At 71.3% G+C, this 115,343-nt stretch carries 78 protein-coding genes, 1 tRNA gene, 1 other RNA gene and 6 pseudogenes; 46 read left to right on the forward strand and 40 right to left on the reverse strand.

Annotated features, from left to right (window positions below; all coding sequences use genetic code 11):
* Together CcI49_RS43850 and CcI49_RS35030 are read left to right on the forward strand one after the other, a co-directional pair.
* Positions 1-130, forward strand: a pseudogene (locus CcI49_RS43850) (transglycosylase); the annotation flags it as partial.
* 753 nt (positions 131-883) lie between these two features.
* Positions 884-2,317, forward strand: a pseudogene (locus CcI49_RS35030) (MFS transporter); the annotation flags it as partial.
* A 105-nt stretch (positions 2,318-2,422) separates the two neighbouring features.
* On the opposite strand, the gene CcI49_RS35035 reads toward CcI49_RS35030, so the two are convergent.
* From CcI49_RS35035 to CcI49_RS35045, 3 genes are all read right to left on the reverse strand, one after another.
* A complete protein-coding gene (locus tag CcI49_RS35035; protein WP_076833887.1) occupies positions 2,423-5,350 on the reverse strand; it encodes a phosphoenolpyruvate carboxylase in 2,928 nt (975 codons plus the stop codon).
* Positions 5,351-5,495: 145 nt separating this feature from the next.
* Positions 5,496-6,797 carry a M56 family metallopeptidase gene (locus CcI49_RS35040; protein WP_054568354.1) on the reverse strand — a complete coding sequence of 434 codons (1,302 nt, stop codon included), beginning with the start codon at positions 6,795-6,797 and terminating at the stop codon, positions 5,496-5,498.
* A 314-nt stretch (positions 6,798-7,111) separates the two neighbouring features.
* Positions 7,112-7,633: a BlaI/MecI/CopY family transcriptional regulator gene (locus tag CcI49_RS35045; protein WP_054568353.1), complete on the reverse strand. Its 522-nt coding sequence runs from the start codon at positions 7,631-7,633 to the stop codon at positions 7,112-7,114.
* A gap of 172 nt (positions 7,634-7,805) precedes the next feature.
* Between CcI49_RS35045 and CcI49_RS35050 the strand changes: the two genes are divergently transcribed.
* From CcI49_RS35050 to CcI49_RS35075, 6 genes are all read left to right on the forward strand, one after another.
* A complete protein-coding gene (locus tag CcI49_RS35050) occupies positions 7,806-9,467 on the forward strand; it encodes a cytochrome ubiquinol oxidase subunit I (protein WP_076833890.1) in 1,662 nt (553 codons plus the stop codon).
* Positions 9,464-10,471 carry a cytochrome d ubiquinol oxidase subunit II gene (locus CcI49_RS35055; RefSeq protein WP_054568351.1) on the forward strand — a complete coding sequence of 336 codons (1,008 nt, stop codon included), beginning with the start codon at positions 9,464-9,466 and terminating at the stop codon, positions 10,469-10,471. The genes CcI49_RS35050 and CcI49_RS35055 overlap by 4 nt, the downstream gene beginning before the upstream one ends.
* A 645-nt stretch (positions 10,472-11,116) precedes the next feature.
* Positions 11,117-12,022, forward strand: a complete 906-nt coding sequence (locus CcI49_RS35060) for a type II CAAX endopeptidase family protein (RefSeq protein WP_054568610.1) — start codon at positions 11,117-11,119, stop codon at positions 12,020-12,022.
* A gap of 197 nt (positions 12,023-12,219) precedes the next feature.
* Entirely contained in the window at positions 12,220-13,752 is a 1,533-nt protein-coding gene (locus CcI49_RS35065) for a CYTH and CHAD domain-containing protein (RefSeq protein WP_054568609.1), read from the forward strand.
* A gap of 463 nt (positions 13,753-14,215) precedes the next feature.
* A complete protein-coding gene (locus CcI49_RS35070; protein ID WP_076833795.1) occupies positions 14,216-15,265 on the forward strand; it encodes an aldo/keto reductase in 1,050 nt (349 codons plus the stop codon).
* A 332-nt stretch (positions 15,266-15,597) separates the two neighbouring features.
* On the forward strand, positions 15,598-15,801 hold the full coding sequence (locus tag CcI49_RS35075) for a cold-shock protein (protein ID WP_006540798.1): 204 nt from the start codon (positions 15,598-15,600) through the stop codon (positions 15,799-15,801).
* A 675-nt stretch (positions 15,802-16,476) separates the two neighbouring features.
* Here the strand turns inward: CcI49_RS35075 and CcI49_RS35080 are convergent.
* Both CcI49_RS35080 and CcI49_RS35085 read right to left on the reverse strand, forming a co-directional pair.
* Entirely contained in the window at positions 16,477-17,538 is a 1,062-nt protein-coding gene (locus tag CcI49_RS35080) for an aspartate-semialdehyde dehydrogenase (protein WP_076833797.1), read from the reverse strand.
* A 103-nt stretch (positions 17,539-17,641) separates the two neighbouring features.
* The gene (locus tag CcI49_RS35085) at positions 17,642-18,910 is read right to left on the reverse strand and encodes an aspartate kinase (protein WP_076833892.1); all 1,269 of its coding nucleotides are present in this window, start codon (positions 18,908-18,910) and stop codon (positions 17,642-17,644) included.
* A 222-nt stretch (positions 18,911-19,132) separates the two neighbouring features.
* Between CcI49_RS35085 and CcI49_RS35090 the strand changes: the two genes are divergently transcribed.
* The 3 genes from CcI49_RS35090 to CcI49_RS35100 all read left to right on the forward strand — a co-directional run bounded on the left by CcI49_RS35090 (position 19,133) and on the right by CcI49_RS35100 (position 23,819).
* Positions 19,133-19,717 carry a TerD family protein gene (locus CcI49_RS35090; RefSeq protein ID WP_054568348.1) on the forward strand — a complete coding sequence of 195 codons (585 nt, stop codon included), beginning with the start codon at positions 19,133-19,135 and terminating at the stop codon, positions 19,715-19,717.
* 158 nt (positions 19,718-19,875) lie between these two features.
* Positions 19,876-20,973: a zinc-binding alcohol dehydrogenase family protein gene (locus tag CcI49_RS35095; RefSeq protein ID WP_076833799.1), complete on the forward strand. Its 1,098-nt coding sequence runs from the start codon at positions 19,876-19,878 to the stop codon at positions 20,971-20,973.
* A gap of 182 nt (positions 20,974-21,155) precedes the next feature.
* Positions 21,156-23,819 carry a BTAD domain-containing putative transcriptional regulator gene (locus tag CcI49_RS35100; protein WP_241840428.1) on the forward strand — a complete coding sequence of 888 codons (2,664 nt, stop codon included), beginning with the start codon at positions 21,156-21,158 and terminating at the stop codon, positions 23,817-23,819.
* 99 nt (positions 23,820-23,918) lie between these two features.
* Here CcI49_RS35100 and CcI49_RS35105 read toward each other — a convergent pair whose 3' ends face one another.
* Positions 23,919-24,371 carry a hypothetical protein gene (locus tag CcI49_RS35105; RefSeq protein ID WP_054568608.1) on the reverse strand — a complete coding sequence of 151 codons (453 nt, stop codon included), beginning with the start codon at positions 24,369-24,371 and terminating at the stop codon, positions 23,919-23,921.
* Positions 24,372-24,979: 608 nt separating this feature from the next.
* On the opposite strand from CcI49_RS35105, the gene CcI49_RS35110 reads away from it, so the two are divergent.
* A complete protein-coding gene (locus CcI49_RS35110) occupies positions 24,980-25,567 on the forward strand; it encodes a hypothetical protein (protein ID WP_076833803.1) in 588 nt (195 codons plus the stop codon).
* Between the two features lie 119 nt (positions 25,568-25,686).
* On the opposite strand, the gene recR is transcribed toward CcI49_RS35110, so the two are convergent.
* The 4 genes from recR to ffs form a co-directional block, all read right to left on the reverse strand.
* Entirely contained in the window at positions 25,687-26,286 is a 600-nt protein-coding gene (gene recR / locus CcI49_RS35115) for a recombination mediator RecR (RefSeq protein ID WP_054568344.1), read from the reverse strand.
* Between the two features lie 13 nt (positions 26,287-26,299).
* A complete protein-coding gene (locus CcI49_RS35120; RefSeq protein ID WP_076833805.1) occupies positions 26,300-26,746 on the reverse strand; it encodes a YbaB/EbfC family nucleoid-associated protein in 447 nt (148 codons plus the stop codon).
* Positions 26,747-26,807: 61 nt separating this feature from the next.
* Positions 26,808-29,657 (reverse strand): DNA polymerase III subunit gamma and tau, encoded by a 2,850-nt coding sequence (locus CcI49_RS35125; protein WP_076833807.1) that lies wholly within the window; start codon positions 29,655-29,657, stop codon positions 26,808-26,810.
* A 36-nt stretch (positions 29,658-29,693) separates the two neighbouring features.
* An RNA gene (gene ffs / locus CcI49_RS35130) (signal recognition particle sRNA small type) lies at positions 29,694-29,789 on the reverse strand.
* A 116-nt stretch (positions 29,790-29,905) separates the two neighbouring features.
* On the opposite strand from ffs, the gene CcI49_RS35135 reads away from it, so the two are divergent.
* Positions 29,906-29,990, forward strand: a tRNA-Ser gene (locus tag CcI49_RS35135).
* Between the two features lie 296 nt (positions 29,991-30,286).
* Here CcI49_RS35135 and CcI49_RS35140 read toward each other — a convergent pair.
* Entirely contained in the window at positions 30,287-30,484 is a 198-nt protein-coding gene (locus CcI49_RS35140) for a hypothetical protein (RefSeq protein WP_054568336.1), read from the reverse strand.
* 415 nt (positions 30,485-30,899) lie between these two features.
* Between CcI49_RS35140 and CcI49_RS35145 the strand changes: the two genes are divergently transcribed.
* Together CcI49_RS35145 and CcI49_RS35150 are read left to right on the forward strand one after the other, a co-directional pair.
* Positions 30,900-32,324, forward strand: a complete 1,425-nt coding sequence (locus CcI49_RS35145) for a pentapeptide repeat-containing protein (protein ID WP_054568335.1) — start codon at positions 30,900-30,902, stop codon at positions 32,322-32,324.
* Between the two features lie 24 nt (positions 32,325-32,348).
* Positions 32,349-32,750, forward strand: coding sequence for a response regulator transcription factor (locus CcI49_RS35150; RefSeq protein WP_235498119.1), 402 nt, complete (start codon positions 32,349-32,351; stop codon positions 32,748-32,750).
* Between the two features lie 45 nt (positions 32,751-32,795).
* Here CcI49_RS35150 and CcI49_RS35155 read toward each other — a convergent pair whose 3' ends face one another.
* The 5 genes and pseudogenes from CcI49_RS35155 to CcI49_RS35175 all read right to left on the reverse strand — a co-directional run bounded on the left by CcI49_RS35155 (position 32,796) and on the right by CcI49_RS35175 (position 38,665).
* Positions 32,796-33,698, reverse strand: a complete 903-nt coding sequence (locus tag CcI49_RS35155) for an SMP-30/gluconolactonase/LRE family protein (protein WP_076833809.1) — start codon at positions 33,696-33,698, stop codon at positions 32,796-32,798.
* A 3-nt stretch (positions 33,699-33,701) separates the two neighbouring features.
* Positions 33,702-35,330 (reverse strand): annotated as a pseudogene (locus CcI49_RS35160) (aldehyde dehydrogenase (NADP(+))); the annotation flags it as partial.
* Between the two features lie 67 nt (positions 35,331-35,397).
* On the reverse strand, positions 35,398-36,501 hold the full coding sequence (locus CcI49_RS35165; RefSeq protein ID WP_076833814.1) for an alcohol dehydrogenase catalytic domain-containing protein: 1,104 nt from the start codon (positions 36,499-36,501) through the stop codon (positions 35,398-35,400).
* 2 nt (positions 36,502-36,503) lie between these two features.
* Entirely contained in the window at positions 36,504-37,670 is a 1,167-nt protein-coding gene (locus CcI49_RS35170; RefSeq protein WP_076833816.1) for a mandelate racemase/muconate lactonizing enzyme family protein, read from the reverse strand.
* The gene (locus CcI49_RS35175) at positions 37,667-38,665 is read right to left on the reverse strand and encodes a U32 family peptidase (RefSeq protein ID WP_076833819.1); all 999 of its coding nucleotides are present in this window, start codon (positions 38,663-38,665) and stop codon (positions 37,667-37,669) included. Before CcI49_RS35175 ends, CcI49_RS35170 begins: the two co-directional genes overlap by 4 nt.
* A 511-nt stretch (positions 38,666-39,176) precedes the next feature.
* Here CcI49_RS35175 and CcI49_RS35180 point away from each other — a divergent pair.
* Positions 39,177-40,292: a LacI family DNA-binding transcriptional regulator gene (locus CcI49_RS35180; RefSeq protein ID WP_235498118.1), complete on the forward strand. Its 1,116-nt coding sequence runs from the start codon at positions 39,177-39,179 to the stop codon at positions 40,290-40,292.
* A gap of 10 nt (positions 40,293-40,302) precedes the next feature.
* On the opposite strand, the gene CcI49_RS35185 is transcribed toward CcI49_RS35180, so the two are convergent.
* Together CcI49_RS35185 and CcI49_RS35190 are read right to left on the reverse strand one after the other, a co-directional pair.
* A complete protein-coding gene (locus CcI49_RS35185; RefSeq protein WP_241840435.1) occupies positions 40,303-42,240 on the reverse strand; it encodes an ABC transporter ATP-binding protein in 1,938 nt (645 codons plus the stop codon).
* A gap of 77 nt (positions 42,241-42,317) precedes the next feature.
* On the reverse strand, positions 42,318-44,051 hold the full coding sequence (locus CcI49_RS35190) for an ABC transporter ATP-binding protein (protein WP_076833823.1): 1,734 nt from the start codon (positions 44,049-44,051) through the stop codon (positions 42,318-42,320).
* Between the two features lie 173 nt (positions 44,052-44,224).
* Between CcI49_RS35190 and CcI49_RS35195 the strand changes: the two genes are divergently transcribed.
* The gene (locus tag CcI49_RS35195) at positions 44,225-44,686 is read left to right on the forward strand and encodes a MarR family transcriptional regulator (protein WP_054568328.1); all 462 of its coding nucleotides are present in this window, start codon (positions 44,225-44,227) and stop codon (positions 44,684-44,686) included.
* On the opposite strand, the gene CcI49_RS35200 is transcribed toward CcI49_RS35195, so the two are convergent.
* Complete coding sequence (locus CcI49_RS35200) at positions 44,676-45,863, reverse strand: cytochrome P450 (protein ID WP_076833824.1); 1,188 nt, start codon at positions 45,861-45,863, stop codon at positions 44,676-44,678. The two genes, CcI49_RS35195 and CcI49_RS35200, sit on opposite strands and share 11 nt — an antisense overlap.
* 61 nt (positions 45,864-45,924) lie before the next feature.
* Complete coding sequence (locus CcI49_RS35205) at positions 45,925-46,980, reverse strand: LacI family DNA-binding transcriptional regulator (protein WP_076833894.1); 1,056 nt, start codon at positions 46,978-46,980, stop codon at positions 45,925-45,927.
* Positions 46,981-47,185: 205 nt separating this feature from the next.
* On the opposite strand from CcI49_RS35205, the gene CcI49_RS35210 reads away from it, so the two are divergent.
* From CcI49_RS35210 to CcI49_RS35220, 3 genes are all read left to right on the forward strand, one after another.
* A complete protein-coding gene (locus tag CcI49_RS35210; protein WP_076833826.1) occupies positions 47,186-48,205 on the forward strand; it encodes a Gfo/Idh/MocA family oxidoreductase in 1,020 nt (339 codons plus the stop codon).
* 310 nt (positions 48,206-48,515) lie between these two features.
* Positions 48,516-50,081, forward strand: coding sequence for a serine/threonine-protein kinase (locus CcI49_RS35215; protein ID WP_076833828.1), 1,566 nt, complete (start codon positions 48,516-48,518; stop codon positions 50,079-50,081).
* Positions 50,082-50,177: 96 nt separating this feature from the next.
* Entirely contained in the window at positions 50,178-51,617 is a 1,440-nt protein-coding gene (locus tag CcI49_RS35220) for an MFS transporter (RefSeq protein ID WP_076833830.1), read from the forward strand.
* 294 nt (positions 51,618-51,911) lie between these two features.
* Here CcI49_RS35220 and CcI49_RS35225 read toward each other — a convergent pair whose 3' ends face one another.
* Positions 51,912-52,913, reverse strand: a complete 1,002-nt coding sequence (locus CcI49_RS35225; protein WP_076833832.1) for a LacI family DNA-binding transcriptional regulator — start codon at positions 52,911-52,913, stop codon at positions 51,912-51,914.
* 249 nt (positions 52,914-53,162) lie between these two features.
* Here CcI49_RS35225 and CcI49_RS35230 point away from each other — a divergent pair, with 249 nt between their 5' ends.
* The 13 genes and pseudogenes from CcI49_RS35230 to CcI49_RS35285 all read left to right on the forward strand — a co-directional run bounded on the left by CcI49_RS35230 (position 53,163) and on the right by CcI49_RS35285 (position 75,185).
* On the forward strand, positions 53,163-55,808 hold the full coding sequence (locus CcI49_RS35230; RefSeq protein WP_076833834.1) for a glycoside hydrolase family 2: 2,646 nt from the start codon (positions 53,163-53,165) through the stop codon (positions 55,806-55,808).
* Entirely contained in the window at positions 55,805-58,357 is a 2,553-nt protein-coding gene (locus CcI49_RS35235; protein WP_076833836.1) for a glycoside hydrolase family 3 N-terminal domain-containing protein, read from the forward strand. Before CcI49_RS35230 ends, CcI49_RS35235 begins: the two co-directional genes overlap by 4 nt.
* 56 nt (positions 58,358-58,413) lie before the next feature.
* Positions 58,414-60,639 (forward strand): ATP-binding protein, encoded by a 2,226-nt coding sequence (locus CcI49_RS35240; RefSeq protein WP_076833896.1) that lies wholly within the window; start codon positions 58,414-58,416, stop codon positions 60,637-60,639.
* Positions 60,640-60,645: 6 nt separating this feature from the next.
* On the forward strand, positions 60,646-63,492 hold the full coding sequence (locus CcI49_RS35245) for a branched-chain amino acid ABC transporter permease/ATP-binding protein (protein ID WP_076833838.1): 2,847 nt from the start codon (positions 60,646-60,648) through the stop codon (positions 63,490-63,492).
* 30 nt (positions 63,493-63,522) lie between these two features.
* Entirely contained in the window at positions 63,523-64,854 is a 1,332-nt protein-coding gene (locus CcI49_RS35250; protein ID WP_076833840.1) for an ABC transporter substrate-binding protein, read from the forward strand.
* 243 nt (positions 64,855-65,097) lie between these two features.
* Positions 65,098-66,118 (forward strand): annotated as a pseudogene (locus CcI49_RS43855) (glycoside hydrolase family 3 N-terminal domain-containing protein); the annotation flags it as partial.
* Between the two features lie 213 nt (positions 66,119-66,331).
* Positions 66,332-67,564, forward strand: coding sequence for a glycoside hydrolase family 3 C-terminal domain-containing protein (locus tag CcI49_RS43860; protein WP_241840437.1), 1,233 nt, complete (start codon positions 66,332-66,334; stop codon positions 67,562-67,564).
* A gap of 40 nt (positions 67,565-67,604) precedes the next feature.
* Positions 67,605-70,133 carry an alpha-L-rhamnosidase gene (locus CcI49_RS35260; protein WP_076833897.1) on the forward strand — a complete coding sequence of 843 codons (2,529 nt, stop codon included), beginning with the start codon at positions 67,605-67,607 and terminating at the stop codon, positions 70,131-70,133.
* Positions 70,134-70,172: 39 nt separating this feature from the next.
* Positions 70,173-71,438 carry a family 1 glycosylhydrolase gene (locus tag CcI49_RS35265; protein WP_083749903.1) on the forward strand — a complete coding sequence of 422 codons (1,266 nt, stop codon included), beginning with the start codon at positions 70,173-70,175 and terminating at the stop codon, positions 71,436-71,438.
* 53 nt (positions 71,439-71,491) lie between these two features.
* Entirely contained in the window at positions 71,492-72,670 is a 1,179-nt protein-coding gene (xylA, locus tag CcI49_RS35270; protein ID WP_076833845.1) for a xylose isomerase, read from the forward strand.
* Between the two features lie 70 nt (positions 72,671-72,740).
* Positions 72,741-74,198: an FGGY family carbohydrate kinase gene (locus CcI49_RS35275; protein WP_054568315.1), complete on the forward strand. Its 1,458-nt coding sequence runs from the start codon at positions 72,741-72,743 to the stop codon at positions 74,196-74,198.
* Positions 74,199-74,286: 88 nt separating this feature from the next.
* Positions 74,287-74,451: pseudogene (locus CcI49_RS44615) on the forward strand (CopG family transcriptional regulator); the annotation flags it as partial.
* A gap of 116 nt (positions 74,452-74,567) precedes the next feature.
* Positions 74,568-75,185, forward strand: coding sequence for a TetR/AcrR family transcriptional regulator (locus tag CcI49_RS35285; RefSeq protein WP_054568601.1), 618 nt, complete (start codon positions 74,568-74,570; stop codon positions 75,183-75,185).
* A 43-nt stretch (positions 75,186-75,228) separates the two neighbouring features.
* Here the strand turns inward: CcI49_RS35285 and CcI49_RS35290 are convergent, their stop codons facing one another.
* Positions 75,229-75,636: a VOC family protein gene (locus CcI49_RS35290; protein ID WP_076833847.1), complete on the reverse strand. Its 408-nt coding sequence runs from the start codon at positions 75,634-75,636 to the stop codon at positions 75,229-75,231.
* 87 nt (positions 75,637-75,723) lie between these two features.
* Between CcI49_RS35290 and CcI49_RS35295 the strand changes: the two genes are divergently transcribed.
* Positions 75,724-76,494: a TetR/AcrR family transcriptional regulator gene (locus CcI49_RS35295; protein ID WP_198955729.1), complete on the forward strand. Its 771-nt coding sequence runs from the start codon at positions 75,724-75,726 to the stop codon at positions 76,492-76,494.
* Positions 76,495-76,669: 175 nt separating this feature from the next.
* On the opposite strand, the gene CcI49_RS35300 is transcribed toward CcI49_RS35295, so the two are convergent.
* From CcI49_RS35300 to CcI49_RS35330, 7 genes are all read right to left on the reverse strand, one after another.
* A complete protein-coding gene (locus CcI49_RS35300) occupies positions 76,670-77,218 on the reverse strand; it encodes a hypothetical protein (RefSeq protein ID WP_076833849.1) in 549 nt (182 codons plus the stop codon).
* A gap of 192 nt (positions 77,219-77,410) precedes the next feature.
* Positions 77,411-77,605 (reverse strand): ferredoxin, encoded by a 195-nt coding sequence (locus CcI49_RS35305; protein WP_054568312.1) that lies wholly within the window; start codon positions 77,603-77,605, stop codon positions 77,411-77,413.
* Complete coding sequence (locus CcI49_RS35310) at positions 77,602-78,882, reverse strand: cytochrome P450 (protein WP_054568311.1); 1,281 nt, start codon at positions 78,880-78,882, stop codon at positions 77,602-77,604. The genes CcI49_RS35305 and CcI49_RS35310 overlap by 4 nt, the downstream gene beginning before the upstream one ends.
* 164 nt (positions 78,883-79,046) lie before the next feature.
* A complete protein-coding gene (locus tag CcI49_RS35315) occupies positions 79,047-79,688 on the reverse strand; it encodes a TetR/AcrR family transcriptional regulator (protein WP_241840430.1) in 642 nt (213 codons plus the stop codon).
* A gap of 121 nt (positions 79,689-79,809) precedes the next feature.
* On the reverse strand, positions 79,810-80,427 hold the full coding sequence (locus CcI49_RS35320) for a carboxymuconolactone decarboxylase family protein (protein WP_076833854.1): 618 nt from the start codon (positions 80,425-80,427) through the stop codon (positions 79,810-79,812).
* 47 nt (positions 80,428-80,474) lie between these two features.
* A complete protein-coding gene (locus CcI49_RS35325; RefSeq protein ID WP_076833856.1) occupies positions 80,475-80,951 on the reverse strand; it encodes a hypothetical protein in 477 nt (158 codons plus the stop codon).
* Positions 80,952-81,040: 89 nt separating this feature from the next.
* Positions 81,041-82,447 (reverse strand): aromatic ring-hydroxylating dioxygenase subunit alpha, encoded by a 1,407-nt coding sequence (locus tag CcI49_RS35330; protein WP_076833858.1) that lies wholly within the window; start codon positions 82,445-82,447, stop codon positions 81,041-81,043.
* 752 nt (positions 82,448-83,199) lie between these two features.
* On the opposite strand from CcI49_RS35330, the gene CcI49_RS35335 reads away from it, so the two are divergent.
* Positions 83,200-84,585, forward strand: coding sequence for a sensor domain-containing diguanylate cyclase (locus CcI49_RS35335; RefSeq protein WP_241840432.1), 1,386 nt, complete (start codon positions 83,200-83,202; stop codon positions 84,583-84,585).
* Between the two features lie 10 nt (positions 84,586-84,595).
* On the opposite strand, the gene CcI49_RS35340 is transcribed toward CcI49_RS35335, so the two are convergent.
* The 3 genes from CcI49_RS35340 to CcI49_RS35350 all read right to left on the reverse strand — a co-directional run bounded on the left by CcI49_RS35340 (position 84,596) and on the right by CcI49_RS35350 (position 88,862).
* A complete protein-coding gene (locus CcI49_RS35340; RefSeq protein WP_076833861.1) occupies positions 84,596-85,249 on the reverse strand; it encodes a class I SAM-dependent methyltransferase in 654 nt (217 codons plus the stop codon).
* A gap of 63 nt (positions 85,250-85,312) precedes the next feature.
* Complete coding sequence (locus CcI49_RS35345) at positions 85,313-87,673, reverse strand: arylsulfatase (protein ID WP_076833863.1); 2,361 nt, start codon at positions 87,671-87,673, stop codon at positions 85,313-85,315.
* A 211-nt stretch (positions 87,674-87,884) separates the two neighbouring features.
* A complete protein-coding gene (locus CcI49_RS35350) occupies positions 87,885-88,862 on the reverse strand; it encodes a formylglycine-generating enzyme family protein (protein WP_083749905.1) in 978 nt (325 codons plus the stop codon).
* Between the two features lie 488 nt (positions 88,863-89,350).
* Here CcI49_RS35350 and CcI49_RS35355 point away from each other — a divergent pair, with 488 nt between their 5' ends.
* The 3 genes from CcI49_RS35355 to CcI49_RS35365 are packed head-to-tail and all read left to right on the forward strand — an operon-like array spanning position 89,351 to position 92,094.
* Positions 89,351-90,094, forward strand: coding sequence for an SDR family NAD(P)-dependent oxidoreductase (locus CcI49_RS35355; protein WP_076833866.1), 744 nt, complete (start codon positions 89,351-89,353; stop codon positions 90,092-90,094).
* Positions 90,091-90,861, forward strand: a complete 771-nt coding sequence (locus CcI49_RS35360; protein ID WP_054568301.1) for an SDR family oxidoreductase — start codon at positions 90,091-90,093, stop codon at positions 90,859-90,861. Before CcI49_RS35355 ends, CcI49_RS35360 begins: the two co-directional genes overlap by 4 nt.
* Positions 90,862-90,903: 42 nt before the next feature.
* Positions 90,904-92,094 carry a cytochrome P450 gene (locus CcI49_RS35365; protein WP_054568300.1) on the forward strand — a complete coding sequence of 397 codons (1,191 nt, stop codon included), beginning with the start codon at positions 90,904-90,906 and terminating at the stop codon, positions 92,092-92,094.
* Positions 92,095-92,224: 130 nt separating this feature from the next.
* Here the strand turns inward: CcI49_RS35365 and CcI49_RS35370 are convergent, their stop codons facing one another.
* Positions 92,225-93,643: an amidase family protein gene (locus tag CcI49_RS35370; protein ID WP_076833868.1), complete on the reverse strand. Its 1,419-nt coding sequence runs from the start codon at positions 93,641-93,643 to the stop codon at positions 92,225-92,227.
* Positions 93,644-94,610: 967 nt separating this feature from the next.
* Here CcI49_RS35370 and CcI49_RS43865 point away from each other — a divergent pair.
* The 5 genes and pseudogenes from CcI49_RS43865 (at position 94,611) to CcI49_RS35395 (ending at position 98,475) form a co-directional block, all read left to right on the forward strand.
* Positions 94,611-94,826, forward strand: coding sequence for a PASTA domain-containing protein (locus CcI49_RS43865; RefSeq protein ID WP_054568298.1), 216 nt, complete (start codon positions 94,611-94,613; stop codon positions 94,824-94,826).
* 334 nt (positions 94,827-95,160) lie between these two features.
* Positions 95,161-95,748: an excalibur calcium-binding domain-containing protein gene (locus CcI49_RS44620; protein ID WP_076833870.1), complete on the forward strand. Its 588-nt coding sequence runs from the start codon at positions 95,161-95,163 to the stop codon at positions 95,746-95,748.
* Positions 95,749-95,844: 96 nt separating this feature from the next.
* Positions 95,845-96,546: a DUF433 domain-containing protein gene (locus CcI49_RS35385; RefSeq protein WP_235498114.1), complete on the forward strand. Its 702-nt coding sequence runs from the start codon at positions 95,845-95,847 to the stop codon at positions 96,544-96,546.
* A 38-nt stretch (positions 96,547-96,584) separates the two neighbouring features.
* Positions 96,585-96,977, forward strand: a pseudogene (locus CcI49_RS35390) (hypothetical protein); the annotation flags it as partial.
* 217 nt (positions 96,978-97,194) lie between these two features.
* A complete protein-coding gene (locus tag CcI49_RS35395; RefSeq protein WP_076833873.1) occupies positions 97,195-98,475 on the forward strand; it encodes a Vms1/Ankzf1 family peptidyl-tRNA hydrolase in 1,281 nt (426 codons plus the stop codon).
* A 65-nt stretch (positions 98,476-98,540) separates the two neighbouring features.
* On the opposite strand, the gene CcI49_RS35400 is transcribed toward CcI49_RS35395, so the two are convergent.
* From CcI49_RS35400 to CcI49_RS35420, 5 genes are all read right to left on the reverse strand, one after another.
* Positions 98,541-98,963, reverse strand: coding sequence for a DoxX family protein (locus CcI49_RS35400; protein WP_054568294.1), 423 nt, complete (start codon positions 98,961-98,963; stop codon positions 98,541-98,543).
* Positions 98,964-99,076: 113 nt separating this feature from the next.
* Positions 99,077-100,336 (reverse strand): cytochrome P450, encoded by a 1,260-nt coding sequence (locus tag CcI49_RS35405; RefSeq protein ID WP_076833875.1) that lies wholly within the window; start codon positions 100,334-100,336, stop codon positions 99,077-99,079.
* A gap of 144 nt (positions 100,337-100,480) precedes the next feature.
* Positions 100,481-101,638: an acyl-CoA dehydrogenase family protein gene (locus CcI49_RS35410; RefSeq protein ID WP_158230864.1), complete on the reverse strand. Its 1,158-nt coding sequence runs from the start codon at positions 101,636-101,638 to the stop codon at positions 100,481-100,483.
* A 66-nt stretch (positions 101,639-101,704) separates the two neighbouring features.
* Entirely contained in the window at positions 101,705-107,185 is a 5,481-nt protein-coding gene (locus tag CcI49_RS35415) for a type I polyketide synthase (RefSeq protein WP_076833879.1), read from the reverse strand.
* Between the two features lie 63 nt (positions 107,186-107,248).
* The gene (locus CcI49_RS35420) at positions 107,249-109,099 is read right to left on the reverse strand and encodes a fatty acyl-AMP ligase (protein ID WP_083749908.1); all 1,851 of its coding nucleotides are present in this window, start codon (positions 109,097-109,099) and stop codon (positions 107,249-107,251) included.
* 443 nt (positions 109,100-109,542) lie between these two features.
* Between CcI49_RS35420 and CcI49_RS35425 the strand changes: the two genes are divergently transcribed.
* Both CcI49_RS35425 and CcI49_RS35430 read left to right on the forward strand, forming a co-directional pair.
* Positions 109,543-110,640 carry an ImmA/IrrE family metallo-endopeptidase gene (locus tag CcI49_RS35425; protein WP_083473471.1) on the forward strand — a complete coding sequence of 366 codons (1,098 nt, stop codon included), beginning with the start codon at positions 109,543-109,545 and terminating at the stop codon, positions 110,638-110,640.
* A 3-nt stretch (positions 110,641-110,643) separates the two neighbouring features.
* Positions 110,644-111,189 carry a hypothetical protein gene (locus tag CcI49_RS35430; protein WP_076833881.1) on the forward strand — a complete coding sequence of 182 codons (546 nt, stop codon included), beginning with the start codon at positions 110,644-110,646 and terminating at the stop codon, positions 111,187-111,189.
* 75 nt (positions 111,190-111,264) lie between these two features.
* Here CcI49_RS35430 and CcI49_RS35435 read toward each other — a convergent pair whose 3' ends face one another.
* Positions 111,265-111,915 carry a polysaccharide deacetylase family protein gene (locus CcI49_RS35435; RefSeq protein ID WP_235498113.1) on the reverse strand — a complete coding sequence of 217 codons (651 nt, stop codon included), beginning with the start codon at positions 111,913-111,915 and terminating at the stop codon, positions 111,265-111,267.
* A gap of 635 nt (positions 111,916-112,550) precedes the next feature.
* Here CcI49_RS35435 and CcI49_RS35440 point away from each other — a divergent pair.
* Entirely contained in the window at positions 112,551-113,363 is an 813-nt protein-coding gene (locus CcI49_RS35440; RefSeq protein WP_054568288.1) for an SDR family oxidoreductase, read from the forward strand.
* 99 nt (positions 113,364-113,462) lie between these two features.
* On the opposite strand, the gene CcI49_RS35445 is transcribed toward CcI49_RS35440, so the two are convergent.
* Positions 113,463-115,058 carry an AAA family ATPase gene (locus tag CcI49_RS35445; protein ID WP_076833885.1) on the reverse strand — a complete coding sequence of 532 codons (1,596 nt, stop codon included), beginning with the start codon at positions 115,056-115,058 and terminating at the stop codon, positions 113,463-113,465.
* Between the last annotated feature and the right edge of the window lie 285 nt (positions 115,059-115,343).

Genomic DNA, 115,343 nt, shown 5'->3' on the forward strand with positions numbered 1-115,343 from the left:
GGTGGGTGGTAAGGGTCTGCCGCAGAACGCGAGTGTGGCTGAGCAGTGGAAGCGTGCGCATATTCTGTATGCGCAGCAGGGTTCGAGCCCGTGGGTGAGTTCGAAGCCGTGCTGGGGTCACAAGGTCTGAGTTGATCGATCTATGCGCTGATCCGGTGTCGCGCGGCCTTTGTGGGTTGGCTGTGGCTGGGTGAGGTGTGGATCAGGGCTGGGGCTACCGCCCTGGGTATGACGCCGGTGCGCCCGTGACGTTCACAAGACGTCCGGGCGTACCGGCGTTTCCGCGTCCACACCGCTTGGCCGGCGCCGCATGGCCGACAAGGGCCGCCCGCTCCCGCTCGGCGAGTCCGAGGACCTGGGGATTCTGGTCGTTCTGGAGCCGGTCGTGGGATCCCGAGCCTCGGGCGTCCGCTGCCGCCACTTCGTCCGAGCAAGAAGTGATGATTGTGGCTGCTGCAGCGACCGAAATCCGCACTTATTGCGGATCGTCAAGTGCCCGATTGCCGCTATTGGTGTGAATTGCTGGGCCTGCGTGGCGGCGTGGGATGCCCGGTGGGTCGCCGCGCGGCGGGTGGGTGTGCGCTACGCGCTTTCTGGGGTGACCAGGATCCTCAGATCTGGCTCGACGGCGGCAGCGGCCAGTGGGATCGGCATTCGGCGGTGGCGGTGAGGCGGTGGCGGCGGCAGCGGCGGCAGAGGGCGGCAGGGGAGGCGGTGGCGGCGGCGCGTGGTGCCCGGGTGCCTGAGGTGGGTGGGCGGGGCGATCCGGGGCGAGGCGAAAGATCCGGGAAGCCTCATCCGTTAGTTGCTATAAGCTAAACAATTGGCCCCGGGTGCTGCAAGGGGTGCAGAGCCGACATCCGCCCCGGAGGTGATCCGTCCGATGGTCGAAGTCGAACTGAGCAGGAACCGAAGGTTCGCCGTGCTCGGGATCTGTTCGATGAGCCTGCTCATCGTCGGGCTCGACAACACGATCGTGAACATCGCGCTGCCCTCGCTGCGGCGTGACTTCGACGCGTCCCCCGCCGGCCTGCAGTGGTCCATCGACGGCTACACCATCGTGCTGGYGAGCCTGCTCATGCTCGCCGGCTCGATGGGGGACCGGCTCGGCCGCCGCCGGATCTTTCAGGCCGGTCTCGCGCTGTTCACCCTCGGCTCCCTGCTGTGCAGCATCGCGCCCAGCCTGCACTGGCTGGTGGCGTTCCGGATGGTGCAGGCCGTCGGCGGCTCGATGCTCAACCCGGTGGCGATGTCGATCATCACGAACACGTTCACCGACCCGCGCGAGCGGGCGCGGGCCATCGGCGTCTGGGGCGCTGTGGTCGGCATCAGCATGGCACTCGGCCCGGTACTGGGCGGTGTTCTGGTCGAGTGGGTCGGCTGGCGTTCGATCTTCTGGATCAACATCCCGATCGGCCTGATCGCCCTGACCCTGGCCCAGCTGTACGTGCCGGAGTCGCGCGCGTCGCGGCCACGGCGCCTGGACGCGGTCGGCCAGGTACTCGTGATCTTTATTCTCGCCGCGTTGACGTATTCGCTCATCGCCGCGCCTGAAGCTGGCTGGACATCCGCCAGGACGCTCGGCCTGCTCGCCGCCACCGGCGTCGCGGTCGCGCTGCTGGTGCGCTACGAGTCCCGCCGCGAGGAACCGCTGCTGGACGTCCGCCTGTTCCGCGTCGCGTCGTTCTCGGGGGCGACGCTGACCGCGGTGTGCGCGCTGGGGGCGCTCGGCGGCTCGCTGCTGCTCAACACCATCTACCTGCAGGACGTCCGCGGCTACCAACCGCTGCACGCGGGCCTGGTGACGCTGCCGATGGCGGCGGGCATCATCATCGGCGCGCCGCTGTCGGGGCGGGCGGTCGCGCGGTTCGGCCCCAGGCCTTCGCTGCTCGCGGCGGGGGTCGGTCTCACGCTGGGCAGCCTCGCGATGGTCGGCTTCGACGCCGGCAGCTCGACCGGGCAGCTGCTGACCGCCTACACGGTGTTCGGGGCGGGCTTCGGGCTGGTGAACGCGCCGATCACGAACACCGCGGTCTCCGGCATGCCGGTCGAGCAGGCGGGGGTGGCCGCGGCGGTCGCCTCGACGAGCCGTCAGGTCGGCCAGTCGCTGGGCGTCGCACTGGTCGGGTCCGTCGCGGCGGTCACCGTCACGGCGGTCACCGTCACGGCGGTCACCGTCACGGCGGCAGCGGGTGGGGCTGGGGGCGGAGGCGAGTCGACGACCGTGATCGATGCGATGAGCCCGGCCGGCCGGTGGGTCGTCGTCGCTGCCAGCGCGGCCACCCTAATCCTGGGCCTGACGACCGCTCCTCGCCGCCCACGCGTCGCCGACGCGGTGGTGTCAGCGGCGTCGGTGGTGTCGTCGGGGTCAGCGGTGTCGTTGACGTCAGCGGTGTCGTTGGGGTCAGGGGTGTCAGCGGCGTCACCCGGTGTTGCGAAGGCCGGCGGCGATGCCGTTGATGGTCAGCAGCAGGCCGCGACGCAGGCGGGGATCCGCGTCGTCGCCGGCGGCCCGGGTGCGGGCCAGCAGCGACACCTGCAGGGCGTGCAGCGGAGCGAGATAGACGTCCCGGACCTGCAGGGTGTGCCGCAGCACGGGTGCGGTCTCCAGCAGCTCCGACTGGCCGGTGACGCCCAGGACCTCGCCTACCGTGCGGTCGTACTCGGCCCGGATGACGTCGAGCAGGCCGGCCTGCTCGGGATCGACCAGGGTGGACACGTAGTGGCGCGCGATCGTGAGGTCCGCCTTGGCCAGCGTCATCTGGACGTTGCCGAGGAAGGTGCGGAAGAAGTGCCATGAGCGGTACATCTCGGCCAGCTCGTCGCCGGCTCCGGCCGCACGCGCCGCGGCCAGGCCGGAGCCGACCCCGAACCAGCCGGGCAGCAGGATCCGTGACTGCGTCCAGCCGAACACCCACGGGATGGCCCGCAGGTCGGCGAGCCCCCCGGTGCCGCCGGGCCGCCGCGCCGGCCGGGAACCGATGTTGAGGTTCCCCAGCTCGTCGACGGGCGTCGCGGCGAGGAAGAACGGCACCAGTGCGGGATCGGCCACCAGCGCCCGGTAGGCGCCCTGCGCCGCTTCCGAGACCGCGGCCATCGTGTCGTCCCAGCCGGCGAGGACCTGGTCGGGCTGCCGCGAGGTCCGGTGCAGCACCGAGGCCTCGACCACCGCGGCCAGGGCGATCTCCAGGTTCTGCCGGGCGAGGCTGGGCAGGATGTACTTGTCCGAGATCACCTCACCCTGCTCGGTGACCTTGATCGGCCCGTCCAGGGTGCCGTACGGCTGGGCGAGGATCGCCTCCCCGGAGGGGCCGCCGCCGCGGCCGACCGAGCCGCCCCGGCCGTGGAACAGCCGCAGGACGACGCCGTGGGCCCGCGCGGTGTCCCGCAGCTCGCGCTGCGCCTTGTGGATCTCCCACTGGGACGCGGTGATGCCGGCATCCTTGGACGAGTCCGAGTAGCCGAGCATGACCTCCTGCACGTCACCACGCGCCGCGACCAGCGAGCGGTAGGACGGATCAGCGAGCAGCCGCTCGAGCAGGCTGCCCGCCGCCCTCAGCTCGGTGACGGTCTCGAACAGCGGGACGAACCCGATGCGCGCCCACGCCCCGCCCGTGCCCGCTGCGCCGCCGGTGCTCGTGCTCGTGCTGGTGCTGGTGCCCGCCGCGGTGCCCGAGCCGGCCGCGGTGCCCGAGCCGGCCGCGGTGCCCGTGCCGGTTTCCGCTCCCGCGGAGCGGCCCGTGCCGACGAGCCCCGCCTCCCGCGCGAGGACGACCACCGCGAGGATGTCGTCGACGCCTCTGGTCATCGACACGATGTAGCTCTCGATGACACCGTCGCCGTACAGGTCCAGCGCCCGGCGCACCGTGGTGAGCAGCTCGAAGGTCCGCGCGGCGCGTTCCGGCAGCGGCGGCGGGACCGCACCCAGCAGCGGTCGGCGCCCCGCCAGCTCCGCCACCAGCAGTGCGAGCCGGGCTGGTCGGTCCAGGCTGGCGTAGGGGACGTCGAGCTCGCCGAGCTGGTCGTAGATCGCGCCGAGGGTCGCGTGATGGGCGTCGGCGTGCTCACGGATGTCGAGTGTCGCCAACGACAGCCCGGCGGCGTTCGCGGTCCGGATCGCGCGCAGCAGCGGCCCGTTCGCCACCAGCTCACCGTGGCTTGCGGCGAGGGAGGCCCGCATGAGCTCCAGTTCGTCCACCAGCTCGGTGATCCGCAGGTAGTCCTTGCCCGGCACATGCGGGGAGCCGGCGGCGAGCCTGGCCCGGGTGGCGGCCAGCCGAGCCAGGATGAAGCTGCATTTGAGCCGGTAGGGCTCCTCGGCGTTGAGCCGGATGAACCGGTCGTACACCTCGGGCAGCGCCGCCCGGTCCGCTGCCAGCGCGGCCCGCAGCCCGGCACTGATCTCCCCGACGACCCGGGTGGACGCGGTCAGCTCGCGGACCAGCCGGTCGAGCGCCGTGGTGAGCACCCTGATGCCGAACTCGTGCTGAAGGTTCAGGACCTCAAGGGTGACGGCCGGGGTGACGTTCGGGTTGCCGTCCCGGTCGCCGCCCGCCCACGAGCCGAACGTCAGCGGGCGGGCGGTGACCGGCAGCTCCACGCCGATCCGGGCCAGCGCCCGGTCCAGGTCCTCCAGCAGGTCCGGAAGGACCTCGGTGATGATCGACCCCAGGTAGTACGTGGCGGACCGGGCCTCATCCGCCGGCTTGGGCCGCTCGACCCGCAGCTCGTCGGTCTGCCACAGGACGTCCACCATCTCGGCGAGCCGCCGGGCCAGCCGTTCGTCGTCGGCGCCGGGGCGGCGCGGGTCGTCGGCGGCGTCGAGCAGATCCGCGATGCCGCGCAGGGTGTCCAGCACGGAGCGTCGGCTGGCCTCGGTGGGGTGCGCGGTGAACACCGGCCGGAGCTCAAGGCGCCGCATCACCTCGGCGGGCAGGCCCGGGTCCAGGCTGCCGTCGGCCACCGCGTCGGCGATCTGCTCGGTGAGCGCCTGCAGCCGCCCGCTCGACCGGTCGGAGATCTCCCGTGAGCGGTGCAGCTGCTCGGTGATGTTGGCCAGCTGGAAGTAGGCGCTGAACGCCCGGGCCAGCGGAATCGCCCTGGATGCGTCGACCTCGTCGAGCACCGCGGCGAGCTCGGCGCCGGCGTCCTCACCGCGGGCCAGCAGCCGGACCCGTTCGACCAGGTCGAGCAGCTCGGCGCCCTCGTGGCGGGTGAGCGCCTCACCGAGCAGCGTTCCCAGCCGGCGCACGTCGGCGCGTACTGCCGCGTGGCGAGTGTCGGAGGAGACACCGCCGGAGAAACCACCCGGATCCTGAGCCTGGCTCCGCGACGACGGCGACGAGGCCAGCGCTGGCGTCGGCGTTGGTGGCGGTGACGTCGGTGGTGACTTTGGTGGTGGTTGCGACTTTGGCCCCGCCTGYGCGCCGGCCGCGGGGCCGTCTGGTTCCGATGCGGGCGACGACGGGCCGGGGCGACTGGTCAAAGGACGTCCCTCAGAGGAGCAGCAACAGGACCGGGGCGAGGAACACCGCCACCGCGGTGAGGTAGGCCGCGCCGGGCAGCCAGATCGGGACCGTCGGGGGGTCGAGCAGCCGGGAGATCCGGGTGACAACAGGGGTGTGCACGGGACTGCGCCGCTGGGCGCCGGAGCTTTCGCCGAGAAAGGTGGTCATCGTGGCGACGAGGCGGCCGGCCCCGCCGACGCCCAGCGCCGCCAGTGACTCGGGGGCGGTGCCCGGCGGCATGCCGGTCACCCCCAGCGTGCCGGCGGGCACCGCGGCACGGGTCACCCCGAGCCGGGCCAGTGCCCGCGCCAGCGTGCGCCCACTGGTCCGCTGTGCGGCGGCGTCATCCGCGAGCATCTCGACCAGCAGCGACACCGCGGCGGTGGCCTCGCGGGCGGGGCGCAGGAACGGAAAGGTGCGCTCCCAGGCCATGAAGGGCTGGATCACCAGGTCATGCCGGCCGGCGACGTGCGCCTCCTCGTGCGCGAGGACGGCGTCTAGCTCCTCCGGCGTAAGCGTCCGCAACAGCCCCTCGGAGACCACGACCCGCGCGTGCCGCCCGCCGGGAACGCAGTAGGCGACGGCGACCGGATGGTCGAGGATGCGCAGCCGGGCGGCGCTGCGTTCCCGGTGCAGGCACAGCGAACACCCGTCGCCGGGGCGCTCGGCACCGCCGCCCGTCAGGCCCATCGGCCCTGCCGGTCCGCCCGCTGGCCCGGCAGGGGCGCCTACTGTCACTGCCGGGTCGCCAACTGGCCCTGCCGGGTCGGCCGCCGGGCTGGCGTGGCCCGCGTTCGGGACGCCTGCCGGCTTTCCTGACTCCGCGGGCTGGCCGTGGCCGGCGCTGCGTCCGTGTGCGGGACCATGTGCGTGATCGGGCAGGTGGTCGCGGTGCCGGTGACCGGCCAGATCGACGAGGTGCCGGTGCCGATGACGTTCGCGCAGCGTCGCCGCCGTCGACACGGCCAACACGCCGAACAGCCGGGCGGCCAGCGCGGCCGCGATCGCGAGACCGATGAGATTCATCCGGCCGAGCCCGACGAGTGGGTCGCCGGCCAGGAGGTTGGCCGCGTGGTCGGCCATCGCGGCGGGGATGCCCTGCGACAACGGGGCCACGGTGAACGCCGCCGCGGCGAGCAGTGCGGACACCCCACCGGCCAGGCCGATCGCCTGCCACAGCACGATCGCGGCGCGCGGACAGCGGTGCGGCCAACGGGCGGCGGCCAGCAGGCGTGGGGCTGGCCATGCCAGCGCGCACGCGAACAGGGCGAGAAGGGCCGCGGTCGTCATGTCCAGCCTGACGCTACCGCTCTGCACCCGGACTGACTACGATTGCGCGCCGACTGCGAGCCTCATCTGACCGAATGCGCTGGTCGTCGCTGTTATGGGCAGCTGACGGGTGACTTCGGTGACGTCCGGTAGTCCCCTGACGGTGGTCATGGCCAAAGGTCCCGTGCGTCGATCTTCGGGTTGCCGCCGCCGAGCAAAATCCTCAACTCTTCGCCTGCGGCCCTGCGGCCCTGCGGCCCTGCGGCCCTGCGGCCGCGGGGGAGTGGGGCAGTGCCGGCGCCAGGCGCGCTGGTCGTCCAGGCGCGCTGGACGTGTCAGGCGCTCGGGGTCGCCGCGTCAGGGGTGCTGTCGGTGCCGGCCTCGGCTCGCGCCGGGCCGCCGTCGGATCCGGCCGCCGGGGCCTCGGTGGACGCGTGTGCCTGCTCGCCGCTGCCGCCCTCGGTGCCGGGCGTGGCCTCGAGTGTCGCCTCGGGCGTGTCGGCGGGGCCGGTCGGCTCGAGCGCGCGGCGCAGGATCTCGGCCTCCTCCGCGGACACCGAGCCAACGAAGCGGACGAGCGCGGAGCCCCGGTCGTCGGCGGTGCCGAGAGCTTCCAGCATCGCCTCCGCGACCACGGCCTCCCGGCTGTCGGCCGCCGCGTAACGGTGGGCGCGCGCGGCCCGCTGGCGGCGCACGAAGCCCTTGCGCTCCAAGCGCTCCAGCACGGTCAGCACGGTGGTGTAGGCGAGGTCGCGTTCGTGGTGCAGGCGGGCCGCGACGTTACGTGCGGTCAGCCAGCCCTCCGCGGACCACAGGACGTCCATGACCGACCGTTCCAGGTCACCCAGGCGAGCCATAGACCGATCCTACGCCGCGTAGAACTTCCTGCCCGCAAGTTCGGTCAGGTCGCTCGATCTCACAACAAAAAATCTTCTACAGAACGTAGAATCTTCTACATCTCGTAGAATTTTCTACGGGACGTAGAAGTACGCGACGGGCTCGCTGCTACCCACGGTGGAGGAGGCCCCGATGGTCCAAGCCGCCGCAGTTCTCACCGATGTCGCGCTGTTCTCCCACGTCGAGACGCTCTCGCTGGCTGCGGATGTGACCCGCGCGAGCGCACTGTCCACCGACCTGGCGCGCGCGCAGACCGCGATCTCGCTGGCGTTCCACATCTGCTTCGCGGTGTTCGGCGTCGGGATGCCGTGGCTCCTGTTGTTCGTCGAAGGCCGCTGGGTCCGCACCCGTGACCCGGTCTGGCTGGCGCTGACCCGCAAGTGGTCCAAGGCGTTCGCGGTGCTGTTCGCCGTCGGCGCAGTCTCCGGGACGGCACTGTCCTTCGAGTTCGGTCTGCTGTGGCCGGCCTTCATGGCCCGGTACGGCGGTGTGCTCGGACTGTCGTTCACCCTGGAGGGCTTCGCGTTCTTCACCGAAGCGATCTTCATCGGCATGTACCTGTACGGCTGGAAGCGCCTCTCGCCGCGGGCTCACTGGATGACGCTGTGGCCGATCGCCATCGCCGGGACGATGTCGACTCTCTTCATCATCACGGCCAACGCCTGGATGAACACCCCCGGTCACATCACAGAGGTCGATGGCAAGGTCGTTTCGGCAGAGCCGTTCGCCCCGTTCCTGGCCGCGACCGCGCCGCATCAGCTCGTCCACATGCTGCTGGCTGCGCTGATGTGCACCGGCGGCATCGTCGCCGGGGTGTATGCCGTCGGCCTGCTGCGCGGCCGGCGCGACGCGTATCACCAGCGCGGACTGCGCGTCGGTCTGACCGTCCTGCTCGTCTGTGCCCCCCTGCAGCTGGTCGTCGGCGATATCGCGGCCCGGGTGGTCGGTGATAAGCAGCCGATCAAGCTCGCCGCGATGGAGGGGATCGGCCACACCCAGACACACGCCCCCTTGACCATCGGCGGGATCTATGACGAGGAGACCGGCGAGGTCCGGCACGGGATCGAGATCCCCAACCTGCTGTCGTTGATGGAGGGCTTCAGCGCCGATCACGAGATCACAGGCCTGTCGGCGGTGCCCCCGGAGGAACGGCCGGACGCGCGCCAGGTGCACCTGGCCTTCAACGTGATGGTCGGGCTCGGCTGTGCCCTGATCGCCTTCGCCGGCGCCACCGGGATCGCGGTCTGGCGCCGGCGACGGCGCGGTGAACGGCCGCTGCTGCCCACCGGCAGACCGTGGCTGTGGGCGGCGGTCGCCTCGGGCCCGGCCTCCGTGGCGGCGATGATGGCCGGCTGGGAGGTGACCGAGGGCGRCCGTCAGCCCTGGATCGTCTACGGCCGGATGCGGGTGGACGAGGCTGTGACGACCACCGAGGGCATGCCGGTGATCTTCGCTGGGACGGTCCTGCTCTACCTGGGCCTCGCGGTCGCGCTGGTGCTCATCCTGCGCCGGATGGCGACCGGCGGGCCGGTGCTCGGCGGCGCCATCGCCGAGACCACCACCACGCCGGACATCCCGGATGCACGGCCCGCGCCGGCGGGCCAGCCCGCGCCGGCGCCGGAAGCCTCCGCCAGGCCGGAAGCCTCGCCGTTGCCGGAACAGTCCGCGCCGCCGGGCGGCTCCGCGAGGTCGGAAGCCTCCGGATTCGACGCCCTGACAACCGAGCCGCCCGGCCGTCCCGGTGCGGACCGTCCCGGCGCGGGCCGTGCCGGGCAGGAGGGGGACGCCCGATGACCGCCGCGGACCTGCTCGCCATCGTGATGGTGCTCGGGCTCACCGCCTATGCCCTCACCGGCGGCGCCGACTTCGGAGGAGGGGTCTGGGACCTCTTCGCCCGCGGCCGCGACGCCGCGGACCAGCGCCGGCTCGTCTCCGCGGCGCTCGGCCCGATCTGGGAGGCGAACCACGTCTGGCTCATCTTCGTCGTGGTGATGATGTTCAGCGGCTTCCCGGCGGCGTTCGGTGTCGTCGGTTCGACCCTGGAGATCCCGCTGATCTGCGCGCTCGCCGGCATCGTGCTGCGCGGCGCGGCCTACGTGTACCGGGCGTACGGCTCAGGCGCTGCCGGGCCGGACCACTGGTGGGGCCACGTGTTCGCGGTCTCGTCGGCGATCACGCCGGTCGCCCTTGGGGTGGCCGGCGCCGCGCTCGCCACCGGTGACGTCGCCGAAGGCGCACCGCTCACCCCGGTGAAGAGTGCCTTCGGGATCCTCTGCGGTGTCTTCGCGCTCGCGGTGACCGCCTTCCTGGCGGCGGTCTACCTGTGCCGCGACGCGGCCGCCAGCGCCGAGACGGCGCATCTGGTGCCGGGCTTCCGGCGCCGCGCGCTCGGCGGTGCGGTCGTGTCCGGGCTGCTCGCCGCCGCGTTGTTGCCCCTGCTGTGGTCCGAGGCACCGGTGGTCGCGGATCGGTTCGCCGACCGTTCGATCCCGTTCGTCGTGATCTCCGCGATCGGTGGGGTGTCCTCGCTGGTGGCGCTGTGGCGGCACAGGTTCACGACGGCGAGGGTGACGGCGGGTCTCGCGGTCGCCGGTGTGCTGTGGGGCTGGGCCGCGGCGCAGTACCCGGATCTCGTGATGGGCCGGGCGACGGTCGACTCGGCCGCCGCCCCGTCGGCCAACATCGTGGCGATGCTGATCGCGGTCTGCTGCGGGCTCGTCATCCTGGTGCCTTCGCTGTGGATGCTGTTCCGCCTGTTCTCCAGCCCGGAGGTGTCCAGCCCCGAAGCCAGGTCCTGACAAGGGACGCGGCCCGGGAAGCGGCCCTGCGCCGGCGTGCTGCCGGCGCAGGGCCGCGCACTGGTAGGGGCACAGTGGTTCCGGTCGCTGCTGATGTCGCTGCCGAGCGAGATGTGAGGGTTCCGGTCGCCGGGTGCCCGCCGCGAGATCACGTCGATCAAGCTTGATAAGCGGAACGCGCGACCGGGGCCGCCACCGGTTGAAGATCATGGGATCCCGGTCGTCCTGACGACCGGGATCCTCAACTCTTGTCTGGTCGCAACGGCTGTGCGAGGCGTGGCCCGAGGTCACCGTTTGAAGATCATGGGAATTTGGTCGTGCGGACGACCAGGATCCTCCACTCTTGTCTGGCGGCAACGGCTTCCCGGGGCCGGGATTCCGCCGCAGGCCCGTGGATCACGGAAAGATCAATATCCTCAACTCTTCGGGCCGTGGTCGAGTGTCCGGCAGATTTATGATCTTGCGTGGTGTCGGTGCGAGTCTGCCGCCGGGCACCGGGGCAGGTGCGGACGGCGGCGGCGGCTCCCGGTGCGGGAGTCGTTCCGGCGGCGCGACTACCTTCATAAGGTGATGAGGGCCAGCTCCGGTGACAGCCGAGCGGACGGTTCCGCCCTGCCTACCGGAGCCGCACCGCCGCCGACGGCGATGACCACGACGAGCCCGCCGACTCCGGCGTCGGAGCCGGCATCGGATCCACCCTCGGTATCGCCCTCGCCCTCGGCGGCCCCGGGGCCGACATCGGCTCCGCCCTCGCCCTCGGAGCTGGCGCCCGCCTATCAGGGCGGTGCGGAGTCGCTCGGCCACCGGCTGCTGCGCAACGAGGTCCTCCTCGTTCTGGGCGTCTCGTTCGCATCCTCCGGCCTGTTCGCGCTGATCCGTTATGTCGGTGTGCTCACCGCGGAGAAGTCGGTGCGTTCACAGGTCGCGAGCCTGAACTCGTCGGCGGCGCCGGGCCGGCCCTGGCTTGATCTCGCGTTGCAGCTCGCGTCGATCGCCTCCGCGTTGGTGCCGGTGTTCCTCGTGTGCCATCTGCTCGGCCGGCACGGCGGCGGCGCCGCGGCCATCGGGCTCGATCGGCGTCGCCCGTGGGCGGACGGCCTGCGCGGGGCGGCGCTGGCGGCGGTGGTGGGCGGGGCAGGGCTCGCCTTCTACCTCGCGGCCTGGCACAGCGGCGCGAACCTCACGGTCTCCCCGTCGAGCCTGCCGGACGTCTGGTGGCGGGTGCCGGTGCTGATCGCCTCCGCGGCCGAGAACGGGCTGGCCGAGGAGGTCGTGGTGGCTGGGTATCTGCTCGTCCGCCTGCGGGAGCTGGGCTGGCGCTCGAACTCCGCCCTGTTGGCGAGCGCGCTGCTGCGCGGCTCCTACCACCTCTACCAGGGGCTGGGCGGGTTCGCCGGCAATGTCGCGATGGGGCTGCTGTTCGGGCGGATCTTCCAGCGCACCGGCCGGGTGCTACCCCTGGTGATTGCGCACACACTCATCGACAGTGTTGCCTTCGTCGGATACGTGATTCTTGCCGGAAAGGTCTCGTGGATCCCCGTTCCGAGGTAGCCTTCCGCGCTAAGGTAAACAAAAGACAAACAAAAGTTGTCTAGATCACAACGCGCCTGCGGGTGCGTTGTGTGTTGTGCCTTGCCAGGTGCCTTCCGTGCTCACGGGCCGCCTGGCGGCAGATGCCCGGTGCCGATGCGTCCGGTGTCCAACTGATCGTCCCGGCGAGGGCGACTCACGACGGGGAGGGAGCCGGCATGGGCTCGGTTCGGGAGATCGAACGCAAGTACTCGGTGGATCCGGGCTTCATGCTGCCCAGGCTGGCCCAGGTGCCCGGTGTCTCGACCGCGCGGACCCGCCGGGCGGTGACGCTGGAGGCCGTCTACCACGACACCGAGGACCTGCGGCTGGCCCGCAACCGCATCACGCTGCGCCGGCGCACCGGCGGGCCCGATGCCGGCTGGCACCTGAAGCTTCCCGTCGCCCCCGGGGCGCGGGACGAGATCCAGCGCCCGCTCGGCGGTGACGGCCCGGTGCCGGCCGACCTCGTTGATCTCGTCACGGCGTACCTGCGCGGAGCCGAGCTTCGTCCGGTCGCCCGTCTGGTGACGTTGCGGACGGCCCGGCGCCTGCGGGACGACGCGGGTGTGGATCTGGCCGAGGTCGTCGACGATCAGGTGTCCGCCACGATCCTGGGCTCGGCCGCGGGTGCGCAGAAGTGGCGCGAGATCGAGGTCGAGCTCGGTGCGGGCGCCCCTGCCCTGCTGGACGAGGTGGAGCGGGTGCTGCTGGCCGCCGGGGCCGGCCGCTCGGCGTCCGCGTCGAAGCTGGCTCAGGTGCTCGGCCCGGCACTCGCCGAGGCGCCGGGCCCGGATGTGCCCGCCGCCGCGGCCAAGCTGCGCCGCCGCACACCGGCCGGCACCGTGATCCGTGCGTATCTCATCGCCCAGGTCGAGACGCTGCTCGCCACCGACCCGCGGGTGCGGCTGGACGCCCCGGACGCCGTGCACCGGATGCGGGTCGCCTGCCGCCGCACCCGCAGCACGCTGCGGACGTTCGCGCCCTTCTTCCCCGCGGAGCTCGTCGCGCACCTGGACGGCGAGCTGCGCGACCTGGCCGGGGCGCTGTCCGGCGCGCGTGACGCGGAGGTGCAGATCGCCTACTTCACCGAGCGGCTCGCCGAGCTGCCCGCCGAGCTGGTCCGCGGTGACGCGGCCACGGTCATCTCCGGCCATCTCGCAGCCGACCAGAGCGCGGCACGGGAAGAGGCGCTCGCGATGTTGCGCAGTGCCCGCTATCTGCAGCTTCTCGAGGATCTGATCGCGCTCGTCAACGCGCCGTTGACCGGGTCCGCCCGCAAGCCCGCCGAGAAGATCCTGCCGGGCCTGCTGCACGAGGCCGACCGCCGGCTGACCCGCAAGGTGGTCCGCGCCGGTGACCTGCCGATCGGCCTCGAACGCGACGAGCTGCTGCACTCGGCGCGCAAGCAGGCCAAGCGGCTGCGCTACGCGGCCGAGGCGGTCGGCCCGGTCTACGGTTCGTCCGCGGCGGCGTTCGCTCGCCTCGCCGAGTCGATGCAGGAGCTGCTCGGAACACATCAGGACGCGACGATCGCCCGCGGCCTGCTCCGCGACTGGGGGGTGCGTGCCCAGGAGGCCGGCGACCCGTCCGCCTTCACGCTGGGCGTGCTGCTCGGGCTGGAGGAGCACCGGGCCCGCACGGCCGAACGGGACTTCTTCGATCTGTGGCCGGCGGCCTCCGCCCGCCGCCACCGCCGCTGGTTCCGCTGACGCTCGTTCAGCGCTCACCCGTTCAGCGCTCACCCGTTCAGCGCTCACCCGTGCGACGTTCGCCCGTTCGGCGTTCGTCTGTGTGACGTTCGGCCCTCTGATGTTCGCCCGTGCGACGGCCGCTCCTGCCGGCTGCCGTTTGCGTCCCGGTATGTTCTGGCCTGCAGTAGTTTGCGAGGGGCTGCTCGCGTGTGACTTTCGTCTCGTCGCGGCGCATCACGGGCGTGTGGCTGGCCACCTTGACGGGCGGACGGGGCGCGGGTCGGGCAGCATCGGGCCTGGAGACGTCTGGCGGGCGCGCGGCAGACGTCGGCAGGCGCCAGGTGGTGTCGGTGGACGTCCGGCGAGCGGTGGCGAGGTCCCCGCGTTCCGGCGGCCCCGAGCCACCGGAGCCTGGTCACGCCAGCGCGCAGTCCGGTGGGCACCCCGGGGTCAGGTGCCCACGTTCACGAGGAGATGCCGAATGACCGCTCCTGAATCGCTGCCGACCGTCCGACTCGGCAGGACTGACATGTCCGTCACCCGGGTCGGGTTCGGCGCCTGGGCCATCGGCGGGGCGGGCTGGGCGTTCGGGTGGGGAGCCCAGGACGACGCCGAGGCCGTCGAGGCGATCCGCGCCGCGGTGCGGTCCGGGGTGAACTGGATCGACACCGCCGCGGTCTACGGGCTCGGCCACTCCGAGGAGCTGGTCGCCCGCGCGCTGGCCGACATCCCCGCCGACGAGCGGCCCTACGTCTTCACCAAGTGCGGCCTGGTCTGGGACGAGAGCGACTTCTCCCGGCCGCCGGAGCGGGTCGGTGCGCCTTCGTCGATCCGCGCGGAGGTCGAGGCCTCGCTGCGGCGGCTGCGGACCGAGCGCATCGACCTCTACCAGCTGCACTGGCCGCCGCAGGACGGCACGTCGATCGCAGACGCGGTCGGCACCCTGCATGAGCTCCGCGCGGCTGGCAAGATCCGCGCGGTGGGTGTGTCGAACCTCTCGGTGGGCCAGCTGGAGGAGGCGGCCACCGTGGGCGGTGCCGACGTCCTGCAGCCGCCGTTCTCGATGATCAACCGGCTGGCCGCGACGGATCTCCTGCCCTACTGTGCGATGCGGGACATCGGAGTGATCGTCTACAGCCCGATGCAGTCGGGGCTGCTCAGTGGCCGCTGGTCGCTGGAGCGCTCGCAGTCGCTCCCGGAGGATGACTGGCGCCATCGGTCGCCGGAGTTCGTGCGGCCCGCGCTCGACCGGAACCTGGCCCTGGTGGACGCGCTGCGCCCCATCGCGGACCGGAACGGGACGACGGTGGCCGCGGTGGCTGTGGCCTGGACGTTGTCCTTCGATGGGGTGACCGCCGCGATTGTCGGGGCCCGGCGTCCGGACCAGGTCGAAGCCTGGCTGCCGGCCGGTGGCGAGGTGGTTCTCAGCGGCGGCGACCTGGATGAGATCGCCACCGCGATCGAGCGTCATGGTGCCGGAGAAGGCCCCGCGCGCCAGAGCCCCGCGTTGCCCGGCAGCGCACTTGTGTGAGTTGGCAGTCCTTACTTGGGCACTCGGTGAAGGGCTGCGAAGACCTGCGAAGAGCTGTTCCGGTGGCTGCTCGACTTCGATCGAGTGCGCTGTGACACACCGCCACGGTGAAGTGGATGTTCGTAATGCCGAGCCGTGAAGTGGACTTCTTCTGCCGGAGGACTCCCGTCCGGGGCCGCGTACGTGTAGCGTCAGGCGTGGCCGGGGTTCGTCAGTTCGTGTCTCAACCGAGACACAGCGGAACAACGCGGCGGCGAATCCTATCGCCGAAGCGTTCCGGCCCGGGGCCCGCGCGGTGCGGGTCCTGACTGCACCAGCAGGGAGAACGGCACGTGGCTCAGGGCACGGTGAAATGGTTCAACTCGGAGAAGGGCTTCGGCTTCATCTCCGTGGACGGCGGCGGGTCTGACGTCTTCGTCCACTACAGCGCAATCGTGATGGACGGCTACAAGGCACTCGAGGAGGGCCAGCGGGTCGAGTTCCAGGTGACCCAGGGCCAGAAGGGCCCGCAGGCCGACGCCGTCCGCGTCGTCTGAGCCACGAGTAGCAGTAGAACCAAGGTCGGTCAGCCCGCTCGTCGGATCACTCCGGTGAGCGGGCTGACCGCTTTCTGGTGATGTCAGGGCGATGGCGTAGCTCTTGCCGGTGGCGTTCTGATCTGTCCGGGTAGCCCGCCTTGGGGCTTCCGCCGGCTGCGGCGGTCGTTCACCAGAAGGCGTACCGACCCGGTGCGATCCAGGTGCAGGATCCATCCGGATGTAGTTGCGGGATCCCGCGTCATCTCGTTGCCGGAATCGGTATGCCACGGCGGGCAGACGAATAACGGATGTCATTCGTTCCCAGCTGGGTCGATCGATTCGTGGAGCAGTCGGCAAGCGTCTCGCTGATTGGTCGGAACCGAAAAAGATGATGTCGGGAATACTTCCTGGCGCAAATATCTCGTTCCGAGGCGACGTCCTGTGCTGCTCCGTGCTGGGATGATGTCACGTTCCGTGACAGCTCTCTGTTCGGTCGCGCGTCGCGCCGACCGGGTGGTGGGAGCGCTGAAGCGTCGATCCTTCATGATTCATAGGATGTTCACAGGATCATGACTGGACCGGGCGCGTGCGCAATTCGCATCGTGCCAATCGCGTGCAGTGACGTTCAGTGCTGATCGCTACCGTCGGCGGACCGGCGGACCGGCGGCCCCGCGCCGGCGGGGCCGACCGACCTCAGCGGGCAGCGAGCAGTTCGGCGATCTGCAGCGTGTTGAGCGCGGCGCCCTTGCGCAGATTGTCCCCGCACACGAAAAGCGCGACCTCATGCGGATCATCCGGCGACTGACGGATACGCCCGACCCAGGTCGGATCCGTGCCCACCACATCCGCCGGGGTGGGGAACTGGCCGGCGGCCGGATCGTCCAGGACGGCCACGCCGGGAGCCGACGTCAGGACCTCCCGCGCCTGCTCACCGGTGACCGGCTGGGTGAAGCGGGCGTGCACCGCCACGGCGTGCGTGGTCACGACGGGAACCCGTACACAGGTCGCCGACACCCGCAGGCCCGGCATGCCGAGGATCTTCCGCGACTCGTTGCGGATCTTCAGTTCCTCGGAGGACCAGCCGCCGTCCTTCAACGACCCGGCCCAGGGGACCACGTTGAGCGCGAGCGGTGCGGGGAACGGGCCGAGGCCGTCCTCGCCCACGGCCTTGCGCACGTCACCGGCCGCCTGCCCCAGCTCCCGGGTGCCGCCGACCAGCTGGAGCTGGTCGTACAGCGTGTCGATGCCGGACTGCCCGGCCCCGCTCGCGGCCTGGTAGGAGGTCGCGAACAGGGACTCGAGGCCAAAGGCCCGGTGCAGCGCGCCGACGGCCACGATCATCGACAGGGTCGTGCAGTTCGGGTTCGAGATGATGCCGCGCGGGCGGTCCGCGACCGCGGCCGCGTTGACCTCCGGCACGACGAGGGGGACGTCCGCGTCCATCCGGAAGGCGCCGGAGTTGTCGACGGCGACGGCGCCCCGCGCCGCGGCGACGGGAGCCCACTGCGCGGACACCTCGTCCGGCACGTCGAAGACGGCGATGTYGACACCGTCGAACACCTCCGGTGCCAGCACCTGGACCGGCACGTCCTGGCCGCGCACCCGAAGCGTGCGCCCGGCCGAGCGGGCCGAGGCGACCAGCCGGATCTCACCCCAGACGTCCGGGCGCTCGGACAGCAGGCCGAGCATCACGCTGCCCACCGCCCCGGTCGCACCCACCACAGCCAGCGTGGGGCGCTGGGGGATGTCGCTCATTGCCTGCCTCCGCTCGTCCGTCCACTGCTGCTGCCACCGCTGCCACCGCTGCCACCGCTGCCGCCGCTGCCGCCGCTGCGGCAGCTGCTGTCGCGGGGAGCGTTCATCGACCCGTTCCCGCGTACACGACGGCGCTCTCGTCCGGGTCGCCCAGCTCGAAGGCGCTGTGCACGGCGCGCACGGCGACGGGCAGGTCCGTGTCCCGCACGACCACCGAGATCCTGATCTCGGACGTCGAGATGATCTCGACGTTGACCCCGGCGTCGGCGAGGGAGCCGAAGAAACGAGCGGACACCCCCGGATGCGACTTCATCCCGGCGCCGATCAGTGACAGCTTGCCGATGTGGTCGTCGTAGAGGGTGCGGTCGAAGCCGATCTGGCTGTGCACCTTCTCCAGCGCCTCCAGCGCGGTCTTCCCGTCCGTCTTCGGCAGGGTGAACGAGATGTCCGTCCGGCCGGAGCCGGCGACCGAGCCGACCTGCACGATCATGTCAAGGTTGACGTCGGCGTCGGCGACCGCGCGGAACACCGCGGCGGCCACGCCCGGCTTGTCCGGGCAGCCCACGACGGTCACCTTCGCCTCGCTCAGGTCGTGCGCGACGCCGCGGATGATGGCCTGTTCCACGAGCTGTGCCTCCTGCGTCTCGGTGACCCACGTGCCCGGCTTCGACGAGAACGAGGAGCGGACGTGCACGGGGACGCTGTATCGGCGGGCGTACTCGACGCACCGCAGCATGAGCACCTTCGCCCCGCACGCCGCCATCTCCAGCATCTCCTCGTAGGAGATCCGGTCGATGCGGCGGGCATCGGGCACGATGCGCGGATCGGCGGTGTAGACGCCGTCCACGTCGGTGTAGATCTCGCAGGCGTCGGCGTTCAGCGCGGCGGCGAGCGCCACCGCGGTCGTGTCGGAGCCGCCGCGGCCCAGCGTGGTGATGTCCTTGGTGTCCTGACTGACGCCCTGGAAGCCGGCGACGATCGCGATCGCGCCCTCGTCCAGCGCGGTGCGGATACGGCCCGGGGTCACGTCGATGATCCGGGCCTTGCCGTGCACCGAGTCGGTGATCACCCCGGCCTGGGAGCCGGTGAAGGAACGCGCCTCGGCGCCGAGCTTGGTGATCGCCATCGCCAGCAGTGCCATCGAGATCCGCTCACCGGCGGTGAGCAGCATGTCCAGTTCCCGGGCGGGCGGGACGGGGCTGACCTGCTCGGCGAGGTCGAGCAGGTCGTCGGTGGTGTCACCCATCGCGCTGACCACGACCACCACGTCGTTGCCGGCTCGGCGGGTCTCCACGATCCGCTCGGCGACCCGTTTGATGYGATCCGCGTCCGCGACCGAGGAACCGCCGAACTTCGCGACCAGGAGCGCCATGCGTGCCAGATTACCGAGGTCGGGGGCACTTCCGCCCGGTCGCGCTCCGTGACGTGGGCGGCTTGGACGTCCCGGTGGCATCAGTGTCATCCGACCGACGGCCTGCCGGCTGTGTTCGTACTCCTGTGCAAGGGTGGCTACGGAAGCGACCATGTTGGACCGATGGTCCTCGCTGCGGAGGATCGTCGCCGTCAGAAGCATTCCTCAGGAAGGACATTCGTCATGGCGATCAGCCTTGCCAAGGGCGGCAACGTCAGCCTCACGAAGCAGGCCGCCGAGGCGGGAACCGGAGCGCTGACCGCGCTCACCGTCGGCCTCGGGTGGGACGCCCGGACGACGACCGGCACCGACTTCGACCTGGACGCATCCGCTATCGGTGTCAAGAGCGACGGCAAGGTGCTGTCCGACGGTCACTTCGTCTTCTTCAACAACATGAAGAGCCCGGAGGGCGGCATCTCGCTCTCCGGCGACAACCTGACCGGCGCCGGCGAGGGCGACGACGAGTCGATCAACATCACCCTGGGCCTGGTGCCCCAGGAGATCGACAAGATCGTCGTGCCGGTGTCGATCTACGACGCGGTGAACCGGGCGCAGAACTTCGGGCAGGTGCGCAACGCCTACATCCGCGTGGTGGACCAGACCGGCACCGAGCTGGTCCGCTACGACCTCTCCGAGGACTACTCCACCGAGACCGTGGTGATCTTCGGTGAGGTGTACCGCAACGGCGCCGACTGGAAGTTCCGCGCGGTGGGCCAGGGGCACAACGACCTCAGCGGCCTCGCCCGCGACCACGGCGTGAACGTCTGACCGACGTCTCGCCAGGAGCTGACCGGCGAGGCCGGGCCTGACCGCGAGGCCGGGCCTCGAAGGTAGAGCCGGGCCGATCCGTGGGCGCGGGCGATCCGTGGCCTGGCCGCGGGCGATCCGTCGGAGCGGCTGGGCCGGGCGACGGAGGTTGATGCGCGGTGTTGGCCTGGCAGGTGACCAGCCCGGGGCCCATGGCCTCGGGCCCGTTGCGGGCTGTGGAGCTTCCGGTGCCCGAACCGGGGCCCGGCCAGGTCCGGCTGAAGGTCGCCGCCTGCGGTGTCTGCCGGACGGATCTGCATCTCGCCGAGGGCGACCTCACTCCGCGCCACCCGCGCACGGTTCCGGGCCATGAGGTCGTCGGCTACGTCGACGCACTCGGGCCCGGGATCGAGCCCATCGGCGCACCGGAGACCCTCGCCGACCGGCCCGTCTCCGCCGCCTCTCCCGCTCCCGCCACCGCTGCCACTCCCGCCATTTCCGCCGCGATCCAGCTTGGTGACCGGCTCGGCATCGCCTGGCTCGGCGGCACCGACCAGACGTGTGCCTACTGTCGACGCGGGGCCGAGAACCTCTGCCCCGCGTCGATCTACACCGGCTGGGACGTCGACGGCGGCTATGCCCAGTACGCCGTCGTGAACGCCGCCTACGCCTACCACCTGCCGGCCGGCTACAGCGACGGTGAGCTGGCTCCGCTGCTGTGCGCGGGCATCGTCGGCTACCGGGCACTGTCACGCGCGGAACTACCGCCTGACGGGCGGCTGGGAATCTACGGGTTCGGTGCGTCCGCGCATCTCGCCGCCCAGGTGGCCATCGCCCAGGGCGCCCGCGTGCACGTCATGACGAGGTCCGAGCGGGCCCGTCAGCTTGCGCTCGACCTCGGCGCCGCCTCGGCGACCGGCGCCTACGACGCTCCCCCCGAGCCACTCGACGCGGCTGTCCTGTTCGCGCCGGTAGGTGATCTCGTGCCGGTCGCGCTGGAGGCGCTGGACCGCGGGGGCACCCTGTCGGTCGCGGGAATCCACCTCACGGACATCCCGCGGCTGAACTACCAGCGGCATCTGTTCCAGGAACGGTCCGTGCGCAGCACGACCGCGAACACCCGGGCGGACGGCCACGAGTTCCTGGCCGTGGCCTCCCGCCACCACCTCGAGGTGACCGTCACCCCCTACCCGCTGACCTCGGCCGATCGGGCGCTCACCGACCTGGCCGGCGACCGGGTCGACGGCGCGGCAGTGCTCTTTCCCGACACCATGTGACCCCCCGACTCCCGCGTGAGAGTTTCCGCCGCCGCATGAGCCGTGGCGATATACGGGGTGCCGGATTGTGATGCTTGCGTCGCTATGGTCGGATTGCGGCCCGCCGGCGTTCTGATAGCTCCCGAGTGGCGTATCTGGCGTGTTACGGGTTGTTTCCGGCTGTGGCTCCTATGATCGGTTGTGTGCGCGTACGGCTACTGGGCCCGGTGGACGTCGTGGACGCGGCCGGGACGACGATCACCATCGGCAGCCCGACGCAGCGGCTGCTGCTGGCAGTGCTGGGCTCCCGGGTGGGCGATGCGGTGCCACAGGCCCGCCTGGTGGGCGCGGTGTGGGGTGAGTGCCCTCCGCCGACCGCGGAGGCGACGCTGCGGTCCTACGTCTCGCGGCTGCGGCGGGTGCTCGGCGACGCCGTGGCGACCTGTCCCGGCGGCTGGTCTCTGCGACTCGCGCCTGAGCAGGTCGACATCGTGGTCTTCGAGCGGCTGCTGAGGCTTTCGCACGAGGTGCCCGAGGCCGCCGAGCAGCTCGTCCTGCTGGAGGACGCGCTCGCGCTCTGGCGCGGTCCGGCCTTCGGAGAGCTGACCGACAATCCGACCCTGCGTCCGGCGGCGGTCCGCCTGGCCGAGGCCCGGGCCGCCGCGCGGGAGTCGCGGGCGGCTCTGCTGCCGCGGCGCCCGGTGCTGTCGGCACCCTCCGTCTTCTCAGCCCCCGCCGTCTTCTCAGCCCCGTCCGCCTTCTCGGCACCGTCTGCGCGCTCGGCACCCCCCGCCGTCTCGGCGAAGGGCTCGTCGACGCTGCTGGGCCGATCCCGGCACGGTCGCCCGCCCGCCGCCGCTCTGCTGGGGCGCGCCGCCGACCTGGCCGCGGTGAGCGACCTGATCGGCGCGGCCAGGATCGTCACGCTCTTCGGACCGGGCGGCGTCGGCAAGACACGGCTCGCGCTGCACCTCGCGGACAGCCTCGCCGGCCAGTTCACGCACGGCGTCCGGCTGGTCGAGCTGGCCGGTGTGCGTGACCCGGCGGCGGTCGCCGCGACCGTCGCCGACGAGTTCGGCGTGGGTTGCTTCGGTGGATCCGGCAGATCGGGTGGGTCCGGCGCGGGCAGGATGGACGGCGAGGCCATGGCGGTCCTGGCAGCCGCCTCCGGCCTGGAGACGTTGCTGATCCTCGACGGCTGTGAGCACGTCGTCGGGGCGGTCGCGGCCGCCGCGTCAGCCCTTGTCTCCGGTGGGCCCGGGGTGCGGGTGCTGGCGACCAGCCGTGAGCCGCTCGGCGTGGCCGGCGAGCACTGCTGGCCGCTGCGTCCGTTGCGGGTCGACGGGCCGGATGCCCCCGCTCTCGAGCTGTTCCGGGCGCGGGCCACACCCGACGGTTCCGCGTCGGTGCCAACCGAGCTCGCACCAACCGAGCTCGCACCAACCGAGCTCGCACCAACCGAGCTTGCGCCCGCCGAGCCTGCACCCGCCGAACCTGTGCCAGCCGGGGCGGTGGCGGGCAGTGCGGTGGCGGGCAGTGCGGTGGCGGACGCCGCGGCGGCCGAGCGCATCGTCCGTACCCTCGACGGTCTGCCCCTCGGAATCGAGATGGCGGCGGCACGAAGCGGCGCGATGCCACTGCCCGAGCTCGCTGACCGCCTGGATGAGCATCTCGACCTTCGCCGGGGCACGCGTCGGGCGAGCGCGGCGCGCCACGGCACCCTCACCGACGTGGTGGCGTGGTCGGTGTCGATGCTGGACCGCCCGCACCGGGCGATGCTACGGATCATGGGTGCCTTCGCCGGCCCGGTCGTCGCCGAGGACGCCGCCGCACTGGCGGGGCTGCCGCGGGCAACCGGCCTGGACATGCTCGACGCGCTGGTGGCGCGTTCGCTGGTGGTCGCGGATCCGGCCCACGGCCTGACCCGATATTCGTTACTGGGCACCATCCGCGACTACGCGCGGTGGGAGCTTGGGGCGGCCGACGACACGCTGTCCGCGGCGCACGCGCGGTACGTCCTCGGCCAGCTGCGCGTCGCGGACGGGCTGCTCCGTACCCCGCGTGAGGCCGAGGGGCAACGCCGGTTGGCCGACCTGCTCATCGAGTCGAGGGCGGCGCGGGCCTGGGCGCTGGCGAACGATCCGCCGCTCGCGGTCGAGATCGCCGCGGCGGTGCACGTCTACGCGATGAGCCGGCTGCGGATCGAGCCGTTGTCCGCCGCGGTCGAACTCATCCGGGCGTTCGGCCTGCACCCGCCGGCCGGGGTGGAGCCCCACCGGTTGGCGGATCTGGTCTCGGACCTGTCGGTGGCCCTGCCGCCCGGGGTGTCCGCCGGTGCGCTGTCGATCGCCCTGGCGACCGCGGCGGCCTGGTATGTCAGCACCGGTGACCTGGAGATGGCCGGAGCCTGCGCGCAACGTGGCCGCCTGATCGCCGGTGACGCGCCCGAGCGTAGGTTCTCGCTCGAACTGCTCGGCGACCTCGCGTTCTACCGCGGTCGGATCGGCGAGGCCGTCGACCACGGCTGGGAGCTGGTCGCCGCGGCCAGGGCCTGCGGCGACCAGCATGCCGAGGTGGCTGGGCTGCGCAACGTCATGCTCGCCCATGCCCACGCGGGCGATCTGGAAGCCGGGCGGGTCGTGCGGACCCAGACGCCGCCGGGACCGCTGGCCCCGTCCGACCTCGGCTGGCTGGCCTATGGCGAGGCCGAGCTGGTTGTCGACCGCGACCCGGACCGATGCCTGCTGCTCCTCGACCGCGCTGTCAGCCTCGCCGACTCGGTCGACAACTGTTACCTGAGCGGCGTGGCACGGTTCTCGGCGCTGTCGGTCCGGGCCCGGCGGAGCCACCCCCGCCCCCGACCGTGACGCCGCCTCCGACCGTGACCCCGCGCCCGACGAGGCTGACGCCGCTGACGCCGCTGACGCGGCTCATGCCGTCCGGCTGGAGGCGGAATCAGCCGCGCCTCAGCGTGGGCGGGCGGCCAGCAGCCGCAGGGCGACCGTGCCCGCGACGGTCAGGCAGGCGGCCGTCGCGACCTCCCGGGGCAACCGGTGCCGGGACTCGTTCTGGATGGCCTCGTGGAACCGGTCGAAGCGGGCCGGCCAGGGGCTGGTTCCGACGAAGTAGCGGCCGACCTTGTCGGTGTCGGGCAGGCAGGCGCCGATCATTCCGGCCAGCACCCCGACGCGCCGGTCCGCGGGGGCGGCGGCGGTGAGCAGGGCCATCGCGGCGAGGCCCGCCACGCCGTCCTTGCGCGCGATCGGCAGCCACTCGGCTTCGGTGTTGGGACCGGTGCCCCAGTGCGGCATCGCGTCCATGGCCAGATGCGACAGAAAGCCAAGCGCCAGAGCCGGCCCCGGCCTCGACGCGGCCATGCCGACGAACGCCCCGGCACCGACATGGGAACTGATGATCATTGAGCCTTCTCCGTCGTCGACGCGGACCTTCGGCATCCCTGACCATGCACCTTGAGATGGAAAAGCCTCATTGCGGGCAACTCCTCCTCGGAGGATCGAGAGACGGTTACCGGCCTGGATTCCCCGGCATGGTTCCACCTTGTCCGCAGGTCGACGCGATGCCGCACCGGGGTCCGGTGTTCCGCGGAGCAACGGTCCCGGCCGGCGTCCATTCGTGTGCCGTTGTCATTGAATTGTGGTGACAGCAAGGTGTCGACGAGAAAGGTGTGCGCGAGGGACTCCGGACAGTCCGCATGCCGCGTAGCATCTGCATGCATAGTGCAGTGATTCGGTGTCGGAGGTCGCAGATTCGGCCGGCGTCGGGCCGAAGCTGGCGACGGCCTGTGATGCGTCGACCGTAAATGGCTGATCGTCCGGGCCGATGGTAGGGCGGGGGTTGGAAGGTGAGGCGTGGGCCGTCCGTCGCGGGTGCGGGTTCACTGGCACCCGCACGTGCAACAGCAGAGGTACGTGCACTGGCCTCTGCACCCCATACTACGGTCCGGGGTGTCGGGCACCGCGCGACCGTGCGGCCTGGCCGGGGCGTACCGCCCGGGCGTCCGTCCCGCATGCGCGTGAACACGGGCGCAACCGGTGCGCCGGAGGGCCCCGAGACGCCGGCCGGGGCGATCGTCTCCGTCGTCTGGCGCCTCGAAGGTGCCGGTCGGGTCGTCGGCGGGCTGCTGCCACGCGGGCATCCCGAAGGTGGCGTGCTCGGCAAACGGTTCGTGTGCGGCGAGCAGGTCTGGGCCGCCGAGATGCATCCCTGGGAGCAGGAGATCTCCGCGGAGGCCAGCCTCGTCGAACCCGGCCCGCCGGCCAGCCCGGCGCGCATAGTCGTGCACGGCCCCGGCGGGGACATCACCGGCTACCTGGACCAGCCCGACCTGCCATCCGGGCGGCTGGCACGGTTCACGACCGGGCTGCGCCGCGACGCTCGGCGGGTGCGGGTGCGGGTGGGGGGCCGGGTGTGGTGGGTCCGGGCGACGCACATGTTCGGTGTGCGGGTGACGCGGGACTCCGACGTTCTGGTCTACGCCACCCACGGTAGGCACGCCGAGTTCGGTGCGGGCGCCGACCAGCTGGATGTCAGCGTCGTCCTGCTGACCCTCGCCTCCATCCCCAGCTCGGCCTACGCGCCGATCCTGGGCTTCTGACGTCCGGCGGCGGCCAGGCAGCAGAGATCAGGCACCTGACCGCGAACGCCCGGCCGCCCCGAACGCCCGGCCGCGCCGGGCGGTCACGCGCGCCGGGCGGTCTGGCGCGCGCCGGGCGGTCAGGCGTTGACGATCCGCCGGCCCTCGAAGGCACGGCCGAGGGTGACCTCGTCAGCCCATTCGAGGTCGCCGCCCATCGGCAGCCCGCTCGCCAGCCGGGTGACCGTGAGGCCCATCGGCGCGATCTGGCGCGCCAGATAGGACGCAGTCACCTCACCCTCGGTGTTCGGATCCGTCGCCAGGATGATCTCGGTGACCGCACCGTCCGCCAGCCGGGCGATCAGCTCCCGGATGTGCAGATCATCCGGGCCGACCCCGCCGATCGGATTGATCGCGCCGCCCAGAACGTGGTACCTGCCGCGGAACTCGCGGGTCCGCTCGATCGCGACGACGTCCTTCGACTCCTCGACGACGCAGATGGACGTCTGGTCGCGGCGCGGGTCCACACAGATCCGGCACAGCTCCGACTGGGCCACGTTGAAACAGGTCCGGCAGAACTGGACCTTCTCCTTGAGCTCGGTCAGCGCGCTCACCAGCCGACGGACGTCGGCCGGGTCGGCGGCGAGCAGATGGAACGCGATGCGCTGCGCGCTCTTCGGCCCGATACCGGGAAGCTGGCCCAGCTCGTCGATCACGTCCTGGACAACGCCTTCGTACATGGCGGCGGCAGACTCAGCCGAGGCCAGGGATACCCAGGCCGCCCAGCGCGCCCCCACCCGGCAGCGCACCGGGTGCCGGGGCACCGCCACCGAGACCGGCCGCCCCGCCCAGCCCGYCGAGACCGCTCAGTGCTCCGCCGAGGCCACCGGTGGCCGCGTTCATCTTCTCCGCGGCGAGCCGGTGCGCGTTGGTCGTCGCGTCCCGCACGGCGGCGAGGACGAGATCCGCGAGGGTCTCGGGGTCGTCCGGATCCATCGCCGCGGGCTTGATCACAAGATCGACGAGCTCGCCGCCACCGTTCACGGTCGCGATGACGAGCTCACCGCCGGCCGAGCCCTCGACCCGGGTCTCGGCCAGCTCCTGCTGGGCGGCGAACAGGGCGGCCTGCATCCGCTGTGCCTGCTCGAGGATCTGCCCCAGGTTGGCGCCATTCCCGGCGGGGATCTGTGGGTTCGACATGACCGTGAGCCTACGTGCCGGGCGATGCCGATCCGACGTCCACCACCGCCGGACCGCCCGGTCAGCCCGACTGGTCGATGACCGTCGCGCCGAGGCTCGTGCGCAGCAGGGCCACCGCGGCCTCCTCGCTGCTCCTGGCATCCCCCGGATGGGTGGGTACGTCCTCGTCGTCGAGGGACGCCTCGTCCACCCCGGAGGTGTCGCCGACAGCCGCCGGCCCCGCAGTGGCCACCGAGGAGCCAGGCGATCGACCGGCCGCGGCGTGCCCGGCGCGGGCGGTCATCACCGCGGCGCGTGCGGCGGCGGCCCCGCTCTGAGGCCGGCCTCCGCCGGTCGCCGGTGGGATGGCACCACCCGGCTGAGCCGGATCCTGCCGCGGAACCGATCCGGCCGGTGGCGACGCGAGCGCTGTGCCAGGGCCGGGCCCGGGTCCGGGCGTGGTGCCGGGTCCGAATGTGGTGCCTGGGCCGGGCGCCACGCCAGGGCCGGGTGCGCCGCCGCCGCCGTGACCGGCTACGACGTCGTGGCCGGGTGCGGTGCCGGGGCGCACGGCCGGCGGGGGCCCACCTGAACCGTTGCCGGTGAACGGATCGGCCGGCGGGTACGCRCCGAACGCTCCGGGCGGCCCGGCCGCCGCGGACCCGAGCACGGCTGCCCCGGCGCCGCCAGGCCCGACGCCACTGGACATCTGCGGCGAGGTGCTGACAGCAGGGGGCGCTGTGGCAACGGCTGACGCGACCGCCGCCACCGGCGCCACCTGCGACCCGAAGGAGCCACCGGCCGGCGCGGCAGGTGCCCCGGGAGCCGACCAGCCGTCGCTCGAAGGCCCGCCTGCACCCGGAACACTCGGAACGCCCTGCCGCTGCCCAGGGCCGCTGTCGTGGGGGACGCCCGGGCCGCCGGGCATGCCTGGCCCCGCCATGCCGTTGACGGCCCCGCTGCCCGGGTACGCGTCGGCGCCACCGTAGGCCGCGGACGCGACCCGCGGACCAGACCCACCGGAGACGCCGGAGCCGGCATACGGACCTGGCCCGGCGGGCGCGGGAGACCCGCCGTACGCGCCCGGTGGCACCGGGCTGAACCCGGCCGGGGGCGCGCCGCCACCGGGCTGCCCGGCTCCGCCCGACCCGCCGGTGCCCCGAGGAGCCTGGGGGCGACCACCCGACGGGCCGGGACCACCGCCTCCGATGGTGACCCGCCACGTTCCACCGAACCGGTCGGTGAGCGCGGAGGCCAGGATCTCGGCGTTGTTCCCCTGACCGAACATCTTCCCCATCGCCGGCGCGGAGAAGGAGAGCACGACCTCGTCCCCGCGGACCTCGACGACCGAGGCGTAGTCCTTCAGGATCGCGTGGGTCCGGCGGCTGCGGCGCCCGGCGAACGCGAGCACCTCATCCCAGACGGCGGTCAGCCCCGCGGCGTCAAGGCCGCCGGAGCCGGAGCCCGGAGACGACGCCGTCGCTGCCGGGTACGCGTGCGCGGGCGCTGCGGGGTAGGCAGGCGTGGCCGGGGGCGCGGGGGGCCCTGGGCGTGCGGGCGCCGCCGGGTACGCGGGGCCTGCCGGAGCCGCGACCGCAGGCGCGGGTGGGTAGGCGGGTGCCGGCCCTGAGGCCGGAGGCCCGGTGACTGCACCTGCGGGGCCCTGGGCGGTGGCTACTGCTGCTGGCGAGGGCGGGCCGGCGTGCGGCGGTGCCTCCATGTGGGCGTTCGCGGCGGGGGCCGCCGGGCCCGCGAGCGGAGCCGCTCCGAGCGCCGGCGCCGGCCGGCGTTCCAGCCGCTCGAGCCGGACGGCGAGCGCGGCCGGGTCCGCGGAGGCGCTGGGGAGAAGGGCGCGCGCGAGGATCAGCTCCAGCAGCAGCCGGGGGCTCGCCGTCCCGCGCATCTCGACCAGGCCGGAATGCAGGACGTCCGCCGTGCGGGAGAGCTCCGCCGGCCCGACGCGGCCGGCCTGGGCCCGCATCCGGTCGACCTGGTCGCTGGAGAACGACTCCAGCAGGCCGCGCTCCACCGCGTCGGGCACTGCGGCGACCACGATGAGATCACGGAGCCGGTCGAGCAGGTCGGTCGCGAACCGGCGCGGGTCGTGGCCGGACGAGACCACACGATCGACCACGGTGAACAGTGCCGCGCCGTCGCGCCCGGCGAGGGCGTCCATGGTCTCGTCGAGCAGGATGCCGTCCGTCATGCCCAGCAGCGCCACCGCGCGCTCATAGCTGAGCCCGCCCTCACCGGCACCGGCGAGGAGCTGGTCGAGGACGGAGAGCGAGTCCCGGACGGAGCCGGCACCCGCACGGACCACCAGCGGGAACACCGCCGGGTCGACGACGACCCCCTCCTGCTGGCAGATCGACTCCAGGTGCCCGCGCAGGACACCAGGAGGCACCAGCCGGAAGGAGTAGTGGTGCGTCCGGGACCGGATGGTGGCGATCACCTTGTCCGGCTCGGTGGTGGCGAAGACGAACTTCAGGTACGGGGGCGGCTCCTCGACCACCTTCAGCAGCGCGTTGAACGCCGCCGCCGTGACCATGTGCGCCTCGTCGACGACGAACACCTTGAACCGGGCGGACGCAGGGGCGAAGAACGCGCGTTCACGCAGGTCACGGGCATCATCGACAAGACCGTGCGAGGCGGCGTCGATCTCCGTGACGTCCATCGACGAGCCGGTACGGATGGAGACGCACTGGTCGCAGACCCCGCAGGGCTCCGGTGTCGGGCCCTTCTCACAGTTCAGCGAGGCGGCCAGGATCCGGGCCGACGACGTCTTCCCGCACCCGCGGGGGCCGCTGAACAGGTAGGCGTGGTGTAGCCGCCCACTGCGCAACGCGTGACCAAGCGCGTCGGTGACGTGCTCCTGGCCCACCACCTGGCCGAACGTCGCAGGGCGGTACCTGTTGTACAGCGCAGTGCTCACTCGTGTGCTCCGGATGCTCGCGATGCTCGCCCGAACGAGGAGGACCCCTCGCACACCCGCCAGAGCCCGCTTACCCTTGCTGCCTTCCGGCCCTGGGGGGGTTCACGGGGTAACGCCGCACGAGGGGTCTGCTGTGCAGTCTAGCCGTCTGCCAGCGATCATGAGCGCGGGGGGCCGGTGGCCGGCTGTGAGCCCGTTCGCGCACCCCGTCGCCCCACAACGCCGCGCCGTCAGATAGGCTCCCCCACGGAGGATTCGCCTAGTGGCCTAGGGCGCACGCTTGGAAAGCGTGTTGGGGGCAACCCCTCGAGAGTTCGAATCTCTCATCCTCCGCAACGATCATCCCGCCCTGTCGGGGCAAGTGCCGCGGGTCGGTCCATCCCGGAAACCGACCCGCGATCCTGTGGTCTTGGTTCTGGTCCCGTTCGTCCCGCGCGGCGGGCTTCACCGGCGTGGACGCCTCCTACAGCAGCCGGCCGACCCTGTCCGCCGTGTCGCGCACCATCGGGTCGGTCACGCGCTGGTAGCGACGGCGCATGTCCGGGGACCAGTTCATGATCCCCATGATGATCCGGTCAGGCACTCCCCGCAGGAGAAGCGTGGTGGCCGCGGTGTGCCGGCGGGGCGGCTCAGAACGGCGGTTTCCCGCGGTCGCGGTCGGCCCCGTGGAACAGGAACCGGGCCTCAGGAAGATCCGTCCCGGTGCAGTCCATCGCGCTGACCGACACCCGGAGGTCCGGGCCGGTCGCGCGCATCTGGTCGACCAGGTCGGCGGGTAGGCATAGCGCCGTGGCGAACGGGCTGGCCGGCGCCGGGGTGATCAGCACACGGCGTGGCGATGGTCGCGAGGGCGGTCACTTCCCGCCTCGCTCAATCAGCTCACAGGCGATCCGCTCCATCTCGCGGATCGTCGCGTCGGTCGAGCGGTCCGTCGATGGCGTCGGCCGCAGGACACGCTCACCAGATACCGGGCCGTTGGATTGTGATCCGGCGGCTTGCCGCCATACCAGCTTTCTCCATCGGACGACCCTGGAGTCGGGGACGGGGTCTCGGAAGGCAATCTCAGTCCTGATGTCATTCGCGGTCGAAAGTGTTCCGCCCGCTGGCCACTGATCTCTTGGCGCGTCGCTCCGACACGCGCGACCTGACGTGCAGAGTGCCGAGCGCGGCGAGGTGGGCACATTCTGTCCCGCCGAGCTGGCCGGCTGTCGCATCACGGCGGACTGGGCGTAGAACATTGTCATGGCTGAGGGAGAGTCGGGCTCGTTCGTGTTCGTGTCCTACACCGGTGCCGACGAGGCATGGGCGACCTGGGTCGCTGCCGTGTTGGAGGGCGCGGGCTTGGCCGCGCGGGTGCAGGTCTGGGACTCGCAGCCGGGGACGAACTTTGTCGAGTGGATGAACTCCCAGCTTGCTACGGCTCAGTGGACAGTGGCGCTCTACTCCAAGGCGTACTTCGCCTCCCAGTGGTGCACGACGGAGTGGACGGCCGCGCTGGCACGTAAGACCTTGCTGCCGGTTCGGCTGGAATCGGTCACTCCTCCTGACAGCCTGGCGACGCTGACGTGGGTAGACCTGTTCGACTTGGACGAGGTGCGGGCACGCGAGCGACTTTTGTACGCCGTCGGCATCCAGGTACTGCCGCGTCTCGCGGTCTTCCCAGGCCGCCAGAGGGCTGTCCGCCCGACGTTCCCTGGGCTGGTCGGTCAACAGCCTCCCGCGGCCGCAGGGGTGACGGTTACTGATCCGGCCGTCATTTTGGCCGCTGCGCTCGACCAGATCGGCTCACCCACGATGCCTGTGCGCCTCGCGGGCATTCGAGCGCTCCAACGCGCGGCGGACGACCCCAACCTCGTTGACGAGATCGTCCAGGTTCTCATCGACTACCTGCATCACAGCGTCAGGAGGGGAGGCGAGACCGCCGAGAAGGACCGCCGAGCTGCGGCAGCAGCGCTTAGCCAACTCTCCAACGGTCAACCAGTCGACCTTATCGGCGCCGACCTCGAAAACATCGACGTTGTCGAGCTGGGCCTCACCCGTGCCAATTTCAACAGCGCTCGTCTCGGTAGTGCAGACTTCACCGGCGTCGATCTCTCTGGCATAAATTTCGCAGGCGCCGGCCTCTGGGGTGCAAATTTCACGGATTCGGAAGCCTCTGGCGCCAATTTCGCCCATGCCTCATTCGGGGGAGCGAAATTTACTCGGGCCAGCCTCATTCGCGCCAACCTGGTCGATGCTTCGTTCGATCGTGCCGATCTCGGAGAAGCCAACCTTTCTGGTGCCAATCTCGCCGGCGCGAGCCTCCGCAACACAAGACTCGCGAAGGTGAACCTCGCCGACGCCGACCTCACTAAGGTCAAATTGACCTACTCCAATCTGGATAATGCCAACCTGACTAATGCCAACCTCGCCGGAGCCGATCTCACTGGCGCGGACCTCACCGGCGCGAACCTCACCGGCGTTGATCTCACCGGCGCTGACATCACCAAAGCCAGCCTCGCCGACGCCGACCTCACCGATGCCAACCTCGCTCGCGTGCGAGGACTAGGTCGAAGGCAGCTTAATTTGACCCGAGGGAGTGCGCGGACGGTGATTCCAGAAGGGGTTTCACGGCCACGATCGTGGCCAAGTGCTGATGCCGCTCGTAGGGCGGGCCGCGATAGGTAGTCGGAGGATCTTCTGCCGAGCCTGATGCCGACGATGTACGGGGAGGACGAGTTCGTCTTCGCCGCGCTGCGCGCCGGTGCCCGCGGCTACCTGCTCAAGGGCGCCCAGCAGGAGGACGTCGTACGCACGGTCCGCGCCGCCGCCCGCGGCGACGCCGTGTTCGGCCCGGACGTCGCGCACCGCGTCCTGCGTGCCTTCACCGACCCGCGACCCGCGGCGAAGCCGTTCCCGGAGCTGACCGACCGTGAGCGCGACGTGCTCGGCCTGCTCGCCAACGGGTGGCCGAACGGCCGCATCGCCCGCCACCTCGGCCTCACCCCGAAGACGGTGGCCAACAACGTCTCCAACATCCTCACCAAGCTCCACGCGACTGACCGCGCCGCCGCCATCCTCGCGGCCCGCCGCGCCGGCCTCGGTGACCCCTGACCTCACCCCCAGGACGAAGCGTCCTGTGTCGGGCTGACGGCCGCGTCATCCCAGGAACGGCAGGACCGGCTGGCCGCGGACCCCGGCGGCGGCGGCGAAGACCGCGCCCGCGGCCGGGTAGCGCGTGAGGTCGGTGTGGCGCTGGGAGGTGGTGATGTACAGGGTGTCGAGGCGGTCACCGCCGAAGGCGCAGGCCGTCACCCGGGGCACCGGGAGCGCGACGATCCCGTCGAGGCGGCCGGCGGGGGAGTAGCGGTGGACCGCTCCGCCGCCCCACAGAGCCACCCACAGGTAGCCGTCGGCGTCCACGGTGAGCCCGTCCGGCACACCCGAACCGTCGGGAACGGTCAGCAGAGTTCGGCGGCCGTGGAGCCCCCGCTCCGTGTCGTAGTCGAAGACGTCCACCCGTGCGGTCGGGGAGTCGACGTAGTAGGCCTGTGCGCCATCCGGGCTCCAGGCCAGACCGTTCGAAATCGTGACGTCGGTCAGCTCGACGCTGACGGTGCCGTCGGGCGAGAGCCGGTAGAGCGATCCGGCGCCGGTCGTCTCGGCGTAGGCCATCGATCCGCAGTAGAAACGGCCGTCCGGATCGCAGCCGCCCTCGTTCATCCGGACCTCGGCGGCGACGTCCCACAGATCCCCGAGATACCGGCGGGTGCCGGAGATCAGCCCGGTCGGGTCGTCCGGGCCGGCGGGGTCGACCAGCATGAAGCCCCGTTCCAGCGCGATCACCGTCCCGCCGGTGCGCCGTGGCCGCAGGGCCGCCGCCACCGCGCCGACATGGTCGCGGCGGACGGCGCCGGTCGTCGGGTCGACGGCGAGGACGTCGCCGGCGAGTAGGTCGACGCAGCGCAGCCCACCCCAGTCCGCGCACCAGGCAGTGCTCCAGACCGGGCCTTCGCCGTGGAAGGCCACCGGATCGGTGATCTGCTCACTGTCGATGCTCATCGGTCAGACACCGTAGCGGCGGCGGGGGATCCCCCACGGGTTGTCGTCGCGCAGCGGCTCGGGCAGCAGGCGCGCGGGCAGCGACTGGTAGGTGACGGGGCGCAGGAACCGGGTGATGGACGTCGTCCCGACCGAGGTGTGCGGCGAGGTGGTCGCCGGGTAGGGGCCGCCGTGGGTCATCGCCGGGCTGACCGACACGCCGGTCGGCCAGCCGTTCCACAGCACCCGCCCGACCCGTTCCCGCAGCTCGGCGAGCAGGCCGGCGGCGAGGACGTCGTCGCTGTCCTCACCGTGCACGGTGGCGGTGAGCTGCCCGCCGAGGGCGCGGGCCGCCGGGAGCAGGTCGGCCGGGTCGTCGTAGGCGACGAGYAGGGACGTCGGGCCGAAGCACTCGACGGCCAGCACGCCCGGATCGCGCAGCCAGTCGGCGATGCCGGTGGCCAGCAGCGTCGGCGTCACTCCGTCCGCTGTCACCCCGCCTGGCGTCACTCCGTCCGCTGTCACTCCGTCAGCTGTCACCCCGCCTGGCGTCACTCCGTCCGCTGTCACTCCGTCAGCTGTCGCCCCGGCCGGCGTCACTCCGCTCGCTGCCGGTCCGGCTGCCGGTCTGGATGTCGGTCCGGAGGTCGGCTCGGTTCCGGCGACGAGCACCCGCACCGCGGGATGGCCCGCGAGCGTGCCGAGGGTGTGCCGGTAACCGGCCGCGATCCGATCCCCCAGCAGCGGGGTGGCCGGCCGCCCGGTGACCAGCCTGACCAGGTCCGCTTCGGCGGCGCCGGCCGGGACGAACAGCAGCCCCGGCTTGGTGCAGAACTGGCCGGTGCCCAGGGTGAAGGACTCGACGTACCCGGCCCAGATCTCCGGTCCGCGCGCCGCGGCGGCGGCCTCGGTCACGAAGACCGGGTTGACGCTGCCCATCTCGGCGTAGAACGGGATGGGCTCGTCCCGGGCGGCGGCGAGGTCGAACAGCAACCGGCCGGCGTGCTCGGAGCCGGTGAAGGCACCGGCCCGCACCCGCGGGTCGACGAGGGCGGCCCGGGCCTGCTCGTCCCCTTCGAACAGCGCCATCGTCCCCGCGGGTGCGCCGGTGGCAGCCAGCGTGTCGACGACGACGGCGGCGGTGCGGCGGGACAGCTCCGGGTGGCCGGGGTGGGCCTTGAGCAGCACCGGGCAGCCGGCGGCGAGCGCGGCGGCGGTGTCGCCACCCGCGACGCTGAACGCGAACGGAAAGTTCGAGGCGGCGAAGACGAGCACCGGCCCGACCGGGATCAGCATCCGGCGCAGGTCGGGGCGTGGCCCGGTGGGCCAGACCGGGTCCGGCGGGTCGATCGTCACCTGCAGGTAGCCGCCGTCGTCGAGGAGCTCGGCGAACAGCCGGAGCTGGAACGTCGTCCGGACCAGCTCGCCGCGCAGGCGCGGTTCGGGGAGCCGGGTCTCGCGCATCGCGACCGGGACCAAGGTCTCGGCCGCCGCGTCCAGGGCGTCGGCCACGGCGCGCAGCATGGTGGCGCGTGCGGCCGGCGCGAGCGCGCCGAACGGTCGGGCCGCCGCCGCGGCGGCGGCGAGCAGTCCTTCGATGTCGGTCGTGACGGTGCTCAAGACCTTCCTTCCGTCCTTCCGTTCACGGGGTGCGCGGCGCGGCGCGGTGCGCCGCCGCCGCGATCGGCCGCGGCAGGTTCCTCACCTGCGCCACAGGTCTTCACGGATGCAGCAGGATCTTGACGGCGGCGCTGGCGGCATCGTCGAGCAGGCGGAACGCCGCGCGGACGTCGTCGAGCGGCAGCTCGTGCGTGACGAGTGCCGCCGGGTCGAGGTGGCCGGCGGCGAACGCGCGCACCGCGTGGCTCCAGGCCCGCGACGGCGCCCCGAACACGGTGTGCACGGTGAGCTGGGGGAGCACGAGATCGAGGGCGCGCAGCGGGTGGTCGCCGTCGGCGGCGAGACCGGCGAGCACCACCCGCCCGCCGCGGCGGGCCAGTCCGCAGGCCAGCGCCGCGCTGCCGGCGGCACCGGCGGCCTCGACCACCACGTCGAAGTGCCGCGCCCACGGGGCGGCGGCGGCCTCGTCCGGTGTGAGCAGCGTCGTGGCGCCGCACCGGGCGGCGAGCCTGCCGCGGTTCACGCGGGGATCCACGGCGACCAGTTCGGCCGGGCCGCCCGCCGCCAGCAGCTGGGTGGCCAGCAGGCCGAGGGTGCCGGCGCCGACCACCGCGACCCGTTCCCCCGGAACGGCTTCGGCGCGCAGGCACATCGCCGCGGCGCACGCGGCCGGCTCCAGACCGGCGGCGGCCCGCAGGTCGGCATCGGGCGGGAGGACGTGCAGGAGATGGCTCGGCACGACCAGGTGGTCGGACCACGCGCCTGGGCGGGTGAAACCGGTCTCGTCGTATGGGGCGGCGCACAGGTTGGTGTCGCCGCCGCGGCAGGCGGCGCAGATCCGGCAGGAGCGGAAGCCCTCGGCCACCACCCGTCGACCCACGAGCGTGGCGTCCCCCGCCGGGCCGAAAGCGGCGTCTCCTGTCGGGCCGGCAGGAGGGCCGGCACCGGGGTCGGCAGCCGGGCCGGCACCGGGGTCGACAGCCGGGCCGACCGCCGTCACCGTGCCGGACCACTCGTGCCCCGGGACGACCGGGTACCGCACGAACCCGGCCGGCCGGGTGCCGCGCAGCACCTCCCGGTCGGAGCCGCAGATACCCGCCCAGGCGACCTGGACCAGCACCTCGCCGGGCCCGGGGGCGACCGGCTCGGCCGGCCGGGTCGCCAGCTGCCCCGGCGCGTCGATCCACACCGCGCGGCCGGTCATCGTCAGCCGCCGCGGCGCGCCGGCTGGGAGCCGCGCAGCTCCCAGCCGTCGGCGTACAGGTCGAAGTGGGCGCCGCGGGACGGATGGGCGGCGATCACGTCGACGTCCAGGGCGACGCCGAGGCCGGGCTCGGTCGGCAGGGCGAAGTAGCCGTCCACCACCGGGGGCAGGCCCGGGGCGGCGAGCTTGACCTCCTCGTCGGCGAAGTCGTTGAAATGCTCCTGGATCATGAAGTTGGGGGTGCAGGCGGCCAGGTGCAGGTTGGCGGCGGTGAGGACCGGGCCGCCGACGTTGTGCGGGGCGACCAGCGTGAAGTGGGTCTCCGCGGTCGCCGCGAGCTTGCGGGTCTCGCCGATGCCGCCGAGGTGGCCGATGTCGGGCTGGATGATGTCGGCCGCGCCGAGGTCGAACAGCTCCCGGTACTCGGTGCGGTCATGGATGCGCTCCCCGGTCGCGACCGGGGCGTCGATCCCGGCGGCGGCCTTGGCCAGCGCCTTCAGGTTCTCCGGTGGCACCGGTTCCTCGACCCAGCCCGGCTCGAACTCGGCCAGCGAGGCGGCGATCCGGATGGCCTCGTGCGGCGCGAACCGCCCGTGCATCTCCACCAGGATCTCCACATCGGGCCCGACGGCGTCGCGCACCGCCTCGACCAGGGAGATGGAGTGGCGGCGCTCGGCCTGGTCCAGCTCCCAGCGGCCGGCGCCGAACGGGTCGAGCTTGAGTGCCCGGTAGCCGCGGTCGACGACGGCCCGCGCGGCGGCGTGGAACTCCTCGGGTGTGCGCTCGACCGTGTACCAGCCGTTGGCATAGGCCTTGATCCGATCGCGGACCTTGCCGCCGAGCAGCCGCCAGACCGGCTGCCCCAGGGCCTTGCCCACGATGTCCCAGCAAGCCATCTCCACGCAGGCGATGCCGGACATGACGATCTCACCGGCCCGGCCGTAGTCGCCGCGCTTCATCCGGTCCACCAGGGACTCGATGTCGAACGGGTCCGAACCGAGCACATGGTTGCGCACCGCCTCGGCCAGGTAGCCCAGCAGTGCCTGGGTGTGGCCGAGCATGCGGGTCTCACCCACGCCGACCAGCCCGTCGTCGGTGAACACCTGGACGTAGGTCAGGTCCCGCCACGGCGTCCCGTACACATGTGTCCGTACGTCCACGATCTTCATCGAAGTGCTCCCTCGGCAGCGGGGACGGCGGTGACCGCGGGAACGGCGGGAACGGCGGCGACCGCGGGGACAGCCGGCACGGCGAGGCCGGCCGGTCGTGGCCCGGAGCCGACGGCGTCCGGGTAGCAGCGGTGCAGCAGCTCCAGGCCGATCTCGGCCCGCCGGACCCGCTCCCGCCCCAGCGCCACGGCGGTGGCGGTCAGGTGGGTGCCGCTGGGATAGATGTTCGGCGCGTTGCGCAGCCCGAACTTCAGGTACACCGGCGCGGCGACCCGGACGATCTCGGCGATCTCGAAGTGGCGGATGAAGCCGCCGAGGTCGTCGGGCGCCTCGACGTAGAGGTCGATCGGCAGGTCCACCGCCGCCCGGACCGCCGCGAGCTGCGCCAGCGACAGGTCGGTCGGCACGTTGTAGGTGCCGGCGCCGAGCTGCTCCACCAGGCGGATCGACGCCGGGTTGGCGCAGCCCATCTGCACGCTCACCTTGAAGATCAGTTCCGGTGGCAGCTCGCCGGCGGCCCGCATCCGGCCCGCGACCGACAGCACCCCGACGTCGGTGACCAGAACGCTGCGGATCCCGGCCTCTGTGCTGCGGCGGATGTCCTCCAGCACGTGCACGAGCTGTTCCGTCCCGCGTGCCTGCGCGGCCAGGCCGGCACTGCCGGGAGCCAGCGCGGCGGCCCCGGTGTCCCACCCGGCGAGCGGCCGGGCGAACAGGCTGACCTCGACTCCCGCGGACGACCCGGCCGCCGCCATCGCCGCCAGCTCCCCGCCGGTCAGCAGCATCCCGCCGCTGCCCTGCGAGACCCGGTGGACGGCGACGCCGCGGCGGTCCGCCTCGGCCAGCACGGCCGCCACCGCCTCCGGCCCCTCCACACTCGGGATCTCCACCCGGTACTGGGCCCCGTCGGGGAACCGCTTCCCACTGGACGGGAGATCGGACGGATCAGCGCCCGGAAGCCCGAGCGAGCGGAGGAACTCACGCGTCTGCTGCACCTGCGCCTGCCGTTCTGTGCATGGCCGGACTGGCCGGYGACCCGAGGTGATCCGATCCGCGGCGGATGCCGCCCGAGCTGGGCGGCAACAGCCGCGCAGGGAAATGTTAGCGCTAACATTTCGCCGGTCAAGCTCAGGTTCAACGGGTGGACGGGCTGTCCGTGCCGGACCTGTGCCAGTGCGCAGCTGCGGGGGCGGGGGTTGGCGTGCCGGCGGTCACGAAGACGGAAGCCCAGGAGTTGAGGATCGTGGTCGTCGGGACGACGAAAATCCCATGATCTTCGGGTGATGACCTTGGGTCGCACCTCGGGCAACCGCTGCGACCAGGCCGACCGGTCCGCATGGGTTGCACGCCGCCGCGATGTGCCGGTGCCGACGTCCGACAGCCGGGCAGGACAGGCCGGATATAACGAAGTGACTGGACGGTCCCAGGCGCGAGTCGCGAGAGCACTGGCCTGCCCGGCCAGGCGGCATGACAGCGGCTCGTCAGGAGCGACGAAGGTGGGCCACAGTGGACGGACCGGCACCGGACCGGGAGGGCGACCCCGCACCGGGAACGATCGTCGGCGCGTCCGGTCGGCCGCCGGCGCTGACCGACGTGGCCCGACTCGTCGGGGTCTCCCACCAGACCGTGTCCCGGGTCGTCAACAACCATCCGGGTGTCCGGCCACGGACCCGGGAACGGGTCCTCGCGGGCATGCGGGAGCTCGGCTACCGGCCGAACCCGGCCGCCCGTGCGCTCGCCACCGGCCGGACCCGCACCCTCGGTGTGCTGGCGCTGGCCGGCACGCTGTACGGGCCGACGTCGACGCTGTACGCCGTCGAGCAGGCGGCACGGGAGGCTGACTACCAGGTCACGGTGGTCAGCCTGCACTCCCTCGACCCGCAGGCCCTCCGGCAGGCTCTCCAGCGCCTGCTGGCCGGCGGCATCGACGGGGTCGTGGCGGTCGCCCCGCTCCTCGACACCGCCGGCACCGCCGGTGTGCCCGATACCGCCGATACCGCCGATGCGACCGATGCGCTGGCCGCGGTCGCGGCGCGTCTGCCGCTCGTCGCCGTCGAAGGGCGGCCCGACGGGGGCATCGCCACCGTCTCGGTGGACCAGGAGCACGGCGCCCGCACCGCCACCGAGCACCTGCTCGCGGCCGGCCACCGCACCGTTCGGCACGTGGCCGGGCCGCCCGACTGGTACGAGGGCGCCGGGCGGATCGCCGGTTGGCGTGCCGCGCTCGAAACGGCCGGCGCGGACGTCCATCCGCCGCTGGCCGGTGACTGGACCGCCCGCGCCGGCTTCGCCGCCGGCTGTCGCCTCGCCCGCGAGCCCGACCTGACCGCCGTCTTCGTCGCCAACGACCAGATGGCCCTCGGCGTGCTGCGCGCCCTGCGCGAAGGCGGCCGGCGGGTGCCCGAGGACGTCAGCGTCGTCGGGTTCGACGACATCCCCGAGGCCGAGTTCTTCTCGCCGCCGCTGACCACGGTGCGCCAGGACTTCGCCGAGGTCGGCCGCCAGAGCCTGCGTTCCCTGCTGGAGCAGGTCGAGACGGGCGCGCCCGGCGGGACCCACGTGGTCATCCCGCCGGAGCTGGTCCTGCGCCGCAGCACGGCGCCCCCGCCCGCACTCGGCTGACGCTCGCCGTTCAGATGACGTCCGCCTCGGCCCGAGTGAACTGTGCGGCGTGGAGGCGGGCGTAGGCACCGCCGCGGCCGAGCAGCTCGTCGTGGCTGCCCTGTTCGGCGATGGTGCCGTCGGCCATGACGACGATCGTGTCGGCGTCGCGGATGGTGGAGAGCCGGTGGGCGATGACGAACGCGGTCCGTCCTTCCCGCAGCCGGGCCRACGCCCGCTGGATGAGCAGCTCCGTGCGGGTGTCGACGGAGCTGGTCGCCTCGTCCAGCACCAGGATCGGGGCCTCGGTCAGGAAGGCCCGGGCGATCGTGAGCAGCTGCCGCTCGCCCGCACTCACCCCGGCCCCGGCGACGTCGGCGACGAGGGTGTCGTAGCCGTCGGGCAGGGTCCGGATGAACCGGTCGGCGTGCGCCGCCGTCGCCGCCGCGACGATCTCGGCGCGGGTGGCCCCGGCACGGCCGTACCCGATGTTGTCGGCGATGGTGCCGCGGAACAGCCACGGGTCCTGGGGGACCATGCCGATCCGGGAACGCAGCTCGGCGCGGGTCATGGCCGTGGTGTCGACGCCGTCGACGGTGATCCGGCCGGCGTCGGTCTCGTAGAAACGCAGGAGCAGGTTGACCAGGGTCGTCTTCCCGGAGCCGGTGGCGCCGACGATGGCCACGGTGTGCCCCGGTTCCGCCGTGAGCTGGAGATCCTCGATCAGCGGCCGGTCGGGCCGGTAGCGGAACGAGACGTGCTCGAACGCCACCCGGCCCGCCCCGCGCGCGGTCCCGACCGCCCCGGACATCCCGGCCGCCCCTGCCCCCGCCGCCCCCACCGCCCCGGTCGGCTCGGCCGGCTCGACGGGGTCCGGGTCCTGCTCGGGGGCGTCGAGAAGCTCGAAGACCCGCTCGGCGGACGCCAGCCCGGACTGCACCATCCCGGACATGCCGGCCAGGTAGGAGAAAGGCTGGCTGTACTGCCGTGAGTACTGGATGAAGGCCTGGACCCCGCCGACGGTCAGCGCGCCGGCCGCCACCTGCATCGCGCCCACCACCGCGATCAGCACGTAGTTCAGGTTGCTGAGGAACATCATCGCCGGCTGGGTCGCTCCGGACAGTGACTGCGCCCGGACGGTCGCCCGGCTCAGCCGCTCGTTGCCCGCCGCGAAGGCCTCCGCCGCCGCCTGCTCCTGGCCGAAGACCTTGAGCAGCGCGTGGCCGTCGAACATCTCCTCGATGTGGCCGTTCAGCTCGCCGGTGTGCCGCCACTGCCGGCCGTACGCCGGCTGTGCCCGGCGGGCGAGCAGGGCCACGACCAGGACGGACAGTGGCGCGGTGACCAGCGCGATCAGTGCCAGCACCCACGAGACCCAGAACATCACGGCGAGCATCCCGACGATGCTCAGCACCGGCACCACGAACTGGCCGAGCACGAGCTGGAGGGACTGCCCGAGGTTGTCGAGGTCGCCCGTGACCCGGCTGAGCACGTCGCCGCGCCGCTGCTGGTCGAGGTAGCCGAGGGGGACCCGGTGGATCTTGTCCTCGACCTCGCCGCGCAGCCGTTCGAGGACCCGTTGGGAGATCACGTTGGCCAGCCAGGCCTGGATGACCCCGCACAGACCGGCGGCGGCGTAGACGAGGGCCGCGCCGAGCAGCGTCCGCCCGACCGCCGCGAAGTCCACGCCGTGGCCGGGGGTGAAGGGCACCGTGCCCAGGACGTCGGCGAGCGTCCCGTGGCCGTCCGCCCGCAGGTCCTCGATGGCCTCGTCCGCCGTGGTGCCGGCCGTGAAGCGGCGCCCGAGGGCGCCGCCGAGGACCAGGTCGGTCGCCCGGCCCAGCAGCCACGGGCCGGCCGCGGTGAGGGCGACGGTGAGCAGGCCGAAGACCCCGAGCCCGAGCAGCATCCCGCGTTCGCGCCCCACGACCCGCCGCAGCTGGCGGCCGGCGGCGGGCCGTGGGCTCACGCCGCTTCCGCCGCCCTCGCCGCCCCCGCCGCTTGTGCCGCGTCCACCGCCGATGAGGCTCACGCCGCTTCCGCTGCTCACGCCGCTTCCGCCGCGGAGAGCTGGGACCGCACGATCTCGCGGTAGGTCGGGTTGCCGGCCAGCAGCTGGTCGTGGGTGCCGTCGCCGACCACGCGCCCGCTGTCGAGCACCAGGATGCGGTCGGCGTCGCGGATGGTGCTCACCCGCTGGGCCACGATGATCACCGTGGCGTCGGCGGTCTCCCGGGCCAGCGCCGCCCGCAGCCTGGCGTCGGTGGCGTAGTCCAGCGCGCCGAACGAGTCGTCGAACAGGTAGATCGCGGGCCGGCCGACCAGGGCACGCGCGATGGCCAGCCGCTGGCGCTGGCCGCCGGAGACGTTCGTGCCGCCCTGGGTGATCGGCGCGGCCAGCCCCTCGGGCAGCGCCTCGACGAACTCGCGGGCCTGCGCGATCTCCAGCGCCCGCCACAGGTCGGCGTCGGAGGCGTCCGGGTCGGCCAGGCGCAGGTTCGTGGCGACCGTCCCCGAGAACAGGTGCGGGCGCTGCGGGACGTAGCCGATCGCCTGGCGCAGCGCGGCACCGTCGAGTGCCCGGACGTCGTGCCCGCCCACCCGCACCTCGCCTTCGGTGACGTCGGCCAGCCGGGGGATCAGGCTGAGCAGCAGGCTCTTCCCGCTGCCGGTGCCGCCGACGACGGCGACGGTCCGTCCGGGTTCGGCGACGAGGTCGACGCCGTGCAGCACGGCCGCCTCGGCGCCCGGGTAGCGGAATCCGGCCTGGCGCAGCTCGACCAGGCCGGGGCGGGGCAGGGCGGTGACCGGCCGGTCCGGCGGGCGGACGGTCGGGGTGGAGGCCAGGACCTCGTCGATGCGCCGCGCGCAGACCTCGGCCCGCGGCAGCTGCCGCAGCAGGAAGGTGGCCGTGATGGCCGCGCCGAGGATCTGCAGCAGGTAGCCGAGGAACGCCGTCAGCGCCCCCACCTGGATCGCCCCCGAGTCGACCCGCCGGGCGCCGAACCACACCACGGCGACCCCGGCCAGGCTGCCCACCGCAGTGATAACCGGGAAGATCAGCGCCGAGAGCTGGCCCAGCCGCAGCGACACGTCGGTGAGCTGGCGGTTCACCGCGGCGAACCGGGCCCGTTCGTGGTCCTCGCGGACGAAGGCCCGGATCACGCGCAGGCCGGCGATCTGCTCGCCCAGAATCCGGCCGGTCGCGTCGATCGCGGTCTGCAGCGCCTCCGACAGCGGCGTCATGCCGCCCACGATCAGCCAGACCACCAGGCCCAGCGCCGGTATGACCACGGCCAGCAGCAGCGACAGCACGACGTCCTGGCCGAGCGCGAAGGCGATCCCGCCCACGCACATGAGCGGTGCCGTGATCATGAATGTGAGCGTGAGCTGGACGAGCATCTGGATCTGCTGGACGTCGACGGTGGCCCGGATGCTCAGGGACGCGGCACCGAACCGGTCGAGCTCCCGCGCGGAGAAGGCGAGCACCCGGGCGAAGATCTCCGCGCGCAGGTCACGGGCCAGGTAGGTGGCCACCCGCGCGCCCAGTACAGCGGCGGCGACGGCGCAGGCCAGCTGGCCGAGCGAGACGACGACCATCACGCCGCCGAGCCGCACGATGCGGCCGGTGTCGCCGGCGAGGACGCCGTGGTCGATGACGTCGGCGCTCAGCGCCGGCAGGTACAGGGCGCCCGCGGTCTGGGCGACCTGCAGCGCCAGGACGGCGACGGTCATCCGCCGGTACGGGCGGAGGTAACGCGGAAGCAGTCGGGTCAGCATGCGTCCCCTCACGGTCTGGCCGGGGGTGCGGAACCGTGGCGTGCGGTTCCGAGGTGTGGCTCCGGGGCGCGGTACCGGCGCGGTGCGGAACCGGGGCGCGCCGACGATAACCCGATCTCGGCAACTACATCAAGAGTTATGCATCTAGGTTGACGGAACGGTAACGTTGCCGCGTGGACGGATTCGAGCTCTTCCAGCTGGGCCGCCGGCTGATGAAGCTGGGCGAGCAGGCGATGCCCGAGATCGGCTTCCGCCAGATGTCCGCGCCGACCCGCGCGGTCGTGTTCGACATCTTCGAGAACCCGGGCACCTCGATCTCCGACATCGCCGCCCGCGTCCGCTTCCCGCAGAGCCAGGTCTCGGTGTGCGTCGCCCGGCTGCGGGACGAGGGTGCGGTCGAGACCGCGGCCGATCCGCGCGACCGGCGCCGCACCCTCGTCCACCTGACCGCGTCGACGCTGGAGCGCGCCCAGGCCCGCCCGCCAGCCGAGATCGACGCCGCCGTGGCCGCGGCGATCGACAGCGCCGACCCGGCCGACGTCGAGCGGGTGAAGGTCGCGCTGCAGGCACTGGCCGACCTCCTCGCCCCCCGGGCCGAGGAGGGGGAAGGGCCGGACGGGCCGATCAGAGAATGATCGGCAGCTTCTCGTAGCCGCGCACGGTGCTGGTATGCAGGCGGACCGTGTTCTCGTGGTCGATGTCCCAGGCCGGGAAACGGCGCAGGGTCTCCTCCAGGGCGATGCGTCCCTCCATGCGGGCGAGCGCGGCGCCGAGGCAGAAGTGGACGCCGTGGCCGAAGGAGACGTGGCTGTCGAACCTGCGCCGGATGTCGTAGCGGTCCGGGTCGTCGTACTTGCGGTCGTCGCGGCCGGCGGAGCCGGTGAGCAGCAGGACCTTCGACATCGCCGGAATCCGGGTGCCGTGCAGGTCGATGTCGCGGGTGGCCATGCGGCCCTGGACGGGGGACGGCGCCTCGTGGCGCAGGGTCTCCTCGACGGCGCCCGGCAGCAGTGCCGGGTCGGCGGCCAGGTCGGCCCGCTGGTCGGGGTGGGCGGCCAGCAGCACGCAGGCCCAGCCGAGCAGGCGGGCGACGGTCTCCGTGCCCGCCGAGACGAGCAGCGCGGTGAAGTCCGTGGCCTCGCGCAGGCTGAGGCGGCGGGTGCCGCCCTCGGCCGCGATCTCCGCCTGGATGAGCGCGGTCATCATGTCGTCGCGGGGGCTCTTGGCCCGCTCCTCGAGCTGGGCGGTGAGGTAGCCGTGGAACCGGGCGGTGGCCGCCATGGCGGTCTCGTTGAACATGCCCTTCTCCGGGTCCAGGTAGAACGTCCCGTCGATCATCTTTCGGACGTCCTCCCGGTCGGCGGGGTCGACGCCGATGAGCTGGGAGATGACCAGTGAGGGGAGCTGGGCGGCGAAGTCCTGGACGTAGTCGAACCCGCCGCCGCCGATCTGCGGGTCGAGAAGCTCGGCGCACAGGTCCCGGATGACGCCTTCGAGACCGCCGACCCGGCGCGGGGTGAAGGCCCGGGAGACCAGCACGCGCAGGGTGGTGTGCGCGGGCGGGTCCATGAAGATTATCTGCCCGGTGTCCCAGGGCTCCGGCTTCATGAGCTCGAGGACGGTGCCGTACCTGGAGCTGTACGTCGTCGGATCGAGATGGGCCGCGTCGACGTCGGCGAAGCGGGAGAGGGCGTAGAAGTCGAACTTCTCGTTGCGATAGACCGGCGCCTCGTCGCGCATCCGCTTCCACCGCGGGTGCGGGTCGACGTCGATCTCCTTGTCGAACGGGTCCCAGTACAGATCGTCCGTCATGTCGATAAGTCCTCTCGTCGTAATCGCCGGATGAGGCGTGGGCTTTTCCGGGGAAAGGTCCTCACCCGGACTCCCTGACAATCAGGTGCGGTCGCAGGGCGGCCTCCAGGCCCGGATCCAGGTCCGATCCGTCGAGGAGCCGCCGGATCGAGGAGGCGACCACCCGGGCTATCGCCGGGACGTCGAAGGTGGCGGTGGTGATCGCGGGCCGCAGCGCGGCACCCAGCGGGTGGTCACCCGAACCGACCACCGCGATGTCGCGGGGAACCTCGATGCCCGCGGCGCGCAGTTTGTCGATGAGCAGGATGGCGAACGGGTCGCTGTTGGTGTAGACCGCGTCCGGCCGGTGCGCCGGGTCGCGCCACCGGTCCACCACCGGCGCGATGCTGTCCGAGGAGAGCTCGCAGTCCACCCGCTCGACGGGCACGTCGGCGGCCGACGCGACCTCCACGACCGCCTCATAGCGCTGCGTGGGCAGCTCCGCCAGCGGCCCGGCGGGCACCAGGCAGGCGAGGCGCCGACAGCCCCGCGCGATCAGGTGCCGGGTCGCGAGGCTGGCCACCGCGGCGGGATCGAGTGGCACGGTGGGCGCGTAGTCCACCCGCGGGGCACCGGTGAGCAGGACCGCCTGCACGCCTGCCCGGCGCAGAAGTTCTACGGCGGCCGGGGTACCGCGGGCCACGTTGACGTACACGGCGGCGGGGCGAAGCTCGGCCCAGGCCTGAGCCCCTCGCACCCCGCTGGTGGTGCGGTCGCCGTGCATCAGCAGGACCAGGTCGCGAGCGGCCAGCTCCCGGTCGAGGTTCTCGAGGAACCGGTCCGCGCCGGGCACGGTCGCGGACCGCAGCATGGGCACCAGGACGACGTTGCTGCGCCCGGCGCGCAGGGCACGCGCCGAGGCGTTCGGGGCGTACTGCAGCTCCCGCGCCGCGACCAGGACCCGCTGCCGGGTCTGTTCGCTGACCGGATGGTCGGTGCCGTTGAGAACGTGGGAGACCGTCGCCCGTGACACCCCGGCACGGCGCGCCACGTCGGCGCTGGTGGGCCTGGACGGCCCCGGCCCCGGCCCCGCGGGCAGCCTCGACAGCTCCTCGCCCCGTCGACCATCAACCGGCATCGTGCGATCACCCATCCTCTGCCCGCGCTACACCCGTTCGACTCTGTGATCAAGTTACACGTGTAACTTGCCGGCGAGGGTCATGTTACACGTGTAACCTCCGGGTGCAAGTGCTGCGTGACACCGCCCACCGGGCCGACCTTCCCCGATCGTGAGAGGAACGGGCGGCACCCGACCGCGGCATTCTTCGGAGAACGGGGTACACATGGCCTTACGCTGGGGCATCGCGGGGACCGGAGCGATCGCCAGGGGCTTCGCCGACGCGCTGGGCCGCCTTCCGGAAGCCGAACTGGTGGCCGTCGGCTCCCGCAACCGGGCGACCGCCGACGAGTTCGGCGAGACGTACGGCATCGCGCCGCACCGCAGGTACGGCTCATACGAGAGCCTGGCCACCGACGACGACATCGACATCGTCTATGTCGCCTCGCCCCACTCGCACCACCACGAGCACACCCTGCTTTTCCTGGAATCCGGCCACGGCGTGCTGTGCGAGAAGCCGTTCGCGCTGAACGCCGGCCAGGCCGCCGAAATGGTGGCCGCCGCAAGAGCACAGGGCAGGTTTCTGATGGAGGCGATGTGGAGCCGCTTCCTGCCCGCCTACGTCAGGCTGCGCGAACTGGTCACGGCCGGCGAGATCGGCACCGTGCTCTCGGTCGAGGGCGACTTCGGGTTCCGGGTGCCGATGACACCCACCCACCGGCTGTTCGACCCGGCCCTGGGCGGCGGCGCACTGCTGGATCTCGGTGTCTACCCGGTGTCGCTGGCCAGCATGCTGCTCGGGGAGCCGAGCCTGGTGGCGGCGTTCGGGCAGCTCGGCGAGACCGGCGTCGATGAGCACCTGGCCGTCCTGACCTCCTACGACAGCGGCGCGTTCGCCGTCGCCAAGGCGTCGCTGCGGGCCAACCTGGCCTGCACCGGCCGGGTCACCGGCACCGCCGGAAGCATCGAGCTGCCGGCCTTCATGCACTGCCCCGACGAGCTCGTCGTGCAACGGGCCGGCGCCGTCGAGCGCCTGCGCCTGCCGGCCGCCCGGGACGGCGATGGCCGTGGGGACGAGACGGCCGGGGGCGGCCTGCACCACCAGGCCCGTCACGTCCACGAACGGCTGCGGTCGGGGCACCTCGAAAGCGACATCATGCCGCTGGACGAAACCGTCGCGATCATGCGAACCCTCGACACTGTGCGAGCCCGGATCGGGGTGCACTACCCAGCCGACAACGCCTGACGACAGGGTGGTCATACGTCTGCCTGTAGGCCGAGCGGCAGGCTGGCGGTTGCCGGTATCCGGGGGCGGTCAGGGCGCCGACGACAAACCGGCCGGCCGGCTTGTCGTCGGCCGGAGCCGGAGCCGGAGCCGCGGCAGGTACTCCGGTTGGAGTACGGCGGCCGGAAAGGTACTGCGTCATACGTAGCCGGTACTGCCTGCGGATGGACGATGACGGAGCGGCCCGGCCGGGACAGTATTGCGCGGGGGTGCATAGACGCCCGGGCACGGCCGTCGACCAGATCAGAATGTGCGGCCGGCCCCGGCTCGGATGAAGGTGGCGGTGGAGACTGCGCACGGTGTGTCCGTCCCGGGCGAACCCCTGCTTCCGCACGAGCCGACCGTCATCGGCCCCTATGTGCTGATGAGCCGGTTGGGCGTGGGTGGGATGGGCGCCGTCTACTACGCGCGCGACCAGCAGGGGAGGCCGGTCGCGGTCAAGGTGATCAGGTCGGATCGGGCGAGGGACCAGGAGTTCCGCAGGCGGTTCCGGTGGGAGGTCGAGGCGGCTCGCAGCGTCGCCTCGTTCTGCACCGCCGAGGTTCTCGACGCCGACCCGGATGCGTTCGCGCCGTACCTGGTGACCGAGTTCATCGACGGCCCCCGGCTGGACAACGCCGTCGCCGACGGGGGGCCGCTCGACTCGTCGACTCTTACCGGGCTGGCAGTCGGGGTCGCGACGGCGTTGACCGCGATTCACCATGCCGGGCTGGTCCACCGGGATCTCAAACCCAGCAATGTGATCCTCTCACTGACCGGTCCGCGAGTCATTGACTTCGGTATCGCCCGTGCCCGCGATGGCGCCGGTAAGCCGACGGCCTGGGGGTTCGGCTCGGCGGGGTGGATGGCACCCGAGCAGATCAACGGTCAGCCGATCGGGGCGGCGGCTGACGTGTTTGCCTGGGGCATTCTTGTCGCCTATGCGGGCACCGGGCGGCACCCTTTCGGGGACGGCCCGGATGTCGAGCTTTCCCACCGGATCACCGCCGCCGAACCGGACCTGACCGGCCTGCCCGGGCAGGTGGTGGATCTCGTCCGCGATGCGTTGACGAAAGACGCGGCCGGCCGGCCTGATGCCCGGGACCTGCTCCTGCGTCTGGTCGAGCGCCGGCCGGGGGAGCACTCCACCGATCCGGCTGTCCGCCTGCTCGGGCTCACCGCGGAGCTCGCGCGCTCGCCGGACCGGTCCGCGGACCGGTCCGCGGATGCGCGGCGGCGGCTCCGGGGACGTGGCCGCGTTCTGCTGACCGTCAGCCTCGTGCTGGTCATGGTGGCCCTCACCGCGATCAGGCTGGCGGCGAACCGCGATGACGGGACGTCGGCTGAGCCGGCCACTCCTGCGGCGACGCCGGTGGAATCCCCGGCCACCTCGGCCACCCCGGCCACGTCGGTGGCGTCCCCGGCCGTACCGGCGGACTCCTCGGCCATGCCGCTTTCCGGCCCGCGTACCGCACCGGGCCCCGGCGCCTTCCAGGACGGCCCGTTGTCGTTTGCCGTCGACGGCGTCGAATGCGGGGTCGAACAACTCGGCCTCGGGTTCCTGGCCCGCCACCCGGCTGGCCAGTTCTGCCTGGTCGCCATAACGATCCGTAACACCGGTACGTCGCCCCGTGCCCTGGATAGTTCCTACCAGTACGTGTACGACAGCACCGGGGCCCGTCGCACCGCCGACTACCTGTCGCGCTACTACCTGCCCGGCGAGACGATCTGGAACACCGCCGAGCCGGGTGCGTCCATTCACGGCAGGATGGTGTTCGACCTACCGCCTGACGCCACACCGCGGCGGCTGGAACTCCATGACAGCCCGGCCAGTGGTGGCGGTTCCATTCCGTTGTAGCCGGGGCCGTCGCCCGTCCTGAACAACGGTGTTACGGCGCTGTCGGCGTGCCCCTGGTGCCAGGGGTTTCACCATTCGAGAAGACAGGAGCCGTTCATGACCCTTATCGCGGCCCCGTCCCGGACAGCATCCGGAGAATCCGGATTCGGCGCGCGAAATGCGCTGATCCTGCTTGTGCTGATGTGGGCATCCCAGCTCCTGGGGCTGGTCGGCCTGCTGTCCGGCAACATTCAGGCCGACATCGCCATACATTTTCACACCGCGAGGATCTCGTGGTTCACATTGGTCACGGCACTGGTCGGCACCTTCGTCACGCCGTTCGTGGTCAAGGCTGCGGCCATGTACGGCAAGAAGCGCGTCATGGTGGTCATCACCGTCCTCGGCCTGGTGGGTGACGTGATCGCCGCCCTCGCGACGAACTACTCCATGCTGCTGATCGGACGTGGCATTGCCGGGTGCTACGGTCCGATCGCCGCGCTGGCCTGTTCGATGGTTCGTGACGTCTTCCCGCGCCGGCTCGTCGGTCCGGCCAGCGGCCTGCTGGGCGGCGGCGTCGGGCTGGTCGCGCTCGGCGGCCCGTTTCTGTCCGCGTGGCTCGTCGACGGTTTCGGCTTCCGCGGCGCGCTGTGGTTCATGGCCGCCGCCAGCGCGATCGGCCTTGCGGCGCTCGTGCTTCTCGTTCCCGAGAGTCCCGTGCGCGAGGAACGCACCCGCATCGACTGGCTGGGCGGGCTCCTGCTCGGCGGTGGCCTGACCGCGGTCATCTACGGGATCGGTGAGGGCGCAGGCTGGGGCTGGGCCAGTGCCCGCACCCTTCTGTTCATCGGCGGCGGTCTCGCCGCGGTGGCCGGTTTCGCCTTCGTCGAAAGCCGGGTGCCGCATCCGATGTTTCCGCTGCCCCTGCTGAAACGGCGGTCGGTCTGGACCATGCTGCTGACGACCTCACTGGTCGGCGGGGCAGCGTACGCCGTCGGCACGGTGATGTTCCTGCTCGCCCTGATGCCGACGATCCCCGGCGTGTCCGACGGCCTGGGGTTCTCCGCGACCAAGAACGCGCTGGTCAATGCGCCCAGCAGTGTCCTGGTTCTTCTGGGTGCGATAGCGGCCGGGATGGCTGCCCGTCGGATCGATCCCTGGCTCCTGCTGGCCTTCGGCGGCCTGCTCGTCGCCGGCGGCTATGGTGCGATCTCCGTGCACCACCACACCGTGCCGCAGTTGATGCTCCTCGGCGCCGGGACCGCGGTGGGCATGGGCCTCGTGGTGGCCACTGTTCCCATCCTGGTCATCCAGGCGGTGCACCCAGCGGAACAGGCCCTGGCCAACGGCGCCCAGTCAATGGCGCAAGGGGCCACCCAGACCATTCTCAGCCAACTGGCCTTCATCATTCTCGCCCGGGACAGCCAGATCATTCACGGCGTCCGGTTCTACCGAGACGAGGGATACTCCAACGGTCTCCTGTTCACCGCCGGTGTTGCCGCGACCGGGGCGGCGCTGGTTCTGATACTGCGGAACAGCCGGAGGGCCCGTCGGGTCTGACCCACGGGCCGTTGGTCGCGCTGGTATCGCCCCGCGAGGGAGGGCTTCGGCACGGCCCGCGAGGCGGAGGCCGGGGAATCATGCCCCTCGTTCCCGATCGTGGATGGCGCACCTGAGCACCCGTTCGCCGGGTCGGTGGAGGCTCTGTGCGCTGCCCTCCGTCGCGGTGGCGCCGGGCGCCAGGCGGCCCGGCTCGCGCCGAAAGCTAGCGCGAGATAGTTGGGATCCTGACATTACCGCCGTGTTGCCGATGGGCAGGATGCCTGGCTCCAGGGCGAAGCCGCCGGGAAGGCCTCAGCTGGTGGCGCGCCGCACGAGGACGGGTTTCGGCACGGCGTACGAGGCGGGCAGGGGGCGGCCGTCGATCAGGTGGAGCGCGAAGTCGGCGAACCCACGCCCCAGCGCGGCCGTGTCGAACCGGATGGTGGACAGCGCGGGCACGAACATCGCCGAGATCGGGGAGTCGTCATGACCGATCACCGCGAGATCCGCCGGCATCCGCAGGCCGGCGCGGACCGCCGCGCCGGTGACCGCGGCGGCGACATCGTCGTTGAAGGCGACCACGCCGGTGATACCGGTGCCGAGCCAGCGGCGTATCGCGTCGTCGGGGGAGTCGTCGCGGTAGTGGATGCGCTCCAGGCCGAGTGCCGCCAGGCCCAGGGACCGGGCCCGGTCGGACGCCGCCCGATGGCGGGCAATGATCATCGAGGAGGGGTGGTCCTCCGTGAAGGCCGCGTACACCAGCCTGCGATGGCCGGTGCCGTGGAGGTGCTCGACCTGAAGCTCCGGCCCGGCGCTGATCGCCAGCGAGACGTCGGTGGTGCCCGGGTGGTCCGGGTCCGGGTAGATCTCCCTGACGCCGCAGGCGAGCATCGACGCGATGTCCGGCGCGCTGAACGGTGCCGGGCCGACCACCAGGTCCGGGCTGAGGGACTCCCACAGCGGCCGCGACGTCCGGTCGGGGTGGCGGGTGTAGGTCACCAGCGAGTAGCCGGCCCGGTCCAGGACGAGGGACGCCTCGTCCAGGTAGTTCTGCAGCCGGAACTCGATCGGCCAGTCGGGCAGCACGAGCAGGATGATCCGGCTGCGCCCGCTGGCGAGCGCGCGGGCGGCGCTGTTCGGCCGGTAGTCGAGGCGTGCGGCGGCCCGCAGCACCCGCTCGCGGGTGTGCTCCGGGATGGTCTGGCCCGGGGTGTTGTTCAGGACGAACCCGACGGTCGCCCGCGACACCCCCGCCTCGCGGGCGACGTCCTGGGCGGTCACCCGCCGGCCGGTCGCCGATTCTGACGCGGTCACCCGCCGGCCCCCCGTCCTCGCAGCCGGACGACCCGGACAGGATCGTCCTCGTACGCACTTGTGCGCGCTAGTCGGCGATGCTAGCTTACGGGCCTCATCACTAGTGCCCGCTAGTGAACCGGATGCGGGATGCATCACCCTCCAGCTCCGCCCCGCACAGCCAGAGGCTTCGCCGCGAGGGCCCACCTGCCGTCGAGGCTGCCACCGCCGGTGGGCAGCCGAGTTCAGCCACGACCGGGAGAGCTTCGATTGATCCGCACATCGTTCAACGACGACTGGTCGTATCGGCGGAAGCCCGACACGTTCCAGGCATTGCTCGGCAGGGCGACCGACGGCTGGGAGCCTGTCCGGCTGCCCCATGACGCGATGGTGTGCCGCGAGCGGTCCGGTTCCGACCCGGAATCGGCTCATCGTGGCTACTTCCCGGCGGACGGCTACGAATACAGGAAGTCGTTCCCCGTGCCGGCGGAGCACCGAGAGCGGCGGGTCACGCTGGAGTTCGAGGGCGTTTACCGCCAGGCCCGGGTGTACGTCAACGATGACCTGGCCGGGCAGTGCGCCAGCGGCTATTCCACCTTCCGCGTGCCGGTCGACCATCTGCTGCGGTATGGCGCGGAGAACGAGGTGCGGGTCGAGGCGCGCAGCCAGGACGACACCCGGTGGTATTCCGGCGGCGGCCTTTACCGCGGCGTGAGCCTCATCGTCGGCGGTCTGCTGCACGTCGCACTCGACGGCGTACGCGTCACGACCCCGGTCATCGACGGGGAGCTGGCTGTCGTCGCCGTGGCGACCGACGTCCAGAACCAGTCGGCCGTGACGCGGACGGTCGAGGTGCGCACCGAGATCGCGGATGCCGGAGGCGAGATCGTCGCCCGGGACGTCGCCCCGGTCACCGTCTTCCCCGGCGACACGGCCACCCTGCGCCAGCGGCTGACCGTGACCGAGCCGCGCCGATGGGGCGTTGATCATCCGTACCTCCACACCTGCCGGACGACCGTGACCGCCGAGGGCGAACGGCTGGACGAGGAGACCACGCGCTTCGGCATCCGTTCCCTGACCGTCGACGCCCGCCGGGGCCTGCGGATCAACGGCGAACCGGTGAAACTGCGCGGCGCCTGCATCCACCACGACAACGGGGTGCTCGGCGCGGCCACCATCGACCGGGCCGAGCACCGCCGGGTGGAGATCCTCAAGCAGGCCGGCTTCAACGCGATCCGCAGTGCCCACAACCCGGTCAGCGCCGCGTTGCTCGACGCCTGCGACCAGCTCGGCATGCTGGTCATGGATGAGCTGAGCGACGTCTGGACCAGGTCGAAGACGGCCGACGACCACGCCGGTGACTTCGCCGCCTCCTGGGAGTCCGACCTGCGGGCCATGGTCGCCAAGGATCAGAACCATCCGTGCGTCGTCTTCTACTCGATCGGCAACGAGATCCCGGAGATCGGCGGTCCGGTAGGCGCCGTGTTCAGTCGCCGGCTGGCCGAGCGGGTCCGTGAGCTCGACGGCACCCGGCTCATCACCAACGGCGTGAACGGCATGTTCGCCGGCGGCCCGGAACTGCTCGGCTCCCTGACCGGCGGCGGTGCCCGACCGGCGGAGACGGACGCCGGAGCGACGGGTGCGTCCGGTGCCGAACCGTCCCGCGCGGCTGGTGCCGAGACGTCCGGTGCGGCGGGTGCGGCCGGTGCCGAGGCGGCCGGTGTGGCTGGTGCCGAGGCGTCCGGTGCCGAGAACCTCGACGTGAACGCGGCCATGACCCGCTTCCGCCAGTTCATGCCGATGCTGATGACCTCGGAGCTGGTCACCTCCCGCACCGCGGAGGCGATGGCCTACCTCGACATCGCCGGCTACAACTACCTCGACTCCCGGTACGAGCTCGACCGGACGCTGTTCCCCAACCGGGTGATCGTCGGTACGGAGACCTACCCGACCGACATCGACCGCAACTGGCGGCTCGTCCAGGACAACAGCCACGTCATCGGCGACTTCACCTGGACCGGCTGGGACTACCTCGGTGAGCCCGGGATCGGCCGGGTCGAGTACCAGAGCGATCCGGCGCCGACGGCCGGGGGCATGCCGGGCCATCAGGGTGCCTACCCGTGGCTGGCGGCCTGGTGCGGTGACATCGACATCACCGGCCACCGGCGCCCCGCCTCCTACTACCGGGAGATCGTTTTCGGCCTGCGCGCCGAGCCCTACATCGCCGTCCACCGCCCCGACCGGCACGGCGACCAGGTGCGGCTGGCGACCTGGTGGTCGTGGAGCGACTCGATCTCCAGCTGGAGCTGGGCCGGCCATGAGGGCCGGCCGGTGCGGATCGACGTCTACTCCGCCGCGGACGAGGTCGAGCTCCTGATCGACGGCCGCTCGGTCGGCAGGGAGCCGGCGGGGGAGAAGAACCGTTTCACCGCCGCGTTCGAAACCGTCTACCAGCCCGGTGAGCTGACCGCCGTCGCCTACATCGAAGGCCGGGAGACCGGCCGGACGTCCCTGCGGTCCGCCACCGGTGACGTCCGGCTCGATGTCACCGCCGACCGGTCTCGGATCACGGCCGATGACCGCGACCTCGCCTTCGTGACCGTCACCCTGGTCGACGCCGCCGGCAACCTCCACAACACCGCGGACCGCCCGGTGGCTGTCGAGCTGACCGGGCCGGGTGTGCTGCAGGGGTTCGGCAGCGCGGACCCGCGGCCGGAGGAGAACTTCTTCGACCGGACCCGGACGACCTTCGACGGGCGTGCGCTCGCTGTGATCCGTCCGACCGGGCCTGGTGTGATCACGGTGACGGTGACCGCGGACGGCTGCGCACCGGCCGTCGTCCGCGTCGAGGCAGCACCGGCACACCAGGCGGAGGCAGCGCCGGCAGACGCAGACCAGGCGGAGGCCGCGCGATGACCGGCGCACCCGCAGGCAGCCCGGCCCTGAGCCCTGAACAGCGTGCTACCGATCTGCTCTGGGCGATGACCGTCGAGGAGAAGGCGCAGCAGGTCACCGGCGTGATGCCGATCGGCCTCGTCGGTGTCGACGGCCTGCTCCAGGACGCGGCGGAGCGCGACCTGGGACTGGGTATCGGGCACATCGCCGCGCTGGGCATGCTCGGCCACAAGTCGCCCGCGCAGGTGGCGAGGACCGTCAACGAGATCCAGCGGTTCCTGGTCACCCACACCCGGCTCGGCATCCCGGCGATCTTCCACATCGAGGCGCTGAACGGAGTGGTGTCCCCCGGGTTCACGACGTTCCCGACCGCGATCGCGCTGGCCGCCACCTGGAACCCGGCGGACGTCGAGGAGATGGCGACGATCCTGCGCCGGCAGGTCCGGGCGATCGGCCACCCGTTCGTCCTGTCGCCGGTCATGGACGTCGCCCGGGACGCCCGCTGGGGCCGGGTGCACGAGACCTACGGCGAGGACCCGTACCTGGTCTCGGCGATGAGCGTCGCGTTCACCCGCGGCCTGCAGGGCACCGACCTGCGCGACGGCGCGATCGCGACGGGCAAGCACTTCCTGGGCTACGGCCTCACCGAGGCCGGCCAGAACATGGCCGGGAGCACCGCAGGGGCCCGTGAGCTGTACGAGGTGTTCGCCCGGCCGTTCGAGGCCGCGGTGAAGCTGGCGGGGCTTGCGGCGGTGATGAACTCGTACAGCGCCGTCGACGGCGTCCCCGTCGGCGCGAGCCGCGAGATCCTGACCGGCCTGCTGCGCGACCGGCTCGGTTTCACCGGCACCGTCGTGTCCGACTACGACACCATCGGCCACCTGCACCGGCGGCTACGGGTCGCCCGCGACGCCGCGGAGGCCGGCCGGCTGGCGCTCGCGGCCGGCGTCGACGTCGAGCTGCCGATCGCCGACGGCTACGGCCCCGGCCTCGCCGAAGCCGTCCACCGTGGTGAGGTTCCGCTGGGGCAGCTGAACCAGGCCTGCTGGCGGGTGCTGCGGGACAAGTTCGCGCTCGGCCTGTTCGACCAGCCGTACGTCCCCGAGGATCCGGTCGTCATCGCCGCGACGGCCCGCGACGGCGACGGGCTCTCCCACCGCCTCGCGCGGCAGTCCGTGACGCTGCTCAAGAACGACGGTCTGCTTCCCCTGTCGCGTGACCTGCGGCGGATCGCGCTCGTCGGCCCGCACGCGGACAGCATCGCCTTCGCGTTCCCGGCCTACACGTACCCGGGCGCGCTGCAGATGTTCGCCGCCCGGTTCCGGGGAGCACGGGTCGACATCCCCGGAACGGAGCAGATGGCCGGCACGGTCACCGAGGAGGCCGTCCGGATGATGATCGAGGAGCTCGCCGGCCCGCTGGGGATGCCCATCGACGACTACCTGCGCGAGACCTACGGCGCGCGGACCCTCGCCGAGGCCGTGCGCGCGGCCGTACCCGGCGCCGAGGTGACGGTGACCGCCGGGTGCGGCGTGCTGGACCACGAGCCGGCCGACATTCCGGCGGCCGTGGCGGCCGCCGGCGACGCCGATGTGGTGATCCTCGCCCTCGGCGGGCGGGGAGGCTGGTTCACCCCCGGCATCACCGAAGGCGAGGGCAGCGACACCGCGAACATCGACCTCCCGGCGAACCAGATCGCGCTGGCCCAGGCGGTGGCGCGGACCGGCACCCCATGCGTGGGCATCGTCCACACCGGCCGGCCGATGGTGCTGGCCGAGATCGTCGACGTCCTGCCCGCCCTGCTGTACGGGTACTACGGCGGGCAGCACGCGGCCACCGCCCTGGCCGAGGTCCTGTTCGGCGATGTGAACCCGGGCGGCAGGCTCCCGATCTCGCTTCCCCGCCACAGCGGCCAGGTGCCGATCCACTCCGGCCAGCCGACCGGCTCCGGCTACCGGCGGACCGAGCACGACATGCACCGGGGGTATCTCGACGTGGCGTCCACCCCGCTGTTCGCGTTCGGCCACGGCATGGGCTACACCACGTTCGACTACACCGACCTCGCGATCAGCCCGTCGGACGTCGCTGTCGGCGGCGGCGTCGGCGGCGGCGTCGGCGTCGGCGTCGGCGTCGTCGGCGGTGGCGGTGGCGGTGCTGTCGGCACCGACGTCGAGGCGGCGGTGACGGTCCGGCTGACCGTCCGCAACTCCGGCGAGCGTGCCGGTGACGAGGTCGTCCAGCTGTACTTCGCCGACCAGGCGACCGGCGTCACCCGGCCCGCCCAGGAGCTGGTCGGCTTCACCAGGATCAGCCTCGATCCCGGCACCGCGGTGCCGGTCGAGTTCACCGTGGCGATGAGCCAGCTCGGCTACCTCGGCCTCGACGGGCGTTTCGGGCTGGAGCCCGGGCCGGTCCAGGTCCTCGTGGGCAGCGCCTCCGACGACATCCGGCTGCGCGGCGCGTTCGACGTCGTCGGCGACCGGGTGGTTCTCGAAGAGCGCCGCTCCTACCTGTCCAGGGTGACCGTCGGCGACGTGTCCACCGTCTTACCTGTTCCCCTCGGGAAGTAGGCAACGATGTCCGACCGATCCGGGTTGTGGTGCACGCCCGACGACCAGGGGTGCCCGTGACCGCCCCCACCGGCCCCGCCCCGGCCACCGAGGACGGGCCCTCGGTGGCCGGGCTGGCCGCGGGACTGATCGACGCGGAGGCCGAGCGCCGGGAACGGCAGGCCCAGGCCCGGCGGGACGTGCTGTTCGCGGACGAGCTGCTGCCGGGGGTCGGCGGCGAGCCGCTGTCGCTGCGCCAGGGGCTGGCCGCGGGCGGGTCGCTGACCTTCGGGGTCCTGGTGCTGCTGAACGCGCTGGACGAGCTGGAGTCGGCGGCGCTGTCGGTGCTGGCACCCGACATCCGCGACGCGTTCGGGCTGTCCGACGGCGCGATCGTGTTCATCTCGGCCGCGGCCGGTGCCTTCCTGGTGCTGGGCGCGCTGCCGATGGGCTGGCTGGCGGACCACTACCGGCGCGGCCGGGTGATCGGCTGGGCCGGTGCGGTGTTCTCGCTGATGGTGCTCGCCTCCGGCCTGGCGGCGAACGCCTTTCTGTTCTTCCTGGCCCGGTTCGGGGTCGGGGTGGCGAAGTCGAGCAACAACACGGTGCACGGCTCCCTGATCGCGGACGCCTATCCGATCGGGGTGCGCGGGCGGATGTCGGCGTCGGTGTACGGGGCGGCGCGGGCCGCGGGTGCGCTCAGCCCGCTGCTGGTCGCGGGGATCGCGACCTGGGCGGGCGGGGAGAACGGCTGGCGCTGGCCGTTCTTCGTCCTCGGCCTGCCCGCGCTCGTCGTCGCGATCGTCGCGTTCCGGCTGCCGGAGCCGCCACGCGGCCAGCACGAGATGCGCTCGGTGCTCGGCGAGGTCGTCGAGGACGCCGAGGCGATGCCGATCTCGATCGAGGCGGCGTTCGCCCGGCTGATGCGGATCCGCACCGTGAAGACGGCGATCGTCGCCTTCTCGGCGCTCGGCTTCAGCCTGTTCACCACGAGCGTCCTGGCGAACCTGTGGGCCGAGGACCACTACGGGATGTCGACGTTCCAGCGGGGCCTGATGGGTTCGCTCGGCGGTGCCGCCCTGGTCGTCGCGCTGCCGGTCGTCGCCCCCCGTTACGACCGGCTCTACCACCGCGATCCGGAGCGTGCGGTGCGGCTGCTGGGGCTGTGCGTGCTGCCGGGCGCGGTACTGCTGCCGATCCAGTGGTTCATGCCGCACTGGGTCGGGTTCATGCTCGCGAGCATTCCGGGCGCGGTGTTCGCGTCGGTCGCGTTCGCGATGGTCGGCCCGGTGGTGCAGTCGGTGGTGCCCTACCGGCTGCGCGGTCTGGGGATCGCGCTGGCCTCGGTGTACATGTTCTTCGTCGGCGCCACCGGTGGCGCGCTGCTGTCCGGGCTGATCAGCAATGCCTACGACCCGCGGGTCGCGGTGCTGGTGATCGGTGTTCCGGCGACCCTGGTCGGCGGGCTGATGATGATCCGCGGCGCGTCGTTCGTGAAGAGCGACCTGTCGCTGGTGGTCGCGGACCTGCGCGAGGAGCTCGCCGAGCGCGACCGGCAGCGGGCCGACCCCGAGGGCGTCCCGGTGCTGCAGGTCAACAACGTCGACTTCTCCTACGGGCATGTGCAGGTGCTGTTCGACGTCGCGTTCGAGGTCCGCCGCGGCGAGACGCTGGCGCTGCTGGGTACGAACGGGGCCGGGAAGTCGACCATCCTGAAGGTCGTCTGCGGGCTCGGCACGCCGTCGCGCGGTGTCGTGCGGCTGGGCGGCCGGACGATCACCTACGTCTCGCCGGAGCGGCGCGGGACGTACGGCGTGCACCTGCTGCCTGGCGGCAAGGGTGTGTTCGGCGACCTGACCATCCGGGAGAACCTGGAGATGGCGGCGTTCCGGATGCGCCGCGACCGGGCCGGCCGCGAGCGCCGGTTCGGCTACGTGCTGGGTCTGTTCCCCGACCTCGCCGGCAGGCAGTCGCAGCTGGCCGGCTCGTTGTCCGGCGGCCAGCAGCAGATGCTGGCGCTGGCGATGGTGCTGCTGCACGACCCCGAGGTGCTGCTGATCGACGAGCTGTCCCTCGGGCTCGCCCCGGCGGTCGTCCAGGACCTGCTCGCGATCCTGGAACGGCTCAAGGCCGACGGGCTGACGATCGTCGTCGTCGAGCAGTCGCTGAACATCGCCCTCGCCATCGCCGACCGGGCCGTCTTTCTGGAGAAGGGCCAGGTCCGGTTCACCGGACCGGCCCGTGAGCTCGCCGAACGCGACGACCTCGCCCGCGCGGTCTTCCTCGGCCGGGAAGGCGGCTGAGCAGCCATGCAGATGCCCACCACCCAGCTGCTCTTCGACGGCGCCGTCACCGGTCTCGTCATCGGCCTGCTCGCGATCGGCATCGTGCTGGTGCACCGGTCCACCCGGGTCATCAACTTCGCGGTCGCGAACATGGGCCTCGTCGGCTCCGTCCTGTTCGCGCTGCTCGTGGTGCGGTGGAACGTGCCGTACTGGATCGCCCTGGCCATCGCGCTGGTGGTCGGGACGGCGTTCGGGGCGCTGGTCGACCTCGCCGTGATCCGCCGGCTGTTCCAGGCACCGCGGGTGATCCTGGTCGCCGCGACCATCGGCGTGGCGCAGCTCGCGCTCACCATCGTCACCGGCCTGCCCGACCTGGACGACCATGCGTCCGAGTCGTATCCGGTGCCGTGGGGCGGGACATGGTCGCCGGTCGACGGCCTGCGGATCAGCGGCGCGCAGCTGAGCGTCCTGGTCGTGGTTCCGCTCGTCGCGATCGGGCTCGGCCTGTTCCTGAGCCGCACGGTGCTCGGCCGCACGGTGCGGGCGGCGGCGGGCAACCCGGAGCTGGCGAGGCTGCAGGGCATCAGCCCGAAGGCCGTCTCCACCGCGATGTGGTCGGTGGCCGGGATGGTCGCCACTCTGTGCCTGATCCTGATCTCGGCGCAGAACGAGTCGCTGACGCAGATCACCACGCTCGGCCCCACGACACTGGTGCGGGCGCTGGCCGCGGCGGTGATCGCCCGGATGGCGTCGCTGTGGATCGCGCTGCTGGCCGGGGTCGCACTCGGCCTGCTGCAGTCGTTCGTCCAGTTCAACTGGCTCGACCAGCCCGGCCTGACCGACCTTGTCATCCTCGGGCTGGTCCTGGCGGCGGTGTTCTGGGCCAGCCGCGGCCGTGACACCCCGACGTCGTCGTTCTCGTTCGCGCCCAAGGCCGCGCCGATCCCCGAACGGCTGCGCGACCTGTGGTGGGTCCGCCAGCTCGAACGGGCGCCGCTGCTGGCGCTCGGCGTGCTCGCCCTCGTCCTGCCGCTGCTGGTCACGCAGTCCTCGCGGCAGCTGCTCTACACGGTCATCCTCTGCTACGCGATCTGTGCCGCCTCGGTCACCGTGCTCACCGGCTGGGCCGGGCAGCTCTCGCTCGGCCAGATGGCGTTCGCCGGCCTCGGCGCGCTCACCGCCGCGGCGCTCCACCGCGGCCTGGAGATCTCCGTCGGCGGCAGCACCGTCGCGCTGGACGCGCTGCCGTTCCCGGTGGCCGTCGGGATCGCGAGCCTCGTCACCGCCGCGCTCGCCGCCGCGGTCGGCGCGGGAGCGCTACGGGTACGCGGGCTGATGCTCGCGGTCAGCACCTTCGCGTTCGGGATCGCCGCGGAGCAGTACCTCTACCGCCGCGAAGTGTTCCAGGACCCGGGCGCCCGCACGGCGTCGTTCCCCCGCGACACCGCCTTCGGCGTCGACGTCACCAGCCAGCGCGCCTACTACTACCTGGTGCTGATCGTGCTGGCGGTGGTGCTGGCGGTCGTCGCCCGGCTGCGCCGCTCCGGCGTCGGGCGCACCACCATCGGGGTGCGGGACAACCCGGCGACCGCCGCGGCCTACACCGTCGGGACGACCCGGGTGAAGCTGCGCGCGTTCGCGCTGGCCGGCGGGATCGCCGGCCTCGGGGGCAGCCTGCTCGCCGGCGCGGTGCAGAACGTCCCCTACGCCGACCGGTACTTCCTGAGCGCGGACTCGCTGCTCGTCGTGTCCATCGTCGTCATCGGTGGGCTCGGCTCGGTGTACGGGCCGGTGCTCGGCTCGCTCTGGGTCATCGGCCTGCCGGCGGTCTTCCCCGACAACGAGATCGTCCCGCTGCTCACCTCCAGCCTCGGCCTGCTCGTCCTCCTGCTCTACTTCCCCGGCGGCCTGGTGCAGATCGGCTACAGCGCCCGCGACGGCCTGCTGCGCCTCGCCGAGCGCCGCCTCGGACCCGCCCCGGCCGGCGCGCCGAAGGTAGCCGCCGCGAAGGCGCTCACCCGGACCATCCCCCGGTCCCGGGAGCCGCTCGAGGCAGGGCGGCCGGTCCTCGCGACCAGCGACGTCCGGGTCCGCTTCGGTGGCCTCACCGCCGTCGACGGGGTGTCCCTGCGCGTCGCGCCCGGCGAGATCGTGGGCCTGATCGGCACCAACGGCGCCGGGAAGTCCACCCTCATGCACGCGATCGGCGGCTTCGTGCCCGCCACCGGCACCGTCGAGCTCCTCGGCCGGGACATCACCGGCGCCGGGCCCACCGCCCGGGCCAGGGCCGGGCTCGGGCGCACCTTCCAGACCGCGACCCTGTTCCCCGAGCTCACCGTCCGCCAGACCGTGCAGATCGCGCTGGAGGCGCGGGGCCGCACCGGGCTGCTGTCCACCGCCCTGCACCTGCCGCACACCTTCACCCGTGAACGCGCCCAGCGGGCCGCCGCCGACGACCTCATCGGCTTCCTCGGCCTCGGCCGGTACGCCGACGCGTTCATCGCCGACCTGTCCACCGGCACCCGCCGCATCGTCGAGCTCGCCGGGCTGCTCGCCCTCGACGCCCGGCTGCTCTGCCTCGACGAGCCGACCGCGGGCGTCGCCCAGCGGGAGACGGAGGCGTTCGGCCCCCTCATCCAGGAGATCCGCCGCGAACTCGACGCCGCCATGCTCGTCATCGAGCACGACATGCCGTTGATCATGGGCATCAGCGACCGCGTCTACTGCCTGGAGACCGGTCGCGTCATCGCCGAGGGCGCCCCGGACGCCGTCCGCGCCGACCCGTCGGTCATCGCCAGCTACCTCGGCACCGACGAACGCGCCATCAGCCGAAGCGGCGGCACGCCCGTTTCCGTCCAGCCAACCGCGTAGTCACCCACGTCACCCTCCTGGAGTTCGCAGATGAGTTCGTCGCGCCGCACCCGCAGATCCAGTGCCTTACTCCTCCTGGCCGCCGTCACGCTCGCGGCCACCGCCGTCTCGGCCTGCAGTGTCGAGTCGAAGGACGACAAGGAAACACCGGCGGGTGGTGCCACCGGCGCCGCGGCCTTCCCGGCCCCGCCGGCGCCGGCCATCTCCCCGGGGGTCACCGCCGACAGCATCAAGATCGGCTTCGTCTACCCGGACCTGTCCAAGGTCAAGCAGTACGTCGACGTCGACCACGGCGACTACGAGGCGGTGGCCGGCGCCATCATCGACAGGATCAACAGGGACGGTGGCATCAACGGGCGCAAGGTCGTCCCGGTGTTCGGCGCGGTCGACGTCCTCTCGCCCACCGGAGCGCAGGAGACCTGCGTGAAGCTGACCGAGGACGAGAAGGTCTTCGCCGCGGTCGGCAGCCTCAACGCCGAAGACGTGAACTGCTATGTGCAGACGCACAGGACGCTGGTCGTCGGCGGCGACCTCACCGCCGCGCGGTACGCCAAGGCCCAGGCGCCGTGGTTCTCCGACCAGCGCGGCGGCGACGAGCTCGGCCAGGGCCTGGGGCTGTACGCCGACAAGGGTGAGCTGGCCGGGAAGAAGCTCGCCGTGGTCGCCTACCGCGACGACCAGGCGGTCCTGGACAGGACCGTCCTGCCCGCCCTGGCGGCCAGGAACATTCCCGTCACCGAGACGGGTGTCCTCGACGCCGACACCACCGACCCGGCCGCGGTGTCGTCGCAGCTCAACGTCTTCATCCAGAAGTTCCAGTCCGCCGGCGTCGACACCGTGCTGCTCGTCGGAGGCTCGCAGGCCCAGTTCCCCGCCGAGCTCCAGAAGACCAGCTATCGCCCCCGCCTGCTGTTCGGGAGCGTCAACACCGCCTCGGCCTATGTTCTCGGCGCCCGCAACGGGGACCTGGGCGTGCTCAGCGACGCGCTGGCCATCGGCCAGGCCGCCGACTACGCCGACCCGGCCGTCAACACCTGCCTCTCGACGGTCGAGGCCGCGGTGCCCGAAACCAAGGGCAAGATCATCGATCCGGCGCTGGTGGCCCCGAAGGAAACCGGGTGGGGCACGTCCGAGTCGGCCGCCTGCCGCTACCTCACCCTGTTCCAGGCCATCGCCGCGAAGGCCGGCAAGGACCTCACCTACAAGTCCTTCCAGGACGCCGGTTTCGCGCTGGGATCCTTCCACGTCCCGGTTCTGGCCGACGCCGCGACCTACAGCCGTGAGACGCCGAACGGCGACATCCCGCCGCGCATCTTCGCATGGGATCCGGCGAAGAAGGGCTTCTTCCTCGCCGCGGGCTGACCCGTCCACGCACGTCCGCGCACGTCCGCAGTGGTCGCTGCTTCTGAGGAAGAAGTAAGGATTTTGGCTGCTGGAACAACCGAAATCCTTACTTCTTGCGGATCGCCAAGCGACTCCATGACCCCTTTTGCGGTCATTGGTGAGAATCGCTGGCGCTGGGCGGCAGAAAGGGATCCCCGGTGCGCCCGGGAATTCGCTCCCCGCTCGTCACGGGGTCTTCGAAAACAAACAGGGGACACAAGTATGACCGCCACCACGCTGCCGCCGGGCAGGATCGAGGACCTCGTCCGCCGGCTGACAGTGGAACAGAAGGTCGCCCAGCTCACCGGATTCGCCGTGACCGACCTCATCGCGCGGCGGCCCAGCCCCAGCCCCGGCCCTGGTTCCGGCTCCAGCCAGGGCCCGGCGGGTGCGGCGAGCCCCGCGCTGGACGTCGAACGGCTGCCGGCACTGCGGCCCCACGGCGTGGGACATCTGTCGCTGGCCTGGTTCCTCGGCCATGACGCCGAGAGCCTGCGGACGGACCTCGCGCGCGTCCAGGCGGCCGTCCGCGCGGTGACGCCGTTCGGGATCGGCGCGCTCGTCCACTTCGAGGCGATCAGCGGCCTGCTGCACAGCTCGGGCCCGCAGTTCCCGACGGCCTGGGCGCAGGCGGCCACCTGGGAGCCCGCGCTCGTGACCCGGGCCGCCGCCGTGACCGCCGCCCACATGCGCGCGGCCGGGATCGGGCACGCGCTGTCCCCGGTGATGGACCTCGCCCGGGACCCGCGCTGGGGCCGGGTGCACGAGACCTACGGGGAGGACCCCGAGCTCGCCGCGCAGCTCTGCGTCGCGTTCGTCCGCGGCATCCAGGGCGCCGACGGGACGTCCGGCGTGCTCGCCACCGGGAAGCACTTCGTCGGCTACGGCGCCTCCGAAGGCGGGCTCAACCAGGCCGTCACCCAGCTCGGGCGACGCGCGCTGGTGGACGAGTACGCCGAGCCGTTCCGCCGCGCGATCGCCGAAGCCGGCCTCGCGTGCGTCATGAACTCCTACAACGAGATCGACGGCGTTCCGTGCGTCGCGCCGCTGGCTGCTCACCGAGCTGCTGCGCGACCAGCTCGGCTTCGCCGGGGTCGTCGTCAGCGACTACGACTCCGTGACCCTGCAGACCCACTTCTTCCGCACCGCGGACTCACCGGCCCAGGCCGCTGTGCGGGCGATCAGCGCCGGCCTCGACGTCGAGCTCCCCGGCGACGCGAACTACGCCTTCCTGGTCGACGAGGTCAGCAGCGGCCGGCTCGACGAACAGGTCATCGACACCGCTGTGGCCCGGGTGCTCGCCGCCAAGGCGCGCGTCGGACTCGTCCCGGGCATGACGCCTCCCGGCCGGGCGCCCGGGACGGGGACGGGGACGACCGGGGCGCGGGCGCCCGGGGCGCCCGCGCCCGGCCACGACGAGGCCGCGACGGTGCGCCGGGCCGTCGCGGAACGGGCCATGGTTCTGCTCGACAACGACGGGACGCTGCCACTCACGCCCCGCGGCGGCCGGATCGTCGTCGTCGGCCCGGCGGCCGACGAGCTGCGGGTCCATTTCGGGGCCTACACCTCGGTCTCGAACGCCGAGGTGCCGCTGGGGATGATGGCGGTGCTGACCGGGCAGGTCCCCGGCGTCGACCCGGCGACCTTCGTCTTCACCGACATCTTCCAGCCCCGGATGCCGGGGCTCGACGGACGTTTCGAGGCCGAGGCGCGCAGGATCCACCCCGACGCACCCACCGTGCTCGACGCGCTGCGGCGTACCGACCCGTCCGTCGAGCACGTTCCGCTCGGGCGGTTCGAGGCGGACCCTGCGCAGCCGCTGGACCGGGACGCGGTGGAACGGGCGGTAGCCGGTGCCGACGTCGTCATAGCCGTGGTCGGCGAGCGGACCGGCTGGGTCGGCAACAACACCGCGGGCGAGGGCCAGTCGACCGCCGAGCCCGCCCTGCCGGGTGACCAGGAGGCACTGGTCGCCCTGCTGGCGGCCACCGGGAAGCCGCTGGTGACCGTCGTCGTCTCGGGACGGCCGCTGCTGCTCGACGCGGTGGCGCGGGTGTCCAACGCGGTGCTGCTCGCGCCGCTGCTCGGTGAGGAGGCCGGCCAGGCGATCGCCGACACGCTCTTCGGCACCGTCAACCCGAGCGGCAAGCTGCCCAGCACCTTCCCCCGGCACCTGGGCCAGCTGCCGATCTACCACGGCCACCACCACGGCAGCGGGTACGGCCATCCCACCGGGGCCCGGCACGGCTACAACGACCTGGCCGACCCCAGCCCGCTGTACCCCTTCGGACACGGCCTGTCCTACACCACCTTCGACGTCGCCTTCGATGACTCCGCCGGCGACTCCGCCGGGCCGGCGGTCGAGGAGACCGGCGGGCTCATCCGCGCCCGGCTCGTCGTGGCCAACACCGGCCCTGCCGACGGCGAGACGGTCGTGCAGCTCTACGCCCGCGACGAGGCCGCCACCGTGGTCCGGCCCGTCCGCCAGCTGATCGGCTTCACCCGCCTCGCGCTGCCCGCGGGCGAAACCGCGACGGTCACGCTCGAAGCCCCCGTCGCACGGCTCTTCCACACGAGGTCCGACGGCACCCGGGGCATCGAGGCCGGCGAGGTCACCGTGCTCGCCGGGCTCGGCAGCGACGACATCCGCTGCACCACAACGATCACGTTGCCTGCGTCCGATGCCTGACCGGACCGTTCCCGCCGTCGTGTCCGAGAAGCGAGGTCCCGTGTCCCACCCCTGGAAGGCCAGCTTCATCGCCGCGCCGGCCGGCGCCAACGGGCTCGCCACCGGGCGTGGTACCGAGCCGGTGCCGGCGCCGTACCTGCGGCGGGAGTTCACGGTCGGCCCCGGCCTGCGGTCGGCCACCCTGCACGTCACGGCCCTGGGGCTGGTCGAGGCCCACCTGAACGGCAGCCGGGTCGGCGACGAGGTCCTCGCCCCCGGATGGACGTCCTACCGGCATCGGCTGGTCGTGAGCAGCCACGACGTCACCGGCGCGCTGGCGGAGGGTGTGAACGCGCTCGGCGCGGTTCTGGGGGAGGGCTGGGCCGTGGGCCGGCTGACCTGGGAGGGAGGCAGGCGGGCGCTGTGGGCCGGCCGGCCGGCCGGATTCCTGCAGCTCGATCTCGACTACGGCGACCGCGTCGACGTGGTCGGCAGCGGCGCCGACTGGCGGGCCGGTACCGGCGCGATCCTCGCCGACGGCATCTACGACGGTGAGACCTACGACGCGCGCCGCCATCCGGACGGCTGGGACCAGCCGGGTTTCGACGACTCCGGCTGGTCGCCGGTCGACGTCATCGAGCACGACCTGGGCGCCCTCACCGGGCCGACCGCGCCGACCGCGCCGCCGATCCGGCGGATCGAGGAGGTGGCGCCGGTCGAGATCCTGACCACCCCGGCCGGCCGGACGGTCGTCGACTTCGGGCAGAACCTGGCGGGCTGGGTCCGCCTCACCGTCCGCGGCGACGCCGGCACGACGGTCACCCTGCGGCACGCCGAGATCATGATCGGCGGTGAGGCGGACTTCCGGACCAACCGGACCGCACTCGCCACCGACCGGTACACATTGCGCGGCGGCGGAGATCCGGAGACGTGGGAGCCGAGGTTCACCTTCCACGGCTTCCGCTACGTCGAGGTCGACGGCTGGCCCGGGAACCTCGACGCCGACGCGCTGCGCGCGGTGGTCGTGCACAGCGACCTGCGCCGGACCGGCTGGTTCGAGACCTCGAACGAGCTCGTCAACCAGCTGCACCGCAACGTCGTCTGGTCCATGCGCGGCAACTTCGTCGGGGTGCCGACGGACTGCCCGCAGCGCGACGAGCGCCTCGGCTGGACCGGCGACCTGAACGCCTTCGCGCCCACGGCCGCGTTCCTCTACGACGTCCGTGACCTGCTCGGCGCCTGGCTCGCCGACCTCGCCGCCGAACAGGGGGAGAAGGGGTACGTCCCGCTGGTCGTCCCGGACGCGCTGGGTATGCCCGTCACCACCCCCACCGCGCTGTGGGGCGACGTCGCGGTCAGCCTGCCCTGGGCGCTCTACCAGGAGTACGGCGACCCCGACATCCTCGCCCGCCAGTACGTTTCCATGACCGCGTTCATCGACAGCATCGAAGGTCTCCTCGACGAACGAGGCCTGTGGAACAGCGGCTTCCAGCTCGGTGACTGGCTCGACCCGGACGCCCCGCCCACCAACCCGGCCGGCGGCAAGACGAACGCCTACCTCGTCGCCACCGCCTACCTGTGCCGGACGACCGGCGAACTGGCCCAGGCGGCCGACGTCCTCGGTCGCGCGGACGACGCGGCCCGCTACTGGGCGCTGCACCAGCGGGTCCGCGCGGCGTTCCGCGACGAATGGGTCACCCCCGCCGGGCTGGTCGCGAACGACTCGGTCACCGCCTACGCCCTGGCCATCTGCTTCGACATCCTCGATGCCGCCCAGCAGGCCCGCGCCGGCGGCCGGCTCGCCGAGCTCGTCACCAAGGCCGAACATCGCATCAGCACCGGCTTCGCCGGCACCCCGCTCGTCACGCACGCGCTGAGCCGCACCGGCCACCTCGACACCGCCTACGCCCTGCTCCTGCAGACGGACTGCCCGTCGTTCCTCTACCCGGTCACCCAGGGCGCCACGACAATCTGGGAGCGGTGGGACGCCGTCACCCCCGACGGATCGCTGCAGGACACCGGCATGACGTCGCTCAACCACTACGCGCTCGGCGCCGTCGCCGACTGGCTGCACCGTGTCGTCGGCGGCGTGGCGCCGGCCGAGCCCGGCTACCGGCGCCTGCGGATCGCGCCGCAGCCCGGAGGCGGGCTCACCCACGCGACCGTCGCCCACGACACCCCGCACGGGCGGGTTCGCGTCGCCTGGCGGCACACCGCCGACGACCGGATGACGGTCGAGGTCACCATCCCCGGCGGCACCACCGCGGACGTCGTTCTCCCGCACCATCCGGACGGGCTCACCGCCCACGTCGACGCCGGCGAGCACCGCTGGGAATACCGCATTCCACGGTCGGTTCGGCCGGAATACACCCTCGACACCCCGCTGAAGGTGCTTTTCCACGATGCCCGGACCTGGGCGGTGGTGCACGCCACGCTCCGCCGGCACCTGCCGCAGTTCGGCGCGGCCGACAGCGGCACCGAGCCGTCCCTGCCGAACCTGCGGACCCTGCTGGGCTACTTCCCCGAACAGGCACCGGCCATCGAACACGACCTGCTCGCCGTACTCGCGGCGCCCTCGGCCAACGGCTGACGCCCGCCCTACCCCGCGACACCGAGAGGATTATCGATCATGAATCAATTCCCGGACGGTTTTCTGTGGGGTGCCGCGACCGCCGCCCACCAGGTCGAGGGCGGCAACGTCAACGCCGACCTGTGGGCCGGTGAATGGGCTCCCGGATCGCGGTTCGCCGAGCCGTCCGGTGACGCCTGCGACCATTACCACCGCTATCCCGAGGACATCGGCCTGCTCGCCGGACTGGGGCTGAACGCCTATCGTTTCGGGGTCGAATGGGCCCGGATCGAACCGGAGGAGGGCTATTTCTCCCGGGCCGCGCTCGACCATTACCGGCGCATGGTCGGCACCTGCCTGGAGAACGGCGTGACCCCCGTCGTGACCTACAACCATTTCACGACGCCCCGCTGGTTCGCCGCGGCCGGCGGCTGGAACGGCACCGCCGCCGTCGACCGGTTCGCCCGCTACGCGGCCCGGGTCACCGAGCACATCGGGGACCTGGTGCCCTGGGTCTGCACCTTCAACGAGCCGAACGTGATCTCCATGATGGTGCACCTCGGAATCGTCCCGGCAGCCGCGCGCGAGGACGGCCTCGGCCTGCCCGACGGCACTGGTGGTACCGCCGGCACTGGTGGTACCGCCGGTACCGGCGCTGACGGCCAGGCGGGCGGGCAGTCGGGATCGGGCGGGAGCTGGCCCGCCCCGAACATCGAGGTGATGGCGGCCGCGCACCGCAAGGCCGTCGAGGCGATCAAGTCCGGCCCCGGCAACCCCGCCGTCGGCTGGACCCTCGCCCTCATCGACCTCCAGTCCGCCGACGGCGGCGAGGTGCGCTGGGCCGCGACGCGGCAGGCGGCCGAACTCGACTGGCTCGACGTCTCCCGCGACGACGACTTCGTCGGCGTCCAGACCTACACCCGGGAACGGATCGGGCCCGGCGGCGTCCTGCCCGTGCCGGCCGGGGCCGCGACGACCCAGACCGGCTGGGAGATCTACCCGCAGGCCCTCGGGCACACGGTCCGGCTCGCCGCCGAACACGCGGGCGTGCCCGTCCTGGTCACCGAGAACGGCATCGCCACCGCCGACGACGAAGCCCGCATCGCCTACACCGCCGCCGCCCTCGACGGCCTGGCCGGCTGCATCGCCGACGGCGTCGACGTGCGCGGCTACCTCCACTGGTCCCTGCTCGACAACTTCGAGTGGACGTCCGGCTATGCGATGACCTTCGGACTGATCGCCGTCGACCGGAGTACCTTCGCGCGCACGGTCAAGCCGTCCGCGCGCTGGCTCGGCGAGATCGCTCGCGCGGGCCGCCTCCGCTGACCGGCGCAGGACCAGTGCGTGCGTGTTCCTCGGTGGGAAGGGCGGGATGCGGGATGGTGCGACAGCCGACGAGCCAGGACAGGTTCTCGTTCGGGCTGTGGACGGTGGGCTGGCCCGGGGCGGATCCGTTCGGTGCCGCGACCCGTCCCGTGCTGGACCCCTGGGAGTACGCCGGCCGGCTGGCCGAGCTCGGGGCGTGGGGGATCACCTTCCACGACAACGACGTGTTCCCGTTCGACGCCGACGAGGCGACCCGCGAGCAGCGGGTCCGCCGGCTCCGCGACGCGGCGGACACCGCCGGCCTGGTGATAGAGATGGTCACCACCAACACCTTCACCCACCCGGTCTTCAAGGACGGCGCCCTGACGTCCAACGACCGGTCGGTGCGACGGTTCGCGCTGCGCAAGGTGCTGCGCGCGGTGGAGATCGCCGCCCAGCTGGGCGCGAGCACCTTCGTGATGTGGGGTGGCCGTGAGGGCGGCGAGTACGACGGGTCGAAGGACGTCTACGCGGCCATGGAGCGCTATCGGGAGGGCATCGACACCGTCGCCGGCTATATCAAGTCCCAGGGCCACGACCTGCGGATCGCGCTGGAACCGAAGCCGAACGAGCCCCGCGGTGACATCTTCCTCCCCACCGTCGGGCATGCGCTGGCGTTCATCGCCGAGCTTGAGCACGGTGACATCGTCGGGCTCAACCCGGAGACCGGCCACGAGCAGATGGCGAACCTCAACTACACCCACGCGCTCGGCCAGGCGCTGTGGAGCGGGAAGCTGTTCCACCTCGACCTCAACGGCCAGCGCGGCCTGAAGTACGACCAGGACCTGGTCTTCGGCCACGGTGACCTGCTGTCGGCCTTCTTCACGGTCGACCTGATCGAGAACGGCTTCCCCGGCTACCCCGACGGGCCGCGCTACACCGGTCCCCGCCACTTCGACTACAAGCCGTCGCGGACGGAGCACCTGGCCGGCGTCTGGGAGTCGGCGCGGGCGTGCATGGCGACCTACCTGCTGCTGGCCGAGAAGGCACGACGGTTCCGCGCGGACCCCCGGGTGCGGGAGGCGATGGCCTACGCCGGCGTTCTCGAGCTCGCCGAGCCGACCCTGGCGCCCGGTGAGACCGCCGCCGACCTGTTGGCCGACGATGACGGATTCGACCCCGACAAGGCCGCCGAACGGGACTTCGGCTTCGTCCGCCTGCAGCAGCTCGCCGTCGAGCACCTGCTCGGCTGACCGCGCCGAGCGCAGCGGGAGAAGAGAAGAAGAGTGCAGCGGGAGAAGGCGAAAGCAGCGGGAGAAGGCGATGACCCTGGTCGCGGGTGTCGATTCGTCGACCCAGTCGTGCAAGGTCGTCATTCGTGCGGCCGAGTCCGGCAGATTCGTTCGCGCTGGCAGCGCGCCGCATCCCGACGGCACCGAGCTCGACCCCGAGCACTGGTGGACGGCGTTGCGCACCGCGATCGACCGGGCCGGCGGGCTGGACGACGTCGCCGCGATCTCGGTCGCCGGCCAGCAACACGGCATGATCTGCCTGGACTCCGAGGGCGACGTCATCCGGCCGGCACTGCTGTGGAACGACACCCGTTCAGCCCAGGCGGCCCGCGACCTCGTCACCGACCTCGGCGGCGGCGACCCCACGGCGGGCGCCGCGGCCTGGGCCGACGCGGTGGGCTCGGTCCCGGTCGCCTCGTTCACCGTGACCAAGCTGCGCTGGCTCGCCGACCACGAGCCGGACGCCGCGGCACGCATCGCCGCGATCGCGCTGCCCCACGACTGGCTCACCTGGCGACTGGCCGGAGCCCGCTCGCTCGACACCCTGCGCACCGACCGCTCCGACGCCTCCGGCACCGGCTACTACGACGCCTCCGGCGCTGCCACGGGCGGCTACCGTCGCGATCTGCTCGCGCTCGCGCTGCGGCGCACCCCCGGCGAGACCGCACGGATTCGCCTTCCCGAGGTCGCGGCGCCCGGCGAGGCGGTGGGCCGCGGCGACCCCGGCGCCGGGCTCGGGCAGCTGCTGCTGGGCCCCGGCTGCGGCGACAATGCGGGCGCCGCCCTGGGCCTGGGCCTGCGGCTCGGTGAATGCCTGCTCTCGCTCGGTACCTCAGGTGTGGTCGCGGCGGTGTCGCGGGTCGGCACCCGGGACGCCTCCGGCGCGGTGGCCGGTTTCGCTGACGCCACCGGCCACCATTTCCCGCTGGCGTGCACGCTCAACGCCAGCCGCGTCCTCGACGTGACCCGCCGGCTTCTCGACGTCGACCGTGACACGTTCGACGCTCTCGCCCTGGGCGCCGGGCCGGGTGCGGGCGGGCTGGTGTTCGTGCCCTACCTCGAAGGGGAGCGCACCCCGAACCTGCCCACCGCCACCGGCTCGCTGCACGGCCTCTCCGTTGCCTCGACCACCCGGGAGAACCTCGCCCGTGCGTCCGTCGAGGGCCTGCTGTGCCTGATGGCCGACTGTGTCGACGTCCTGCGGGCGCAGAACGTCGACGTCGGGCGGGTGACGATGGTCGGTGGCGGTGCCCGCTCACGGGCGGTCCGCGCACTGGCGCCGGAGGTGCTGGGTGTCCCCGTCGCCATCCCGGCGCCCGGCGAGTATGTCGCGGACGGCGCCGCCCGCCAGGCCGCCGCGGTGCTGCTCGGCGGTCAGCTCGACTGGCCGGCGGTGGACGCCGCCATCCACACCGCGCCGCCGCGCCCCGAGATCCGGGAGAGGTACCGCGTGGCCGCCACCACGGCCGCAGGAGCATCACCGGCATAGGCAACGAGCGCGTGCAAGCCCGACCAGAAGCGGGCTGGCGGAGGCGGTCTGATCGCCGAATCGTCGGTGCCGTGATCCGCAGGTAGACCGGGACCGGGACCGGCTCGTCGAACTGGTCGACTGGCTGCAGGCGGAGCACGGCCCCGTCACCGAGGATGAGCGTGCGGCAGCGCTCGACGAGTTGGAAGAACTCGACGCCGAACATGAGCGGCGCCGTACCGCCGGGCAGCGTGACGCCGGAGAGGCGGCGTGAGGCAACAGACCGGCGAGCGCGGGCGACGACGTCGTCAGGCAGGTCTGACGTCCTCTCAATTCAGCGAACGAACGTTCGTACTTCAATGCCGAACACCCGGTCGCTATGCTGTGGTGATGGCAGGCCGCCGCTCCGTCGCCGCCGCGCTCGACACCCGCGCGGCGATCGTCCGGTGCGCCGCGGACATCGCCTCGGTCGAGGGCATGGAGGGCGTCACGATCGGCCGGCTCGCCGCCGAGCTGGAGATGAGCAAGTCGGGGGTGATCGGCCACTTCGGGACGAAGGAGCAGCTTCAGCTCGCCACCCTCGAGTACGCCGCCGACCGTTTCCGGGTACGCGTGTGGGATCCGGTCAGCCACCGACGGCCAGGCCTCGACCGCCTGCTCGCGATCTGTGAGTCCTGGACACGCCACGAAGACGACCCGGGTTTCCCGGGCGGCTGCTTCATCGCGGCCGTGACGTTCGAGTGGGATGGCCGGACCGGCCCGGTGCACGACGCGCTCGCCAAGACCACGGAGCTCTGGCGCCGCGTCCTGCGCCGGGAGATCGAGACGGCGGTGGCAGCGGGTGAGCTCGCCGCCGACACCGACCCGGGGCAGGTCGTCTTCGCCCTGGAAGCGCTGGCCGTCGGCGTCAACCCCGCCCGGCAGCTCCACGGCGACGACCTGGCCCCCGCCTGGGCGCTGCGCGCCATGCACGCGGTGCTCGGAGTCCCCGCGCCGTCGGGTACCTGATCCGTCCGAACCCGTTCGACCGCTGCATCGGTGTGTCGGTGCGTCAGGCGTTCCCGGTGGTGGCGTGGGCGCCGGGGCCGTTCCAGTCGACCAGCTGGATGATGACGCCGTTGGGGTCGCGGACCTGGAAGGCGCGTTCCCCCCATTCCTCGGCTGTCAGCGGCATCGTGATGGTCACGCCCGCGCGCTGAAGCCGGGCGAGCTCGCCCTCCAGGTCGTCCACGACGAAGGCGAGGATCAGCCCGCCCGCGTGGTTGTCGCGCTGGTCGGCGGGCAGGGTCGGCAGCCCGCGGCGTAGGTAGACGACGTTCATGCCGGCGTCCGCACGGCCCAGGGAGGCGAAGCCGTCGGCGGACATCAGCTCCGTGAAGCCGAAGTGCCTGGTGAGGAAGGCGGCAGAGGCGTCGACGTCGTCGACGTTCAGCGACACGGCGGACGAGGTGATCTTCATGGGGATCCTCCGGAGCCTGGCGAGCCGTTAACTCTGTACGCAGTACATCATACAATGTACAGAGTTTCACGGGCGATGATGGCTACCGTGACAGCAGAACGATCGGGCGCCGGCGATCCGGCCCGCACGCTGGCGCTGCTGTGGGGCGAGGCACCGGCGGCCTCACGTCGCGGGCCGAGCCGGGCACTGGACCTCGCCGCCGTGGTCAGCGCCGCCACCGATCTCGCCGACCAGGAAGGCCTGGCCGCGGTGACCATGCGGGCCGTCGCCCGAATCCTGGGCGTGGTCCCCATGACGCTCTACACCTACGTACCGGGCAAGGAGGAACTGCTCGACCTGATGCTCGACGCCGCCTACGCCCGGATGCCGCGCGCGGACACCGCTGGTGCGCCCTGGCGGCAGCGGCTCACCGCCGTCGCCGACGACAACCGCGCCCTGTTCGCCGCGCATCCCTGGGCGGCCCAGGTCGGCACGCTGCGTCCTCCGCTGGGGCCGGGCCTGATGGCCAAATACGAGCACGAGCTGTCCGCCTTCGACGACCTGGGCCTCTCGGACGTCGACCGGGACGACTGCCTGACCTACCTGCTGTCCTTCGTCCAGGCCAACGCCCGCGCGGCCCACGAGTCGGCAAGTGCGGCGGCCGGCCCCGACGGTGACGACACGCGGTGGTGGGCGCGGGTCGGGCCCATGCTCGCCCGCGTGCTGGACGAACAGCGCTACCCGCGTGCGAGCCGCGTCGGCACGGCCGCCGGCCAGGCACATGGCAGCGCCCACGACCCCGACCACGCCTACCGCTTCGGCCTCGCCCGCCTCCTCGACGGCCTGGCACCTCTCCTCGACGGCCCGGTCCCTGGGTGAACGGCGCCGACCCGGATCGGCGCTGATCACCTCGCCGATCCGGACCGGACCGGACCGGTGTCGGGATCGGGGTCGGCGTCGCGCGGCGCCGCCGACCTCGATCCGGCAGGTCGTCCTCGCCTTATGCGGCCGGGAATGCTCGCGTGCTCAGCTGTGGCCGTGCGTCGGCCGACGTCTACGCGAGGCCGTTGTCCTTGAGGAGCTTGTCGACGAGCTCCATGTATTCCAGGTGGCCCTTGAACGGGCCGCGCTTGCCGATGGCGACCTCGAGGAACGGGCCGTACTCCTCGTCGTTGACGAAGGTCTGCCAGTGCCGGATCTCGCCCGCGTCGTTCGTCTCGATGAAGGTGGTCGAGTAGAAGCCCATCTTCACGCCGGCCCTGGTGTGGCCTTCCCACCGGACGCGCGCGACATATCCGTTCTCGGCGGCCCAGGTGGCGTAGTCGACCAGTTTCCAGTCGGGGAAGGTGACCGAGTAGGCCTTGGCCTCCCGGATGGCGGAGTCCGCCATTGCGGTGAGGATCAGCGAGGCGTCCGCGCCACCGGAGATCTCCCCGAGGTTGATGACGTCATCGCCGGTGAAGTACGGCGACGAGTAGATGGCGTCGGTCGCGAACTTCCAACCGTCGTAGGTCGCGCCGTCCTTCACACCCTGCTGGAGATACGCGTCCCGGTAACCGTCGGCCATCCGTCGGTGTAAGGCGATCTTCTCTTCAAGGTTCATCTGACCCTCGCTTTCTTGTCGCTGGTCTCGCCCTGATCGGCTCGGGCGCTCCTGTGCACGTGGGGGGTGCCTGGCGGCCTGAGGATCACGGGATGGACAGGTTATTAATCAACAGTATGATTAATTCTGGGAGGTGTGCAACAGCTGAGGCAAGGGTCCCGCCTGGCCGGCACCGCACTCGTCCRCAGTGCGCTAAGGGGATTCGACGAGGACTGCTCTTTCCGGGCACTCGTACGCCGCTCGCCTGGCGAGTTCGGCCAGCTCGTCGGGAATCCGATCGACAGCCACCTCGGCATAGCCGTCGTCGGTGAAGGTGAAGACCTCGGGACAGGTCGAGACGCAGGCGCCGTGACCGGCACAGCGCTCCGGGTCGACGGACGCGATCACGCTCCACCGTCGGCGGGGGTGTAGCGGATGTGGAGTTTTGTGATCCCACGCAGGATGAAGGTGGGCAGGTAGGTGTAGCGCCGCTCCCCGGCGGGGCCGTGCTGCTCCTCGTCGATCCGGATATCGGCCGTGCGGTCGAACAGCCTCTCGAGGCTGACCAGCGCCTCGGCGCGGGCGAGCGGAGCCCCGGGGCAGCTGTGGACGCCGCGGCCGAAGGCGACGTGGCTGCGGGCGTTGGCGCGCTCGATGTCGAACGTGTCGGGTTCGGGGAACCTGCCCGGGTCGCGGTTCGCCGCGGCGTTGGCCAGGAAGACGACGGTGCCGGCCGGCAGCGCCACACCACCGACCTCGACCGGGACCTTCGCCAGGCGGAAGTCGCCGCGGATGGGACTCTCGTACCGAAGGGCCTCCTCGACGAAGCCCGGGATCAGGTGGCGGTCGGCCCGTAGTCTCGCCTGCAGCTCGGGGTTCTCGCCGAGCATCATCACCGCGGTACTGAGCAGGCGGACGGTTGTCTCCTGGCCGGCGGCGAAGAGGTTCGCGGCGACGCAGACCGCGTCGAGCACCTCCGGTGTGCGTCCGTCGGGAAATGTTGCCGAGGCGACACCGGTCAGGACGTCGGCACGCGGATGGCGGCGGCGGTCCTCGATGTAGCCGGTGAACTTCTCGTAGAGGAATTCGAGCGGCGACTGGGTCATCGGGTCGTCGCCGGTGCTGCCGAGTGTTCCGCCGTGCGGCCGGTTGAGTCTCGTGACGAACTCCGGCTGGTCCTCCGCCGGGACGCCGAGCAGGTCGGCGATGACGAGCATGGCGAACGGGGAGGCGAAGGCGCGGTTGAACTCGCAGTGCCCGCCGGTCAGCGCCTCGTCGAGCTGACGGTCGGCGAGCCGCCACATGAACTCCTCGTTCTCCTTGAGACGGCGAGGGGTGATCATTTTTGAGAGCAGCGCGCGGTGCGCGGTGTGGGTCGGCGGGTCCAGCGTGGGCAGCTGGTCGCTCATCGGCAGCCGGTCACGGTGCTCGGCGATCAGCGCCGGGACGTCTCCGCCTTCGAGCGGAACCGGAAAGCCGGGGAAAGGCCCGGTGACGGAAAGGCAGGACGAGAACCGCTCGGTGTCGTTGTAGATCGCCAGCGCCTCGTCGTATCCGGTGATCATGACGACGTCATGATGTTTCTCCCGGCGGACCGGGCACTCCCTGCGCAGGTCGGCGAGATAACTGTACGGATCGTGCAGAAGGCTGTTGTCGGTGAAGAAGTCGACGGAGTCGATATCCATGAAACCTGCTCCTCTCGCATTCGCCGTACCGTCGCGCGCGAGAAGTTCTCCGGCGCAGGGAACCGGCGACATAAACATGGCAGGACGCGTCGGGAGGTCGATCCGCATCGCCGCAGCACCAGAAAATGTGCGTGCACCGCGCGTCGCGTGCTGTCAGAACAACCTCAGAGGCTCGCTATCCGGGCCTGGTCGAAGAACATCCCCCGAATAAGCAGCTTCAGGGCGTGAACGGTGGTGTGGAAAGTGTCGGCCGGTGCGGTCAGTGCATGGTCGTAAAGGCCCATGAGCAGCACGTCGATGGCATTCGTGGCGGCCTGGACGTCGACCTGGCTCCCGAGGATTCCCTGCGCGTCGGCCTCGCGCAGGATCTCGGCGACGACCGTGTGGACGGCTGCGACGATGGTGTCGCTTTCCTCGGCCAGGTGCAGGTCCGCGGCGCTTTCCACCCGGATCGCGCGGTCGAAGGGGACCACGTCCGGGTTGTCGCGGATCATCCGGGCAACCTCGTCCAGGACGGCCATGAGCTTGTCGAGGACACCGTCGACGGACCCCACCGCGGCCGTGAACCGAGGGGAGGTCTGCCGGGCGACGTCACGAAAGGTCTCTTTGACCAGCTCGGCCTTGTTCGGGAAGTAGTGGTAGAGKCTGCCACTGGTCATGCCCGCCGCCCGGGCGATCTCACGGATGGTGGCGCGCGCATAGCCGACCTCGGCGACACAGTGCAGCGTCGCTTCAAGAATGCGCTGTCTCGTCTGATCGCCCCGGGAGCCGACCGGCCTGCCCAACAGCGACGGAGTGCTCGCCACGGATGAATCTCCTGGTTGTCGTCTCCTCCAGTCTCGCATGCGGACGTCGGGCGAAGTGCCTCGCCGTCGCGCCCGCGGGGGAGTAACGCACCGCGGTGGCGCATGGCAGGTCGTGAGGTGCTCACGACAGATCAAGGGGATCGTCGGTTCCGATCCCGAAGGTTCGCAGCATGRCCGACACCGTCTCGTAGGCGCCGACGGTGAAGATGAGGTCGAGCATCTGCTGGGTGTCGAGCTCGGTGGTGAGTGTTGCCCAGGTGCCGTCCGTCAGCTGTCCATCGGCGATGATCTCGTCGACGGCGCGCACGAGCGCCGATTCAAACGGGGTGAAGGGTGTTTCGGTGGAGCCCTCCGCGGAGCCGTCCCCGGAACTGGCCGCGATGCGCCCGGCGTCTTCTGCGATGTTTCCTGTCTCCTCGGCGGTGAGCCCTGCCTCCTGGGCGAGGTGGAGATGTTCCGCCCACAGATAGTCGCAGCCGCGCGCGGCGGCGACGCGCAGGACGAGGAGCTCGCGCTGCCGAGGGGTGAGCGTCGTCGCGAGCAGCACCTGGCCGTTGAAGGTGAAGAACGCCCGGGCGAGCGCGGGATGGTGCGCGAACGTTCCCAGCATGCCGAGCACCTTGGGTCTCCCGCCGGCGCTCGGTAGGGGATAACGCGGTTCCGCGGGGATCATGGCGGCCAGGGCGGCGCCCATCTCCGGCGGGAACTGGCGAGGCCGCAGCGGTTCGACGCGGGCCATATGGGTGATACCTTCCTGCGAGGGCTGTGAAGGCCGGTATGTGTGCGTCACTTCGTGATCTGGATTTCCTCGTAGCTCGTGAGTGTCTCCGGTCCCGGCAGCTGCATCTGCAGATAAACGGCGAGATGGATCACCTTGCCGTCGGTGTCGTACTCGTAGGTCGTCGCGGAGTTCACAGTGCTGCTGAAACCGCCGGTCGTGCTGCGTTCCTCCAGCTCGAGCAGCACCAGCGAGCCGGTTTCGGTGACCCGCCTGAACGAGCATTCCCATTCGGAGGTCTGCACCCACCGGGTGAGGAACGCGACGTATTCCGCCCAGTTCATGACCTCCTTGAACGGGCCGATCCGTTCGAAGGTGTCAACCGCGACCAGCTCGGCGACAGGCGCCCAGCGCTCGGCCGAGAAACCGGGCTCCTTGCCCGCGTCGACCAGTTTCTTCATCAGCCGGGTGTATTCCAGCGCGGCCCGGGCGAGACCGGTGTGGTCGCCGATGACCTCGTCGAGGTCGTGCAGCGCGAGCGCCATAGCGATGCTCCCAGGAATGAGGGTGAGGGCGGGGAACTGCGGACCTGCACCGCGCGGCGGCCCGGCGGCGCGGTCAGCCGGTCAGCCGGTCAGGACTTCGCGCCGGCCAGGTAACCGTTGAGCACATGGTGGAAGGCCGCGACGACGATCTCCTCCCGGGTTATCGTCTCGAACTCCAGGCGGCTGTTGCGCAGCCCGGCCTGCTGGCGCTGCATCTGCTCGTAGTCCTGCTGCAGCGCTTCGAAATAGGTGTGGCTGCCCGGCTCCGTGACGACTGTCGGCTCCACCTTCGCCACCTCGGCGAGCTCCGTCGGCAGGTACATGTAGCTGGCGACCCGCCAGACGCATCGGTTCGGGTCACCAGAGGGGTGCGGGGTGGGCATGACGATGTGGCACTCGCCCGCGCGGACCGTCATGAAGAAGTTCGGGAACAGCACCCAGCCCTGGTTGTCGGTCATCTGGTTGTCCGTCAGCCCACTGACGTCCAGACCCATTCCGGTGAGCGTGTCGCGGGTGGCCCGCTGTAGCAGCGTGCGCGCGGTGACGCCCTCCGGGAAGACGAGGGTGCCGTCGGCGCCGCGGTATTCGGCGACGAGCTCCTCGAAACGAGGAAGCATCAGCGGAATCGCGGGGAAGGTCTCGGGGAGCTTGCGGATTCCGGCGACCTGCTCCTCCGGGCCGAACTGCTCGCCCCTGGGCACGTCGAACGGTGTCGTCGCGACGCTGTGGTCGCCGAGGAACCGGTAACGGCCCGTCTCCGGGTCCGGGAAGATCACGTTCAGGAGCTGCGGGTGGACGCCCCAGATGTGGTAGCCCTCCTGGAAGGCATCCATGACGACCTTCCAGTTGCATTCGAGGGGTTCCTCGACGTCCATGACGGTTATGAACTGGTCCATCGTGTAGGGCTGGAGCAGCTCGACGACCTCGGGGCCGAGGTACTCGGCGAGCGGCTTCGCCTCAGGGTCGGGATTCAGGAAGACGAAACCGCCGAACGTCTCCACCGGAACGGGAAGCAACGGGACGTTATTCCTGTCGACGCCCGCGAGGTTTTCGCGCAGGATGCCCCGGCAGTTGCCCTCCAGGTCGTAGGACCACAAGTGGTACTGGCAGAGGAACTGGCGTGAGGTGCCGGAGCGCTCCGCACACAGCAGGTTGCCGCGGTGGCGGCAGGCGTTCACAAAGCCACGGATCACGTCGTCGCGGCCTCGCACCACGATGAAGGACTGGTCGAAGAGCTGGTAGGTCTTCCAGTCACCGGCCTTCGCGAGTTCGTCGACCCGGCCGACGATCTGCCAGGTCTTCTTCCAGACCAGCTCGCGTTCCTGTAATGCGATTTCCGGCGAGGTGTAGCGCTCGGTGGGAATCTTCCACTGGAAGTCGGCCGGCGCGGAGTGCAGGCCCGACAGCCCAGTCGCCGGGTTGTCGAGCCACTCCCCGGGCCGGGTCGGCTGCGCCGGCCGCGTCGGCTGTGTCGGTTGCGCCGCCTTGATCGTCATCAGTCCAGACCTCCTCGAGCAGGGCGAAACAGGGTCGAAGGGTTTCCGTGTGCGGGGGTCGTGCGGGGACCACCGGCCGAAGAAAAAATCGATCGCTTGATTAGCGGCATGATGGGCGCCACACTCGGGCACTGTCAAGCCACCCTCACCCTCACCATCAGCAAGGACGGACACGCATGCGCTTCGAAGGGACCACCGCGGTCCTGACGGGCGGGGCGTCAGGCCTCGGGCTCGCGATCACCGCCGCGCTCGCGCTTCCGCCGCGCCGGCCGCCCCGAGGACATCGCGAACGCCGCGGTGTTCCTGTGCGGCGACCGGACGGGAGCTGACGGGCGTCCTGATTGCTTGTGTGGCTCGGTGCCGGGGGACACATGTGGTGTTGCTGCGGACAACGGGCGTTCACCGTGCCGCCAAGGGAGCGTCGGACGGTCGGCCAGATGACGTGTCATGCGGCCGGTGGGCGTCGGGCGATGGCGGATGGGGGTCGGTGGGCGACGGCACGGTCCAGGACACGCGCGGATGCGCCGCGGTCCATGAGCGCCCGCGGTGCTGGGGGTAYGGGTCGGCCTGTCTCGTCCCGGGCCCTGGGGCGCGGGCGTGGCATGAACCCGGAGTCACTGTTTGCGGCATCTGGAGCGGCAGGCCGCGTACTCGCGGCCAAGGACTGGTCCGCCACGACACTGGGCCCGCCTCGGGACTGGAGCCCGAGCCTGCGGACAGCGGTGTGCATCTGCCTGGAGTCCCGGTTCCCGATGATTGTCATGTGGGGATCGGAGCTCGCATACATTTACAACGACCCGTGTATACCTAATCTCGGCGACAAGCATCCGGCTGCTATGGGCATGCCGCTCCGGCAGGTCTGGCCGGAGGTCTGGGACGAGTTGTACCCTCTGTCGGCCCAGGTGATGTCCGGGGGCGGGGCGACGTGGTCGGCGAACAAACGCCTCCTGATTCGGCGGCACGGCTACCTGGAGGAGGCGTACTTCACCTTTTCGTTCAGTCCCATAAGGGAAATTTCCGATGGTGCGCGTATAGCCGGAGTCCTGTCGACGTATCAGGAGACGACCCGGGAACTGATCCATTCCAGGCGCCTGGCCTGTCAGCGGGAGCTCACCGCCACCCTGACGCGGTTGCGGACGCAGCGCTCCGTATGCACCCGTACCCCCGCAGTGCTGGAAAAATATCCGGAGGATATTCCGTACAGCATCGTGGTGCTCTGGGACAGGCTTCCGTCCTTGTCGGCGCCGCTGGCGGTCGCGGCATCAGGACTGGGAGAGCGACGGGCGACCCGGCATGCGCTCGCGGTGCTCGATCGCAGTGGCGTCCTGCCTGAGGTGGTGGATGCGACGTCGCTGGCGGGCGGGCGGGTTGTCTCGCGGCTTCCGGAGTGGGAGTCCGTCCAGTTGGCCGGCGGTTCTCCCGCGCCGGCAACCGCGTTGGTGGTGGCATTGAGGAACCGCCCGGCTGCCACTGCCACGCCCGCCGGCCTCCTCGTCATCGGGGTCAGCGACCTGCTTGCGCTGGATCAGGACTACCGGGATTTCGTCGAGGCGATCGCCGGCCAGATCTCGCTCGGTCTGATGCTGGCACGTGCGCGTGAGGCCGAGCGCACCCGCGCGGACGCCGCGCGGCGCAGTTCGCTACACGACGCTCTCACCGGGCTGCCGAACCGGACCTCGTTCCTGCGGAATCTTGGCAGGGCGCTTCTCCGCTCCCGGCGGAGAAGCGGTCGGGTGGCTGTCCTGTTCGTCGATCTCGACGGCTTCAAGGCAGTGAACGACACGCTGGGCCATCGCGCGGGTGACGATCTGCTCCGTGAGGTCGCGGGCCGGCTGCGGCGAACCGTCCGGCCCGCCGATGTCGTGGCGCGGTTCGCCGGCGACGAGTTCGCGGTGCTCTGCGAGGAGATCGCGACGGTTGGTGCGGTCGAGAGGATCGCCGGTCATGTCGTCGATGCGCTCGCACTGGCCAGGCGCGGCGACAGGCCGACGGTCGCCGCCAGCGTCGGCGTCGCGCTGTCCGGCCCGGGGCTCCTTGACCCCGAGGAGCTGCTCAACGCGGCTGACATTGCGATGTATTCCGCCAAGCGGCAGGGCCGGGGGCGCTACCTCCTGTACGAGGAGGGCATGAGGAGTTGAGCTTCGCCGCCTATGGCCCCAGCGGGCGGCGGGCCAGCAGCTGTGCCTGGCGGCCCCGTTCCCCGTCTGTCGGTGTTCGTACCAGCTGCGCGACCTCGACCAGCCCGGCCTGCGCCGCCAGCTCCGTGAGCTGGCCGGGCGGCCAGCGGTAGGCGCCGGTCACCCGGTGGTCGTAGGTGTGCACCTCGGCGTCGGGCTCGTCGGTGGCCAGGAAGTCGAGCAGCAGATGGCCGCCGGGTGCCAGCACGCGGTGCACCTCCGCGAGGGCGTCGGGAAGGTCGGCGGGCGGGGTGTGGATGAGCGAGTAACGGCAGAGGGCACCGCTGAGCGTGCGGTCCGGCAGGTTCAGCGCGGTCATCGTGCCCACCTCGAACGGCAGCCCCGGATGCGTGCTCCGAGCCAGGGCGACCATCTCCGGCGACAGGTCCACGCCGAACACGTCCAGCCCCAGCCCGTGCAGGTGGGCCGTCACGTGGCCCGGCCCGCAGCCGAGGTCCGCGACCGGGCCGGGCAGGAGGCGGACGAGGTCGGCGAACGCGGACAGCAGCGCACGCTCCAGCGGCTGGCGGTCGAGCACGCCGGCGAAAAGCTCCGAGTACACCTCGGCCACACCGTCATACGCCGCCGCGACGGTCGCCAGATAACCCGGGGCGGATTCAGCCATGGCTGATTATCCCGGTGCGTTCTCGTGGTGCGTTCTCGTGGTGCGTTGTCCCGGTGCGGTCGCCTACTCGCGGGCGAGCATTGCCTCGGCCTCGCGTTCGAGGTCGACGTACGGCTCACCGCTGACGTCGACGGCCACCCGGTGCAGGGTTCCGCCGGTGAAGGTGAAGGGGGCCTGCCCGCGGTAGTCGGAGGCGACGGCGTCGGCGCCGTCCCGGCCGACATTGAGGCCCTCGCCGGCGAGGGTGAACCTGCCGGGCTGGGTCCGGATGCGCCCCTCGCCGACCTTCCGGTCGCCGTGGTGGAGGCTGAGAATGCCGGTGGCGACGCCGGGAGACGCCTCCCCGTCCTTGTCGAAGGAGGCCCCGAGAATGATCTTCTCGCCGGTCGGCAGGGCTTCGGTGGCGATGATTCGCTGCTCCTCGCTGCCGAGGAAGTTGTACACGTACGTCAGCCGGCCGTCCTTGATGTAGAGCGCGTGACCGCCGAAGCGACCGCCGTGGGCGAACAGCACACCGGACGCCTCCGGGCCGGCGGGCAGGTCGACGAGCGCGCCGATGGCGTACGAGCGGTTGCGGATGTTGACCGCCACGGACTCGGGGACCTCGGAGCCGCCGGGCCGGTAGACGTACCGGTCGCGGGGCGGGGTCAGCGCGGGGCGCGGGGTGGCCAGGACCTCCAGCGGGGAGCGGTCGTCGAGGGGAAACGCATGGTTGACGCCGGCCTCGTAGAACCACAGGCCGATCAGCTCGGCCAGCCGCCAGGGTTCCTGCTCGGCGAGGTCGGTGATCTCGGAGCGGTCGACCTCGGCGTGGTAGAGCTCCCAGGTGTCCTGGGAGAAGCTGCCCCAGCCACTGAGCGCGGGGTGCGTGGTGACCGCCTTCCAGCCCTGGTGCCAGATGCCGCGTGTACCGAGCATGGAGTAGAACTGCGTGCTCCTGGCGGACGGCAGGGCAGCGGCGTCGAAGCTGTAGCGCATGCTCACGCCCTGCAGCGGGATCTGCGGGTAGCCCTTGACCGTCCCGGGCAGCTCGAGGCCGAGGCAGTCGAGGACGGTGGGGACGATGTCGACCGCGTGGTGGTACTGGTCGCGGACCTCACCGCGGGCCTTGATACCGGCCGGCCAGGAGATGATGCACGGGTCGCAGGTCCCGCCGTTGAAGGAGTACCGCTTCCACATCTTGAACGGTGTGTTGAAGGCCATGGCCCAGCCATTGGGGTAATGGCCGTACGTCTCGACGCCGCCGAGCCTGTCGAGCATGTCGAGGTTCTCGGCGAGGTCATCGGCGACATTGTTGAAGAACTTGTTCTCGTTGACCGAGCCGTTGGGGCCGCCCTCACCGCTCGCGCCGTTGTCGGACACCACCACGAAGATCGTGTTGTCCAGCTGCTCGATCTCCTCGAGGTAGGTGAGCAGCCGGCCGATCTGGTCGTCGCAGTGCGACAGGAATCCGGCGTAGACCTCGGCCATCCGGGCGAACAGCCTGCGTTCGTCCTCGTTCAGCTCCGCCCAGGGGCGGGTGAAGTCCAGCGGTGGGAACGGCTCGCCGCCGGGCCCGTGGCGGGTCTCCGGGGTACCGATCGGATTCAACGGCGGCAGTTCGGTGTTCTCCGGGACGAGTCCCAGCGCCTTCTGACGGGCGAGGATCTCCTCGCGTATCGCCTCGTAGCCGGCGTCGAACCGGCCCCGGTACCGCTCGATCCACTCGGGTGGCGCCTGGTGCGGGGCGTGGGCGCAGCCGGGCGCGTAGTAGAGGAAGACGGGCTGTTCGGGGGCGATGGCCTTGACGTCGTCGATGTACCGGATGGCCTTGTCGGTGATGTCGACGCTGAAGTGGTAGCCGTCCTCGGGCCGGGACGGCTGCTCGGCGGGGTGCTGGTCGTGGATGAGGTCGGGGTACCACTGACTGGTCTCGGCACCGAGGAAGCCGTAGAACCGCTCGAAGCCGCGGCCGGTGGGCCAGTTGTGTCTCGTGGAGGCGAGGTTCATCTCGTCCTCCGGGGTGAGGTGCCATTTGCCGACCAGCGCGGTGCGGTAGCCCTGGTCGACGAGGACCTCCGCGAGGGTGGCGCACTCGGGCGGGATGCGGCCGTTGCCGTTGGGGAAGCCGATCGAGGCCTCGCTGATGCAGGCCATGCCGTTGGTGGTGTGGTTGCGCCCGGTCAGCAGCGCCGAGCGGGTCGGCGAGCACAGCGCCGTGGTGTGCCACTGGGCGTAGCGCAGGCCGTTCGCGGCGATGCGGTCGATGTTCGGTGTCCTGATCGGGCCTCCGTAGCAGCTCATCGCCCCGAAGCCGACGTCGTCGAGGACGATGAACACGACGTTGGGTGAGCCGGCGGACGCCTTCGGCTGCTCGTACGGGCCCCAGTCGGGCACGGAGTCGCGGACGTCCAGATTGACGACACCGCGGAACGTGTCTGGCATGGCCCAACTCCTCACGCGCGCGGCGGTACCCGGCCCCCGTGGCGGTACCCAGCCCTCGTGCACGGCGCCGGCGAGCGGCGGCTGCCAGCAGTCTCGGGCCTGCGAGGCCCGGYCGCCTCCCGGCAGGCGCGAGCACGAGCAATGCCCGATGCGGCCCGGCGCACCGGGATGTCGTGTTCCTCCGTTCTCAACGGGGCGGCCGTCGGGTCGATCAGCGGATGACGCAGCGAAAGCCGAGGTGACAGGTCGCGGTGTCCTCGCTCTGGGCACTGCGGGCGGCCGGTCGGTAGCGCAGGCAGTAGTTGGGCGCGCACAGGTGCGAGCCGCCCTTCGTCACTCGGCGCGGAAACCGTCCCGCCGGCGCCGACGCCGACGCCGACGCCGGTGCGGTCGCGGCCGCAGTCGTGGCCGTGGTCGCGGTCGCGGTCGCGGTCGCGGTCGCGGTTGGACGGTCGACACGCGGGTTGCGCGGGGCGCAACAGGGCCGGGGGGTCGGGTCCGGATGCCGATCGAGGTAGTGGTCGGCCGTCCATTCCCAGGTGTTGCCGGCCATGTCGCACAGTCCGTAGCCGTTCGGCGGGAACGAACCCACCGGTGTCGTACCGGGCATCGGCTGCTTCGCCGACGCCGGGACGTACTGCCAGGGAAAGGCGCCGTGCCAGATGTTGGCCATCCGCCGCCCCTTCGGCGTGAACTCGTCGCCCCAGACGAAGACCGCCCCGTCCAGGCCGCCCCGGGCGGCGAACTCCCACTCCGCCTCCGTCGGCAGGTCCTTGCCCACCCACGCCGCGTACGCTGCGGCATCCGCGAACGCCACCTGCGTCACCGGATGCCGCTCCCGCCCGTGCACCGTGCTGCCGGTACCCAGCGGCCGATGCCAGCAGGCCCCCGGCTCGTACGACCACCAGCGTCGCCAGTCGTCCAGGTCCACCGGACCGGACGTCATCCGGAAGACCAGCGCCCCGGGCACCAGCCCGGCGGGGTCGGCGCCCGGGTAGTCCGCCGGATCGATCTCCCGCTCCGCGACCGTCACATAGCCGGTCGCCTTCACGAACGCGCGGAACCTCGCGACCGTCACCGGATGCTCATCCATCCAGAACCCGTCCACCGCCACCGGATGAACGGGCCGCTCCTCGGCATAGAACCGATCCGACCCCATGAGGAACGTCCCGCCCGGGATCCGCACCATGCCCTTGGGGGAACGCGTGCGCTCGGGGGATCGCACGTTTCCGGCGCTTTGCTCGGGCTCGGCTGGGGCGCTCATGGCCCCCACCGTGCCCTACCTCTGTGCGACGAGCCCGCAGCGACCCGCGCAAGTCGAGGCTGCCTACAAGCGTTGCCGTTCCTGCTAGGCGAGAGCTGAGGATTTTGGCCGTGTTCGTGCCGCCGCCGAATCCCGAGCTTCGGGCAGCCGTTGCTGCCGGGCAAGAGTTGAGGATTTTGGTCGTCGGGACAACCAAAATCCCATGATCTTCGGGCGGCGATCTCGGCCGCACCCGCCTCGATTGGTGATCTTGGTTGACGTGGTTTCGCGAGTGGCCCCAGGGTCCTCCAAAACGGGCCCCTGGACAAAATTTTACGAACGTATAGCATTGCGCCATACATTCGTACAGAGTGCTCCTGCGTGGGGTGCTTTGCGACCGTGGGTGAGTGGCGAGGAGGCGAAGGTTGGCCAGGTTGAGTCGGGTCGCGGTGGTGACCGGTGGTGCGTCGGGGCTGGGCCTGTCGATCTGCGCGCATCTGGCTCGCCAGGGCAGCGCGGTAGGGGTGCTCGACCTGGATGTCGACGCCGCGGAGCAGGTGGCCGCCCGACTGCGGTCAGGGGGCAGTCGGGCGGTCGCCGTCGGGGTGGACGTCGCCGACCGGGCGTCGGTGGACAAGGCGTTCGAGGTGGTGCGAGCCGAGCTCGGGCCGGTCGGAATCCTCGTCACCAGTGCCGGCGTCTCGGGGTTCGTGCCTTTCGAGGAGCTGACGTACGAGGTCTGGTCGCAGGCGCTCGAGGTCAACCTGACGGGGACGTTCCACTGCGCACAGGCGGCGATCACCGACATGACGGCGGCCGGCTGGGGTCGCATCGTCACGATCTCCTCGGCGGCGGGCCAGACGGGGGTCGCCCGCCAGGCCCACTATGCGGCGTCCAAGGGCGGCGTCATCGCGCTGACCAAGACGTTGGCGCTGGAATACGCCGCCAGCGGGATCACGGTGAACACGATTCCGCCGTTCACCGCCGACACCCCGATGCTGCGGTCCATGCAGGCGTCGAAACACCTGCCCAGGGCCGAGACGCTGGCGCGGATGGTCCCGGTCGGCCGGCTGGGTACCGGTGATGACATCGCCTCGGTCTGCGCGTTCCTGTGCACGGACGAGGCCGGCTATCTCACCGGCCAGGTCATCGCGGTCAACGGAGGGGCGCTCACGTGAGGGACCGTTTCGCGCTCGACGGGCGGGTCGCCGTCATCACCGGCGGGGGGACCGGGATCGGCCGGGGTGCGGCGCTGGCGCTCGCCGAATACGGCGTGGACGTCGTGCTCGCCGGGCGCCGGGTGGAGCCGCTGGAATCCACGGTGAAGGACGTCGAGGCGCTGGGCCGACGCGCGCTCGCGCTGCCGACCGACGTGACCAGTGCGCAGCAGTGCCATCAGCTCGTCGACACCACCCTGGCCGAGCTGGGCCGGCTCGACATCCTCGTCAACTGCGCCGGCGGCGCCGAGACGAAGTCGCTGCGTCGGTGGACGGAGGACGAGTGGCACCAGGTGCTGGCGCTCAACCTCGGCAGCGTGTGGTTCCTCTCCCGGGCCGCCTCGGAGCCCATGTTGAGCCAGGGTGGGGGCGCGATCGTGAACATCTCCTCGGGTGCCAGCCTGCTCGGGATGCCGCAGGCCGCGCCGTACGGTGCGGCGAAGGCCGGGGTCAACAGCCTGACCCGGTCGATGGCCGCCGCCTGGACGGGCAGGGGCATCCGGGTCAACGCGATCGCCGTCGGGGCGGTCCGGGCCGCCACGCTGACCGACGACGCCGCCCGCTACGGCCTCGACCCGGACGCGATCGGCCTGATGAACGGGTCCGGGCGGCTGGGGGAACCCGACGAGATCGGCAGCGCCGTGCTGTTCTTCGCCTCCGACGCCGCCAGCTTCTGCTCGGGTCAGACCCTCTACGTCAACGGCGGCCCGGGCCCGGCCGGCATCTGACCCCGTGCTATACGCCTGTAAATCTCGGTTCGAGGAGGGTCCGTGAGCCAGGGCGATCTCTATTACGATCCATACGACATCGAAATCGACGTGGATCCGTACCCGGTCTACCGTCGCCTGCGGGAAGAGTCGCCGCTCTACCACAACGAGAAGCTCGACTTCTGGGGGTTGAGCCGTTTCGCCGATGTCAGCGCCGCGCTGAAGGACCTGAAGCGCCTCAGCTCGGCGAAGGGCGACATTCTCGAGGTCATCAAGGCCGATCCGGTCATGCCACCCGGGGTTTTCATCAACGAGGACCCGCCGCTGCACACCGTGCACCGTGTCCTGGTGTCCCGCGCCTTCACCCCGAAGAAGATGAGAGCCATCGAGGAGAAGATCCGGGCTTTCTGCATCGCCTGCCTGGAGCCCTTCGAGGGCGCGGACCGCTTCGACTTCGTCATCGACCTCGGTGACGAGCTGCCGATGCGCGCCATCGGCATGCTCGTCGGCATCCCCGACGCGGAACATCCGACGGTGCGTGACCACGCGCAGCGCGGCCTGCGCAACGAGCGTGGAAAACCACTCAAGGTGACCAAGGAGAAGTACTTCGACGGTGAGTTCTACGCCGACTACGTGGCCTGGCGGGAGAAGAACCCGTCCGACGACCTCATCACCGAGCTGCTGAGCGTCGAGTTCGAGGACGCCTCCGGCACGACCCGGCGGCTGACCAAGGACGAGATTCTGATCTTTCTTGCGGTCATCGCCGGAGCCGGCGTCGAGACCACCGGCAACCTGTTCGGCTGGCTCGGCAAGCTCCTCGCGGAGCACCCCGACCAGCGGGCGCAGCTCGCCGCCGACCGTTCACTCATCCCGAACGCCATCGAGGAGCTGCTCCGCTTCGAGCCGCCCGGGCCGCACGTCGCCCGATACATCACCGAGGACGTCGAATACCACGGGCAGACGGTGCCGGCGGGCAGCGCCCTGCTGCTCATGCTGTCGTCCGCCAACCGGGACGAGCGGCAGTTCACCGACCCGGACCGCTTCGACATCCACCGCCGGATCAGCCAGCACCTGACCTTCGGCCACGGCACCCATTTCTGCCTCGGCGCCGCGCTGGCCCGTATGGAGGGCCGCATCGCCCTCGACGAGGTGCTCAACCGTTTCCCCGAATGGGACGTCGATCTGGCGAACGCGACCCGCAAGCCCACCACCACCGTGCGCGGCTGGGACAGCATGCCCGCCGCCATCGGCTGACGCCGCACGGTCCGAATACGCCGCGTGGAGGACCGGAGCCGAGGCCCCCTGATCCTGTGCGCCGCGCAGCTGCGCCGGAGCCGCGATGTCAGGGGGCACTCGGTACGAACGATCCGGTGGTGCCGGTGGCTCAGCGGCGGCTGGCGTGCACCGTCGGTGTGCGGTGCGCCCAGGGCAGCGCCCGCTCGAGCTGTGCGGCGACCTGCAGCAGCAGATCCTCACGGCCGTGCGCGGCGACGACCTGCACCCCGATCGGCAGCCCGCCGGTGCTCTCGCCGAGCGGAAGGCTGATCGCGGGCTGGCCCGTGATGTTGAACACCGCGGTGAATGGGCCGTGGTCAAACAGGCGCCGTAGCCAGCTTTCGACGGTGTACCCGTCCTCGTCGTAGTTCAGCGTGCCGTGGGGCGCGGGCGGCTGCGCGAGGGTGGGCGTGACCAGCAGGTCGGTGTCCGAGAAGAACCCGGCGACCGTCCGGCTGACCCGCCCGGCCGCGTTCAGCCCGGCCACCAGATCGACGGCACGGCGCTCCCGGGCGGCAGCGATCATCACCCGGGAGACGGCCTCCAGCCGCTCGGCCGGTGGCTGCCGCGGCGCCAGCAGGAAAGGCGCCGCGGCGGCCGTCGCCTCCGCCGCCACCGCGCTGACCACGCTCTCCCAGTCGACGGCCGGGCTGGCGACGTCAACATGATGACCGAGCCCGGCCAGACATTCGGCGGCCCGCACGGCCACCTGTGCCACCTCACCGTCCACCGCACCCCCGGACCAGGCCCGGGTGGTGACGGCCACCCGGAGTCGACCTGGATCCGCGGTGACCTCGTCGGCGAAGCGGCGGGTGGGTGCCGCGACGGCGAACGGATCGCCGGGGGCCGGGCCGGCGACGGCGTCCAACAGCCAGGCAGTGTCGCGGACGGTTCTGGTCAGGGCGAACTCGCTGAGCATCCCGAGCAGGCCCATCCCGGTGTCGGTGCCGACGGGGGTGCGCCCGCGGCTCGGCTTCAGCCCGACCAGCCCGCAGCACGACGCGGGAACGCGCAGCGAGCCCGCGCCGTCGTTGCCGTGGGCAAGCGCGACGGCGCCGGCCGCCACGAGGGCCGCGGCGCCGCCGCTGGAGCCGCCGACCCCGCGGCCGAGGTCCCAGGGGTTGCGGGTCGGCCCGTACCGGACCGCTTCGGTGGCGAAGTTGAGACCCAGCTCCGGCGCGGTCGTCAGGCCCATCGTGACCAGCCCTGCCGCCCGGAAACGCGACATGAGCTCGTGGTCCTCCTGAGCCGGCACACCCGGGCCGAGGGCGCGGCTGCCGCAGAAGAAACGGACGCCCCGGGCCATCGGGCCGATGTCCTTGATGAGGAACGGCACCCCGGAGAACGGACCGTTCCCGTGCTCCAGAGCCGGGGTGAACAGCGGCGCAGCCAGCCCGTTGATCTTCTCGTTCATGCTCGTCAGGGCGCTGCGGGCGGCCTGTTCGACCTCGGTGGCACTAACCTCGCCCCGGCGGATCAGCGTGCTCAGGCCGACCCCGTCATGGCATGCGTATTCGTGAGTCTCCATCAGTCATTCCTGTGCGAAGGCAGGGGGAACCCACGGCTGGTGCCGTCCGGGCACCGGCCGCTGAGATGATCGACTGGATGGCGACTCAGGCTCGCATGATGCGCAGCATGCCGCCCCCAACCGACCGCCGTCCACCGGATTTCCGGTCGGGCCGGGCGCCCGTCCGGGTTACCGATGTGTGCTCAACCTGACGGACCTGCACCAACAGAGAAGCCCTCGGCCGGATCAGCGCCCGCCGAGGTCGGTCCAGTCTGGTCTGAATGTGCCGACCGGGCCCACTCGTCGACGAGAACACCCTGCGGCTGATGTGACATGCACGGCCCACCTGTTGGCCACTTCCACGGTTTGGTCTATGGATGATCGTTGTGTGGTCAACTCCTCGACAATCATCCGGATTGCTGTCTGCCGGTCGGTGAGCGGTCACTAGCGTCTGCGGTCTGATATGCCAGGGGGGATTCAGAACGTGAGTTATCGCAATGACGATCGAACTGGTCGGTCTGATCCGCCGCCGGATCGCTATGACGATCGGCGCGGTCGGTACGACTCGCCGCCGGATCGATACGACGATCGAAGCGGTCGGTATGATCCGCCGTCGGATCGCTACGGCCGCCCGCGGGAGTCCGGTGGCTACCGAGCCGACGGCCAGTCCGGGCGGCGGGATCCGCAATACGACTATCCGCCGCAGGACTACGGCCGCTATGAATACAGGCAGCCACCTGGGCAGCCCCGACCACCGGAGAAGAAGGGACTGTCCCGTAACGCGAAGATCGGTATCGGTGGGGGAGTATTCCTGTTTCTCGTCGTGATCGGACTTGCCGCCGGTGGGGGAGAGGAGACGTCCACAGCGTCTTCGGTGGCCGTCGTCGCGCCTGCGAACACCGCAGGCGTTCCCGTCGCTGGCCCGACCACAGCACCTGCCGCTGCCCCCGCGCCTGCGGCGGTGGCACCTGCGACGGACTCGAAGGCTGTGCCGAACGTCGTGGGTCTGGACCACCAGTTGGCGCAGGACACACTCCAGGCGGCGGGCTTCTACTATCTCGCCGAGGAGGACGCGACCGGGCAGGGACGTGCGCTGATCCTGGACCGTAACTGGCAGGTCGTCTCTCAGGAACCGGCCGCTGGAACCGTCATCGGCACCGACCACAAGGTTCTGCTCCGGTCGAAGAAGGACACCGATCCCTGATCCGGCGATGAGCCTTTTCGTCGTCGACTCGGACTCTCAGCATTCCGGGACTTTGGGCCGTGAGATGTGAGCGGCGTGATGTTCTCGGCCTGCTTCCGGCGGCCGCGCTGCCCGTTGCCGTTGCCGTTGCCGGCACCGCGTCCGCCGGGACAGCTGGGAGGTCGCCCAGGTCTCGCCGTTGAGGGTGGGTGACCGTTCCAACCTTCGCGGGCCGCTCGGTTCCGACCGGCCCCGCACTTTCGGGCGCCACCCGCCGGATAAGGGAATCGGGTGGTCCGCTACTCTGCTCGCCGCTCGTCTCCACGGGGGTGGACGAGCGAGGGGGGATCGCGACATGTCGCGTCAGTTGTCTGTGCTGGGCTACCGGGTCCTTGCCTGGATCCGCCGGCATCCGATCGCAAGCGGGGTCATCGGAGTTTTCCTGCTGCTGCTCGTTGTCGGCTTGCTGGCGGCGCCACCGGAGGAGCAGGAGACTGCTACGAGCAGCCCGACCAAGGTCATCACTTCGTCGACTCCGACGGGCTTCACGACGCCGAGCACCTTCGTGTCCGTGCCGCCCGCAACCACGGTTACCGCGTCGCCTTCACGTCCGGCCGCGACTGCGCCTGTCCAGCAGCAGGCCCCGCCGCCTGCTCCCTCGACGCAGGCGGTACAGCAGCGGACCCAGCCCCCCGCTGCCGCCCCGACACAGGTGGCGCAGCAGCAGGCCGAAGCGCCGGCACCGGCGGTTGCGCAGACGCAACCTCCCGCGGCTCCCGCGCAACCCGCGCAGACGCAACCGCCTGCGGATCCGGCGCCGGCCGGCGTCTCCTTCGGGTCCTGCGCCGAGGCACGCGCGGCTGGCGCGGCTCCGGTGTACCGGGGCCAGCCGGGCTACAGCAGCAGTCTTGACCGTGACCACGACGGCGTCGCATGTGAATGAGATCGCTGTCGGTCCGCTGTGGTCTGAATGTGCCGACCTGGCCCGGACTGGGCCGAGAGCAGCGGTCACCGGCGAGTGGGGCGTCATGATGGTGACGTGGCTGCCGTGGTGCTCGAACGCGAGATCTACTCGATGGGTGAGGCTGCTCGTCTGCTCGCGGTGAAGCCGGCTCGGCTGCGGTCGTGGATCGATGGCTACACGCGCGGGCAGATCCACTACGAGCCGGTGATCCGTCCCGAACACACGGGGAGCGAGCTGGTTACCTGGGGGGAGTTCGTCGAGGCAGGGTATCTGCGGGAGTACCGCGTCCGCGGAATCTCGCTGCAGCGGATGCGCGTCGTTGTCCAGCGGCTTCGTGATCGCTTCGGTGTGCTTTACCCCCTCGCCCACGCGCGCCCCTATGTCCTCGGCCGCGATGTTGTGATGGAGGTCCAGGAGGAGGTCGGCCTTGCGACCGCCTTGTCGATGGTCCGCGTCCACGACGGCCAGCTCGTCCTGGCGCCCAGGGCGCAGGACTTCTTCGAGAAGGTCGAGTTCGCCTCCGGCGACGGTGGTGGTGGCGACGAGGCGCTGCGCATCTATCCCGACTCGGCCGCTCGGCAGGTCGTGCTCGACCCGCTGCGTGGCTTCGGCTCCCCGGTCGTGCGTAACACCCGCACGGCGAACCTGTACGAGCTGTGGTCCGCTGGCGAGTCGATCGCGGAGGTCGCCGAGGCCTACGAGCTCCCCGAGACCGATGTCGAGGCCGCAGTGCGGTATGAGGCTCGCCTCCGCGACCGGGAGGAGAGCGCGGCCTGAGCATGAACGCTGCCCCTTAGCTCAGGCCGCGTTTCTTCGTCGACGAGAACACCCTGCCCTTGGGAAAAGCCCTCGCCGCCGTCCGTGCCGACGTCGTCCATCCTGGTCACCGGCGTTGCCCGATCCGGGTGGGAGCGCTGGACGTCGAGTGGCTGCCCTACGTGGGCGACGCCGGCCTGGTATTGATCACCCGTGATGTCAGGATCCGGCATCGACCAGCCGAGAAGCGACTGTTTCTGCTACATAATGTTAAAGGTATTTTTCTTACGAAAAGCGGCAGCATGCCACGGTGGGACATGCTCTGCATGGTCGTCCAGCACTGGGCCAGAATCGAGCCCCTTACCGATGTTGCCGGCCCGTGCTCGTACTCCCTGACCCGCGTTGGCATCCGGGAGTTGAAACTGCCCGCTCCTCCCGATCATCGCCGCTGACGGGATTCGACAGCTTGGCTTCAGTTGACCGGCGCCGTCCGTGCCGCCTGGATCCGCCGGGGAGGTTGGCGTTTCACCAGGAGGGCAGCCCTTCCCTGAGACGTCGTTCGGGGCAGCGCCCCGGATGTGGACCGACGACGGGACCTCCGATCAGGTCCTGTGACGCTCCGGGTCAGATGCCGGCAGGCGGCTGCCGGGAGCGGACGGAGGAGTTCACATGGACATCGGCACGGTGCGTGATCTCTATGCTTCACCCGGCCGGTACGTGACCGCGTACGCGAGCAGCAACCCCGTCCTGGAGAACGCGGCGCACCTGTACGACCTGCGGTGGCGCGACATCGTCGCGGAACTCGAACGGCTCGGTATCGGGCCGGAGGTCCGCGAGCTGCTCATGGCGGAGCGGGGCGACCGGTACCAGCGTGAGGGCGGTACCCGGGTGGTCGTCGTGTCAGGCGAGGGGAAGCAGGCGCGGACGTGCCTCACGCAGTGGCTGCCCGGGCGGTCGGACGTTGACGTCCTCGCGGTGGGCGGGCTGCCGCACCTGCTGCCCGTGCTGGACTGGATGGATTCCCGGCTTCCCCACGTGGTCGCCGTCGTCGACCGGCTTGGGGTGGACGTCCTCGCATATGCAGGTGGGCCGCTGCCGGCGGAGGCGATCTCGCAGGACACGACCCGTCCGCCGTGGCACAAGGCGCATGCCGGCGGCTGGGCGCAGCGGCGGTACGAGAGCCACGTCGAAGAGCACTGGAAGCACGGCGCGAAGGACGACGCGGAGCTGATCGCCCGCGCCTGCCGCGAGACGGGTGCGGAGGTGGTGATCCTCGCCGGCGACCCGAAGGCGCTGAGCCTGCTGCGCGACGAGCTGCCCGGTGAGGTTGCGGCCAAGGTGGTGGTCGTCCAGGGCAGCCGGGCCCGGGACGGTTCAGCGGATCATCTCGCGACCCGGGTCGCGGAGGTTCTCGCCGTGCAGGTGGCGCGACGCCGGTCCGAGCTGCTGGCCGAGTTCCAGCGGTACCGCGGTCGCGCCCGGACCCTCGTCGGCGCTGGCGTCGGCGCGGGTGCAGGCGTCGGCTCCGGGGTGCAGGCCGGCCTCGGTGGGCCGGCAGGGGCCAGCGGGCCCTATGGCGTTGGTGGGCCTGCAGGTATCGGGCCCGCCCCGGCGGGATCGCCGGGCCGGCCGATGCTGGCGGCCTCCGACGGCGCCGCGGCCACCGCCTACGCCCTGAGCCGCAGCCAGGTCAGCCGACTGCTGTTGGCCGAGAGCCCGTCGGCGGACGAACCAGCATGGATCGGCGACGACGCGACCGAGATCGCTCTCGACCCGGCGGGCGCTGACGGCCTGCGGCGGCCGGTGCGGGCCGCGCGGGAGGATGCGCTGGTTCGGGCGGCGCTGGGAACAGGCGCCTCCATCCACGCCATCCCACCGGACACGCCCGAGTCACCGGCCGACGGTGTGGGGGCCCTGCTCCGCTACTCCCTGCAGTCAGGCGTGGGCTGAGGCAAGGTGCCCCGGTCCCCGGTCCCCGGTCCCCGGTCCCCGGTCGGCTGACCGGCCGCGGCCGGTCAGCCTTTCGTCGGCCCGGAGCGCGGGTGGCCGGTGGAGAGGACCGCTCGGATCATCGGGATCTGCAGCGGCATCCGGGCCCAGGCCGCGGTGGCGAACGCGAGGTCGCGCGGTCGTCTGTCGTCTGCGCGTGCCTGCGCGGTCGCGTCGAGGGCCATCTGCAGGTTGCCCGGCCAGACTCCGAGGAGCAGCACGGCACTGGCCTTCCTGGCCCACGGCGCTCCCGCGAGCAGCCCGCCCGCGCAGACCAGCTCCGCGACGCCGCTCACGTAGACGATCTCGCGGGGGCGCGGCAGCCACCGGGGTACCACCGGTTCGAACACGGCGGGCCGTACCAGGTGGACCGTGCCGCTGATCAGAAACGCGGCGGTCACGCGCCCCGAACTCATCCGGGCGAGCTTTGTCAGCTTCACCGGACTCATGAAACCTCCTCGGCCGGGTCCGGGGCCACTGCCGGAAGAGCGCCGCAGGTCGCCGGTGCCGGTGGCACCCGAATACCGGTCGACGGCATGCACCGCCGATGTCGGCCTGCCCGTCACCCGGCGGGTGTGAAGGTGACCGGCAGCGAACGCAGGCCCGACACCTGATGGTCCACCAGCCACTGCGGGGGGCCGTCGTCGACCAGTTTCATGTTCGGCAGGGCGGTGAAGAGCTTCGGCCACAGCAGCGCGAGCTCCAGGCGCGCGAGCGCCCGCCCGAGACAGAGGTGAACGCCGGCGCCCAGCGCGAGATGATCGTTGGGAAACCGGGTGATGTCGAACGCCTCGGGATTCTCGAAGCGTCGCTCATCCCAGTTCGCGGACGTGAGGAAGGCCAGCACCCAGTCACCGGGCCGGATGGTCTTCCCGTGCATCTCGTATGCGGTGCGGGCGACCCGGAGCCGACCGCGGCCCGGCGTCACCCACCGCAGGACCTCTTCGCCGGCGCGTCTGCTGTGAGTTTCCGGGTCACACAGCAGCAGGTCCAGCTGGTCGGGGTTGGTCAGGAACAGCCAGGTGCCCGCGGAGATCGCGTTCCTGGTCGTCTCGATCCCGGCGATGATGAGCGTGACGAACCAGCCGGCGACCTCATGGCTGTCCAGCTGGGTTCCGTCGACCACAAGCTGGGTGATCACTGTGGCGAGGTCGTCCCGTGGGTTCTCCCGGCGGTCCTTCGCCAGGTCGCGGGCGTACTGCGCGACGGCCTGGATGCCGATGAAGGAGATCTCTGCGGGAGACCTCCCCGGGATGTGGTTGCGCGGATCGGCGGGCGCGAAGGCCTGCCACGCGTGCGCGGCCAGCCGCGGCCGGTCGGCTTCCGGAACACCGAGCAGGCGGAAGACCACGTTCATGGACAGCCGCGCGGCGATGTCCTCGACGATGTCGCAGTCGCCCCGGCCTGCGACGGTGGCGAGGAGCTCATCGATGATCTTCTCGATGTCGCTCTGCATCCGACCGATCGCGGGCACGCTGAAATGCTTGTTGATCGGCCGGCGGTAGACCGTGTGGTACGGCGGGTCCATCATGACGACGCTGACGTCGAACATGAGCGCCCGGCGCTGGTCCGTCGACAGCCGCTGCGGGTTCCGCGGAAACCTCGTGTCGAACGAGGAGCTGAAGGCCGCGTGATCGCTGATGACAGCCCTGACGTCGTCGTACCGAGTGACCACCCAGTAGTCGCGGCCGAATGCCCTGTTCTCCGACCAGTGCAGCGGGTCCTCGTCGCGTAGCCGGCGGAATGCCTCGCGGTAGTCATCCTCCAGATACCATTCGGGGTTCACCAGATTGTCGTCGATAACGTCCCACGAGATGGGCATCGCAGTTCTCCAGTCGGCGGTCGGAGAGCCTACGCATACGGGCGCAGGCGGCGGTCCCTGTCCTGATCGAAATCGTCCCTGATCAAATGTCCGGCACCGTGCCGGTGGTCTCGGCTCATGAACCCGGTGGGCAAGGCCTCGCTGTCACAGGCCGTCCGCGCCGGCGGCGGCTCTGCGCATCTCGCGGAAGACCTGGCGCAGCTGGATCTCGCTCGAACCCTCGAAGATCGTCAGAACACGTGAGTCCCGCCAGCGTTTCTCGACGCCGTAGTCGGTGGCGATCCCCCGCCATCCGTGAAGCTGCAGGATCTCGTTCGACGCGCGTACCGCGAGCTCTGTGGCGGCATATTTGGCCATGGTGCTCTCGCGGCTGAAGGACAGCCCCTGATCGACCCGGTTCGTCGCGGCGTCGAGCAGCCTGCGGGCCGCGCAGAGCTCGACGTAAAGCCGCCCCAGCGTCAGCTGAACGTGGCTCAGGGTGTCCATCCGGTCGTCCGGGTACAGGCGGCGTTCACGGACCCACACCAGGGCATCCCTGAGCAGGGCGGTGACGATTCCCGTCCCGCACGCCGCCCCGCCGATGCGGATCGTCGCGAGAAGCTCGGTCAGCAGCGCCTCACCGTCGCCGACCCGGCCGACGAGGCTGACCGGCTCCAGCGCGACGTCCCGGAAGGTGATGGTGGGGGTGGGCAGGCAGCGGAAACCCGCCTTCTCCACATCCGGGCCGACGTCGACACCGGGAGACTCGCGGGGCACGGCGAAGAACGACAGGCCGCTGCTCCGGGAGCTCACCACCGTGTTGGCCAGAACCAGGAAGACGTCGGCGACCGTCCCGTTCCCGGACATGCACTTCACCCCGTTGAGCAGCCACCCGGACTCCGTCTGCACGGCGCGAGTCCGGGTCGCCAGGAGGTTCGAGCCGTTTTCGGGCTCGGTGAGGCCCAGCGCGGCATAACCGTTCCGGCTGAGCAGCCTCCGAACGAAGACGTCCTTCTGCTCCGGGGTTCCGGCGGCGAGCACGGGATGCAGCGCGCCGAAATTGAACACCAGTGTCCAGGTCATCGCCGGGCAGGCGCCCGAAAGCTCGGCGATTCCCTCGGCGAAGTCGGCGCAGGAGATTCCGCGGCCGCCCAGCTCCACCGGGAACCGGGCGTTGAGAAGGCCCTCGGCCGCCGCTCGTTCGTGCACCTGGCGCGGGAAGGAGCGTTCCTCGTCGTGGCGACGGACATGCGGCGCCATCACCTCGTCGGCGAAGGTGCGGCAGATCGTTCCCCACTGTGATCGACTTCTCGAGTCTTCCATGACCATCCTCATCAGGGGAACTGGCGCCGGGCCCGCGGCTGCTCGGCCTGGCCTGGGACGCGGCCGTCACGGGCCTGCGACGTCCGCGCGGCGTTCGGGGACAACATCCCCGGAAGGCCGTTGCGCGCCCTCGGGGCCACCCGGCGTTCCGAGCCCGAGCAAGCCGTTCAGGTAGAGCGTCACCGCGTCCACGGTCTGGCGGGTGAACATGAACGTCGCCGGCAGGTCCAGCTCGAAGTGGGCGGCGATCCGGCGGGTGATCGAGACGGCCAGCAGCGAGTCCACCCCCAGGCGGTCGAACCGGACCGACGGGTCGATCTCGTCCGGTGCGCGGCGCAGGGCACGGCCCAGCTCGGCCAGGACGAAGCCGGCGACCGAGCTCGCCGTGGCCGAACCGCCCACTGCCGAGCTACCCCCTGCCGAACCGCCCACAGCCGAGCTGCCAGCGCTCCCCGGCCAGCCGGTCTGCCCGCCCCGCCCGGCGCGTACGGTGTCCGGCTGCCCGCGGTTGAACTGGGCCACCAGCTCGTCCGCGACGTCGTCACGCACATCCACGATCGCGACCTGTCGGTGCGTGCTCGCGAGGAACTCGAGGAACGCGCGGGCACCGTCGGGCGGCGCGATCGGATGGAGGCCCGCCTCGAGCAGTTCGCGCTGATGCTCGGCGTCCGCGACCATTCCCAGCTCAGCCCACGGGCCCCAGTTGATCGTGCGCACGGAGGCGTTCCGGCCACGTGCGCTCGACGCGAGCGCGTCGAGCGCCGCGTTGGCCGCCGCGTAGCAGCCCTGGCCTGGCGTCACGAGCAGGCTTGCCAGCGAGGAGAAAAGCACGATGAAGTCGGGGTCCTCGGCGGTGACCACGTCGATGAGGACCTGCGCCCCGAGTTCCTTCGGCTTCATGATCGCATGCATTCGGTCGGTGGACGTCGACTGAAGCAGCGAGTCATCGAGAATGCCGGCGGTGTGAATCACCCCGTGTAACGCGCCGAAACGGTGGAGCGCCTCGCCCAGGACGCGCCGCACGGCGGTTTCGTCGGTGACATCGGCCTGGCGGTAGAGAACCTGACCACCAGCGGATTCGATCGCATCCCTGACGCCGCGATCGAGCCGGTCACGGCGCCCGGTGAGCACCAGCCGGGCGCCTGCCTCTCGGGCGAGAGCGACCGCGACTGTTGATCCCAGACCTCCCTGGCCACCCGTGATCCAGTAGACCCCGCGCGGCCTGAGCGGGGCCGCGGCCGATGTGGCCTCCACCTGGGTGAGATAGGGCAGCGTGCGTTCCCCGCCCTGGTAGTGGACGTGGAACGAGCTCAGTGGCGCGGCGAGCTCCGCTGCCAGGTCGCGCGCCAGCTCACGGGTCGCCAGCTCGGTGGCGTCGATCTGGATCGCACGTCCCGACCAGCATCCGGTCTCCCGCTCCAGCGCGCGCAGCAGCGGGGGGAGCGCGGCGTCGCTGGTCACCAGCGTGAGCTCCCGGTGCGAGGTGGGCTGGCTCCGCGCGGCGCACCGCAGGAACGCGAGGAAGGCGTCCCGTTCCGGCTCGACGCAGACCAGACGCGCGGTTGGCGGCCGCGCCTCCAGAAAGGCCAGGCCATCCTCGCCCTGGGGCACCGCTGCGACGACGCCGGTGGTGCCGCCGCTGCGCAGCTCCTCCACCAGGCGTGCGCACCGCTGGGCGTCGTCGGCCAGGATGATGACCTCGTCGGTGTGGTCGGCCCGCTCGGCGGGTCGGGGCCGCGGCATCCGCTCCACGGCGAGAAAGCGCAGCGTGTGCCGGTCACGCATGCGCTTGAGTGACACCCCCGCGAACCGCACGAGGACCCGGCCCGCGTCGTCGAGGATGTTGACGTCGCACTCGAAGCTGTCCAGCCGGTTGTCGAGGTCGCTACGAAGGAGCACGTGAGCCTGCGTCGGCCCCGACCATTTCTCGAAGACGTCCACCCGCTGGAACCCGAATCCGACGAAGGTGCCCGTAATCGGACCGTCGAGGGAGAGTGCGGCGACAGACTGCATCGCACCGTCCGCGACGTCCGCGGGGAGCCAGCGGCCGCGGGTCCGCGCCGAGGGCCGGGCAAGCCGCGCGAGCAGCTCCCCGTCGCCCAGCCGGATGCCGGTAACCATCCGCATGGTGGTTCCGTAGGTGAGGCCCGACGCGGCCAGATGCTCGTACAGGGCCTCAGGTTCGACGTCCCGGGGACACCGCCGGCGGATCGCGGCCAGATCGGGAGCGGACGGGAGCGGCCCGGTCGGCGCCCACTGCGCCGAGGCGTGTTCCTCCCACACGGCGCTCCGGTCGTCGGCGGGCCGGCTTTCGACGGTCAGGTCCGGCTCGTTCCGCGCCCGGAAGCGCCGGGAGACCCGCACCCGGCGAGACTCGCCTTCGGCGACCGCCAACGGGCTGGTGACCAGGACGTCGGTGAGACCGTACCGGCTGGCCGGGCCCGGATTCAGCTCGTCCAGCGCGGCATCGAGCATCCACGCGGCGGGGGCTATCGTCCGCTGGCGTACCTGGTGGTCACGGATCGCCGGCAGCGAACCGGTGACCATCGTCCCCTCCGCGGGCGCCCCGGCGGGCTCGACCCAGCACTCCTGATGCTGCCAGGGGTAGGACGGCAGACGTGTGCCGGCGCGGACCGGGCCCCCGTGGAACAGGGGCCAGTCGATGTCGCAGCCAGCCTCGAACAGTGCGGCCACCGCCTCGTAGGGCGCACGCTCGTCCAGCCGTCGCATCGCGGCCAGCGCGGTCGCGGGCCGGCCGGCAGCCGCGAGACCTTCGGCCACGGATACGGACAGCAGCGGGTGCGGGCTCAGCTCCAGGAAGACGGCGTGCTGTGCGGATCCGGCGTCGCGCACCGCGGATGCGAAGGAGACCGGCTCACGTAGGTTGCGCCACCAGTAGGCCGCATCCAGAGCGGTCGTGTCGAAGCGCTGCCCGGTGAGCGACGAGTAGAACGGCACGGTCGCCCGCCGCGGCGAAAGCCCGGAGAGCTCCGAGAGCAGATCCTCCCTGAGATCGTCCATCAGGGCACAGTGCGACGCCACATCCACCTGGATCCGCCGGCCGAAGACACCGGCCGGTTCCAGGGCCGCGACGAACTCGTCGACAGCCTCGTTCTCGCCCGAGACGACGATCGTCTCCGGACCGTTGTGAGCGGCGAGCGAGAGCCGGTCGCCGTACGGCCGCAGGAGATCCCGCGCACGCGCCACCGGCAGCGAGACGACCGCCATCGCGCCCTGCCCGCGGTGTCGCATCATCAGCGCGCTGCGGCGGCAGACGATCCGGGCCGCGTCCTCCAGCCGCAGCGCGCCGCAGACATGGGCCGCCGCGACCTCGCCCATGCTGTGCCCGACGACGCCGGCCGGTCGCACGCCCCACGCCCGGAACAGCGCGGCCAGGCCGACCTGGATGGCGAAGATCGCCGGCTGGACGACATCGATGCGGTCCAGCTCCGCGGCGGTCCCCTCCCGGGTCAGGACCTCGCGGACGGACCAGGTGACGAACGGGGAGAACGCCTGCTCGCAGCGTGAGATGGCGAGGTCGAAGGCGGGCTCCGCCGCGATCAGTGCCTGCCCCATCCCGACCCACTGCGCGCCCTGTCCGGGGAACACGAAGACGACATCGGGGTTCTCCGGCACAGGTACGGGTGCCATCGCCGGATCCCGCAGCCGCGGGAGAAGATCACTGGCGCCTTCGAAGGCGAACGCGGCTCGGAAACGGCRCCGACGTAATCCGCCGCCACCTCGGACCAGCGTCGCCTCGGCGCATCCCTTCCGGAGCTCTCCTTCGCCGTCGTTGTCGCCGTCGCTGTCGCTGTCGCCCTGGTGGCCGCTGAGGCCATCGGTGCGGTTGAGGTTCTCGACCCACGCCGCGTGGCGAGTGGCCTGGGCCCGGAGGGATTCCTCGGTGGCTGCGGAGAACGCCAGAATCTGGACGGCCCTCTCGGGCTGCTCAGCATGCTGGCCGTTACCCGCCGGACGTCCGGCCGCCGGGGCGGGGCCGAGCACGGCATGCGCGTTGGTTCCGCCGAAGCCGAAGGAGCTGACACCGGCCACCGCACCTGCCCCCGCGGGCTCCCACCTCCGCAGCGTGGACTGCACTCGCAGCCCGAGGCCGTCGAAGTCGATGTCAGGGTTCGGCTGCGCGCAGTGCAGCGTGGGTGGGAGAGCGTTCCGTTCGAAACACAGGGCCAGTTTGATCAGGCCGGCGACCCCTGCAGCGGCCTCAAGGTGCCCCACATTCGTCTTCAGGGAGCCGATCGCGCACGGCTGATCGGCGGAGCGCCCCTTGCCGAGCACCACACCGAGCGCGGACGCCTCCATCTGGTCACCGATCGGCGTGCCCGTTCCGTGAGCCTCGACGTAGTCGACCTCCCGCGGCTCGACGCCGGCGCGGGCCAGGGCGAGCCGTACGACGTCCTCCTGCGACTGGCGGCCGGGTGCCAGCAGTCCGTTGGTCCGCCCGTCCGAGGTCACCGCCGAGCCCCGGATCACCGCCGAGACGCGGTCGCCGTCGCGCAGCGCCTCGCTCAGCGCCTTCAAAACGATCACGCCCGCGCCCTCGCTGCGCACATAACCGTCCGCCTGCGCCGAGAAGGCCTTGCAGCGCCCGTCTGGTGCCATGACGCCCGAACTGTCGAACGCCGCCGTGATGAAGGGATCCAGGATCACGTTCACACCGCCCACGACGGCGATCGCGCATTCGCCGCTTCGTATGGCGTTGCAGGCGAGATGAGCGGCGACAAGGGAGGAGGAACACGCTGTGTCGACGGCCAGGCTGGGCCCGCGAAGGTCGAGCAGGTACGAAAGCCGGTTGGCGGCGACGCTGGATGCTCCGCCGAGCAGTGAGAAGGCGTCCGCCGCCGCTGATTCCGTCAGAACGCCTCGGTAGTCCGAGCTGGAGATGCCGACGAAGACCCCGGTCGGCGAGCCCGCCAGACTGTGGGGATCGACCCCCGAGTCTTCAAGGGCCTCCCAGGCGACCTCCAGAATCAGCCGTTGCTGTGGATCGATCCGCGCGGCCTCGTCCTCGCCGATGCCGAAGAAATCGAGATCGAGCCCGCCCACCTCGGGGAGGAAGCCGCCGAGCCTCGCCCGGCTCGCAGCATCAATTCCCTCGCGTCGGCCTCGCCACCGTGAGAATCTCCCGTCGGGCACCGTTCCGACCGCGTCGACACCGCGTTCGAGCAGGTCCCAGAACGCATCCGGCCCGGCGGCCCCCGGAAAGCGGCAGCCCATACCGATGATGGCGATCGGCTCGTTGGCGACAGGTCCGGATGCGACCTGGCCGGCCCCGGCGCTGCCAGGCCCGGTCGGCGCCCTGCCCTCGAGATGGGCGATCACCGCACCGAGGGTGGGGAACTCGTACAGGACCGTGGATGGGATCCTTCTGCCGAGGCGGAAGCTGAGCTCCTCGACGAGAGCGACAGCGTGGATCGACGAGAGCCCATACGTCGCCAGCGGTTCGTGGAATGCGATGTCGTTCGCCTCCCGACCGGCGATCTGCGCGATCCGCCGCCTGAGCCAGGCGCCCAGCTCCGCCTCTTCCATGCTGTTCTCCCCGGTTCTCGACAGTGGTTGAGGGCTTGCGTGCCGCTCTCGGCGGCCGCGGCCTCAGGCGAGTCGCCGCCAGGGAGACTGGCCGGCGAGATAGTCCTTCCGCGCCTGGGCGCGCTGCAGCTTGCCGCTCGGCGTCTTGGGAAGAGATCCGGCGGGGAGCAGGACGACGTCCCGTACTGCCAGCCGATGTTCCTGCATCACCGCGCGTCGGACCGCGGCCGCGACGCCTTCGAGGTCTCCGGCGCCCGCGGGGCCCGCCGAATCGATGCCCGCACCAGTGGCGCGGAGTTCGGCGGCGACCACCACGACTTCGCCGTCCTCGCCCGCGACCCCGAAGGCCGCGACACATCCGGGCCGGATCGCGGGGTGGGCGCCCTCGGCCGTCCACTCGATGTCCGGTGGATGGTGGTTCTGCCCGGCCACGATGATGAGGTCCCGGGCGCGTCCGACGACGAAAAGACCCTCCTCGGTCTGGAAACCGAGGTCGCCCGTCCGCAGGAACGGTCCGTCGCCGCCGTCGCTCAGCGTCGCCCCGAAGACCTCCTGGCTGAGGCCCCGGCGTTGCCAGTAGCCTGCCGTCACGCTCGGCCCGGCGACCCAGATCTCGCCGATCTGTCCCGGCGCACGCCGAGTGCGTTCCTGCGGATCAACAATGGCGACATCGAGGTCCTGGCTGATGYCGCAGCACACCAGGACACGCGCGTTCGGGCTTCCCTCCGGCACGCTCCGCACGATGCCGCGGTCGAGTGCCTCCGCGTCGAAGGAGCGAAATATCCGCGGTGCTCCCATCGGCACGCCGGTCACCATGATCGTGGTTTCGGCGAGCCCGTAGGAAGGGACCATGGAACCCGGCCGGAACCCGGCCGGAGCGAAGGTGTCACAGAAACGCCGCAGGGACTCGGCGCGGATCGGCTCGGAACCGTTCACCGCGACCGCCCAGGACGACAGGTCGATAGATTCCCGCTCTTCCTCGGTGACCTTGCGTGCGCACAGGTCGTACGCGAAGTTGGGGGCCGCCGAGAACGTGCCGCGATATTTCGAGATCGCGCCGAGCCACCGCGCCGGCCGCTGCAGGAAAGCGGTTGGCGGCATCATCACGGAATGGGTGCCCATCATTGTCGGGAGGAGGATCATGGAGATCAGCCCCAGATCGTGAAAATGCGGCGCCCACCCGACGAGGACCGCCGACTCGTCGAGCTCGAAGGACCTGCGAATCAGATCGATGTTGTGAGTGATGTTGCGGTGGGTGACCATCACCCCCTTCGGCTGGCCGGTCGAACCGGACGTGTACTGCAGCACAGCCAGGGCTTCCGGGTCGGGGGTGGTCGGCTCCCATCCTCTTCCAGGCGCGTCGACCATCGTGTCGACTGTCAGCCAGGCGGCGTCCTGGAACTCTGGAATCACCTTCACCGCCGGTTCGGTGGCGGCCCGGACGGCGGAGGTGGTGAGAACGACGGCGGGCTGCGCGTCTTCCGCGATCCCGGCCAGCCGGAGGACTCCACGAGCCCGCTGCGTCGGGTGGGGAAGGTGGACGGGCACCGCCACGACCCCCGCGTACAGGCAACCGAAGAACGCAACGATGAAATCCAGGCCGGCACCGAACAGCAGCAGAGCCCGGGAGCCGGGATCCGCCTGTGCGTGCAGATTCGCGGCGATCACTCCGGCTCTTGCGTCGACCATCGAGAAGGTGAGTGACGGGTCCGCCTCCGCGCCGTCGGGCAGGAATGTGAACAGAGCTCGATCCGGAATTCGGGCCGAATGTGCGCGCAGGGCCTCGACGGCGGAACTGAAACCTGCCGGCGCGGACGGTGCCGCCGTTCGCGACGAGGCTGTACGCCGTCGACTCTGCGAGGAGTCGGGTGCATCGACCTGGGTGGGCGGCAGCGGGGCGGGTTCGTCAGGCATCCTCGGTTCCGTCCGAGCTGGAGGAAAAACGACTGGCCGGGTAGCGCGGCCGGTGAAGGGGTGGCCGCCGAGGAGATTCTGGGGTCGCGACCTCCGGATATCATTCGGAGGAGAACTGGTGCGGGCGAAATGGGTGCTGATGCCGCCGGGGTGGACGCAAGGCCGGCGACATCCCGGGCAAGAATAGGCATGGGCCGTCTGTCATCTCAAGGGCATTGCGGTGCTTTTTGGATTGGACCCGTTGTCTTCAACGATAAGAGGGAGCGAACTTCCCGTGCCGTCGCCCGTGCCGTCGCTGGCGTGGGCGTGGGCATGAGGAGGTGGCGAAGCGTGATCCACCCGGCCGCGCACCGCCCGCGGCGGGGCCCGCCGGTGGTTGTGTGGGGGATGGCGGGCCCGCTGGGACGAACCCCCTGTTGGGATTTTCCCAACAGGGGGGTAGCATGGTCGCCATGCGCAGCATCGGTGAGCGCGTGCTGGAGCACATCCGACAGACCTGTCCGACGATCCCGCACCGGGCCATCGCGGCCCACGTCGGGATGACCCCCGATGCCTTCTCCCGTGCCCTGAACGACAAACGGGCGTTCTCCTCGATCGAGCTGGCGCGCCTCGCCGACCATCTGGGGGCGGATGTTCACTGGTTGATCACCGGGGAGCCCGACCCGCACCGGCTCGTCGTCGCGGCACGTCACGACTTCGACCATGGCACCGGCCGGCGGGCCGTACCCGGGCGGGAGGCCGACGACGAGGTGCTGCAGAGCATCGCGCTGGCCTACCGCCAGGCCTACCCCGAGCCGTGTCATCAGCCGGATCTTCCCGACAGCCCCGCCAAGGTCGCGGTCGCGCTGGGCGAGGATTTCGTGCGCCCGTTCGCGGCCAGGCTGGAAGGCCATCTGGGGGTCGACGTCCTGCGGGTCACCGGGCTTTCCACCGCCTACTCGTTCGCGATCGGCGGGCATCGGGTGATCGCGCTTCCCATCACCGGCAACTGGTTCCGGGACAACTGGTCCCTGGCCCACGAGCTTGGGCACCACGTGCTCGGCCATCACGACCAGGGCCTTTCCAACGCCGAGTGGGATGGGCACGAGGCCGCGGCGAACGCCTTCGCGGCGGATCTTCTCCTCCCGAGGGAGACGCTCGACGCCGTCGACTGGGAGGCGGTGAGCGCCGGCGGTCTGGCCGAGCTGGTGTGGCGCTGCGGCGTGTCCACGGATGCGCTCGCGCGGCGACTCACGGCCGTGAACAGCTACGTTCCCGATCTCGTACGGGAGTGGGCGGGGCACGCCACCCAGCGCCTGCTGCGGCGCCACTGGGTGAGCGAGTCGGGTGTTGACGAGATCACCCTGCGGATGGATGAGGCCACCCAGCGGCGGATCCCCCTCGCGCTGCAACATGCTCATATCGAGGCGATCGCGGCGGGCCGGTTGGGGAAGGGAACGCTTGCGTGGCTACTGGGAGTCGATCCTGATGCGCTCGAAGTCGACACCCCGAGCGTGCCCGAGGTCGATGTCGACGATCTCGCCGAGGCGCTGGGCCTCTGAACCTTGACCGCACTCCTCTTCCCCGACAACACCGTGCTGATCAACTTCGCGATCATCGGCCGTATGGACCTGTTGGAGAAACTGGCCAACGGCAGGGGCCGCTGGTGCGCGACGGTCGCCTCGGAATGCGATCGTTCCGCGCGGAAAGCCGGCCTCGACGAACTGGTCCGCGCGCACGACATCTTCGGCCCACCGCTATCACCCAGCTCGGTGGAGCTTCAGGAGGCGCGGCGTTTCCGGGCCCAGCTCGCCAGCCCCGGTGACCGTCCCTACCAGCATCTCGGCGAGGCCGAGACAGTCGCGATCATGCTGCGTCGTCGCCTGCGGGCCTTCTTCGTCACCGACGACCGCAGCGCCGCGCAGCTCGCCGCCCGCGAAGGCATACGAGTCGTCACGACCTGGGACCTGCTGAAGATCGCGGCCAGGCGGGCCGGCTGGATCGACGCCGACGACCTCTGGGCGTATGTGCAGATCCTCCGCGCCCACCGGCGCGGCGGCCTTGCCCAGGTGAAGGACCGGCCGTCCTTCGACAAGTGGTTGGCCTCCTGATCTGGTTGGCCACCTGATCCGCGAGCCTCCTGCTGGTCAGGCCGCCGGCTGCGCCACTGAGCAGGCGGGTAGGCGTTACCGAGCGGTGCCGATCTGGTCCGAGAGCCGGACGAAGCGGTAACCGGCCGCGGCCAGCTGGGGCAGGGCCTTGGCGAAGCCCCGCGCGGTGCCGCCCTCGGGGTGGTTCAGGTGGGCGATGACAATCGACCCGGGTCGCGCTGTCAGTACGGCCCGGGTGACCTGACCGGCGCTGAACGTCGCGCCGGCGTCACCGTTCACGTCGAAGTTGACGACATGCTCGCCGAGATCGGCCACGATCGCCGTCGCCACGTTGTCGCAGTGTGCTGTACCCGCCCGGAAGAACCGCGGTGGGTGTCCGACGAGCGCCTGGATCCGGTCCCGGTTGACGGCTATCTCGTCGAACACCTCACCGGCATCGTGCGTCCCGGAGATTCCGTACGCGGATCGGCCGGAGACCGAAAGCGGACGGTGCACGGTGCCGTGGTTCGCGATCTCGAACAGCGGTTCGGCGGCGAGGTCGCGGCACACCCGCGGGTTCGCGTCGATCCAGCGGGAGTTGAGAAACAGCGTCGCCGCAGTTCCGTTCTCGCGGAGACAGTCGATCAGGGCTCGGTCGTAACCACTGCCGTGCGGTCCACCGCAGGCGTCGAAGGTCAGCGCGATCACACGGTCACGGGTGGGCAGCCTCGTGATGACACCGGCCACCTCCAGTCCCCAGGCGGTGGGCTGTACGCCCTGATATCGGGAGATGATCTCCGTGCGGGACGGCGTCGCGGACGCCGTCGAGTTCGCTGTCGGGTGCGCCGTTTCGGCCGGTGTTCCGGCGGCCGAAGCCCCGGCTGGTGGTGCCGTGCCGACGGATTCCGCGGTGATGATCGAAGGGTCGGCGCCGGGGGGCCGTGGTGGCCCTGAGCGCGGGGCCCGATCCGCGGGGAAAGGCGCCGGCGGGTCCGCGGAACGTTGTTGGACGCCGCACGCCGCGATCGTGGGAAATGCGAGTACCGGCGCCGTGAGCAGCGCACGCCGACTGAGAGACAACCGTTCCCCCCGTAACCACCGTGTACGGCCTGCTCCGCTGGAGTGGGAACAGTGAGGGCAGGCCGATCCCCCGCCGCGGGTGGCTGCGCGGCTGAGAACAGAGGTACCACGGTTCGCGATCGCGTGCGCTGCCGACGGCAGCGCCGCCTCGGCTCCGGGATGGGTGGGTGTACGCGGGAAGGGCTTGCCCTCCGGTTGTGATGGATATTATATACAGGTCGCTGCCCTTTGTTCGAAGAGCACTCCTGGTCGGCGGTCGGGCAGCGGGCCGTCGAATCGAGCTCTGGGGAACGGAGTCGAGGGTGGATCTTGGCCTTGGTGGTGCGACGGTGGTTGTCAGCGGCGGATCGAAGGGAATGGGCCGGGCCGCCGCCGAGCGGTTCGCGGCCGACGGGTCGCGGGTCGCGGTGCTGGCCCGGGGCAGGGCGGCGCTGGACGAGACGGTCGAGAAGCTGAACGCGCTTGGCGCACAGGACGCCGTCGGCATCGCGACCGACCTGACCGACGCGGGCTCGGTGACAGCCGCGTTCGAACAGGTCGCCAGCCGTTTCGGGGGAGTGCTCAACGTGCTGGTGAACGCTGCCGGCCCGGTGGAGGTGGGCGTCCGCCGGTTCGATGATCTCGACGACGCCGAATGGGCGGCGACCTTCGACATCGGGACGCTCTCCGCGGTGCGCTGCGTCCGCGCGGCGCTGCCGCTGCTGCGGGCGGCCGAATGGGCCCGGATCGTGAACGTCTCCGCGCATTCGACGCGACGCCAGTCGCCGGACCTCGTCGCCTACACCGCGGCGAAGGCGGCGCTGACCAGTTTCAGCAAGAACCTCTCCCTCTCCCTGGCCCCGGACGGGATCCTGGTGAACACCGTCTCACCCGGCTCCTTCCTGTCCGAGGGCATGAAGGACTATCTGCGTGGGCTGCCCGCCGAGCGGGGCATCGACCCCGAGAGCCTGACCGACGCCATGACCGTCATCAGGGACGACTTCGGTCACCCGGCGCATCTGCCGCGTGCGGGCGATCCCGCGGAGATCGGCCCGGTCATCGCCTTCGCCGGCTCCCGGGTGAACAGCTACATGACGGGCGCGAACATCAACGTCGACGGCGGGAGCGACTTCTGACCGTTCGTGGTGCCGCGTGGTTCCCTCGTGGCGCCCCGCCGTGATCTTCACCCGCGGTGGCCTGCGTCGCAATGACCTCCGCCCACGGGGGGACGCAGGTCAGCCGATGACGCGGTGCGCGGCCTCGACGGTCTCCTTGACGGAGGCGGTGGTGTCGAGGTTGTGGGTGGCCGGCCAGAGGTCGAAGTGGGTCGCGGCCTCCAGGTAGGCGGCGACGTCCGCGTGCGACATCTCGGCTCCCGACCCGCTGGCCTGTACGGCCTGGCGCGAGGCGACCCGGGCGACGGCCACCCGGGGCGGTGCCACGCACCGCAGCCGCACCAGATCGGCGCCGGTCTCGTCCGCGGCCTCCGCGACGAGGTCCTGGGACTCCCGCGACGGCCAGGGTGCGTCGAGCACCACGCTCTGCCCACGGACGAGCGCTCGCCGGGCCTGCTCCACGAGCTCGGCGAGCCCCGGCCCGCCCCTGTCCGCAGCGGCGCCCCAGTCCGCGGCAGCGCCGCTGTCAGGGCCGTCAGCCCGCTGCGTGGCAGCGCCTCGTCCCGAGGCGCCGGCCGGGTCCTCCCGCGCCAGCAGCACCCACTCGCCCTCGCCCTCGGCGAGGTTGCGGGCCAGGGTCGACGTGCCGGTGCCGGGCAGGCCGCTGACGAGGACCAGCCGAACCCTGGCCTGGCGCAGGTGCCGCAGCGCGATGGCGGCCAGCCGGCGGGCCTCGTCGGCGGCGCCCGGCTCGCCCTGATGGTGGCGGATGCAGGCGATCCGTGTGCGGACGAACGCGCGGTAGGCGATGTACAGGTGCTCCAGCGAGGCCGGGTGGGTCTCGCCGCTGAACTCCCGGTAGGCGTCGAGGAACGTCCGGGCCGCGTCGGGTGCGCCCAGCCGCTCCAGATCCATCGCGAGGAACGCGACGTCGGCGAGGACGTCCCCGACGCGCAGCCGGTGGTCGAAGTTGATGCAGTCGAGCACCCGCGGGCCGTCGTCGAGGCAGTAGATGTCCTCGGCGAGCAGGTCGCCGTGGCCGTCGCGAACCCGGCCGGCCCGCTGGCGCTCCACCAGCAGCGGCACCCTCCCGATGAGGTAGCGCAGCGCCAGGCGGCCGATCTCGTCGACCACCGGGGCGTCGAGGATCGAGCCGCGGAAGGGCGCCACGCCGTCCATCGCCTCCAGCCACAGCGCCTCGAGCTCCGCGACGCCGCCCGCCCTGCTGATCTCCGGGGATGTCTCGCATCGCTCGTGGAAGGCGGCCAGCGCTCGCGCGATCGCACGGACCTCGCCGGTGACGTCGGCACCGCCGCGCACCAGCTCGGCCAGGCAGCGGGCCGCGGGCAGCCGACGCATCACCACCATGTGGTCGCGCATCCGCCCCGCCTCGTCGCGGATGTCGGCCACCCCGAGGTACACATCGGGTGCCAGCCGACGGTTGAGCCGCACCTCGTTCTCGCAGGCCGCCTGCCGTGCCTGGCGGCTCCGGAAACTCACGAACCCGAGATCAACCGGCTTGCGCACCTTGTAGACCCGGTCCTCGGTCAGGAAAAGAATCGAGGTGTGTGTCTCCACGGTTTCGCAGCCGCCGAGGCGAAGCTCGCCGGAAATCGTTTCCTGGCCCCACYCGGCCGTCGAACCGGACGGAATGTCAGCCACAACATCAGGTGGAGGCGTGGCATTGATCGAAAGAGAGTTCCCCGCTGCGGGCATCCGACGTCTCCAGACAAGTAATCGTCGACGACCAGTCGACGGCCATCGGACGCGACCGCCTTCTCCTGCGGGCGTGCCGGTGATGGTCCGCATATCCGGCCGTGGAGATCGTCCGACCTGGTGCGACTCTCTCCGCCGCACACGATTCCCCAGTTGCGGCGGGGTGTCAGGGGGCGGAGCGGGTACCAGCCGACTGACCTGGGTCCCGACGATGACGGGACGTTCGGGTAACGCCGGCGCCGCGCGGGCCCCACCGCCGTCCAGGCGGTGGGGGCGCAGGTGACG

It is taken from the genome of Frankia sp. CcI49 (assembly GCF_001983215.1).
GTDB lineage: Bacteria > Actinomycetota > Actinomycetes > Frankiales > Frankiaceae > Parafrankia > Parafrankia irregularis.

Coding starts and splice junctions, on each gene's coding strand:
- CcI49_RS35425 (WP_083473471.1), top strand. CDS start 109,543: ATGGTCGCCATGCGCAGCATCGGTGAGCGCGTGCTGGAGCACATCCGA.
- CcI49_RS35300 (WP_076833849.1), bottom strand. CDS start 77,218: ATGAACCTTGAAGAGAAGATCGCCTTACACCGACGGATGGCCGACGGT.
- CcI49_RS35405 (WP_076833875.1), bottom strand. CDS start 100,336: ATGCCCATCTCGTGGGACGTTATCGACGACAATCTGGTGAACCCCGAA.
- CcI49_RS35205 (WP_076833894.1), bottom strand. CDS start 46,980: ATGCCGGTTGATGGTCGACGGGGCGAGGAGCTGTCGAGGCTGCCCGCG.
- CcI49_RS35065 (WP_054568609.1), top strand. CDS start 12,220: ATGGGCTCGGTTCGGGAGATCGAACGCAAGTACTCGGTGGATCCGGGC.
- CcI49_RS35040 (WP_054568354.1), bottom strand. CDS start 6,797: ATGACGACCGCGGCCCTTCTCGCCCTGTTCGCGTGCGCGCTGGCATGG.
- CcI49_RS35200 (WP_076833824.1), bottom strand. CDS start 45,863: ATGACGGACGATCTGTACTGGGACCCGTTCGACAAGGAGATCGACGTC.
- CcI49_RS35410 (WP_158230864.1), bottom strand. CDS start 101,638: ATGGAAGACTCGAGAAGTCGATCACAGTGGGGAACGATCTGCCGCACC.
- CcI49_RS35235 (WP_076833836.1), top strand. CDS start 55,805: ATGACCGGCGCACCCGCAGGCAGCCCGGCCCTGAGCCCTGAACAGCGT.
- CcI49_RS35335 (WP_241840432.1), top strand. CDS start 83,200: ATGATTGTCATGTGGGGATCGGAGCTCGCATACATTTACAACGACCCG.
- CcI49_RS35400 (WP_054568294.1), bottom strand. CDS start 98,963: ATGAGTCCGGTGAAGCTGACAAAGCTCGCCCGGATGAGTTCGGGGCGC.
- CcI49_RS35145 (WP_054568335.1), top strand. CDS start 30,900: ATGGCTGAGGGAGAGTCGGGCTCGTTCGTGTTCGTGTCCTACACCGGT.
- CcI49_RS35310 (WP_054568311.1), bottom strand. CDS start 78,882: ATGGATATCGACTCCGTCGACTTCTTCACCGACAACAGCCTTCTGCAC.
- CcI49_RS35190 (WP_076833823.1), bottom strand. CDS start 44,051: ATGCTGACCCGACTGCTTCCGCGTTACCTCCGCCCGTACCGGCGGATG.
- xylA (WP_076833845.1), top strand. CDS start 71,492: ATGGTGCGACAGCCGACGAGCCAGGACAGGTTCTCGTTCGGGCTGTGG.
- CcI49_RS35070 (WP_076833795.1), top strand. CDS start 14,216: ATGACCGCTCCTGAATCGCTGCCGACCGTCCGACTCGGCAGGACTGAC.
- CcI49_RS35325 (WP_076833856.1), bottom strand. CDS start 80,951: ATGGCGCTCGCGCTGCACGACCTCGACGAGGTCATCGGCGACCACACC.
- CcI49_RS35060 (WP_054568610.1), top strand. CDS start 11,117: ATGACCACGACGAGCCCGCCGACTCCGGCGTCGGAGCCGGCATCGGAT.
- CcI49_RS35155 (WP_076833809.1), bottom strand. CDS start 33,698: ATGAGCATCGACAGTGAGCAGATCACCGATCCGGTGGCCTTCCACGGC.
- CcI49_RS35220 (WP_076833830.1), top strand. CDS start 50,178: ATGACCCTTATCGCGGCCCCGTCCCGGACAGCATCCGGAGAATCCGGA.
- CcI49_RS35395 (WP_076833873.1), top strand. CDS start 97,195: ATGGACATCGGCACGGTGCGTGATCTCTATGCTTCACCCGGCCGGTAC.
- CcI49_RS35345 (WP_076833863.1), bottom strand. CDS start 87,673: ATGCCAGACACGTTCCGCGGTGTCGTCAATCTGGACGTCCGCGACTCC.
- CcI49_RS35170 (WP_076833816.1), bottom strand. CDS start 37,670: ATGAAGATCGTGGACGTACGGACACATGTGTACGGGACGCCGTGGCGG.
- CcI49_RS35165 (WP_076833814.1), bottom strand. CDS start 36,501: ATGACCGGCCGCGCGGTGTGGATCGACGCGCCGGGGCAGCTGGCGACC.
- CcI49_RS44620 (WP_076833870.1), top strand. CDS start 95,161: ATGTCGCGTCAGTTGTCTGTGCTGGGCTACCGGGTCCTTGCCTGGATC.
- CcI49_RS35340 (WP_076833861.1), bottom strand. CDS start 85,249: ATGGCTGAATCCGCCCCGGGTTATCTGGCGACCGTCGCGGCGGCGTAT.
- recR (WP_054568344.1), bottom strand. CDS start 26,286: ATGTACGAAGGCGTTGTCCAGGACGTGATCGACGAGCTGGGCCAGCTT.
- CcI49_RS35090 (WP_054568348.1), top strand. CDS start 19,133: ATGGCGATCAGCCTTGCCAAGGGCGGCAACGTCAGCCTCACGAAGCAG.
- CcI49_RS35250 (WP_076833840.1), top strand. CDS start 63,523: ATGAGTTCGTCGCGCCGCACCCGCAGATCCAGTGCCTTACTCCTCCTG.
- CcI49_RS35275 (WP_054568315.1), top strand. CDS start 72,741: ATGACCCTGGTCGCGGGTGTCGATTCGTCGACCCAGTCGTGCAAGGTC.
- CcI49_RS35330 (WP_076833858.1), bottom strand. CDS start 82,447: ATGACGATCAAGGCGGCGCAACCGACACAGCCGACGCGGCCGGCGCAG.
- CcI49_RS35285 (WP_054568601.1), top strand. CDS start 74,568: ATGGCAGGCCGCCGCTCCGTCGCCGCCGCGCTCGACACCCGCGCGGCG.
- CcI49_RS35245 (WP_076833838.1), top strand. CDS start 60,646: ATGCAGATGCCCACCACCCAGCTGCTCTTCGACGGCGCCGTCACCGGT.
- CcI49_RS35105 (WP_054568608.1), bottom strand. CDS start 24,371: ATGATCATCAGTTCCCATGTCGGTGCCGGGGCGTTCGTCGGCATGGCC.
- CcI49_RS35350 (WP_083749905.1), bottom strand. CDS start 88,862: ATGGTGCGGATCCCGGGCGGGACGTTCCTCATGGGGTCGGATCGGTTC.
- CcI49_RS35265 (WP_083749903.1), top strand. CDS start 70,173: ATGAATCAATTCCCGGACGGTTTTCTGTGGGGTGCCGCGACCGCCGCC.
- CcI49_RS35210 (WP_076833826.1), top strand. CDS start 47,186: ATGGCCTTACGCTGGGGCATCGCGGGGACCGGAGCGATCGCCAGGGGC.
- CcI49_RS35045 (WP_054568353.1), bottom strand. CDS start 7,633: ATGGCTCGCCTGGGTGACCTGGAACGGTCGGTCATGGACGTCCTGTGG.
- CcI49_RS35110 (WP_076833803.1), top strand. CDS start 24,980: ATGCGCGTGAACACGGGCGCAACCGGTGCGCCGGAGGGCCCCGAGACG.
- CcI49_RS35055 (WP_054568351.1), top strand. CDS start 9,464: ATGACCGCCGCGGACCTGCTCGCCATCGTGATGGTGCTCGGGCTCACC.
- CcI49_RS35370 (WP_076833868.1), bottom strand. CDS start 93,643: ATGGAGACTCACGAATACGCATGCCATGACGGGGTCGGCCTGAGCACG.
- CcI49_RS35290 (WP_076833847.1), bottom strand. CDS start 75,636: ATGAAGATCACCTCGTCCGCCGTGTCGCTGAACGTCGACGACGTCGAC.
- CcI49_RS35150 (WP_235498119.1), top strand. CDS start 32,349: ATGCCGACGATGTACGGGGAGGACGAGTTCGTCTTCGCCGCGCTGCGC.
- CcI49_RS35215 (WP_076833828.1), top strand. CDS start 48,516: ATGAAGGTGGCGGTGGAGACTGCGCACGGTGTGTCCGTCCCGGGCGAA.
- CcI49_RS43860 (WP_241840437.1), top strand. CDS start 66,332: ATGGTTCTGCTCGACAACGACGGGACGCTGCCACTCACGCCCCGCGGC.